Raw genomic sequence first — 114,076 nt, forward strand, 5'->3', positions numbered from 1 at the left:
ACCGTGCAGTCCGCGAGGCTTCCGCCATCCCGAACCGTCGCCGGAGATTCAAGACCGGAATGATGCGCCCTCGGAGGTTGATGACGCCCTCGACGAACGCGGGCGCCTTCGGAACCCGCGTGATCTCGACCATCCGGTTGATCTCTTGAACGCTCAGGATATCGACCGCGAACTCCTCTTCGTCCAGGCAGCAGGTCACGAGCTGACGGCATTCTCGGTCGTTGCGTTCGCCTTCGTCGGTCTGTACGGCCGTCGTCGTGCGGTCTCGTTCTCCTACCATGGCGAGCCTCCTCAGCGCCGCTTTTCGCCGGTCGAGATCTTGAAGCTGCCGACGATCGACTGGAGCTCGTTGGCGAGCAGGCTCAGATCATGGCTCGCTTTGGCCGACTCCGTCGCCCCGCCGGCCGATTCCCTGCTGACCTTGGCGACGTTTTCGAGGTCCGAGGCGATGTGCTGCGTCGCCACCGACTGCTCTTCCGCGGCGACGGCGATCTGCCGGATCATGTCCGATGTCTGCGTGACCATTTCGGCGATCTTGGCCAGCGCTTCACCGGTCTTGTTGACGAGCGTCACGCCGCTGGCGACCTTTTGCGTCCCCTCCTCCATGGAGGCGACCGCCCCCTTGGTGTCGTGCTGGATCTGCCGAATCATGTCGCCGATCTCCTTGGTGGCTTTCGTGGTCCGTTCCGCCAACTTGCGGACCTCGTCGGCGACGACTGCAAAGCCCCGGCCTTGTTCGCCGGCCCTCGCCGCCTCGATGGCCGCATTGAGCGCCAACAGGTTCGTTTGATCCGCGATGTCCTCGATCACCCGAACGATCTCGCCGATCTGATCGGAGGACTTCCCGAGCGCCGCGATGATCGAGGCCGATTGGGTCACGGCGTCGGAAATGTGCTGCATGCCGGTGATCGTCTCCGTCACGACATCGCGGCCGCCTTTGGCCGTCAGGGCCGTCTCTTGGGCCATGCCGGCGGCCTTTCCGGAATTCTGCGCCACTTCGGCCACCGTCGCGTTCATCTCCTCCACGGCCGTCGCGGTCTGCGCGGTGCGCGTCGTCAACCCTTCGGCGCCTTTGGACATCTGCTCGGCGGTCGCCGACAACTCGACGGACGCCGACGCCACCTTGTCGGTGACGTGGGCGACTTTCGCGATCATGCCTTGCAGCTTCTCGATGAACACGTTGAACCACTTCCCGAGCTCGGCGATTTCGTCCTTGCCGTTCACCGGCACCCGCTTGGTCAGATCGCCCTCGCCTTCCGCAATGTCGCGCGAGATGTGAGTCATCGCCACCAATGGTCTGACGACGACGAGCCGCAGCATCAGGTACATCGCTCCAACCGTCGCCAGCACGACGGCCACGAGCGTCAAGCCGGCCCGCTGCATCGACTCATTCGAGGCCGCCTTGATCTGCTCCATCGGGATGGAGACGGACAGGACGCCGAGCACGTCGCCCATCTGCTTGCCCGCATGGCAACCGATGCAGGCCTGCGTGGTCGCCTTATCGGCGGTCGCGCGGCGGAACGTCGTGATCCCGTTGCCTTCCTCGACCTTGGAGTAGGAGTCGGCGCCGCTCATGATCGCCTTCAGCGCCTCCTCCTCGAACCGGTCTTTGGCACTGTTCGAGGGATTCAGCGGCTGCCCGCTGATGAGACGGGCGTTGAAGAGGCCGGTCTTCGACAGCTCTTCGCTGATCTCCCGGGTCGCCGTAGCGGGCAGCGGGATCGCCTGCGGATTGTCGAGGTGGCTTTGGGAGATGACGACCTCCTCGTTCTTCTTCATGTTCTTGATCTTCTGCACGTAGTTCTTGGCGATGTAGCTCCGTGTGACCTGCGTCTGCGCCTCGATGATCTTGCCCCGTCCCTCCAACATGTAGAGCATCTTGCTTTGCTCCTGCTGGTAGACGAAGTACAGGCCGATGCCCGTCACCACGAGCGCCACCATGGCGATCAGGACGATGAACTTCTGCGTGATTTTCATCTGACTCAGTCGGTTGATCATATGCTCCTCCTCCTGTCGAGCCCTTCCCGCTCGTCTGTGCGATGCCCGTTCCCCGATGCTCCGTGCCGTGCCCCGTCAGATCATGTTCATGACCTCGCCCGCGATCTGGGACAGCGGCACGATTTTTTCGGCGCAGCCGTGCTCCACGACGGCCCGCGGCATGCCGTAGACCGTGCACGTGGCCTCGTTCTGCGCGATCGTCCTGCCCTTGGCTCCCTTGATCGCCCGCATCCCCTCCAAACCATCCTGTCCCATCCCGGTCAAGATCACGCCGACCGCGCGCTCCCCGTACAGCTCCGCGATCGACAGCATCATGACGTCGACCGACGGCGCGTGCAGGAGCCCCTCTCCATCCTTGCTCAGCGTCACCTGGATCTTCGTCGCCTGCCGGCGGGCCACTCGGAGCTGGACACCGCCGGGGGCCAGCAGCGCCACGCCGGGGGTGATGTCGTCGTGATCCGCCGCTTCGCGCACCTCAATCGCACACCGCTGATTCATGCGCTCGGCAAAGGGCTTGGTGAAGCACTTCGGCATGTGTTGGACGATCAGGATCCCCGCCGCCAAATCCTCGGGGAACATGGGGAGCAGCTCCGAGAGCGCCTGGGGTCCCCCGGTCGAGCACCCGATGGCGATGATCTTGCTCCCGCGTGTCGCGCTCGTGGAGCGCGCGGTCAACGTGGCGCCCACGCTCGTGGCGGGCGCGCCCATCGGTCCCCGCACCGCATTCACCCGTCCTTTCGCCCCTGCCGCCGCGACGACCTTCGCGATGAGGTCGTGATGGATCGTGCTGATGTTGGTCGCGATCCCCTCCAGGTGCTTGGCGACGAAGTCCACCGCGCCCCAATCGAGCGCCTGCAGCGTTTCTTCGGCTCCCTGCGTGGTCAGCGAGCTGACCATCAGGACGGGGAGCGGCTGGGTCTTCATGATGTGCCGCAGCGCCTCCAAACCGTTCATCACCGGCATCTCCACGTCCATGGTGACGACGTCGGGATGCCATTCGGCGACCTTCTGGATCGCCTCCTCCCCGTTGCGCGCCGTCTCGACCGCGCCGATCCGCGGATCCCCGGCGAGCATGGCGCACAGGGCCTTGCGCATGAAGGCCGAGTCATCGACGACCAAGACGCGAATCGCTGCAGCCATCGGCGGCGGCCCTTTCGATCAGGAGCAGTACTGGACGATCTTCTGCGTGAGCACCATCGGGTCGAACTTCGTCAGGTAATCGGTGGCGCCGCACGCTTTGCCCTTGTCGGCATTGCAGCTGCCGGTCAGGGAGGAATGCAGGACGATCGCGATCTCGTTGAAGCGAGGATCGCTGCGGATGTGCCGCGTCAGCGTAAAGCCGTCCATGTCCGGCATCTCGATGTCGCTGAGCACCAACTGGATCTCGTCCTTGACCTGCTTGCCCGCCTGCGCGGTCTTGTCGGCCAGGGCGCGGAGCTGATCCCATGCCTCCTGCCCGGTGCAGGCCTGCACATACGCGATGCCGAGTTTCTCCAGCGCCTTGCGGATCTGCAGCCGGGCGACGGACGAATCGTCGGCGAACAGCACCCGCTTGTGCCGCACTTCCGGTCGCGCCTCCACGCCGGCGTAGACTTCTTCGTCCGGTTTGGGCGACATCTCCGCCAGGATCTTCTCCACATCGAGGATCAGCACCATCTGACCGTCCTCGAGCATGGCCACGGCCGTCACCGCGCCTTTGGTATTGTTGCGGACCAGCGGCGGGGGCGACTTGATCTGCGTCCAGGACAGCCGCAGGATTCGGTCGACGCCGGCCACGTGAAACGCCTGCAGGCTCATGTTGTATTCGGTCACGATCAGCTTGCCCTCGTGGGTCCGCGGAGCCTCGTCGGACGCCGGCTCCTCACCGAGCTGCAACGCGCGCTTGAGGCCGATGACCGGGACCGTGGTCCCCCGGATGTTGGCCATGCCTTCGATGCGGGGGTCGGCTTCGGGCAGCCGCGTCAGGGCCGGGAACTTCATCACCTCCCGGACCTTGAACACGTTGATCCCGAACACCTCCCCCGTGCCGATGTGGAACAGCAGCAGTTCCATGCGATTGGTGCCAGCCAGGCCCGTCCGGGCATCCACTTCCTTGATCAGGGATGACATCGCCCCTCCTCTCTCCCGCGCGGTCTGCGCCATCTCAGACTCCGGCGGCGGCTTTGGCGCTGCGGATGCTTTGGACCAATTCAGGGATGTCGAGGATCAGCACGACCCTGCCTTCGCCGGTGATCGTCGCACCCGCAATTCCTTTGATCTCCGCCAAGTAGTCTCCCATCGACTTGATGACGACCTCCTCTTGGGACCGAAGCCGGTCGACCACCACCCCGACTTGCCGCTCGCCGATCCCGACGACCACGACGTAGAACTTGTCGCGGTGATCATCCGACGGAATGCCGAACTCGTCGGACAGCCGGAGCAGAGGCAGCACCCGTTCCCGCAGCGTCAGCACTTCCCGGCCGTTGATCGTCTTGATGTCGTCCCTCGTGATCTTCACCGCCTCCACCACCGATCCCAGCGGGATCGCAAACGTGGCGAGCTCCACTTCGACCAAGAGCGCCTGGATGATCGCGATCGTGAGCGGCAGCTTGATGGTGATCGTGCTGCCCTTGCCGACCCGAGAATCGATCTCGACGCTGCCGTTGATCCGGCGGATGTTCGTCCGCACGACGTCCATTCCCACGCCGCGTCCCGACACGTCCGTGACCTGTTCCGCGGTGCTGAAGCCGGGCAGGAAGACCAGATTCATGATGTCGCGGGCGTCCATGCTGCTGAGCTCGCTGTCGCTCACGATCCCCCGGGCCAGCGCCTTCGCCTTGATGCGCTCGAGCTGCAGGCCCTTTCCATCGTCCTCGATGCGAATGACGATGCTGTTGCCTTCCTGGGAGGCGGCGATCCGGATCACTCCCTCCGCGGGCTTGCCGGCCGCCTGCCGGTCGGCGGGCGCCTCGATCCCGTGGTCGATCGCGTTCCGCACGATATGGATCAAGGGATCGCCGACCTCGTCCGCGACCGACTTGTCGAGCTCGGTGTCCTCGCCCTGAAGCTCCAACCGCACCTGCTTGTGCAGCTTCTGGGACAGATCGCGCACCATTCGGGGAAACTTGGCGAGCACCTTCCGGATCGGCAGCATCCGGGTCTTCATGACCGCGAGCTGGAGGTCCGTCGTCACGAGGTTGATCTGGGCCAAGGTCTCCCCGAGCTCCCTGACGAGCGGCTCGTTCTCATAGGCCTGCTCGAGCCCGCCTCCCAGCTTCATGAGCCGATTTCGCCCGAGCACGAGCTCGCCCACCAGGTTCATTACGCTGTCCAGCCGGCTCGTCTCCACCCGGATGGTTTGATCATCGTCGCCGCGCGCCGTCTTGACCTGTTTTTGCAGGGCCGCTTCCAGCGTCCGTTCGGTGATCGCCCCGGACTGGACGAGAATCTCCCCCAAGGGCAGCTTCCGCTCCTGCTGCTCCAAGGCCTCGATCACCTGCTCTTTGGAAACGGCGCCTTCTTGGATGAGGATTTCTCCGAGCTTGGGCGTGACGGCGGCGGGATCGGATTCACCTTGGCGCGGATCGGCGCCGGTCCGCTCGTGGCCTGCGGTCGCCGTCGGCGGGGCGGTCGGCTGCACCGAGGCCGGATCCTTCCCGGCGAGAATGTCGTCCAGCTTGTGCGAGATCACCCGGGTTTCGACGTTCGCGTCCGCGCCGGTTTCCCGGATCTCGCCCATCAGCGCCTTCACGACGTCGACCGCTTCCAGGATCAGCGTGATGACGGGCGGCGTCACCGCCATCTCCCCCTGGCGAAGCTTGTTGAGCACGTTCTCGGCCCGGTGCGTGACGTCGACGAGCCGCGTGAACCCGAGGAAGGCGGCGGATCCTTTCATGCTGTGCATCGCCCGGAAAATCTCATCGAGCAGGTCTCGGTTGTTCGGGTCGGCCTCCAGGTTGATGAACCGCTGATCCAGCAGCTCGATCATCTCCTGGGACTCGGCCAGGAACTCACTGAGAATTTCCTTCAGATCGTCGTCCATGCTGCCTCCATTCCGTCACGGTCGTCGTCCGGCGGCGGGGTTCCCGCTCATTGAAACCCGAACTGTCCGAGGATCTCGTCCACCAAATCCTGCTTGAGCGCGGTCGCCTTCGACGCCTCCAATTCTTTCAGCATCTGATCGGCCTTTCCGGGTTGGCCCGCGGCGCCGGCTTCTTTCTGTCCGAACACCACCACCATCTCCAGAAGCTTGTGCTCGACGTCCTCGAGGATCGCGACGATCTTCTTGATCCGTTGGGCGACGAGGTCCTGAAACGACAAGGCCGTCATGATGTCGACGAGCCGTTTGTCGTCCTCCGTGAGCAACCGCTCGATGGCCGCCGCGTGGGCGAGGACGGAGGCCCCGGCCGGCCCGTCGCCGGCGTGCGCCGCCAGCTCGTGCAGCCGCGACGACGCTGCCCGCCGGTTGTCTTGGATGGCCTCCGCCAGCTCCATCACCCGATGCGTCCCCTCTTCGGTGAGCCGTGCGAGATCGGTCAAATGGCCCGCCGCCTCCGGCAACTGAGCGGCCGTCGACGCCACGGGCACGTCCACGGAGCGTAGTTGGCGCATCGTCGTCTCGATGTACCGCGTCAGCTCGCCGAGCTCGCCATAGAGCGTCCGATTCGTCACGATCGTCCTTTCTCAGCCGGTGGCGTACGGTCAGCGGGCCGGCGTGCGCTCCGGGGTTACTTGAAGATCTTGCTCATCTTCTCCTGCAGCACTTCCGCCGTGAACGGTTTGACGACGTAGTTGCTCACGCCGGCCTGCACGGCCTCGATGATGTTCTCCTTCTGCGCCTCCGCCGTCACCATCAACACGGGGATGGCCTTCAACGCCTCGTCCGCACGAATGGCCCGCAGCAGCTCGATGCCGCTCATGACCGGCATGTTCCAATCGCTCACCACGAAGCCGAATCGGTCCGCCCGCAGCTTCGTGAGCGCCTCGTGTCCGTTTTCCGCCTCTTCGACGTTCGCGTAGCCGAGCTGCTTCAGCAGATTCTTGACGATCCGGCGCATGGTCGACATATCGTCGACGACCATGATTTTCATGTTGGGATCAGCGGGCATCACTCCCTCCTTTTCGGCGTACGGCGGGGGCCGTTACACCTTCCGATAGACGACCGAGCGATTGGCATAGACCGGCGTGAAGGCGTTGGAGACGCCGTGCAGCGACTCCGAAAACCCGATCACGAAATACCCGCCGGGACGAAGCGCATCCGACAGGTTCCCGATGATCTTCTGTTTCGCTTTGTCATCGAAGTAAATGAGACAGTTGCGGCAGAAAATCACGTCCATCCCCCGCACCATCTTCATCCGGGCCGTGTCGTACAGATTCATATGCGTGAACCGGACCTGCTGTTTCACCTTGTCCTCGAGCACGTAGTGCCCGTTCTCTTTGCGGAAGTACCGGTTGAGCAGCCCCGGGGGGACGTTCCGTACCGAGTACGGCGCATAGACGCCGGATTGCGCCGCCTGCAAGGCGGATTCGCTGATGTCGCTCGCCAGAATCTCGATCGACCAGTTCGCGACGGCGGGCTGTTCGAGCAACATGATCGCCAACGTGTACGGTTCGTCGCCCGTGGAACACGCCGCGCTCCACAGCCTGAGGCGGCAGGAACCGGCGTTGGCCTCGAGCACGGACGGAAGGACCACCTCCAAGAACGCCTGAAGCTGCGCCTGGTCCCGATAGAAGAACGTCTCGTTCGTGGTGACGAGGTCGAAGACCGCGTTCAACTCTTGATCCCGCCAGGTATCGAACTTCAACAACCGGAAGTACTCCTCGTACGATCCGCACTTCCGCTCGCGGAGCCGCGCCTGGAGCCGGTTTTCCAGGACATATTTCTTGCTGTCCGGAAAGAACAGCCCGGTCCGCTCGTAGATGTAGTCGCGTAAGCTCACGAATGTCGGCATATCGAGATGCATGGGTGCTGCACCGGGACGCGGGCTCGGCCGATCCCCCTTCTGGTTCTGCACCTACGTCCGACCCGCCCGGCACGAGATCCACCGCTGGACGTCTTGCCTCAGGAATCGCCAGTGCTTCCCGACCTTGGATGCCGGCAGGTCCCCGAGGCGCGCGAGCTTGTACACCGTGGACTTCGGCACCCGCAGGAAGCGGGCCACCTCTCCAACCGTCAAGATCTCCGTCTCCATCATCTGGCCGCTCACGTCATTGGTGGTTGCTGTCAGGACCGTGTCGTTCATGTCGACTGCAATATCGGAGGGTGCGCCGGAAAACTTGAACCGGCCATGCCGAGGCCGGAGTTCGGGAGCGGCAGAAGAGTTGCTTCTCTCCACGTGGGTCCTGAGCGCATCCCAGCGCCGCACGTTTGCAACTCACTGCGCGGCCGCGCGCAGCGGAGGTGAGAGCAGAGCATGGCCTCGATCGTCTCGGTGGCATCGGGCAAGGGTGGAGTGGGCAAAAGTATCGTCGTCGGCAATCTTGGCCTGGTTCTCGCTCGCCGTGGGCTCCGGGTCGTCCTCGTCGACCTGGATGTGGGCGGGGCCGATCTGCACATCCTGCTCGGCATGCTTCACCCACCGGCGACGCTCACCGATTTTCTTGCCAAACGGGTCGAGACGGTGACCGAGTTGGCCCAGCCGGTCCCAAACGCACCGCACCTGCGGTTGATCCCCGGCACGGGGGACACGCTCGCGACGGCCAACATCTCGTACGCCAAGAAGAAGCGACTCATCCGTCACTTGCGGCAGATCGAAGCCGATGTGTTGCTCGTGGATGTCGGGGCCGGGACCAACTATCACGCCCTGGATTTCTTCTTGATGGCGGACCATCACGTCACGGTCGCCACCCCCGACCCCACGTCCGTCCTCGATCTGTATCGATTCGTCAAGCTCGCGTCGATTCGTCGCGTCCTCTCCCGCTTCCTGGCGAAGGATCCGGCGGCCGAGGCGCTCTCGGACAAGGACTTCTCGAGCGTGGAGGAGGTGCTGGCGGCGGCCGGCAGGAGCGATCCCGGGGCACAGGGTCTGGCGAAGGAGACGATCGAGAGCTTCCGGCCGCATCTGATCTTGAACCGGGTGACACCACGGTCGAGGATCAACACGCTCCAGCTCCGGAAGTTGCTGCGCCACTACGTCGGGGGAGAGCTGATGCTGCTGGGAGAAATTCCCGATGACCCAGCGGTCGAACACTCCGTTCGGTCGTACCTGCCTGTGGTGGACGCCGCCCCTCGCTCGCCGGCCGGTCTGGCTTTTGAGCGGATCGGGACGGCGCTGTTCGAGGTCCTGGCCGGTCCTCGGGTGGACCCGTCCGAACGTGAGGATCAGCTTCCGCTCACGCCGACGCCCAAGTGACGCGTACGCAGCCGTTCGGCTTGTACGTGGAGAATGTGACGAATCAGGTGCTCGTGGTCGTCTTGCTGCATCCCGACGAATCGGGCGCCGACCCACCAGCGTCCTTCTGCGTCCGCGGGGTCCACGCGCGTCACCTCGGCCCTGGATTCGATGGCGGTAAATGGCGGCAGGATCAATCGAATCGACAATTCGCTTCCCTGTTCGAGCGGGCGTGAGGCGGGAAAACTGATTCCTCCGCCGCTGAGGTTGACCTGCGTCAGCCTGGGAAGCGTCATGCCCCCCGGGTTTCGGTGGGCAAGCTGCTGCAGGACGACCTCGAGCACCCAGTCGATCTTCTTCAACCACGGAACCAGCAGGCTCACGGCCTCGGTCGGATGCCCGTGGCTCAGCAAATCGACCGTCGGCTTCGTGATGAACGTGGTGATGGCGGCATCGAGCGCCTCATCGGCGGCCGGAGGACCATAGCCGCCCGCCTCGCCGATCACCCGATAATCGAGCAGCAAGCGATCATCCACCCGCAGCCATTCCCGTCGCTCGTCGATGAATGGGGGGATCATCGAGGCCATGGCTCCTCCGCGATCGCTCGACGTTCCGGAGGCTTCATGGCGCGCTCACCGGTAGGGCGTCTTCGGCATAACAGACGACGCGGTTCCGTCCCGCCGCCTTCGCCTCGTAGAGGGCCTTGTCGGCCCAGCTGATGAGCTGCGCCGAGACACAGGGGGCGGCTTCAGACATGGCGGCCAGTCCGATGCTGACCGTCAAGCGCAGCGTGGCGCCTTGGATCACGAACACCTGCCGAGCGATGCGGTCGAGAATGCGTTGCGCCAAGGCACCGGCGGCGGCCCGCGAGGTTCTCGGCAGAATGATCCCGAACTCCTCGCCGCCGTAACGGGCCACGAGATCGACGCTTCGCAAGGAGTCGGTCAAGAGCTGTGCGACCTGGCGGAGCAGCGCGTCGCCGGCCGGATGCCCGAATCGGTCGTTGACGGCCTTGAAGTGATCGACATCGACCAGCAGGAGGCAGAGAGGCGACCGATAGCGGGCGGCCGCCTTCAACTCATGCGCAAGCATCGAATCGAAGGCCCGACGATTGAGCACATTCGTGAGCCCATCCCGTCGCGCCAGCTCGCCGAGCGCGCGATGGGCCGCGGCATTCTTGAGCCCGAGGGCCAACGACCTCGAGACCGCGGTGAGGATCTCCCGCTCGCGGCCGTCGAACTCCCCGCCCGCGCCACGGACCAGTCGCAACCATCCCGCGATCGCGTGGCCGGCCATCAGCGGGATTTCAAGAACGGCGGCGGATGGGCCGTCCACCCCGGCGTCAGGGTCTCGGCGCCATCGACCGGAGACCGTCTGACCGGCCCCGAGCGCCAGCAGCGCGTGTCGCATGTCGTGTACCGAATCCAGCGTCGGTGTGACGGGGGATTTGATCCAGATGCCCGCCGGCTCCTGCCAGCACACGCCCAACACCTCGAACGGCACGATCGCGTCCAACCGGTCGCTCGCGAGCTCGACCATGTGGTCCGCCTCATGCGTGCCCGCAATGTCCTGTGCCAGCTCGTTCAAACGGATCAAATCTTGATTCCAGCGGCGCAAGGCATCCCGCTCGCGCGCCAGCTCGAGATGGGAGGCCCGAAGGCGTTCCGATAACGTCTGAACGCGAAGAAACGAACGGCGGATCTCCAGGCCTTGTTCCAACGCCTGCTCGAGACGACCGGGTGCAACGGGAAAGACCAGATAATCGAAGAGCCCGCTTCTCAGCAACGCGGACACGGCTTCGGCGCCGATATCGGGTCCGACGGCCAACAAGCAACTGTCGCTGTGCCGCCGTCGTAACTCTTGAAGGAGATCGACGAGGCGGGCATCGTCTGCGCTCAGTGTGCTCAGGTGGAATACACAGGCGGCCATACCGTTCGTTCCGGCGGCCGTCAGGACGTCGTCATCGGTTTCGACGATCTGGCAGTCGTATCCCGCCCCGACCACCCGCTGATAGATCTCTCCACCGGCTGCCCCTTTCGGAGCTTTCAGGATGACGCGCGTGGTTCCTTCCTCACCTCTGCCTGTCATAATCTCCCGTCCGCCACACGAGGGCCAAGCAAGGAGCCTGCCAGCCCGCGCGCCTTCAGCCGGCATAGGCTTCAAGCCGGCCCATGGGCTCGTCCTTGGGTACTGAGACGGCGCAGAGACCATTCAAATCGGTTGGCAAACGACCCCATCCGTCCGTCGATTCCAAATACCACCGGGTGCCTTCTCCTGCCGATGCGGCGAATGGTCGCGGGCTGAATGAACAATCCAGCAGCTAGGCAGCTTTTGCCGAGACGGATCAGCAGGATGGATTCTCTAGGATGGAGTCTGGTGGACGAGGGCTAGGAAGCCGCCGGGATGTCGGGCGGAGGATCAACGGGGCTCTGCGCGCGCTTGCGCGCCTCGACCGAAATGGACACCGGATCGTCTGGCGACTTTTGGTGAGGAGGAACCGGAGGGCCTTCGTCACCGAGGCGAAGCACCGCCTGATAAGTCCGCAGGACGTGATGGAGATGGCTGAGCTGAATGGGCATGACGGAGTGCTACAGATGCCTGTCGAGGCGATGCGGCAGGTCGGTCCCCCGTGTCGAGGGAGCGCGTAGCCTGAGGAGATTGCGTCGTGTCGCTGCCACTTCCGTCAGAATCCGTTCCACCGCCACCTGCGCGATCTTCACCTTGTCGAAGATCATTCGATCGAGACGATGGAGGCGGGCCGCGACCGCGGGTGACGGAGGGGCGGGGGACAACAGCTCTTCCCGTCGCTCATAACAGACTTGGACGGCGTCCCACCGTCCCTCTTCGGCCGCTTGCAACGCCTGCTCGGTCATCGAAGCAGCCGCCTGTTCCCAGGGCGCCGGGATGCCGCTCATCCTCCGACGACCGCCGTCACGGCGCCCTGTTCCGCCAAGGTGTGCCACGCTTCCCGCAGGACCGTGAGGCAGCGCGCCGGCCCGTCCAAGCACCGCACGTCGTGCCGGACGTTCGCCTGCGTCAACTCCTGGAGCATGTAGTCGTAGAGGCGCCGCAACGACAGCGCGATCTCCTTCCCGCGTTCCAGATCCAGGACGTCCGATAACTCGCTGATAATGGCGACGGCCCGTCCAAGGAACCGGGCCTTGTCGGCATAGTCGTTGCGCAGCATGCCGTCGCGCGCCAATTCGATCGCGTGAATGGCGCCGTCGTACAGCAGCACGATGAGCTGGACTTCGGAGGCGGTCATGACCTGAGTGCGCCGGTACTGCTGGATTCCGTCCTGCATGGTCGTTCGTGGTTACTCCTGCGCCTTGAGATAATCGAGTTGGCCCTGCAAACGCCTCAGCAGCGCATCCAGGGCGGCGTATTGACGCTTCAGGCGGTCCTCGTATTCGGCGACGGCATCTTCCTTGCGCCGGATGTCGTCGGTCAGATCGTCGATCTCGTCGGTCAGGCTGTCCTGCCGCAAGGTCAGCGCCCCGTACTCGACGTCGTCGAGCCCGTCGACGGCGTCGTAGATGCGCTGGGCGAGGCCGGTGCTGTTGGTTTGCCCGATGAACAGGTTCTTGACTCCCGTGTAATTCTCGTTCAACGCCTTCTCGAGCGCGGCGGCATCCACGGTAATCGTGCCGTCCCGTTCCGTCTTGACCCCCAGGGCACCCAGTGAAGACAGCTCGGAGAGACCCGCCACTTCATCGGACAGCGCCGTCCGGAGCCGGCTCAACACCGTCTTGGCCGTCCCTTCGGCAAAGAACAGACCCCGCTTCTTGGTTTCGGTATCGTAGGTGTTTCGTTCGTTGATGAACTTCACGATCTTGTTGTACGCGTCGACGAGCGCGGTGATGTCCGTCTTCAGCGACGCCGTATCCCGGCTCACCGACACCGTCGCCGTCGATCCGGCGGCTGTCGTGCTCTTCAACGAGAGCGTCACCCCCGCGATCGCATCGGTGATCGTGTTCGTGCTGCGTTGGACCGTGACGGGGTTGGCGGCCGGATCGCCGATCGACACGATGGCGTCCTGCGCGGCTTGGAGCGTATCGACTCCGCCGGTGCCCGAGCTGTTCACGAAATCCAAGGTCGTCGTATCGGCCGTCACCGCAATGGCGTTCGAAGCCCCGGTGCTCGTGCCCGTGAGCACCAGCCGATAGGCGGGGGCATCGTCCGTGCCGGTATTCAAGATCGAGGCGCTGACCCCCGCGCCCAAATCGTTGATGGCGGTCTTCAGATCCTCGAGCGTGGCCGTGTCCCCCAGCGTGACGGTCTGAGCCGCCCCCCCGCCCACGGTGAAGGTAAACATGGCGGATGCCCCGGCGACGATGTCGTCCGTCGTGCTGGCCACGGTCTTGGCGGCTTTGCTCGCCACCTGATGAGACGTCGCCAACTGGGTGATGCGGACGGTGTAGGTGCCCGGGGCGGCCGAGAAGCCGCCGGTCGCGGTCAGGATGTCGTCGTCGCTGACGGAGGCGGAGGTCCGATCGAAATCGGTCGAGCGGCGCAGCTTGCGGGCGGCGCTTTGCAGGGACAGCAGGTCCGTGCCGAGCGTCTTGTAGTCCGTCAGGCGGTCCTGAAGGACCTTTTTCTTGTCCGACAAGCGGTCGATCGGGAGCCGCTGGAGATCGACCAACTGCGAGACGACCGTTTGAAAATCGATGCCGTTGCCCAATCCGCCGAAACTGATCGACTGCATGTCACGTCCTCTTGGTGAGGAGCAGAGCCTGTGAGGCCTCCACACGCTTGGCGATTTCCAGCAGCTCCTCGGCGGGAATCTGCCGGATCAATTCGCCGGTCCGCTCGTTCAACACCTTGACCACCACCCGGTGCACGTCGGGATCGATTTCGATTTTCAGCTCCGACTCCAAGTGCTCGAACGCGTCGCGCACTTTCGCCACCGCGTCCTCCAAGCGGACCCGCTCTTCCGCGGTCGGGGCGGGAACTACCGGAGCCGCCGGGCTCGCGGGCGCTTTCCCTTTCGCCACGCCGGGGTCGTGAAGCCCCGCCGTCGGCTGCGCCGCTCCTCCCGTCACGTCATGAATCATGGCCCACTCCGTCCAAGGAATTGGCGCACGGTCTCCCGTTTCGCAGCCCCGTCACCCGCACGGCCGGACCGATCGACGTCTGCTTCATGGCCTTCACGGTGCACGCGGGTCTACATCTGGAGGCCGCGGCCGCCGCCCGGCGCCGCCCAAGCCCTCCCGCTCGGCGGGAGGGCGGGCGGTGCGCGGCCCCTACTTCAGGAGCGTCAACGCCTGTTGAGGCAACGAGTTCGCCTGAGCCAGAATCGCGATGCCCGATTGGACGAGAATCTGGTTCTTGGTGAACACCGACGTCTCATAGGCGATGTCCGCGTCACGGATGCGTGACTCTGCTGCCGAGAAGTTCTCGCTCGTGATCTGGAGACTCGCGATCGTCGCCTCGAACCGGTTCTGATACGAGCCGTAATCGGCTCGGGCCGTGGCCACCGCGCTGATCGCGCTGTCGATGTTCGACAACGCGCTCTGGGCATTGGCGGCCGTCGAGACGTTGACGGAGCTGAGGCCGATCGAGCCGACGTCCAAGTCCCGCAGGCTCAAGGTCAGGGTGTTGTTCGACCCGCTCTTGTAGCCGACCTGGATCGTGAAGCTGTTGCTCGCTCCGCTCAGCAGCGGCGTCCCGTTGAACTCCGTCACCGCCGCAATCCGGTCGATTTCCGATCGCAAGGCGACGAATTCCTGGTCCAAGTAGGACCGCTCCGTGGAGCCGACCGTGCCGTTGGCGGATTGCGACGCCAGCTCGCGCAGCCGAGACAGCAGGTTGCCGATGGTTTGCGCCGCGCCGTCGGCGATCTGCGTCAAGCTGATGCCGTCGTTCGAGTTCCGCACCGCCTGGTTGATGCTGCGGATGTGCGCCCGCAACGTTTCCGACACGCCCAGCCCCGCGGCGTCGTCTGCGGCCCGCGTGATGCGGAGACCGGACGACAGGCGCTCCACCGACCGCTCCAGCGATCCGGTGCTGACGGTCAAGTTCCGCTGCGCGGACAGCGACGCGACGTTGGTATTGACGATCAAACCCATGACGTCCTCCTTGAGGGAAGTGAGTAACCGAGCGGCCCCCGGCATCCGTGCTGAGGGGTGCGGCTGAACGGGTTCGCAGCTGCGTCGGCCGACGCCCGTTCACCGCTGTTGCCTTATCGGTTCGCCCACGACCTGACTTGAGGATGGCGGAGACGGCTCCACGCACGGCGCCAACACGGAGCAACGGACACCAACGGCCCCGATTACGATGGGAGCCGCGGGAGCACTTCATGCTCGAGCAGATCCGTGACGGTGACGGGATCGGCCGCGGCATGGGCATCCAACAGCTTGGCGAGCCACTCAACGAGCACCGGCACCTGCGTACGGCCCGGGTCGGTCCCGCCGGCGCATTCCACGTAATCGGCCAGCCGGACGAGCCAGTGCTCGAGCCGCCCGGCCTCGGCCCGGCCCCCGCGCAAGGCACGGAGGAGCTGCCTTCCGTCGGCATGCAAGAGAGCGCCGTATCGTCGAGCGGCCTGATCCGCCTCCTCCATCACGTCGGCGATCGCCCGCGTCCCGACCGCCAGCGCGCCCACCTCTCGACCGGTCTTGCTCAGGAAGCCCGGGGTCAAGTCCCGGTCGGTCAGAAAACAGTCGCCGACCCGCAGCGACACGACCAGCCGTCGTGCGGCCTGCACGCGGTCGCTCACCTGAGCCAGGATCTCGAGCACCGACAGCCCGTCGTCCACGTCGAGAGACTCTTCGTCCACCGTGATCTGCATGGCTCCCCCTTTCTCTTACCACGCCGCCATCGGCAGGATCGTTGCCCGCCCGGCTTGCCTGTCCTGCGAGACCGGCCCCACACGCGCCGCAACCGACGCCAGGCGACGCGCCCACGCGCGATAGGCTTGCGCCTGCTGCGAGGCCATGTCGGCCAACTCGCTCGAGTCGCCGTTGTACAGCTCGCGCAGCAGCGAGACCGTCACGGGCCCGAAGGCCGCCGAGTCCCGCGTCATGGCCACCGCCTCCTCCCGGAGCTCAAGGAGCCCGGCCTGGGCGGATTGGATGCGTGCGACCGGCAGCGGGCGTCGCCGGCACAGCGCGGCCAGTGACTCCGCGGCGCGGACGAGAGCGCCGGCGATCGGCGTCACGCGTTCATAGAGGTGGAGTTGCCGGTCGCGATCGGGTGCCGGCGTCGCCGGACCGGCCACGGCGCTCGCCCCGGCGAACGACTCGTACCAGAACCGGCGCCAGAACGCGCCATACCAGTCCGGCTGAGACGGTGTGCCGGCCCGCAGCGTATAGCTTGTCAACCCGTCCTCGTCGACGACCGATTGGTAGACGGCGGCGCCCGTCCAGACCTCCGGACAATCCGCTTGCCCGAGGACATGGAGGCAGAGCGCGGCCACGTCCTCCGGGTCCACCCGATCCTTACAGGCGTGGTGCGGACAGACCCGATCGAACCCGCACGGCGCGCATTCAAGCGTCGGCTGGACCACCCAATGTCCCCAGCCGTACGGACCCGTTTCGTGGAAATCGACATGGCCGACCGACAGGTCGATCACGGCCGTCCCTGCGCCCACCCCGAGATGCATGGGGCCGGTATCGTTGGTCAGCAACAGCCGGACCTGCGCGAGCAAAGCAAGCAGTTGCCCGAGCGTGGTCCGGCCGACGGCGTCACAGAGCGGCGCCCGGCCGCCCGCCGCCCGATACGCCCGGATCGCCTCTCGTACGGCCGCCGCCTCACCGGCCGTGCCGATCACGACGAACGCCGCGTCGGTTCGTCGGGCGAGCGACGCCATCGTGCGGCCGTACAACTCGGGGCGCCACGCTTTGATCGCCTCGCTCGCCCCGACCTGGACGCCGATCCACGTCCGCGCATCCGAGGACGCGCGAAGCAACCGGCACGCCGACTCGACATCCTCGTCGCGGGCCGCGAGCCGTAAGGGGACATAGGGGCCGGGACCGCTGCCGCCCAGCGCATAGAGATCCACGAGGTTGAACCGGTTGAAGCGGCGGTAGCACTGCAGGTCGGCAAAATAGGCCAGCCACGGGTTGCGGACGATGGAGGCGCCGTCTCTCGTCGCGGTGACCCCGCGGGTATCAGGTGCACCGATCAAGGCCGCCAGCAACCCGCTGCGGCGGTTGAACGTGAGATTGATCACACGATCGTACCGGGCGGCCTGAAGCGGCCGCACCCAGGCGGACAGATCGCGGTACAAGGTCACGACATCCTTCGCCATGGTGCGCGCCTGATCGATCAGGCCTTGAAAATCATACGCATGGACCGCCCGAATCCCGGGGAGCAGCGCGGCCGCCTGCACGAACGCACGGTCGACGACCAGCTCGACCTCGACCTCCGGCCATTCCCAGCGCAGCCGGTGCAGCAGCGGGATGGTCTGGATCAGATCCCCCATCCGCGTGATGTTGGCGATCAGCACGCGCCTTTTCACAGCAGGTCCCGGCGTTCTCCGCGGTACTCGTCGAGCAGGAGGATCAAGAGCTCTTCCCGGCTCAGCGTCCTCGTCGCACCGCGCGTTCGGATCCGCGCGGCGACCTGCTTGAGCTCCAATCGTTCGCCGGGGGGATGGCTCTTCAGGAGGGTTGCGAGCTCCGGCTCATCGCCCGCCGCCTTCAGCAAGGTGCCGGCGGACCGCTCGCCGTGCAGGACGGCCCCGACACGGTCGGGCTCGCGCATGCCCACGTGCGCCAAGAGCGCCTTCAGCCGGTGCTCATACGTATGCTCGGCGAGGACCCGCCGCCTGGCCGCCTCCGTCAGCCGTCGCCGCCCCGGCTCGTCATCCAGCCACCGCGCGACCGCCGTTCCGAGATGCTCGGGAGCCTCGAAGGTGGCGACTTCGAGCTCCGTGAAGAGCTCGGGCAACAGAGCCCGCCGATCGACCAACTGAAAGGCGCCGCAGGCGGCGAGCTCGAACGTCCGCGGGTTCACGAAGTCCGCCTCGGGATCGAGTCCGGGCCCGGTATAGGAATGCAGATTCAGATTGATCGTGGAGCTGTTGAAGACTTTAACGCAGGCGTCCGTGTCGATCCGCTGTCCGTTCCCTTGGAGCACCGCCGTGAGCGCGCCGGCTCCCTCCCATTCGTTGCCCCAGACCTTGACCGTCCATGGCCCACCGATCAACGTCGGCAGGATCGCCCGTCGGTTTGGGTAGCCGGCGCCGACGAACGAGACCTGAGCGCCGTAACGGTTCCGCTCGTCGGGGGACAGGACAACCGGACGATGGACGCCGGGATCCGCGGCGACCGGAAGATAGCTGACGTCCCGGGCCCCGGCTCGGCGAAGCGCCGCTTCACACGCGTCCCGCTGGATCACGAACCAATAGTCGTACCCGGCCGCCACCTGCTGCCAATAGGTGAGGTGCCGGAAGTTTTCGACGAACCATATGGCCGTCAGGAAACGCTTGCGACGCAGGTGCTCCAGCAGCGGCAGCGCCAACGGGGCTTGCGCCAAGGCGAGCACGAGGTCCGGCGGGTCTTCGGCGAGCCGGGCCAACGTCACCTGACCGAGCAGATCGGCCAGACGGCTCTCGAGGAGAAGCCGGTGACGCGGGTCGGCCAAGGCCGCCATGGCGTCATAGCTGGAGGCATGCACGCTGTGGTCGATCCAGCTCACCCGATGTCCCAACCGCTCGAGGGCTGAGACCGTGTAGCGGGCAATGGGCAGCGAGCCGCCGTAGAGGGGGCCGACGACGGCGACGTGGAGCTGTCCACCGGCCTGCCGCGCGAGGCGGGCCCGAAGGAGGGCTTCCACGGCCTTGTGTGCCTCCGCATGGTGCTGAGCGGCCGGCGCATACGTCACCACGCGAATCCGGTGACCCGCCTCGCTCAGGCGCTCTGCCATCCGCGACGCCTCGCCGTAGACCCACCGAATCGATCCGATCCATCCCGAGCAGTCCCGCACCTGACAGGCATCATGGAGCTCTCGCAGATCGGGCACGGCGACGGCCAACGGCGCGTCGCGGGGAATAATCTCGCGCAGCGCCTCGACCTGATACAGCAGCCCGACGCCCAGCACGACGATCATCTCTCCCGGCCGGCAGTCCGGCGCGATCGACTCGGCCCACGCCGAGGCTTCGCTCGCCGGGTCATAGAGGCTGTGGATCGGGCGCTGCAGGCGGCTTGCGGTCGGGAGGCCGTTCCGGGCCTGGCTCAAGCAGAGCGCGCCGCCTCCCGCATTCCGGAGGGCGCTCGCGAGATCCGGGTCGACGCGGCTGAGCGCCGCCAGGTTCATGTCGAACAGGTTCATGACGATGAGACCAGGGTGAGGCCGGGGCTCAGCCGGCGCCACACCGCTTCGCGGGTGTCCTCCGTGTCGCGAGCCTGGCCGGCTTCGACAAAGAACGCGCCCCACCGGTCCACCCGGCTCCGCCACAGCGACCAGTCGCCGTTTCCATCCGCGGGCGCCACCCCCGTCGACAGCACCGCCAGGCTCGCGTGGACCGGCCAGGACGTCGGCCGGCCCTGGCACTGCCAGACCCAATGCCCGTGACCGTACGGCCCGGTTTCGTGAACGCGCGCGCGCCCGCTGAAGAACCCCATGGCTCGTGCGCCGACCGCCGCACCGAGATGAAGCGGCCCGGTATCGCTCCCGACCACCCAGTCGCATCGGCTCAAGAGACTCGCCAGTTGCCGGAGGGAGGTTCGGCCCACGGCATTCCACGTGCGCCCGACCGCAAGCGGAGGAAGCGCATCTTGAATGGCGCCAGCCAGCTCGCGCTCACCCGAGGTTCCAACGAAGACCACCCGCGCATCAGCATGGACCGCCAGACAGGCTCTGACCCACTCGGCCCACACCGGTATTGGAAGGCGCCGCTCGGCATCCCCCGCCCCGACCACGACGGCAATCCACGTGCCGCCGTCGCCGACGGCGACCAGATCTTCGGGCAACGCCGCCCGGGGGACGTCGAGGTGCGGCGGCTCGCCCGTCGGCACCACGCCGCAGAGGCCGCAAAAGGCATCGGCCAAATGGACCCGGTTGGGTCCTCGCTCGGCCGCCACCTGCCGCAGATACCCGCCCCACGGTCCCCCATCCCGGTCGAGGGGGCCGCCCGCTCCGACTCCGACCACGCGGTCGGCCAGCAGATGGGCGGCGAGCACCGCTCGAGCGTGCTGGTTCACGTTGTAGGCGGCGGCGTAACGCTCCGGTCGCATCTCGGCCATATACTCGTTCATCCGGCGCCACGTCCGCGCCGGTTCCTGGTCCCACTGCTCGCCCCACGACCGCCACTGTTGCCCCGCCCACGGGAGCACGCGGGCGATGAGCGGGCTCCAGGAGCCGACCGCGGAGAGCGGCGCCGCGCACAACAGGTCGATGGCCGCCGACGGCTCACGCGCCTTGAGCGCCATGATCGCGGGAAACGACTGGAGCACGTCGCCCAGTCGGGCCAACTGAATCAGAAGCGATCGGCCGCGCTCAGCCGCCATGTGGGACCGGGCAGGCCTCGCGGTCGAGCGCGGCGGTCAGTGCCTCGATGCCGTCAAAGTGAGGATCGAGCAGGCGAATGGCCGCCCATTCCTTTCGCGCGTCGTCCTTTCGTCCCAGGCGAAGGGCGACGCCGGCCAGCGCGTATCGTGCGGAGAGATCGCCGGGGTTTCTGACCGTGAATCGCCGGACCGCCTCGAACAGATCGTGCCAGCGTGCCGTGGCCGAGCCGACCCGCAACAGCCAGTGCAGCGCTTCGGCATCGTCCGGATTCTCGCCGAGCGCCCGAACGAAATGGTCCCAGGCTGCTTCATCGTGCCCCTGCCCGATCGCCGCCATCCCGAGCCCTTTCCGCGCCTTGCCCCGATCCGCCCCACTCGCGATCGCCTGCGAGAAGGCGGCTTCCGCGCCGGCGTACGCCTGCTCTTGCATCAGGAGCACGCCGCGCAAAAGCCACGCGTCGCCGTGATCCGGCCCCGTCGCAAGCGCACGCTCGAGCTGCTCCCGTGCTTCTTCCAGCCGGCCGCCTTCGAGGGCCGTCTTGGCCAGGGCGCAGCGTGCATCGGCCGCGTCCTCCAGCTTCACGAGCCGCCGCCAGAAGGCCTCGGCCGAACCCGGGACGCCCGCCCAGCCGCAGAGATGGGCGACCCAGCGCAGCACACTCGGATCGGCGGGCCAGCGTTCGGGCTCAGCGAGACGCGCCTGAACGCCGGGGAGGTCGCGACGCCGGGCCGCGTCCTGCACCGCCGCCACCTGTTCCCACACGGGGCGATCGGCTTCGCTCAGGCGCTCCAGGCGGCTCGTCAGCAGGCCTTCCTGATCGACGCTGCGGTAGACATAGCCGTCGGGCACCGTCACCAGGTCCTCGTCCGGCAGCCACCAGTGATGCCCCCAGCGGCGCAGCAGGCGCAGGGCGTTCTCGCGATCGTGATCCTTGCGACCCGGGGTCTGACTTTCCAGATGATAGAGCACGCTCTGCGGCTGATAGACGATCCGGGCTCCCTGCTCGCGGAGCTTCAGGCAGAGATCGACGTCTTCGAACCCATTGCGATACCCCTCATCGAACCCGCCGACGGATTCGAACAGAGACCGGCGCACGAGCATGCAGGCGGCCGTCACGGCTTGGAACTCCCGGCGGCGATTGACCTCCGGAGCATCCGCGGGGAATTGACGGTACACATGAAACGGGCTGAAGAACAGGCGGGAGAAGACGACCCCGGCATGCTGGATCGTCCCATCGGCGTAGAGCAGCTTGCTCCCGACGGCGCCGACGTCCGGATGACGCTCGACTTCCTCGACCAAGGGCGAGAGCCACCCGTCCAACGGAATCGTGTCATTATTGAGAAAGACAAGATACGTGCCGCGGGCCAGGCTCGCGCCTTGGTTGCAGGCCGCCGCAAAACCACGATTCTCCTCGTTGTGCAGGACCCGGACGTCCCCGCCGAGCGTCTCGAGGAAATCCCGCGTGTCGTCGGTCGAGGCATTGTCGACGACGATCACCTCGTATTCGACACCGGTCGTCGCCGCCGCGAGATGCGTGAGGCACTGACGGGTGAGGTCCACCTTGTTGAACACCGGCACGATGATCGACACCGTCCCGCGCGCGGCGCGTCCCGAGTGGGAGGCGGCTGCCAGGCCTTCCCCGGCTTCGCGGACGCCCAGGGCATAGGCGGTGTCGAGAAGCGCGTGGTAGACGGGGTGGAGAACCGCCTGCGTATAGACCTGGCCGTAGCCCCGGCCGTTCACCTGGATGGCGTTCAGCGCGTCAAGGGCCGGCTTCTCCAACTCGGTGATCGCGGCCAGCAGGGTCGCGAGCGCCGACTCCCGCCGTGGAGGCCGCCGAAGGATCTCGCCGATTCCGAGCACCGAATCGGTCAGCTCGGGATGTTTGCGGGCGAAGATCATCGCCATGTGCCCCGCCTTCCGCTGCCGAGCGGCGAAGCCCTCGGGCGTCATCGGATGATGGTGACAGACGACGGCCAGGGGGTTGTAATGCAACTGCATCCCTTGCCTCGCCAGCCGGTAGCCCAGTTCCACGTCGTCATAAGCCGGATAGGTGAACGCCGGGTCGAAGAGCACCGGCTGTGCCAGCAACAGACGGCGCTTGACCGAGACGTTGCTCGTGTAGAACAGACGAAAGTCGGCCTTCCCCTGTTTCACCTCATGAAACGCGAACTGCTGACCGCCGTCCGGCGCCGTGATGTAGCGCATGAACGGGGTGACCGAGAGCTCCGGCGACCAGTCGATGAACCCGAGCATGGCATCAGCGTCCGATGGATGCCGCTCATGAAACTTCAGGTGCGCCTCGAGGAAGGCCGGCTCGGGAATCATGTCATCCCCGGTCATGAGGACCAGCGGGGCCGTGGCCGCACGGATGCCTTCGTTGCGCGCCGCGTTCGCCCCGCCATGGCGCTGCGTCAGCAGCCGCAGGCGATAGGGCGCCTGGAACCGCTTCACCATCGCCACGGTGTCGTCGCTGGAGCCATCGTCGACCACGATCACCTCGACATGATCGGCCGGGACGGTTTGGGCGGCATAGGCGAGCAGCGTCTTACGCAGGATGGCACGGCGGTTGAAGGTCGGCATGACGACGCTGATCAGCGGCTTCGCACCCGCGCCCTTCTCAGCATTGGGACCGACGGCGGCCGCCGGCTGAACCGATCGCGTCGTGAGAGGCGCCGCAGGCACAGCCCGCCGGACGGCCTCGGTGAGGCCGTCGAGGCGGTAGGCCCACCGGAGCAGCTCGACGTAGTGCCGCTCCGCCAAGGCCTCGAGCGGCCGCGAGTGGCCGCCCACCCGCCGCCGTTGCATGATCGCAAACCCATCCTCGAGGAACCGCTTCCCGGCGATCAGCTCCTCACCCGTCAGATGGGCGGTGTGCATCGGCACCTGGTGTCCCCCGTAATCGCGCCACTGCCGCGAGTCGATCCATCCTTCCCGCAGCCCGTCCCGGTACAGCGGCGTTCCCGGGTACGGCGTGATGATCGTCACGCCGATCGTATCCGGCTGATGGCGCCGGATGAGGTCGTAGGTGGCCACGATCGATTCGCGCGTTTCTTGCGGCAACCCGACGATGAGCAGGAAATGGAGTCGGATGCCCAACTCGGCCGTCTTCTCCCTCACACGGGCGAGCTTCGGTACGGTCAGGCCCTTCTTGCCGTCCCGCAGGTGCATCACCTGCTCATCGCCGGTTTCCACCCCGATCAGGATGCCGACGCAGCCGGCGCGCTTCATGTGGTCGAGGACCGTCTCGCCGAGACAGTCGACCCGCGTCTCGCACACCCATTCCAGCTTCCAGCCGGCCTCCAGGATGAGCTCGCAGAGCCGGACCACCCGCGCTTGGTTCAAGGTGAAGGTCGCGTCGCGGAAGTAGACCTTCGTGAGCCCATACCGCTCGACGACCTCTTTGAGCTCGGCGGCGATCCGTTCGGGCGTCTGCGCACGCCACTTCACCCCCTCCACGAGGGGATAGGGACAGTAGTACCCGCAGGGATAAGGACAGCCGCGACTGGTCTGGAGCGTGGCGACCGGCCCGCCCAGGAGCGGATAGCGATAGCGGTCGTTCGGCAGGAGATCGCGGGCCGGACAGGGGAGCCGATTCAAATCCGAGACCGGCTCGCCGGGCTCGGAACGGAGGACGATCTTCCCGTCCGGTTCCCGCTCGAGCCACGCGGTTCCAGCCCGGGACCGCCCTCGGACGATCTCGGGAATCGTGAGATCCGCCTCTCCGTGAATCACCAGGTGCGCCCCGCTCGATTCGAGGAGCGCACGCAACACCTCGTCGTCGCGGACCCACGTCTTGCCGGCGATCGTCGTGTTCGGGTGCCGCTGCCGCAGCGCGGCCAGGAACCCTGCGTCCTGCTCCAAGGTCGGGAGCGACACGGTCGCGATGATCGCGTCCCACGCGTCCGTCGAAAGACGAGCCAGCACCCCGGCGGCGTCGAGCCCGAGCGGGTCGGCGTCCACGATCTCCACCGAATCGCCGGCCGCCCGCAAGGTGGCGGCCAGCATGGCAAGATCGAGCGGCGGGAGCAGCATCTGATCGCCGCCGTCGAAGCCGAGACCTCCGGCCATGCTGCGGCTGACCGGGCGTATGGTGAGGGAGGGGCTGTTGATCAACGCGATCCGCATACCGCCTCCTGGCGCCGTTCCGGCAGCGCGCCCAGCGCGAGCAGCTTCTCTTCCGCCCCGCCCTCGTAGGCCAGCGCGATGGCCTTCGTGAGCCACTCGTAGTCGACGTCCTTGACCTTGGCCGCCGTGGGCGTCCGGCAGGAGCCGCTGTAGGGATCGACGATCGTGAGCCCGCGCTTGTCGACTTCGTCGGCCATTCCGCTGCCCGGTGTCGGCGTGAAGAAACTCGTACTCAGGTGGTCGGGCCGGATCCTCCAGACCATCCTGACCGTCTCCATCACCTCGGCTCGGGTCTCGGTCGGCGCGCCGAACATCACGTTGGCCCAGATCCTCACGCCGTACTCCTTGCAGAGCGCGGCGGCCTTGAGGTTCTCCTCCACCGTGGTCTCCTTCTCGAACAGGTCGAGGATGCGTTGACTGCCGCTTTCAAACCCGATCATCGCCCACCGCAAGCCGCTCTCCGCCATCTCCTTGATCACGTCCGGATAGCGGCACATGAGATCCACCCGCATTTGGCAGATGAACGGATCGGTGAAGCCGGCCGCCCGGTATTGGGCGCAGAATTCCCGGGTCCAGCGGTGGTTGATGAAGAACAGATCGTCGTGCGCCATCCAACTGGCGAACCGGTAGCGGTCCTTGAGGAACCGAAGCTCGTCGACGACGTTCCGCTGGCTGCGCATCTTGACGCGGTTCCCGAACACCGCCCGCTCCGCCGGCTGGCAGAAATTGCACTTGAACGGGCATCCCCGGCCCGCATTCGTCGTCACGAACGGCGTCGGCAGGCCCGGAGCCATCGGGGTCATCAACTCACCGGCGATGTCGAACAGCTCCCGGTCGACCCAGGGGATCTCGTCCAGCACGGGACCTTGTCCGATGATGATCCGCTCCGCCGGCTCCCCCGCCGCCAGGCGATCCAAGAGCTGCACGAAGCTGATCTCCCCCTCTTGCGTGATGATGTGATCGATCAACCGATTCGCCGCGACCTGCTGCGTCTGGACGGTCGCGTGCACGCCGCCGACGATCACGACCGCCTCCTCCCGCTCCTCCTTGAGGATGCGTACCGCGCGGACGACATCCGGATAATGCAGGCTCCAGGAGGTTAGGCCCCAGACGCGCGTGGATCTTCGCCGGACCTCGTCACGGAAATGCTGCCAGTCGCGCAAGGCCCGCAGATCGATGAGATCGACCGTGTGTCCCTTGGCTTTGGCCGACGCGGACAACGACGCCAGCCCGTGATCGATGAAATTGGCTTCGATCGTCCGTTGCTTCTTGAAGCTGTCGAATCCGGGAAGGGCGATGCCGGGAAAGATCAGCGTCACGTGCATGCGAAGGCTCCCGTGCGGAGGTGGGTGACCAGGGCCGGCAATCTGCCGCTCTCCTCGTACCAGCGGAGGCTTGCCGCCAATCCCCGGAGCAGCGGCCATCGGCCATAGGGGCCGATCGCCCGCTCGAGCTTGGTATTGTCATAGACCCGATGGCTGCGGTCCGGACCGCCCAGCAGCAGATACGCGAAGTCCGGAGCGAGACCGACCGGTCGCGGGGCTTCCTCGTGCGCGGAATGCTCGATCCGCTCCAACTGATGGGAGAGGCCGGTGAGCCGGGCCAGTCGATCGAGATAACCGTGTACCGTCACCGACTCTTGGCCGGTCATATTGTGGAGCCCCGTTAGCCGTACCCCGATCGCCCGCAGAAGGGCCTCGACGAGGTCGGCGACGTAGAGCGGCTGGAGGCGGCGCGGCGCGAGCGCGGGCCACACGGGCGCGAGCGGCGTCGCCCCGAGCAGGGCTGTCAGGCAGGGTTCGATCAACCAGGGACTGCCGGGACCGTAGATGTTTCCGAGCCGGACGATCAGGACCTGCCTGTCGCTCGTCGCCCACTGGTCGACCAGCGTCTCCCCGTCCAGTTTGGTCTTCCCATAGGGGGACACCGGCCGGCACGGCTGCGTCTCGGTCAGCGGGTTCTCCTGGTCGCCCGCCGGCCCCTGCGCTTCGATGCTGCTCGCGTAGATGACGTACGAAACTCGGAGTCGTTCGGCGAGGTCGAGCATGCGGCGTGTGCCCTCGACGTTCGTGGCCTTGAGGCCAGGGCCGTCGACCGAGACATCGGCGGCCAGGTGAATCAGGACGTCCGCCCGAGCGCCGGTGCGATCCAGCGGTTGGTCGCCGGCTCGGGCCGCGTCCCACGGAACGAGCTGCGCCCCGGCCGCCGCCAAGGCGCGGGCTCGCGGTGAATCGAGGTGCCGCGTGCCGATCGTCACGCGAAGCCCATCCGCCAACAGCCGTGTACAGAGATGGCTGCCGATGAAACCGGCCCCCCCGGTTACCAAGACGTGGGCCTTTCGGTCGAGGGTGAGAGGGTCCATCGCCCGCGCTGCCGAGCAAACTTCGCGCCAGTCCCGGAGGCGTCGCGAATTCCGTGTTCCGGCCTGTTTCTTGTGAAACGAAGCCCGGTGGAACGAGGCGGCACGACGGCATCCGGCAAAGACTGCCGGCCGCTGGGCAACATTCGCAGGACCCTGATCAGACGTTGGAATCGGTATCGAGGTAGGCGCTGACGTCGATCCGGTGCTCCTCGGCATTCACCACGCCGAGGATTGTTCGGATGGGCTTTCTCGTCTGCTCGCTCAGATTCACTCGGGTGGGCGGCGTTCGCTCGAGGCTTGGATCGCGCACGATGATCAGCTCCGGTTCGACCGGCCGCTCATGGTGCACGCGGGCGACGATGCCGATCTCGCCGGTGTCCAGCAGCACACACGAGCCCACGGGATAGACCCCCACGCACTGAATGAAGCGCTGGACCAACAGGGAGTCCAAATGCCCCCGCTGCCCCAGGTCATAGAGAAATTGGAGCGCACGATGAGCCGGCATCGCGCGGTGATAGCAACGGTCGCTGGTCATCGCATCGTAGATATCGACGACGCTCGCAATCAGCCCGAACTGGGTCAGCTCGGCCTTGCTGCGCCCGAAGGGATAGCCGGTCCCGTCCACCCGTTCATGATGCTCGAGAGCCGGGCGGATGACCTCATCCTGATACTCCGGCACGCGGGAGAGAATCTCCACTCCGCGGAGCGCGTGTTGCTTCACGATCTCGAACTCCCACGTCTCGTAACGGCCGGGCTTGTTGAGCAGCTCCACCGGGATCTTCGTCTTCCCGATGTCATGGAGCAACGCCCCGGCACCGAGCCGCTCGAGGCCGTCGCGTCCCATCCCGATCTTTCGCCCCAAGGCCAGGGCCAAGACCGACGTATTGACCGAATGGAAGAACGTGTATTCGTCGAAACTCTTGAGCCGCGACAGACTCACGAGCGCGTCGGGGCTTTGCAGGATGTTGTCCACCAAGCCGGTCACCACCCGCGACACCTCGTCGGTATTGATCGCGCGCCCGGTTCGGGCGTCGCTCATCGCCTGCTGCACGACTTCTTTGGCCCGGTCGTACACCTGCCTGGCGGCTTCCAGTTCCTCGGGTTCAGCGGCATGGCGGTCGGCCGCTGCGTCTTCCGCTTCTTGGGCCGCCTGGATGAGGGCCGCCCCGGGCGCCCCGGACGGCGTCCCTTCCGCGCACCGCGGCGGAAGCTCTTCGGCCTCGACGTCGACGAACCGAACGCCCGCCCGTTTGAGCTTCTCGATCTGATCCGGTCGGGTGATCCGCATGTGGTGGCGGAGAAACGGCGTTTTCAGCCACGACTGATCCATGCCGACGACCGACATGCCGACGGTGAGTTGTTCCAACGGGATGGTCTTCCGCATGCGGTTCCTTATCGGCCTCGTGACGGCGGGGCTTGAGGGGCACCGTGCACCGCGGATGAATTAAAGCCGCGCCCCAGCGGCACCGATAACTCCTGAGATGGAGCCGGGAGCCGTGTCCGCCGCCTTTCAAGCGGACCGTCGCCTCGGCTACACCGAAGAGCCGTCCCGGGCTGGGCGCGTACAGGAGCAAGAGGCCATGCCGCCGGATCATTCGAGTGTGCGCACGATCCCGATCGAGGAATTGCGGCCGGGCATGTTCGTGGAACGGTTGGACCGCTCCTGGCTGACCACGCCGTTTTTCCGCCATCGCTTCGTGCTCCGTGACGAGGGCGAGATCGAGATCCTCAAGCGGCACGGCATTCGCCGCGTGGTCGTGGATTTCAGCAAGAGTGAAGAGGTCGAGGCCCAGGCCCCGCCCGCCGTCGCGCGCCCCGGGCCGGACCTTCCCGAGCCGGCCTCTCCGCCTCCTCTGCGGATACATGGCCCGAGCCCGGCCGCCGTCCCGAGCCGAAAGGACATGAAGATCGCACGGCTCGTCCATGCGGAGGCGGTGTCGGCGGTCGAGCGGATGTTCGCCGGAACGACCACGGCCGCGCGGATCGACACTCCCGCCCTGCGCAGCATGGTGGGACGCATCCGCGATCGGCTCACCGAGCACCGTGCCGCGGCGCTCGCCGCAGTCCGCTTGCAACAGTTGCAGCGGTACGATCGCAATCTCTTTGCACATGTCGTCGATGTGAGTGTGTTGTCGATGGCCGTGGGCATCGAGCAGGGTCTGGACCCGGTCCGGCTCGAAGAGCTCGCGCTCGGCGCCCTGCTCCACGACATCGGCGAGATGCGTCTGCCACGCAATCTGTTCAGGAAAGCCGGCGAGCTGCTCGATTATGAGCGGACCGTCATGCAACAGCATCCGACCCTGGGCCTGGCGATGTTGGGTGCGGGGGACGTCCCCGCGGTGGTTCGGCACATCCTCGTCCAGCACCATGAGCGGATCGACGGCTCCGGCTACCCGTGCCAACTCGCCGGGGAGGCCCTTGCGCCTGAAAGCCAACTGGTCGGATTGATGGACGTGTACGATGCGATGGTGACGTCGCGAGGCGGACGTCCCGCCATTCCCCCGCCGCAGGCCATCCGACGACTCTATCAACTGGGGCTTGCGAAACAATTCAGCCCCGTGCTCGTCGAGCAGGTCATTCAGTGTCTGGGCGTCTATCCCATCGGCAGCGTCGTCGAGCTCAATACCGGCGAGCGGGCGGTCGTCGTGGCCGTGAATCCAAGCGTCAGCTTGAAGCCCTCGGTCAAGTTGATCACCGACCCCAAAGGGCGCCTGTATGCCGAGCCCCTGCTGCTCGACCTGTCGGCGCCGGATGAGGCGGGCCGGGCCAAGACCATCCGCCGTGACCTCGATCCCGCCCGCGAGGCCTGTGACGTCGTGCCCTATCTGGAAGGCGTGGCATGACGGGGAGCGCCTCATGACCATGGACGGCCGATTCCTCGGCGATTCTCCGGACAGCTTTGCCAACGCGCTCCTGGAGGCATTGACGGTCGGAGTGTGTACGGTGGATGCGGCGGGACGGATCTTGTCCCTGAACCCCGAAGGCGCCCGGTTGCTGGGTTGGCGCGAACACCTCTGCCGGGGTCGTCGCCTGCACGATTTGATTCACTGCACGATCGCCGCCGAGGACCCGGTCTGCCTCATCACCCGCGTCCTTGACGCCGAGCAGCCTGTCTGGGCACCCCAGACGATCATCCAGTGCCACAACGGCCAGGTGAAGTGCGTGGAATGCAAGTGCGTGCCGCTTCAACTCCCCGGGGAGGTCGGGGCGCTCCTGAGTTTCCGCGACTTGAGCCATCAACTTGAATTGGAACACGACCATTCGCGGCTGGCCTCGATCCCCGAAGAGAGCCCCTATCCCATCGTCGAGTTCGACGCGGAGGGCGACATGCTCTACGCCAACGCAGTGCTCATGCGCCTCTTGGCCGACTTCGGGTACACCGAGGGCGGCCACGCGGCCGTCTTGCCCCCGAATTTGCCGGCCATCCTCGGCGAAGCCCTCAACGGTCTTCCCGTCAAGGATCGTGAGGTCTTCGTTCGAGGGCGCTGGTATTCATGGACCTTCTGCCCGATTCCTGGGCACCGGCAAGTGCGGGGGTATGGGGTCGACGTGACGGCGAGCAAGCGCGCCGAGGAGGCCGTCAAGCAGTTTGCCCAGGCGGTCGAGCGCCACAACGCGCAGCTCAACCTGGCGCTGACGAAAGCCGAGGAGGCGGTTCGGGTCAAGTCGGCCTTCCTCGCCACCGTGAGCCACGAGATCCGGACGCCGATGAACGGCGTCATCGGCATGACCGGCCTGCTGCTGGACACCCCGCTGACCGACGAGCAGCGCGAATACGCGGAGGCGGTGCGACAGTCGGGGGAGACCTTGCTGAGCATCATCAACGATATCCTCGATTTCTCCAAGACGGAGGCGGGCAAGCTCGAGCTCGAGATCATCGAGTTCGATCTGCGCGCGGCAGTCGAAGAGTCCGTAGGGCTGCTCGCCGAGCGCGCGCAGGCGAAGGGGCTGGAGCTGGCCTGTTGGGTGGACCCTTCGATTCCCGCCTTGGTGAAGGGAGACCCGGGTCGCCTTCGTCAGATCCTCACGAATTTGATCGGCAACGCCGTGAAGTTCACGGAAACAGGAGACGTCATCGTGACGATCGCCCTGACCGATGAGACGGCGTCCACCCTACAGGTTCGCTGCGACGTAGTCGATACGGGGATCGGAATTGCGCACGAGGCGCAAGGCCGGCTCTTTCAAGCATTCTCCCAAGCGGACAGCACGACGACCCGGCGCTATGGCGGGACCGGACTGGGCTTGGCCATCTGTAAGCAACTCACGGAGCTGATGGGCGGCCAAATCGGCCTTGATAGCGCGCCGGGGACAGGCAGTCGGTTCTGGTTCACGGTCCCCTTGTCCCGGGCCACCGCCCCCGGACCATCGCCGCGTCCACCGGCCGCCTTGGCCGGCCGCCGCGTCCTCATACTGGACGACAGCACCGCCGTCTGCGGCCTTCTCCAACGGATGACCAGCGCATGGGGCATATCCACCACCTGCACGACGACGCCCGAGGAGGCCGTCGCTCTGATCCAGCACGCCGACGCAGAGGGGCGCCCCTTTGAGGCCGTCATCCTCGATCTCGTGCTTCCCGGCATGCAGGCCGCGGAATTGGCCGAACGCCTCGCGGCGCACCCGGCCGGGTCGAGAATGGGGAAGGTCGGCCTGGTCCCCTTGGGTCATTGGGCCCCGGCTGACCGCGTGCGACGGGCGGGGATCGCCACCTTTCTCACCAAGCCGGTCCGGCAACCTCTCCTGCTCGAAGCACTGGGCACCCTCCTGAGCGACGCCGGCCTCGTCGCATCTCCCGCCCAACAGGCCGGCCCCCTGGTCATCCGCCGTGTCGCCCGGACTCGCGGGAAGGTTCTCGTGGTCGAAGACAACCCGGTGAATCAGCGAGTCGCGCTGCGGATTCTCGAGAAACTGGGGTATGCCGTCGACGTCGTCGCAAACGGCCTCGAAGCGGTCGATGCGATCAAGCGGATTCCGTATGCAGCCGTGCTGATGGACTGCCAGATGCCCGAGATGGATGGGTACCAGGCAACACGACACATCCGGGAATTCGAGGCTCAGCAGGTTGATCGGCAGGGACCCGGAAGGGTGCCCCCGGGGGAGAGCCTACCCCGACAAGATTCCACCTCGGCGGCTTCCGGCGCTCGCCGCCTCCCGGTCATCGCGATGACGGCCAACGCCTTGCAAGGCGACCGTGAACGGTGCTTGGAGGCCGGGATGGACGACTACATTTCCAAGCCGGTGAGAAGCGAGGAGCTGGAGCATACGCTCGCACGCTGGATCCCGCAAGGCGGCCAGGGCGCCGGCGTTTCTCGGTCCCCGACGCTACTTGGGCGCCATGATCGAGAATGAGCCCGCGAGCACTCGCGGAAGGCCGTCGCCCATGATCAACGAAGCGGGCGGCCAGGGGCCCGCACCGGCGGATTTCGACGCCGCGCTCGCGCGTCTGGATGGCGATGAGGCGCTCTTACGCGAGCTCATCGACCTGTTTCTCCATGATTGCCCCCGTTTGACCCGCACGCTTCACGACGCCCTCCGCCGATCCGACGCCCAGGGGGTACGCGCAGCCGCACATACCTTGAAAGGCTCACTGAAGGAGGTTTCGGCTCCAGCCGCCGTTCAGGCGGCGTATGCACTGGAGCTCATGGGGTCGGCGAACGATTGGACCGGGGTCGATGCCGCCGTGGCCGCCCTCGATGACGCGCTCGCACGGCTGATCCCCACGCTCGAACGGTGGCTTCATTCCGCCCCCTAGCCCGCACTATTCATGAGCGCTTCTCCTGCACCCGCCGATACGCCGCTGTGACACAGCTTGGGTGCGTGTTTTACGCACCCAAGCGGGCGGGCTCGCCCCTCATGGCCTCAACGTACTGGTCAAGTACGCCTCGGCCCCTCGGGGCTCCGCGCGTCCGGTTCGCCTGGCGTCTTGGCGGTTTCGTCACGAACCGTCATGAATAATGCGGGCTAGTCGGGCGCCTGATGGGCGCGTCCTCCGCCTTTCTACGTTCAGAAGAGCCGTGACGCTCAGACGGGGGCCGATGCCAGGGACAGCGGACAGCGGGTGGGATAGTCGTCGCGCAGAATGATCTGCCTGGCCGCGCGAGTGCGTGGATTGACGACCACCGGCCCGCGCAGGTTGCCCGTCAGGACGGGAGGATCTTCGGACCGAACGGTGACGAGGACGAACACCAGGACGTCGCTCCCTGCCTGCCCCAGCTCACGCAACTCCTCTTCAGGGATCCTCACATCGTACGGGGTCGCAAAGAGGACGGGATCGGCGATCACGAACGCGAGGTGCGGCTCATCAGCCGACTGCAACCATTTGAAGGGGACGTCACGATCGTGGTCCAGCACCACGTAGCGCTTGGAAAGCGGAAACCCCAGGATGCCGTCCGGAAACGAGAGCACGCTCTGATCGGGACACTCGATCGTGCCGAAACGCGAGGTGGCGATCCTCATCGCGGTTTTCCGAACCGTTCACTCAGCGACTCGAGCAGCGCGGGACTCGGACCGGTGGCGGCCGCATGCCGATTCTCTTCCACGATGCGGGCATAGACTTCGTCTCGATGGACCTTCACGTTCACCGGCGCCTCGATGCCGAGACGGACCTGGCCGCCCTTGATCTCCACGACCACGACCCGGATGTCCGGCCCGATCGTGATCCCTTCCCCCGACTTTCGACTCAGCACCAGCATGGCAGCCCTCCCTGGCTCCCACAGGTCCGTTCAGGTGCTAGCGCAAGAACTTGAGCAACGAGGTCTCGAACAGATCATTGGCGCTGCGGGCGGCGGCCTCGAGCGCAATCTGCTGGCGCGTCAGCTCCGTGTAGGCCTCCGCCACATCGACGTCCTCGACCCCGGAGAGCGCCGCCTTGCGGGCATCGCGCGTCCGCCCCAGTGAGGACTCGGCGCCGTCCAGCCGGTTTTCGAATGCCCCTAACTGCCCCTGCGCGTCGGTCACTTGGGTGATGGCCGCATCGACGGCCTCGATACCCGCCGCGATGCCGGAGCCGTCATTCGTTTCGAGCGCCGTCAACAGGTCCCTGAGCCCGTCGAAGATATCGGCTCCCGGCCCCGTGAACACCCGGCTGCCCGGCAGTGCGACCTGAATCGTCTGCCCCTTGCCCACCGCGATCGATTGCGTCTCGTCGTTCCCAATGTATTGGACAACGTCCCCCGAGACGAGCACGAAGGGATCGACGTCCGTCCGCGTTCCCGCAAAGATCCGCTGGCCATTCACCTCGGTATTCGCCAGACGCAGGATTTCACGCTGCAGCGCCCGGACCTCGACGGCGATGAGGTCTCGATCGCCGGCGCTGGTCGTGTCGCTCCGCGCCCGTACGGCCAGTTCCTTGATCCGCCCAAGATTGTTGCTCACCTCGCCGAGCGTGCCGTCGGCGACGGAGACCCGGGTGGTGCCGAACGAGACGTTCCGCAGCCATTGGTCGGTCGTCGAGAGGTCGGATTTGTATCCGACGATGTTGCCGAACGCGATCGGGTCATCCGACGGGCGGGTCACGCGCTTCCCGGACGACACCTGGTCCTGAGCCGTCAGGCTTCGTCGTCCGATCCGCTGGAAGTTTCCCAACAAGACCGCGTAGAGCTGCTGATCCGCAACCCGCATGTGCTCACTCCCCTTCAGCCTGAGCCTGTGGTGGGGACCCGGCGGCCCGGTCGTCTCGCCCGGGCCCCCGCGACTGCCCGCACAGTCGTCCCCTCATCGCTTGATCGCGAGAATCGTCTGCAGCAACTCGTCGGTCATCGTGATGATCTTCGAGGCGGCCTGGAACGCGCGCTGGTACTTCATCATGTTGATCAGCTCTTCGTCCAACGACACGCCGGACACCTCCGCCCAGTGCGCTTCCAACTGCTCCTGCACGAGCTCCTGGGCTTCGAGATCGTGTGCGGCTTTCTTGGCCGCGGATCCGATCCCCGCCGCCGTGATTTCGTAATAGCCGCTGACCGTGGAGCCGCCCAACGCGGCGATCGGTGCATGCTGCAGGTCGGCGAGCGCGAGCGCGTTCACATTGTTGCCCGGGACCCCGGCCGCGCTGTCCGAGGCGGCGATTTTCCGGCGATCGCTCAGAGCGACGGCGATCGTGCGGGCCGTGAGGCCGCCGGCGGTAAAGAAATCGAGGCCGGTCGAGCCGTCGAGTCCGTACCCGACCTGGTGCTGGGCGTTCACTCGGCTCACGAGGTTCGCGGCGAGGATGTCCAGGTCGCCCTGGAGGCCCGGGATCGTGGTATCGCGGGCGTCGAGCAACCCTCTCAGCCGCCCGCCGTCGATCACCGAAGAAATGCTGATGCCGGCCTGGTCGTACTGCACGTCCAGCAAGCCGTTGTTGGACGCATTTGCGACGCCGGACAGCGTCCTCGCCCGGTTTTTCTCGATCAACACCTGCCCTCTGCCGACAAAGACGGAGATCTGCCCCGTCTCATCTTCGACCGTGGAGACGTCGATGAGCGCACCGAGGTCGTTCACCAGCCGCTGGCGCTCATCCCGCAAGTCGTTGGCATCCTGACCCGACAGCTCCGCCTGCTCGATCTTCTTGTTCAAATCGGCGATCTGTCCCGCCAACCTGTTGACATCGGTGATCGCTTCCGCCACCTGGCGGTCCAATCCTTGCCGCTCATCGACGAGCGTACGATCGGCCTGATGGAAACGGTCGACCAGGGCCTGCGCCTTGGAGAGCAGCGTGGACCGAGCCGTCAGATCGGACGGACTGGTCGCGACATCCTGAAAGGCGGCGAAGAGGTCGTTGAGATCGCTCCCGAGGCTCTGATCCTGCGAGTCACCGAAGAGACGTTCGAGCCTGGCCAATGCGGTGCTCGCCGCATCGTACTTGCCTCGCTCCTCATGGGAAGCAAGCAGTTGCGCGTTCACGAGCTCGTCGGCCTTCCGTTTGATGCGCGTGACCTGCACCCCGCTGCCGATTTGTCCCGGCCGCCCGTTCAGCGGCAGCGCCTCGCTCAGGATCGCCTCTTGTCGCGAGTAGCCTTTGGTATGGACGTTCGACATGTTGTGGGACGTGACCGAGAGTGATTTTTGGTAGGCGGACAGACCCGACCACCCGATGTTGAAGAGATTGCTGATGCCGGACATTATCCCCTCCTCCGCAACAGCCCACCCTCTGGCGCAGGCGCGGACACCGCCCCATGTTCGCCGTACAGGGGAACCGTATCAGGGGACTCGGGCTGAACCGCCCTCAAGACCTGCTGCAGGAAGCTGACGGATCGATCGACGACATGCCGCAGGACCGCGTTGTCGCGCCGGACAGCGGAAAGACCGGCCTCCAGCCGCGCAGCTTGCCGGCCGAGCCGTTCCCCGAGCCCGGGGCCCGTACGGGCGGCGATCATCGAGACCGTCAGGTTCTCCGGGTCCATGCGCCATTGCGCACCCAGCCGACTCACCGACTCCTTCCGTCGCGCCTCGAGCACGCGGAGCCCTTCGAGCACCCGCAGCTTGGCCTGCGTCACGTCGGCGAGGCGCTCCAGCGAGAGGCCGACGATCGCGTCGCGCTCCGCCTCCAATGTACGCTTCAACTCGGCGGTGTGCTGTGCCATCGCGGCGAGCACCTCGTGCAGCGTCTCGACCTCGGCGTGGAATGTTCCGTCCATCTGTTCGTGCCGCCCTTCTACAGCACGGCGTCGGTCAGCACGTGCCGGATCAGGCTGTCGGCCACGGTGCGGCCATGGACGTCATAGGTGCCGCCGTCCACCGCCCGTCGAATCCGTTCCAGGCGTTCGGCTCGTGCGGCATCACCCTCGTCGGTCATGCCTTTGATCCGAAGGATTTCCTTGGCATCGGCCGAGATGCGAACCTGGTCCTCGCGTGGCTGGGCGGGGGAAGCCCCCGGCTGCACCGGCCGCTCGACCTCCTGCACCCCGAGCAGAAGGCGGGCTAGTTCCTGGGCTCCGCCGTGTCCTGAAATCTGCATACTGACTCCTCTCCTGGAAGATCACCGGTGGTCCGGAGATCAGGGCTATCGCCTCGTCTCTCTATCGGTCGCTCGCCTTCGAACCTTTAGGGCTTCCCTCATCGGTTTGCGTGAGCTGCTGCTCCAGTAATTCGGCCAGTCCAAGCCCGCCGGCTTGGGCGGCCGCGCGGCCGACCTCCTGATCATAGAACGCGTAGAACTGTTCCCCGGCCTTGTTCTCGATGAGCCCGGTCGGGATGCTTTCCCGCATCACCTTCATGAGATAAGCGATGAAGAAGGCCTCGAACTCCTGCGCCGCCTTATGAAGCTGGGCCCGGCTTTCCCGGGATGCCCGCTGGAGCGCCCGCGCGGCCTGCTCAGCCGGAGCCGTCTGCGGCACCACCGGAACACCGCCGTGCAACGAAAGGACACCCCAACCGTCACCGCGATCATCCATCATTCATCCATTACTTTAAGTATGTCATATAATTTCAAGGTTTGCTTGCAGTGCTCCGGCCGCCTTGAGCGCCGAGAGGATCGCGACCAAGTCCCGGGGCGTCACCCCCACCGCGTTGAGCGCCCGGACCACCTCTCCGAGCGTGACCGTCTCATCCACCACAACCAACCGGGACTGCTCCTCCTTGATCTCGGTTTGGACATCGGGGGTGACGACCGTCTGCCCGGCGGTCGAGCCGATGATCGGAGCCGGCGGCTGCGAGACGTTCAGCGTCGATTTGACCGCGATGCTCAGATTGCCGTGCGAGATCGCGCACGTGGACAGCCGGACATGCTCGCCGAGCACGACCGTCCCGGTCCGCTCGTTCACCACGACTTTTGCCGGCACGTCGACCGAGACATCGAGGCCTTCGAGCGTCGCCACGTACTGAACGACCCTCCCTTGAAAGGCCGGGGGAATGGCCGAACGAATGTGCCCCGAATTGACGGCGACGGCGGTTCCCACTCCGAACACCCCGTCGATGGCTTCGCTGACCCGCAGGGCCGTCGTGAAGTCCGCCTGTCGTAGCATGATGTTGATCGACTCCCACGCGTCGATGTTGACCGCCACTTCCTTTTCCACGATCGCCCCGCCCGGTACCGTCCCCGCCGCCTGGTGATTCTTCACGACGGTGCTCCCGCCCGCCCCGCCGCTACCGCCGAGAAAGCCGCCGATGGAGATCGGCCCTTGCGCGACCGCGTAGACCTGTTGGTTCGGGGCCTTCAACGGCGTCAGCAGGAGGGTGCCCCCCTGGAGGCTCTTGGCGTTGGCCATCGAGGAGACCACGGCGTCGAGCGTCATGCCCGGCTTGGCGAACGGAGGCAGTTTGGCCGTGACCATGACCGAGGCGATGTTCCGCGTCAGCAACTGGATGGGATCGATGACGAGATTGATCCCCATCTTGTTCAACATCGACATCATGGCCTGGATCGTGAATTGCCCGCCGATCACCTGATCCCCGGTCCGATCGAGCCCCACGACCAAGCCGTACCCGATCAGTTGGTTCTCGCGGACCCCTTCGATCATCGCGACGTCTTTGATCCGTGCCGCCTCCGCCGAAGGCCCGCCGACAAAGACGGCGGCCAGCAGCCAGACGAGCAGACGATAGCGCCGTAAGAACTTCTCGAGCTGACTGACCGGGGCCGCGGCGGCTCGCCGTCCATTCGAACCTCTCCGTCCGCTCTTCCGCAGTCGGCGGTCGCGCTTCAGGGTCGTCTTGCGCTCCATCAGAGAAGCCTCTTGCTCCTTAGCCCGCAGTATTCATGAACGCTTCTACTGCAACCGCCGATACGCCGCTGCGACGAGCTTGGGTGCGGGGTATGCACCCAAGCGGGCGGGCTCGCCCCGCCCAGCCTCACCGTACCGTTTCAAGTACGCCTCGGCCGCTCGGGGCTCCGCGCGCCCGTCTCGCCTGGCGTCTTGGCGGTTTCGTCACGAACCGCCATGAATAATGCGGGCTAGAACGGGTAGATCCAGTCCAGCACGCGAACGAACCAGCCCGGCCGTTGAACGTCGTCCACCACGCCGAGCCCGGAGTATTCGATCTTGGCTTCCGCGATCGCCGAGGAGACGACGGTATTCTTCGTGTCCACATCGACGCGCCGGACGATGCCGCTGAGCGTCATCAACTGCTTCTCGCTGTTGACGACGACTTCCCGCCGGCCCTCGACCCGGAGATCGCCGTTCGGAAGCACCTCGGTGACCATGGCGGACAGGGTGCCGGTCAGGGTATCCGCGCGGTTCGTCGAGCCCTTGCCGCCGAATTTGTTCTTCGAGCTGGCGTCGATGGCCAAGCCCCGCTGCGCTTCCGCGCCCAATCGGACTCCCGGGATCCCGATCGTCCCGACCGCGCCGCCGTCGACGCTGTTGGTCAGCGTCGATTCCCGCTCCGCCTTCGTGTCCGCGCTCTTCGATCCCTTGTGGTTCTCGCTGATCTTGATCGTGATGATGTCGCCGACCCGCATGGCGCGCATGTCTTCGTAGAGATAGGCGCGCCCATTCTCCTCCTGCCAGAGGGACCCGGTGGTTTTCGGCGGGGGGATGGGCGGCACGATCAGCTTCGAGCTCGGCGGCGGTGAGGAACAGGAACAGGCCGTCGCGATGGCCACCACGAGGGCGTACACCGGGAGAAAGCCGGTCCGCTGCGCCTTACCACAGGTCATGCTGCACACCCTCCCGGATGTCCGGCCCGCAGTGACACGCTCAAAACCCGACCCGCACGAGCCCGGGTCCGACGACCGTGGCGCGGATCTCCTTGCCGGAGTCCTGATTCGTCACCGGGATGCTCTGCCCGAGTTGTCCGACGGCCTTCGTGATCCCCGTAGTCTGGACGATGAGTCCTCCACGCCTCGCCTCGATGGTCACGCGCTCCCCCTTGCGGACGGCATAGGGGGTCCCGACGGCCGATGTGCTGATCGCCGCCTGAGGAGCCAACGGACGCACCGCGCGTTTGCCGACCGCTTCGGCGGGATCGGTCAACACCTGACGGGGGAGGACGGTGACCGGGATCCGCCCGGTCGTCACATCGTCCGCCTGAATCACCTCGTCGGTGCGGATGACCCGCGTCGGCATCAGCACCTCGACGAAGGCCAGCAGGTCCGCGGACACGTGCACCGTCTGCACGGGCTTTCCGTCGACCGCAATGGCCACTTCGAACGTGCGGCGGCCGAACGCGTCGATCGGAGCGTTGGGCAGCACGCGAAGAGCGAGCTTGCCGGACGGCACGGACACCGGGCCGACGGGATCCACGACGGTCACCTGAAGCTCGTCGAGCTTGAGCTCCGGCTGCGCCTTGACGTAGTCGCCGATCACCTGTTGGAGCTGCTCGAGCGGGACCACCTGCGTCCCTCTCGCCGCCGGCCTCGACTTGGCCGCAGGCGCCGGAGCGGGGCAGAGCGCCGAAGCCAAACCCAACCACAGGACCCACCCGGCGATGACCATTCGCACCCGGCTGCTGCGCATTGCCTCTCCCCGGACCTAGCGTCTGAGATTGTTCGCGATTCCCATCATGTCGTCGGCCGCCTGAATCGCCTTCGAGTTGATCTCATAACTGCGCTGCGCGATGATCATGTTGACCATCTCTTCGGCCAGGTTCACGTTGGAGCTCTCGAGGAAGCCTTGCTGGATCTGGCCGAACCCCGTCGAGAAGCCCGGGACGCCCTGTGTCGGCGGGCCGGAGGCGAAGCTGTCGAGAAACAAGTTGTTGCCGATCGCGACGAGACCGGCCGGGTTGTCGAATCGCGTGAGCTGGATCTGACCGACCTGCGAGGCCTGCGTCACCCCGGGGAGCAGGACCGAGACGGTCCCGTCCTGCCCGATGTCCACTTTCAATGCGCCGGACGGAATCGTGATGACGGGGTTCAAGACGTCTCCGTCACCGGTCACCAGATTGCCGACGTTGTCCCGCTTGAACGAGCCGTTGCGCGTATACATGATCGTGCCGTCGGGGCGCTGGACCTGGAAGAATCCCGGCCCGTCGATCGCGATGTCCAGCTCATTGCCGGTCTGGCGCAGGTTGCCCTGCACCCATTCCTTCGAGACCGTGACCGGCCGCACGCCCGCCCCGACCTGGACGCCCACCGGAAAGACGCCGATATTGGAGGCGTTCGTGCCCGGCATCCGTTGAATTTGATAGAGCAGGTCGGCGAACTCCGCTCGGCTGCGCTTGAACGCGTTGGTGTTGACGTTCGCGAGATTGTGGGCGATCGTGTCCACGTTCAGTTGCTGCGCCGTCATCCCCGTCGCCGCCGTCCACATCGCACGAATCATCGGTCACCTCCGGTTGACGAATGATGAGTGCAGAGCGATGAGTGATGAATGCCGGACACCGAGCGTCCTTCGCCCCGATTCATCACTCAGCACTCATCGCTCAGCACTTCCGTTCCCTTCCCTTGTCCCGATCATCATTCAGCACTCAGCACTTCTATTCTCTTCCTTCATCCCAATTCATCACTCAGCACTCATCGCTCGGCACTCAGCACTTCAATTCCCTACCCCACCCGTCCCACGTCTTCCACCACGCGCTCGGTCATGCGATCGAAGGTTTGGATCAGCTTCTGGGCGGACTCATACAGCCGCATCCCTTGGATCAGCTTGACCATCTCGGCGAGCGCGTTCACGTTTGACTCCTCGAGGTAACCGGGCTCGACGACCGCGTCCTTGGCCGCCTTCGGGTTCATCCCGATGAAGAGTCCATCGCCGACCTTCGCCGCCTTCGCATCAGGGAAATCGACGATCTTGATCCTTGCCACTTCCTCCCCGTTGACGGTCACGGTCCCGCCCGGGCCGACGTGGACGTCACCCGCTTTCACCGTGATCTCACCCCGAAGCCCCATGACCGGATCGCCGCCCTCCGTCACCAATCGACGCCGGCCGTCCAGGTGAAACAGGCCGTTCCGGGTGTACCGCGTGCCCTGTTTCGTGTGGATTTCGAAAAACCCCGACCCGCGGATCGCCAGGTCGAAGGGGTTGCCGGTTCGGCGCAGCCGGCCGGCGTCGAACACCGTCTTCACCCCATGCGCGTTCACGAACACGCGTTCCTGGGGCCCCGACGCCGAGCGGCCGGCAAGCGACCGCGTGAAGACCGAGCGGAACAGCGATTCATCCTCCTTGAACCCGGCGGTGTTCACGTTGGCCACGTTGTTCGAAAAGACTTGGATCTGGCGTTCCTGCGCCAATGCGCCCGACAGAATGGGATAGATGCCTCGATTCATGCCCGACTCCTTTTCTAGCCGCCCATTCGACAAAAGCAAGGCAAGTGCCATCGTCCAGCGCGTGACCGCCTCCCGTCGTCGACGGCAACCGGTGGAATTCTCGGCTCTCCTCGCATGCTGGGCCGTCGCGCACCGCGGACCACCCGGCAGGTCTTTCAGGGCGGCAGAATTTACCGGCTCTCGTCCAGCGCGTTCAGCCGCGCTTTCAGCGACAGGATCGCCTTCGTGTGGAGCTGGCAGACCCGGGATTCCGTGACGTTCAAGATGCGCCCGATCTCCTTCATCGTGAGCTCCTCGCAGTAATAGAGCGTCAGCACCAACCGCTCTTTTCTCGGCAACTGCTCGATGGCCGCCGTGAGCAGGGCCCGCCGATTCTCCGTCACCACGAGCGCCAGAGGGTCCGGATGGTCGTGGTCGGCCAGCATCGTCACGATCTTCCGCCCGTCCGTTTCCTGAACCCCGAGGTCGTCCAGGCTCACCATCACGGCGCCCTGCGCTCGGCTCATGAGCTCGGCGAGCTCCCCGGCCGACAACTTCAAGGCTTCCGCCAGCTCTTCCTCGCTGGGCGGCCGGCCCAGCCGGTTCAAGAGCGCCGCGTGGGTGCGCTCCAGCAGCGAGACGCGCTCGTGCACCGAGCGCGGAACCCAATCCATCGACCGAATCTCGTCCAGCATCGCGCCCCGAATGCGGAACTCGGCGTACGTCTTGAACTTGGCCTCCCGCGTGGGATCGTACTTCGTCATGGCATCCATCAAGCCCATGATCCCGACCGAGACGAGGTCGTCGACGTCCAGATGCGCCGGGAGCCGAAAGGCGAGGCGATGCGCGATGGCCTTGATCACGGGCGCGAACTCCCGGATGAGCCGCTCGCGCTCGGCCTCCTGCTTCCAATTCTCCTGTAACGTCTTCACGCCGGAAGTCTGATTCATCGGGCGCTCCTTGTCGATCGTTCCATGCTCACGACACCGGTGCGATCAGCCGCTGCCAGAAGAACTGGACGCTTCCCTTCGGGCGGGCCGGCGTCCAGCGTTCGACATGACGAGCCAATCGCCGGAACTCCTCGCTGGCCGGCGCATGCGGATAGACGTCCACGACCGCTCGCTGCCGGCATACCGACAAGGGGACATAGTCGTCCTCGGGGACGAAGCCGACGTAGTCGATGGAGATGTTGAGAAAGCGGTCGGCCACCAAGCCGATCTTGCGGTAGACCTCCAACCCCTCTCGTTGGTTCCGTGCACGGTTCACGAGCAGGCGGAAACGCGTCTCCGCATACCGGAGGGACAGGACCTTCATGACGGCGTACGCGTCGGTCATGGAGGTCGGCTCCGGGGAGGCGACGACGAGGATTTCTTGTGCGGCCGCCGCAAAGAAGAGGACGTTCGAGGAGATGCCTGCGCCGGTGTCGATCAGGAGGAGATCGATCCCGGCGGCCATCCGATCCAATTCATCCTGGAGGCGGATCTGCTGGTCCACGGTCAAGGCAGTCAGGTCGTGGATCCCCGAGCTCGCCGGCAGGATGCCGATGCCGGCCGGCCCGGACAGCAGGATCTCAGGGAGCCGCATCCCGCCGGTCAGCACGTGCTCGAGCGTGAACCGGGGAACGAGCCCCAGGAGCACGTCGAGGTTGCCGAGCCCGAGATCCGCGTCCAGCACGAGCACCCGCTTGCCGTTCTGGGCGAGCGCCACCGCGAGGTTCGCAACCACGTTGGTCTTCCCGACGCCCCCTTTTCCGCTCGTCACGGCGATCACCTGCACCGCGGGCGGCTCCGGTCCGGCAGATCCGTCCATCGTCCGTCGCAACGACATCGCTTGGTCCATCGGTTCTCCTCTCATGACGCCTGCGCCGGCGCCAGCGCCGGCATGTTCAGCTCGACTCCGGTGAGCACCAGATCGGCGAGGGTCTCGGGTTGCGCCGCTTCGAGATCCTCGGGCACCCGCTGCCCGCGGCTGAGGTACGAGACGGGGAGACCGGTCTGCCGTATGAGCTCCACGATCCCGCCGAAGCAGCCGGTCTCATCCATCTTGGTCACGAGCAATCGGCTGATCGGGAGCTGCCGGTAGCGCCCCATGTTCTCGAGGAGGTCGCGCTCCCGGGTCGTGGCCGACACGACGAGATGGACCTCCAGCGGGGCATCGAAACTGATCAGCTCGCGCAGCTCCGCCAGTCCGGACGCGTCCCGCGGACTTCGGCCGGCGGTATCGATGAGGATCAACTCCGCGTCCCGGCGGCGGGCCATGCTCTCCAGCGCCTCTCGGCGGGTCAGCGCCACGTCGAGCCCCACGCCGATCAGGTTCGCGTACGTCCGGAGTTGCTCGACCGCGGCCAGCCGGTAGGTATCGAGTGTGATGAGGGCGACCGAGCGATGCTCCTGCAAGCGATAGTGCGCCGCGAGCTTCGCGATCGTGGTGGTCTTTCCCACGCCGGTCGGCCCGACGAGGATCACGATCTTGCGGCGTTCGTCCGGGGAGAGCACCGGCCCGCTCGTCTTGACCCGCGCCGCGATCGCCTGGACCAAGCAGCGCCGCCACTCGTCGCAGGACTGCTCGCGGGCGCGGCCCCAGCGCTCGGCCGCATCGTGGATCAACCCTTCAGCCGTCGCCGGATCAAGGCCGATCCGAACCAGCGGCGCAATGTCGGCCTCCCCCTTCGGCGCGACGGGCCGGCGCGTCTCCGCCGTGGTCACCCCCAGGCACTCTCGGATCTGCTTGAGCTCCTCGAGCACGTCGGCCCATCCGCGCCCCTCCTCCGCCTGCACCTCAGCTGGCGACGATCGTTTCCCGGGAGCCGGTCCGGTCTTCGTGTGCAACGAGGCACGCAGCACCTGATCGAATGACGGCCGCTCGTCCTGCACACGGGCCGGCTGATCGACTCGCCCCCGAGCCGGCCGGGCCGGCTCGACATCGACCGCAGCGGTCACTTCGACCATTGTCCGACTCAAGAGACCGAACCGGCTGGTCCCCTGGGAGACCTGCTTGGTGGAGATGATCACGGCTTCCGGTCCCAACTCGGCCTTGATGGCCTTGAGCGCGTCCTGCATCGTCAAGGCCTGGAACGTCTTGATCTTCATCGCCACCTCTGGGGAAGGGTGAGGGTGAGGTTGAGGTTAAGGTTCAGGCTGAAATCGGAAGAATCGTGACGTTCTTCGCCCCACTCTTCGCCTCAGTCCCATGCTCTTCCCTTAACCTCAACCTCAACCTGAACCTTCTTCACTGAGCCTGATCGTTTCAGCCGCGGTGATTTTCGCCATCGCGTCGATCTCGTTCATCCCGAGCACGGGAACCGCGGGCAGCACCCGGTCGGTCAGTTTCCGGACGTGGCGGCGGAGAACCGGGGAGCACAGGATCACGGGCTGCTGACCGCGGGCCGCGAGCCGCTCCGCCGCCTGCTTGAGCGCGGCGAGCAGCTTGTGGGCGACGCTCGGATCGATCCCCCAAAACCCGCCCTGACCGGCCGTCGCCTGTTCGACGAGCGTGCGGTCGAGCCGGGGGTCCAGACTGATGACCGGCAAGGTCCCGTCCGGCCCGACGTATTGCTTCGTGATCGTCCGCGCCAACGCTTGCCGGGCCGCTTCGGTCAAGCCATCGGGGTCCTTGCTCACCGTCGCCTGATCGGCGATCGCCTCCAGGATCGTCCGGAGGTCGCGGATCGGCACCCCCTCCCGAAGGAGGTTGGCCAGCACTCGGACGACGACCCCCAAGGGGAGCACGCTCGGAACCAATTCCTCCACGAGCTTGGGGTAGGACTTCGCGACGTCGTCGAGCAGCCCTTGCACCTCTTGGCGGCCGAGCAATTCGGAGGCGTGGCGCTTGATGATTTCGCTCAGATGCGTCGCGATCGCCGAGCTGCCGTCGACGACCGTGTACCCTGCCATCTGGGCCTGTTCCCGCCCGGCTTCCGGCACCCACAGGGCCGGAAGGCCGAACGCCGGCTCTTTGGTCGCAATCCCTTGGACCACGCCCTTCCGGGCGGTTCCCGGGTCGATCGCGAGCACGTGCCCGGGCAGCACCTCGCCCTTGACGAGCTCCACCCCCTTCAGCAGCACGGCATACTCGTTGGGCCGAAGCTGCAAGTTGTCGCGGATGTGAATCGGCGGGACGAGGAACCCCATGTCCGCGGCGACTTGGCGGCGCAGCCCCTTGATGCGCTCGAGCAGGGTGCCGCCCCGTTCGCCGTCGACGAGCCCGATCAGGCCGTACCCGACCTGCACCTCCATCAGATCCAGGGGCACGACCTGCGGGGCCGCCTCGGCGGGCTTGGCCGACGCCGCGGCCTCGGGGGCCGCAGTCGGTTGCTGCTCCTGCTTGTGCAATTCATAGGCGGCCCATCCGACCGCGCCGCCGAGCAGCAGGAACGCCACGTGCGGAAGGCCCGGGACCAAGCCGAGGGCCACGAGAATGCCCGAGGCGGTGGCCAGCACCTTGGAGGAAATCAACATCTGGTCCGCGATGTCCTGCCCCAGATTGGCGTCCGAGGCGGCACGCGTGACGACGATGCCGGCCGCCGTGGAGACGATCAGGGCGGGCACCTGCGCCACCAGCCCCTCCCCGACGGTGAGGAGCGTGTAGTTCTGCGCGGCGGCGGCCAAGGTCATCCCTTGTTGCAACACACCGATCGCCAGGCCCCCGATGATGTTGACGAGGATGATGATGACGGCCGCGATCGCGTCCCCCCGCACGAACTTGCTGGCTCCGTCCATGGCCCCGTAGAAGTCCGCTTCTTCGGCCACTTCCCTCCGCCGGCGCCGGGCCTCGGCTTCGTTGATGAGCCCCGCGTTGAGATCCGCGTCGATGCTCATTTGCTTGCCGGGCATGGCATCCAACGTGAAACGCGCGGCCACTTCGGCGATCCGGCCGGCACCCTTCGTCACGACGACGAAGTTGATGACGACCAGGATCACGAACACGACCAGGCCGACGGTGTAGCTGCCGCCGACGACGAAATGGCCAAAGGCCCGGATCACCTCCCCGGCCGCTCCCGTCCCTTCGTTCCCGTGGAGCAGGATCAGCCGGGTCGCCGCGATGTTCAGCGAGAGCCGCAGCAACGTCACCATCAAGAGCACCGACGGGAACACGGAGAACTCGAGCGGCTTGCGCACCTGCATGCCGACCAGCAGGACGAGGATCGCGAGCGTGATATTGAAGGCCAGCAGCACGTCGAGGGCGAAGCGCGGGAGCGGGAGCAGCATGATCATCAGGACGGCGACGACACCGACCGACATCAGCACATCGGGATGGCGCAGGACCTCCGGCATCGGAAGGGCGATGGGCGCGCGGGCCGGCGGCGGAACCGCAGCCGAGGACGGGCTACGCCGCATGGGGCACCTCGCGGGGCAGAGACATGGTTAGGCCACCCCTTGACCGCGCGCCCGGTAGACGAGCGCGAGAATCTCCGCGACCGCCCGATACAGATCGACGGGGACCTCCCGGCCGACCTCGACCAGTTGATACAGCGTCCGGGCGACCGGTTTGTTCTCGACCACCATGACCCCGTGCTCCGCCGCGATCTCCTTGATACGCTCGGCGATATACCCGGCGCCCTTGGCCACGACGACGGGGGCGCCCATCGTCTTCTGCTCGTACCGGAGCGCGACCGCCACGTGGGTCGGATTCGTGATGACCACGTCGGCGTTCGGGACCGCCGCCATCATTCGGCTCCGTGCCATCTGGCGCTGGAGGCTTCGGACCCGCGATCGGAGGAGCGGATCGCCCTCGGCTTCGCGCTGCTCCTGCTTGACCTCTTCCTTGGTCATGCGCAGGCTGCGCTCCCATTCGAACCGTTGATAGGCATAGTCCACGACGGCGACGAGCCCGACCGTCGTCGCGATCAGCATCGCGACGTGAAAGGTGAGGGCGCCGGCCATCTGGAGCGTCGCCGGCAATTCGTACTGCACGAACTCGGGCAACCGGCTGAAGTCGCGGCGCACGGCGACGTACGCGGCCGCGCCGATCACGAGCACTTTGACGAAGGCCTTGACGAGCTCCGCCACCGACCGGAACGAGAACAGCCGCGTGAGACCGGCGCGAGGGCTGACGCGGGACGCGTCGAAACGAAGGCCGTCGCCCTGCCAGAGCCAGCCCGTCTGCACGAGATAGGCCATGCAGCCGACCGCCGAGACGCCGACGGCGAAGGGGAGCGCGAGTCCCAGGGCATCCCACGCGACCGCGCCCAGCAAGGTCTGGATGGTGTCCACGCGGAGGACGGCGTGGGCGGCCTGATCGGTCGCCCGCCCCAGCCATGCCTGGGTCATGTGCGTCATCTTGGCCATCGCCGGGCCGGTGAACAGCGAGAGCAGCGCCAATCCCCCGAACAGAACGGCCGCCGTGGGGATGTCCCGGCTCAACGCGATTTGGCCCTTCCGCCGGGCTTCGGCTTTCCGCCGGGTGGTCGCGCGCTCGGTTCGATTGCCGCCCTGCTCAGCCATGCCCCAATCCCCTCAGCAGGTCGCGCACGGTCTCCGGGAGACGCTCGAACTCGTGCTGGAACAGCCCGACGCCGTAGGGCAGCGCGGCGCTCATGATCACCAAGCCCAATCCGATCGTCACCGGGAAGCTGGAGACGAAGACGTTCATCTGTGGCACGGCCCGCCCGATGACGGCCATCGCGAGATTCACGACCAGCACGGTCAGCAGCACGGGCGCGGCGAGCTTGAGCGCGACCGCGAACAGGCCGGAGGAGACCCGCAGCACGTGCTCGCCGAGCGCCGGGGACAACGCGGCGGTCAGCGGCGGCACCAGGTCGAAGCTCTCCGCGATCGCGCGGACGACGACGAGATGGGCGTTGAGGGACAGGAAGACCAGCGAGGCGAGGAGGGTGTGGAACTGACCGACCAGCGGGACGTGCTGCGTCGTGGTCGGGTCGAACAGTTGGACGACGCCCAGCCCCATTTGGGTGCCGATCAACTCTCCCGCAAGCTCGATGCCGGCAAAGACGACGCGGACGGCCACGCCGATGACCAGGCCGATCAGGAACTCGCCGGCCACGTCGCCGGTCAGCACGAGCGGATCGTCGGGGAGCGCCGTGGCCCGGACGAGGGGCGCCAGCACGAACCCCAACAGGACCACGAGCGCCGTCTTGATCTGCAGCGGGATCACCCGGCTCCCGACGATCGGCCAGGCGGCCAGAAGACCCGCGACACGGCCCACGACGATGAGGAAGAGCTGGAACTGGGGGAGCGCCACCTGCAGGGTCTGGCCGAACACCATCTCAGTGTGCATAGTCGGGAATACTCAGCAGCAGAGACGTCATGAAGCCGACGAGGCTGTCCAGCATCCAGGGGAAGAACAGCAGCGCGGCGACGAACACCGCGAGGATCTTCGGCACGAAGCTCAACGTCGCCTCGTGAATCTGCGTCATCGCCTGAAACAGGCTGACCAGGAGGCCGACGACCAAACTCAGGGCCAGCATGGGCGCCGAGACCAGCAGGATGGTCTCGATGGCCCGCCGCCCGATCTCGATCACCGCGTCAGGAGACATACAAGACCAGTGATGAGTGATGAGTAATGAGTGAAGATTCCCTATTCATCACTCTGCGCTCATCATTCATCATTGCCTCATTGAAAGCTTCTCACCATCGAGCCGACGACCAGGTACCACCCGTCCGCGAGCACGAAGAGGATCAGCTTGAACGGCAGGCTGATGACCACGGGGGGCAACAGCATCATCCCCATCGACATCAGCACGCTTGCGACCACCATGTCGACGATCAGAAACGGGATATAGATGAGAAATCCGATCTGAAACGCGATGCGCAATTCGCTGAGGATGAACGCCGGGATGACCACGTGGGTGGGCAAGTCCTCCGGCGAGCGCGGCTTCGCCAGCTTGGCCAGATCGACGAACAGCTCGAGGTCCTTCTCCCGGACCTGCTTCAACATGAAGGTTCGGATCGGTCCGATCCCCTTCTCCCAGGCCTGCTCGTACGTGAGCTGATCGTTCAGCATGGGCTGCACGGCTTGCGCGTAGACGGTTTGCCCCACCGGCGCCATGACGAACAGGGTGAGGAACAAGGCCAAGCTGATCAGGACCTGGTTGGGCGGCACCTGCTGGGCGCCCAACGCCTGGCGGAGAAAGGCGAGCACGATGACGATGCGCGTGAAGGACGTGACCATGATGAAGAGCGCGGGAGCGAGCGAGAGGACCGTCAGCAGCGCCAGGATCTGAATGACGACGGCGGTCTGCCCTCGGGTGGCGCTGCCGAGATCGATGGTGATCGAGGGCCCGTCGGCCGCGGCGGAGGGAGGCTCGGCCACGAGGACGGTCAGGACGGCGACGAAGGCCACGAGGACGACGGCGGCTCTCATCGCGGATCACCCGCCGCCGCCCCCGAGGCCGACGCTCCTCCGGAGCCCTGTACGGCCGCGACGGCACGGGTCGGCTCGCCCAGGCGGCCCAGCGGGACGATCGCATCGCCGGTCGTCCCGATGATCAGGAGCTCGCCCGCGACGGACACGAGCGAGATGCTCTTCCGCGGGCCGAGGTATCCGGTGCCCAGGACACGGACGAGCGGCTGACCCGCCTGGACGAAGCCGCCGCGCGTGAGCAGCCGCCGCGCGACGACGAGCAGACCCATCATGAGGGCCAGGACGATCGCGAGAGAGGAGGCCATGCGCAGCACGCTGTCCCAGACGTCCATGATCGGCTCGTGAGCTCCTTGGGCCCGTTGCGTGGGGTGAGACGCCCTTAGGTCAACTGTTGAATGCGTTCGACGGCGCTGACGACGTCCGTCAGCCGGATCCCGAACTTTTCGTTGACGACGACGACCTCCCCGCGGGCGACCAGCCGATTGTTGACCAGCACCTCCAGCGGCTCGCCGGCGAGCTTTTCCAGCTCGATCACCGACCCCTGGCCCAACTGCAGCAGGTCGCGGATCAGCATTTTCGTCGCGCCGAGTTGCACGGACACCTGCATGGGGATGTCGAGGATGAAGTCGAGGTTCTTGGTGGGGACGTGCCCGTCCTTGCCCTCCAGGGGAGGGAAGCTCGCCGGCTTCGGGCCCGTCGCCACTCCGCCGGCTTCCGCGGCCTGTGCCTGTGAGCTGTCGCCGTTCGCCATCGTCGCCTCCTCTACCCGTTGCCGGTGCCGTTCAACACCTTGGCGATGCGGAACGCCCGATTCCCCTTGACCACGCCGGCATTGCCGAGGAATTTCGGCAAGCCTTCCACCGCGGAGACGATGAGGTCGCCGGGACTCTGATCGAGGACCAAGACGTCCCCCGGGCTGAAATGCAGGACGTCCTTGACCCGCACGGTGGCCGTCCCGAGTTGCACTTTGATTTCGACCGCGCAGTCCTGCAGGCTCTCGTGAAAGCGCCCGGCCCACCCGGTATCCTGCTCGAGATGGTCCGAGAAGAACCCCGCATACAGTTTTTCTTTGATCGGTTCGATCATGGCATAGGGGTAGACGATGAACAGATCGTGCGCGGAGTCGCCGAAGTCGACCCGGAACAGCACGGCCATCACGATCTCGGGCATGGAGACGATCATCGCGAATTGGGGATTGCTCTCCGACCGGAGATACTGCACCTTGGCCGGAATGACCGCCTGCCACGACTTCTGGAGGTCGACCATCGCGCGGTCGACCATCAGCCGGATGATTCGCTGCTGCACCGCGGTGAAGTCGCGGCCTTCCGGCTTCACGTGGGTCTGGCACGTCCCGCCGAAGAACTGATCGACGAGGAGGTAGACGAGCACCGCGTTCATGGTCATGAGCGCATGCCCGCGCAAGGGATCGATCCGAAAGACGCTGAGCGAGGACGGAATCGGCACCTTCTTCAGGAAATCTCCGAACTTCATGATCTGGGTCGACACGATGCTCACCTCCACCGATTTGCGCAGCGCCGTGGACCAGGAGATGGACTGCAGGCGGCCGAAGCGGTCGTTGATCATCTCGAACGTCGGCATGCGGCCCCGGATGATCCGCTCTTGGGATCCGAGGTCATAGCTCTTGATCCCACCGGGGTCCTCTTCCTTGGGCGTGGTGTCCACGTCCCCGGACACGACGCCCCGCAGGAGCGCATCGACTTCTTCTTGCGACAGGACTTTTTCAGCCATGGCGTGAGCCTAAGTACAACAGTGCTGAGTGCTGAGTGCCGAGTGACGAAGGCTGAAGACGGAGGATATTATCTGGACCACTGACTCCGTAAGCCTCATGGTTCTTTCTCGACGCAGAACTCAGCACCCAGCACTCAGCACTTCTTTACTGCACCACGAATTCAGTGAAGTAGGCGGACCGTACGCCGCCCTTGGGCAGAAGGGCGTTGACGCGCTCGGTGATCTCTTCGCGCAACTGAAACTTGCCCTGTGGGCTTCGCAGCGCGCTCGCCTCTTTGCTCGTCAGGAGGATCAACACCGCATCGCGGACATGCGGCACCCGCCCGGCCAGCTCGCCCGACACCTCCGGGCGGTCGAGCTCGAGCTTGACGGTGATCTTGAGATAGCGAGACTCGGGGGCGTCGGCCAGGTTGACGATAAAGGGATCGAGATCATAGATGGCGCCCGGGGGGCCGGCCGCTCCCACGACCTTCGTCGTCGCCTCTGCGTGCTTCTCCGGCGCGGCCGCCTTGGCCTCCTTGGGAGACGACTCGACGTGCTCTTTGCCCGTCAGCTTGACGAACACCAGCGCGGCGCCCAACCCCAGCAACAAGGTCACGACCGCAATGATGATGACCAACTTGATCGGCAGCCCTGCCGGCGGCGCGACGACCACCTTCTCTTCGGTTGCTTCAGCCATACGGCACCTTTCGTTGTGATTGCCTCGCTCGGTCGAAGCAATGCGTATGCCACCAGGACTACGCGCATACGCCTGACCATGCTCCAAGAAAGCGGTGACTTAGCCGCTGCGTGGTGAGACAACCCCGAGCAATCCTGATCGGCTGACGGCGGTCGCCTTGACGGCGTCAGAATCCTGACGGCGACACAGGAGATCACCATGGGCACCGGGTCGAGTCACACGCGAGGTACAGGAGATACAGAAGGATAAGAAAAGATCGAAGAAGAGAAGATAGGCCGGAGACGACACCGACCAGGGTAAAGGGCATGGAGCCTTATTAGACCCCTTACCCCCTACCCCTTACCCCATATCCCTACTCCGCTATCGCTTCAGGTTCACCAGTTCCTGGAGCATTTCGTCACTGGTCGTGATCGCCCGGGAATTCGCCTGGAAGGCGCGCTGGGTGATGATCATGTCGACGAACTCTTTCCCGAGATCGACGTTCGATTGCTCCAAGGCGCCCGACACGATCCGGCCCAGACCGTTGCTGGTTGCGGTCCCGATGATCGGCCGCCCCGAATCGTTGGACTCGGCGAAGAGGTTGTCGCCGACCCGCACGAGACCTTGGGGATTCACGAACCGGTTCATCACGACCTGTGCCAGCGTCCTCGTCTGACCGTTGCTGAATTGCGCCACGATCTCGCCTTGGGCGTTCACGGTCATGCGTTCGAGCGATCCCGCCGCATAGCCGTCTTGGCTTTGGTCGAGCAGGGCCGACGTCGCTCCGTACTGCGTCATGCTGCCGAAGTCGACCGTCACCGTTTGCGGAGTGGCCGCGCCTCCGGGGATCGTGAGCGAGAGCGCCTGGCTGCCGCCCGTCGACAGGGCGCCGCCGGAGGTGAAGACCAGGTTGGTGCCCGCGGCGGCCGCGCCCCCGTCTACCTGGTAATAGAGGTTCCACGTGTTGGCGGTCGAGGTCTTGACGAAATACAACTGCAGCGAGTGATCGCTCCCCAAGGAATCATAAAAGGTCAACCCGGTGGAGAAATTGTAGGAGGTCGGGTCGCTCACGCTGAAGGCCGCCGTCGGGACGGTCGCCCCCGCATCGAGGTTGGCGGTGATATCCGCCGTCGAGGTGGCTTGGGGGGCGCTGTTCGTGCTCGTCAGCGTGATGTTCCCGATGGTCCCCGTGATCACGCCCGAGGCATTGGCTTGGTACCCCTGCAGCAGGTTGCCCGCCGCATCGATCACCTGCCCGTTGCTGTCCAGCTGGAACTGACCGTTCCTCGTGTAGTAGAGCGCCCCGCTCGGGTCGGCGATCCGGAAGAACCCGTCGCCGTCAACCGCCAGGTCGAGCGTGCTGCCCGTGGTGGAGATCGATCCCTGCGTGAAATTCCCCTGGATCTGGTTGAGGTAGACCCCGAGGCCGACCTGCTGAGACCCGAAGGCGTTCGCCAAGCTGGCCGAGATCAATTCGGCGAAGGAGGCCCGGCTGGATTTGAACCCCACGGTCCCCACGTTTGCGACGTTGTTTCCGATGACCGCCAAGGCGTTGCCGTAGGCGTTCAATCCACTGACCGCGGTGAACATCGACGTCAAGATCCCCATCGTTCCCTCCGTCTCGCGATAGATGCGGTGGCTACGCGGTCCGGCTGGTCTGTGCCGTGCCGGCCGCCTGGTTCTGGTCGACCAACTCTTGGGCCAGATCGACCAGCTTCGTGAGCTGCTCGAGTTGGCTGAACATGGCCGCCTGCGTAATGAACGTTTCGTTGTCGGTCGGATTGAGCGGGTCCTGGTATTGAAGCTGCGTGACGAGCAGGTTCAAGAACTCATCTTTCCCCAGACGTCCGGAATCCGTGGACGCGGTGGTCTGAGTGGTCGATCCGGTTGCACCGAGCATGTCTGAAATCGTGGCCATCGTCCGCTCCTTTCCTCGTCAGGCAAAGACGCTCACGCTTCGATCGTCCCATCGCGCACGACCCTCGCTCCCAGCCACGGGACCGATCTCCGCCGCGGCCCGACGGTGGTCCGGCGCCTTGTCACGCCATGTCGCGCCTTGCCGGCCCTGATCGGTGCGCTCTCGTCCATGCGCCTGGACATCGACCTGGAACCGGCCGATGTCCAATCCCTGGCTGTTGAGGGTCGTTTCCAATCGGCCTTGGTGGCGCGCCAAGAAGTCCTGCACGTCGGCTCGCTCCGTCGTCACCTTCGCATAGACCGTGTGCTCGGCCACCGTCACCTGCATCCGCACCGTGCCGAGGTCCGCCGGCTCGATTTCCAGGTGAATGGTAGCCGGCTGAGCGCGCCCGGACGCGACCTCCACGGGGTCACCGGCGGGTGCGGGGCCGGCGGTTTCCGCTGCCCGCGAGGCACCCTGGCGGACGAACTGAAACGGCGCAGCCGGAGGCACCTCGCTGATCGCCTCGGCCGGCATTCTTCCGGCGTCATGGAACGCACCCGCCTGTCCGCGTCCTCCTTCCCGCTCTGTCCCGGGCTTGCTCGATCCATCACCGCTGGGAACCACGTCAGGCGGTCGACCCGCCTGGTTCTCGTCAACGAAGAGGCGCGTCAGAGCCTCCACCGGCGCCGCGGCCTCCACCTCGGCTTCTCCAAGCGGTGGGACCATGGCCTTCGGCTCCGGCGCAGGCGGCCGTGGCGCCGTCCGGTCGACATCGGTCATACGCGGCGGGACCATGTGTTCGCCCATGACTGGCTCCACGCCCCTTGTCGGATCGCTCACAGCCGGCGTCGGCGTCATCATCGCGCCCACGTCCCACTTGGTATCCCTGTGACGTTCTGCAGCCCGTGGAGCCGGCGCATGGACGTCGGTTCCCTCCAACGGGGCCGGCAGCGGACCGACCACCGGCCACGGGGAGCCGGGCGGAAGGGGTTGGACGAGGGCCGCCGGCAGAGCAGCCGATTGGACCAGCGATGCGAGCACCCTATCAGGCGACTCATGAGAGGACTCGTCCGCGACTGATTCTTGGGCCGGCGCGGGCATGACCGCTTCGTCATCAACAGGCTCGAGGTCGACATGGCGACCCGTTTCCGACGAAGCCATCCCGTTGTCGGTACTGAGCGACTCGACCGGCGCGGGCTCGGTCACGAACACCAAGAGTTGAACCAGCTCGGCAAAGCCGACCTGCGCCGGCGTGCCGACATTGGCTGGCTTCACCAGCAGCCGGTCCTGCTCGGGCGACTCGGCAATGATGAGGGCGGTGTCCATGTCGCTCCGGACGACTCAAGGATCGTGCCATGGCACCCTGCGGGCAGGATTCAAGGAATCAAGGGCTTCGAACTTCAACGGAGGCGCTCAGATGGCAAGAGTTGCCGGACGGGCGGCAAAAGAGGACGGTCACGAATGCCACAGGAGAGACGGCCCAGAACAGATGAGGCTAGCGGGCCGCGCGGCCCTCCTTCGACGCAGGCGGGGCCAGGTACAGGGCGGTCAACTTGGCGGCCTTCTCGGGTTGGACCTGGGCAAGGATCGCCCCGGCGGTCTTGCCCTTCACGGCGCGCAGGACTTGCAACGCCAAGTCGGTCGGCATGCGCCCGATGCGGTCGGCCGCCTCTTCCGCCGGCATCGTTTCATAGATTTTCGCCACCGCCTGAGCATTGGCGAGTGCCGTACTCTGGCGGGCCTGCGCCAGCTTCTTCTGAGCCGCCTCCTGGGCCGCCTGGGCGGCCTTGGTCGCCTGCTCGTAGCGATCGACGAGCGCCGCGATCTCCTGCCTCAAGACCGCCAGTCGAGCCTCCGCGGTTCGGACCGCTTCCTCCCGGCGTTCGAGCGCCCGCTGGCGCTGCGCCAGCATGTCCAAAATTTCTTGCGGCGTCTCGAGGGCCGGCCCTTGGAGCCGGGGCCGTTCTTCAGCAGGCCCGGGGCCATCCGTATCCAGCGGCCGAGTCGGCCCGTCGGGGGCCGCGGGACTGCCCGCCCACGAGCCGAGCCCCGCCATCACGACGTACCCGACGACGGAGAGCGCGGCGATGCTCCACGCCAACCACGGAACGGCACGATGCCGCGCAATCCATCCGGCGCCCGGTGCCCGCACCCCATGTCTCACGTGCTCACACGTCACGGCATCCATCGCCGGCACTGTCGTCGGGTGGGAGCCCCGGCCGTATCCGCCGCAGGAACCGGATCCCGGCTGCCTCGTCCAGCGCGTGCTGCTCCGCTCGATTGGCGAGCAGGCGGCGCGTCCGCCCCTGCCGCTCCTCGAGCAATTCGATCTTTCGGCGCTCTCGTGCCGCTTCGATCAGGTCCGTCCGCTTGGCCTCCCATTCGGCCAGCACCCCGTTGATTCGGGCCTCGGCCCGTTGCGCCGCCCCTAACGCGGCTGCCACCGCCTCGTAGCTCGTGTGCATGTCCACCGGAGAGAGTCCGGCGGCCATCGATTCCTCATGACGCCGAGCGGCCGTGTCCGCCTGATCCTCGAGACGCCGTCTCTGCTCGGCCGCCTCCTTCACGGCGGCTTCCAACCGCGCCACCTCGGTTCGCAGCACGTCCTCGAGCTGTCGCCGATAGCTGCGCAATGCCGCCAGATTCACCTTCTCGGTCATGCCCCGATCTCGGCCAGCTTGAGCAGGCGATCCACCGAATCCGCCAGCCCCGTGGACTCCGATGCCTCCTGCCGCACGTAGGCGCTGATCGCCTCGTGCGCCCTTACCGCCCGATCCACCGTGGCGCTCGCTCCCGGCTTGTACGCCCCTAAATTGATCAGGTCTTCGGTCCGCCGATAGGTCGCCAGGAGCTCCACCACCGCCCGGGCGGCGGCATGGTGCGCCGGCGTGACGACGTCGCGCATCACCCGGCTCGTGCTCTGCAGGATGTCGATCGCCGGAAAGTGATTGCGGGCGACGAGCTCGCGGGACAGGACGATATGCCCGTCCAGGATCGCCCGGGCCGAGTCGGCGACCGGGTCCGACAGATCGTCGCCTTCGACCAGAATCGTGTACATGCCGGTCACCGAGCCCGCACCGTCACACGTCCCGACCCGCTCGAGGAGCTTCGGCAAGAGCGCGAAGACGGACGGCGTGTAGCCTTTCGTCGTGGGCGGCTCGCCGATCGCGAGCCCCACCTCGCGTTGGCCGTGCGCAAACCGGGTCAGCGAATCCATCAGCAACAGGACGTGCTTGCCTCGGTCCCGAAAGTATTCCGCAATCGCCGTCGCGAGAAAGGCTCCGCGGATCCGCACGAGCGGCGGCTGATCGGAGGTGGCGGCGATGACGACCGACCGCGCGAGGCCCTGAGGCGTGAGGTCCCGCTCCAGGAACTCTTTCACCTCACGACCGCGCTCGCCGATCAACGCGATCACGTTCACATCGGCCGTCGCATTTCGGGTGATCATGCCGAGCAGGACGCTCTTGCCCACCCCGGAGCCGGCGAACATCCCGATCTTCTGCCCGATCCCGCACGTCAGCAGACCGTTGATCGCCCGCACCCCGACGTCGAAGGGTTGGCTGATCCGCCTCCGCCGGAGCGGATTGATCGGATCCGCATACAAGGGATAGACGGCGTCGCCCCGTATGGGGGCGCGTCCGTCCAGCGGCGCGCCCAGCCCATCCAGCACGCGCCCGAGGAGCTCGTCTCCGACGGGCACCGAGGCTTGGCGACCGCTCATGATCAGCCGGCTCCTCGAGCCGATGCCGCGCATTTCGCCCAGCGGCATCAGCAGAAGCCGATCGTCTCGAAAGCCGACGACCTCCGCCGGCACCCGGCTCTCCCCGTCTTCCCGCACGATCTCGCCCATGTCGCCGATGGCGGTCACCGGACCGTACCCTTCGATCACGGTTCCAAGCGCCTGGGTGATCCGGCCGGCGACGGCGACCGGGTCGATCCGCTCGAGCAGATCATCCGGCCTCATGCAGCCGTCCTTTCATCGCCTCACCGAGCCGCTGCACCTGGGAATCGAGCGTGGCGTCGACGAAGCGGGTCGGGGTCTCGAGCCGGCAGCCGCCGCGCGCGATGCTCGCCTCGCCCTCGATCCTCACGCTCACCGTCCGCTCGAACACCTCGAGCAGATGCGGCCGCATCTGCTCGAGCAGCGCGACGTCGTCCGGATGCACGCGCACGACGACCGCCGCGGCATCGGCCACCCGGCTCAAGGCCTCACGGACTTGCGCGACGATCAGCTCCGGCTTCCGTTCAACGGCCTCCCGCAAGATCTTGCCCGCGAACGCCATGGCGAGCTCAACCACCTGATCGGCGGCGCGCTCCACGACGTCTGTCCGGGCGCGTTCGAATTCCCGGATCACGGCCGCCAGGACCGCCTGCTGCCGCTCGAGCCGGGACTGGCGCTCGGCCGCACGCCGTTCTCCTTCGGCCAGTCCCCGTTCGTACGCGGCCGCCTCGTTCCGGGAGGACTCGATGAGGCCGTGCGGCGGGGATGACGGCGCGGCCTCGAGCTCTTCGAGCTGAAAGCCCTGCAGCCGAACGCCGCCGCTCTTGAGCACCGCCTGCTTCAGCACACCGTTTTCGCGGCGCAGTCGTTCGAGCTCTTGGGTCCGTTTCACGAGCAGGACGGCCTGCTCCGGCTCGAACGGCTTGACCAGGATGTCGGCGGCCCCGCTCTTCATGGCTTTCACCGCGAGATCGACCGTGCCGAATCCCGTCATGATCAAGCCGACGAGGCGGGGATCGTCCTTCACCGCGCCTTCGAGCAGCGCAATCCCGTCGACGTCGGGCAGCCGAAAATCGGTCAGGAGGACCTGCACCGGCCGTTGCTCGAGGACGCGCCGGGCGGAGCGGCCGTCCCCCACCGCCGTGACCTCGAACCCTTCGGCCCGCAGGGCGCCGGCCAGGAGCGCGGTGATGCTCGGGTCGTCCTCGGCGATGAGCACGTGGGTGGGAGGACTCCCGAGGTCCGCCGACCAGGCGGCGGCCGCGGGCCGCACGGCGCCGCTCATACCATCACCTCGCCCTCTCCGCTGATCACGATCCTGCCCTCCTCCTCCAACCGGCGGCACGTCTTCAGGATATTTTGCTGGGCCTTCTCGGCATCGCTGAGCTTGATCGGGCCGCGCGCCTCCATGTCCTCCCGCAGCATCTCGGCCGCCCGACTCGACATGTTCTTGAAGACCTTCTGGACCACGTCGGGATTGGCCGCCTTGAGCGCGAGCGGCAGCTCTTCCTTGCTGACTTCCTTGAGCAGCTCCTGCATGCCGCGGTCATCGAGCTTGATCAGATCGTCGAAGACGAACATCAGGGACCGGATCGTGTCGGCCAGCGCCGGATCGCGCTCGGTCAGCTTCGACATGATCGAGCCCTCGGTCGTCTTGTCCATCCGGGTCATGATCTCCGCCATGACCTTGGCCCCCCCGATGCTCAGCGCCCGCGGCCCGCTGTTCCCCCGCAAGGCCTCCTGCAGCGCGTCGCTCAGGTGCTGCAGCATTTCCGGCTGCACCTCCTCCATGGTGGCCAACCGCAGGGCCACATCGGCGCGCAACGCGTCCGGCAAGGCGCTCAGCACGTGGCTGCTTTGCTCAGGGTCCAAATGGGCGAGGACCACGGCGATCGTTTGGGGATGCTCGACCTTGACGAGCTGAGAGACGGCGCGCGGGTCGAGCCATTTCAACGTTTCGATGCCCGGGTAGGTCATCGACGTGAACGAGTCCATGATCTGGGCCGCCTTGTCCGGCCCGAGCGCCTTGCTGAGGATCGTCTTGATGTATTCCTTGCCCTCGAAGCTGATCGTGCCCTGGTCCGCCACCGCCTGGAATTCCTGCATCACCTCGGCTTCCTGCTCGCGGGTGATGTTGGAGATTTCCGTCATGTACACGCCGACCTTGCGGATGTCCTTCGGCTCCAAGTGCCGCATCACGGCCGCTGCGGCGTCTTCGCCGATGGCCCGCAACAGGATCGCCGCCTTCTCTTCACCGCTCAGCTTACTGTTCGCCATTGCCCTAACCGCCGGATTTCAACCACTGCTTGACGACCAAGGCGGTGGACTCGGGATCGCTCTTGGCCAGTTGGATGACTTTGGTTTGCGGGAGCGAGGCCACCTCCGCTCCGTACGCGGCGCCCGATGTGCCGGCCTCGGGGGGAGGCGCAGGCCTCGGCGCCGGCGTCGTCAGCGTCGCGATGAGCGGCCGGACGACGAACAGGAGGAACAGCACGAACAGCGCGCCCCCCACGCCGTACCGCACATAGGGGCTCCAGCTCATGGCGGCGGGCTCGTCCGACGGGGTCCCGGCGCCCGCCTCCGCTTCGAGACCGAACTGCACGTTGACCACCTCGACCTCGTCCTGACGCTCCGCCGAATACCCCATCGCCTTCTTGACGATCTCCTCGATCCGCTTCATCTCGGCGTCACTGCGCGGGATGTACTTTCGCGGCGTCTCGGCGGCCGCCGCGGCCGTCTCGCCCTCTTTGGCCGGCTCGTAGGTCCCGTCCACGAGGACGGCCACCGAGAGCTTTTTGATCGTGCCGATCGGTTCGATGATCTTCGAGACCGTGCGGCTGATCTCATAGTTGACGATTTCGTTCTTGTTCACACTGCTCGTCGTGCTGGTCGGTCCGGTCTCCGGCGCTTCCCCGGGCGGGACGTTCGACGCCACGCCGGGGACCCCGCCGCTCACGCCGTTCGTCCCGCTCGACTTCTCTTGCGTCCGCTGCTCGCTCCGCGCCACCTGTCCGTTGGGATCGTACCGCTCCTCCGTCAATTCCACCTGGCGGAAGTCGAGCAGACTCGACACCCGCACGACCGCCTTGTTGATGCCGACGATGCGCTCGAGCATCGTCTGGATCCGGGTTTCGATGTCTTTCTCGAGCGTCCGCTGGTGCTCCATCTGCGACCCGGTGAGACGCCCCGGGCCTTCTCCGCCGCCGTCGGACAGGAGCCGGCCGTGCCCGTCGACGACCGTGACGTTCCCGGGTTGAAGCCCTTCCACGCTGCTCGCGACCAAGTGGATGACGCCCTGCACCTGGCTCTTGCTGAGGCTGCTGTTGCCCCGCAGCGACACCACGACCGACGCGCGTGCCCGATCCTGTTCGGTGCTGAACAGCCGACGTTCGGGCACGGCGAGATGCACCCGGGCGCGGGCGACTTCTGGCATTTGCGCGATCGTCCGGGCGAGCTCTCCTTGGAGCGCCCGGCGATAGTTGAGCTTCTGCACGAATTCCGACATCCCGAGGGTCGAGCGGTCGAAAATCTCGAACCCCACTCCGCCTCCGTGGGGGAGCCCCTGTCCGGCCAGCAGCAACCGGAGATCGTGCACCTGGGCGTCGGGCACGAGGATGGAGGCACCGCCGGGCCCGAGCTGATACGGCACTTTGGCCTCCTTCAACTTCTCGACGATGGCGCCGGCATCCTCGGGCGCCAGATTCGCGAACAGGACCTGCAGCTCGGGCTGTTGCGTCCAGAGCGCGATCGAGACCAGCCCGGCCGTGGCCGCGGCAAGCGCGAGGAGGATCCCAAGACGCGTCATGATGGGCAGGGTTTGAAATTTGGTCAGCATCGTTGCATTCGTTACTTCCGTTAGGTCCGTTAGGTCGGTTGGTCAGTTAAGACACGCTAATCCTATTCTGTTGGTTATACTCCTCCACGGACTGAACTGACTAAACGGACGAAACGGACTGAACGTCCTCACCTACACCTGCATCCGCTGGATGTCCTCGTAGGCGGAGACGAGCTTGTTCCGGACCTGCATCATGAGCTGAAAGGAGACATCGGCTTTTTGCAAGGCCACCATCATCTGATGCACGTTCTGATGCTCGCCGCTCACGAACCCATCCACGGTCCGGCTGGCTTCGAGTTGGACGTCGTTCACCTGGGCGATCGCCTCCTTCAGCGACCCCCAGAAGCCTCCGGCCCCCTGATCACCCGGCACCGTTCCGCCGCTCGCCGCCGTGCCGGCCGCCTCACGCGCTTCCCGGCCGGCCGCCGCTCCGATCCTCAGGTCGTCCATGCTCGCCTCCTATCGACCGATGTCCAGGGCTCGATTCCACATGGCCCGCGCCGCGTTGATCGCCTGGACGTTCGCCTCGAACGCGCGCGACGCCGAAATCATGTTCGTCATCTCTTCCATCACGTTGACGTTCGGCATCTGCACATACCCCTTGGCGTCCGCATCTGGATGCTTGGGGTCGTAGACTGTCTGCCCGGGCTTTCCGTCGACCACGACGCGGGCCACCTTGACACCCTCCAGCCCCGGCGCGCTGAGATGCCGGCTCGAGACCCGCAGCGCCCGTTGGAACAGGGACGGCACCGGCGACGGTTCGAAGACGACCTCGCGCCGCTTATACGGGCCCCCTTCGGGCGAATGGGTCGACTGCGCATTCGCCAAATTGCTCGAGATGACGTTCAAACGCCGCCGGTGCGCATCGAGCGCCGACGTAGAAATCGCAAGCGATTCACTGATATCCATAGGGCCTCCTCTTCTTGAAGAAGGTTCAGGTTGAGGTTCAGGTTGAGGTTAAGGTCGAGAGGCAGGAGAGGAGTGTTCCCTCGCCCTGACCTTGCCTCTGGTTCGTTTACTCAACCTAAACCTCAGCCTTAACCTCTCCTCTCATCGCGCATCGCGGATCACGCTCAGGAGCTGGCGGAAGCGGAGCGCGATGACGCTTGCCTGGGTGTTGTACTGCATGGCATTGTCCATCAGCTTCGCCATCTCGACGTCCAGATTGACCGAGTTCGCATCGAGGGGGAGCTCGGCGCTCGGGACCTCCGCGATGCGGCCGCCGGCTTCCCGCACCCCGTCGACCCGGCCGACCACATGGCGCGGGTTCGTCACCCTGACCTGCACCCCTCCATTCCCCTTCGTCGCCGAGGACAAGGCGTCCCGAAACTCCAGCTCTCGGGCGCGATACCCCGGGGTTTCTTCGTTCGCGATGTTCGACGCGATGACTCGGTGCCGCGCGCCACGGAGATCCATCGCCCGTTCCAGCAGGCCCATCGTCTTGTCGAAGATCGTCATCGTCCGCGCTCCTCCGGTGATTCCGAGGCCGCGCTAGGCAAAAATTGCCCGGCGCCGGCACGCTCCGGCACGGCCGAGGCTCACCGCTCCACCCTGGCGGGATCGACGGGCTCGCCCAGCCCATTCGCTAACTGCCGGTACTCACGCAGCTTGTTGCGTAGGGTCCGAATACTGATGCCCAGTGCCTTGGCCGCATGGGTGCGATTGCCCTTCACCCGGTCCAGCGTTTTCATGATCAATTCCCGTTCCATCTCCCACAGGGACCCCGTTGCGGTGAGATCGGCTCCGGCCGGCGCCGTCGTCCTCGGGGTCCGCACGAGGTCGTCGCCGGGGAAGTGCTGCGGCTCGATGATCGCGCCGTTGGCGAGCAGCACGGCCCGCTCCACGGCGTTCTCCAGCTCGCGCACGTTTCCCTTCCACGGCCGCTGTTCGAGCAGGGCCAAGGCGGCCTCGGACAGCCTCGTCGCGTGAAGGCCGTTTCTGGCCGCCGACGTCCGCACGAAATGCTTCGCCAACACGGCGATGTCGGCCGGACGCTCGCGGAGCGGCGGCACGACGATCGGGAAGACGTTCAAACGATAATAGAGATCCTCCCGAAAGCGCCCTTGTTCCACCTCATAGCGCAACGATCGGTTCGTCGTCGCGACCACGCGAATGTTGACGTGGACCGGCTCCCGCCCGCCGATCCGGTCCACCTCCCGTTCCTGGAGCACGCGCAGCAGCTTGGCTTGAAGCCCCAAATTCATCTCGCTGATCTCATCCAGCAACAGCGTCCCCTGATGGGCCATTTCGAACTTTCCGATCTTTCGGACGAGCGCCCCGGTAAAAGCCCCGCGCTCATGACCAAAGAGCTCGCTTTCGAGCAAACCGTCCGGAAGCGCCGCGCAGTTCACCGCGATGAATGGCCGATGGGCACGGGGACTGCGGGAATGGATGAATCGCGCGAGGAGCTCCTTTCCCGTGCCGCTCTCCCCCTGAATCAACACGGTCGCCTGGCTGGCGGCCACACCCTCGGCGAGCGCGAGCACACGGTCCATCGTCGGGTCCTCGCTCAGGATCGGGCGCGTGACGGCGGGGTCTCCATCGAACGCCGCCGGCACCGGCGAGGCGGCCTCGAGATTGTTGAGCACGTGTTCGAGTTGTTCCGCGGCGAACGGTTTCAGCAGATAGTCGCTCGCCCCGTGTTTCATCGCCTCCACCGCGGTTTCGACCGTCCCATAGGCCGTCATCACGACCACGAGGGTGTGCGGCGAGCGCTTCTTGATCTCCTTCAGGACATCAAGCCCCCCGAGGCGGGGCATCTTCAGATCGGTCAACACCAACCACGGCTTGACGAGCGCCAGTTGATCCAAGGCTTCCTGCCCGTTGCCGGCCTCCACCACCCCGTATCCGCTTCGCCGCAACGACTCGGTCAGCGCCACCCGCATGGACGACTCGTCATCGACGACGAGCACCGCACGGGTATCCGAGGCCGCACCGTCAAGCGAACGACTGGACAACGCCGCATTCATGAGCCCTCCTCTCTCAATCCGCCTTCGCCCGCTCCGTCCAGGGAGGCGACCCGCCCGCCCTCGGGCGCGCCGGCAACAGCATCGTCACCGTCGTCCCGTGTCCGAGCGCGCTGTCGATCTCGACACGGCCGTGGTGTGCGTCGACGATCGCGTGAACGATCGCGAGCCCCAGGCCGGTCCCCTCCTCGCGCGTCGTGAAAAAGGGATCGAAGATCCGCGTTCGATGGGCCGGATCGATGCCAACCCCCGTGTCGGCCACCGCGATCCGGATCAACCCCTCCTCCACGCTCTCTCCCGTGACCTCGATCGAGAGGACCCCGCCCTCCGGCATGGCCTGCGCGGCATTCGTGCACACGTTGAGAAGGGCCTGTTTGAAGGGGCCGACATCGCACCAGATGGCGGTCACCGCCGGATCGATGCGCACGCGCGTGGAGATCGGGGCCCGGGCGATCTCATGGGACGCCAGCATGAGCACCTCCTCGAGGATCCGGGCCACCGGATGCCAGCCGGCCCGCGAGCAGTCCGGCCTCGCGTAGGCCAACAGATTGGCCAGCAAGCGGTCCATGGCGCGCACGGCCACCGAGATGTGCTCGGCATAGCGGCGGTGCGTCGGATCATGGGCCAGGTCCTTGCGGAGCATCGAGGCGAAGAGCTCAACGCTCCCGAGCGGATTCCGAATCTCATGCGCGATCCGGCCGACCATTTCACCCATGGCGGCCAGCCGGTCGCGCCGCTGCACACGCTCCTCCAACGTGCGGAGACGCGAGACATCCTGCAGCAGCAGGATGTCCCCCGCCGGACTTCCGGAGGCGTCGAGCAACACGGCCCGCGACACCGCCAATGAAACGCCGGCAGGAGCGCGCACCGGGTAGCGGTCGATGTCGAGTCGCATCCGAGCCAGGACCTGTTCCAGCCGTTCCCCCACCAATTCGCCTCGCGCGACGCTCAGGAGGCGTTCGGCCGCTTTGTTGCATCGGGTGATGATCCCGGCGGCGGCGACGATCACCCCCGTCGACAGCGACTCGAGGATCGCCGTGAGATGCGCCTTGATTTCCTCGTTCTCTTTCAGGTTCGCACGGAGGGCCTCGTTCGTCGCGGCCAATTCGAGATCGAGCTGCTCGACCCGCGCCGTCAGCGCACGGTAGGACTCCTGCAGCGTCTCGGCGGCCTCATCAAAGCTCCGGAACGCATCGTGCAGCAAGCCCATCGGCGACTCTTCAGCCGGTCGTCGCGGCATCATGGTTCTCCCCCCGCCCTCGTCGCCGGCGTCTCGTCGAGGAGGATTGCCCCCACGCGCCGGACGAGTTCATCCTGCGTCGTGTCACGCAACTGCGTGAGCATGCGGCGGCGCTCGCGCGCGCGCCGCTCCCGCTCGTGGAGCATGGCGGCTCGAAGCAGCGCCCAGTCGACGTCCTCCGGCGCACCGCCTCCATCGACGACCCGGCGATACTGCTCGAGCGCCCGATCGAACCGGCCGGCTTGGCCGAGGAGGTCGGCATACTCCAGCCGTTGTCCCGCCGTCCGCAGGCCTCCAGCCTTCTCGGCCTCGACCACCGCCTTCAACGCCGCCGCGACGTCCCCCTTCCGGCGTTGGGCGCGCGCAAGACGAAGCAAGAGCCCGGGCCGATCGGGATGGGCCTGGGACCGAGCCGCCCGCTCCCACTGTCCCACGATTCGGATCACGCCCGGCGCGTCGCCTTGCCGTTCGAGGATGACCGCCAAATGCTTCAGCGCCTCAGCCTTCCCTCGGCCCGCGGGATATTGCAACAGATAGCGCTCGAAGACCCGCCTCGCCGCCGGCAGGTCGTCCTGCTCGACATAGGTGTGCCCGAGACCGAGGAGGGCCCGCTCGCGAAGGACATCGGGCACCGACTGGGCCAGCAGGGCCTGATACAGCTTGACCGCCTGCGGAGAGAACCCCGCGCGGCGGTGCGCATCGGCCACCCACAGCAGCAGATCGGTCCCGGCATAGAGCGCCTCGGCCGACGGCCCGTGGCGATGAAACAAGGCGACGGCCGCCAGGTCGTCATGGGCCTGTAGCGCGGCGTGGATCCATGGGCTCAAGAGCGCAACCAGGCGCCCGCGGGCGGCGGCTGGCCAGGGATCGCCGGGAACGGCCCCGCCGCGGGTACTGAGCTCGCGGTAGACCTGTACCGCATCGAGCGGGCGACCGGCCGCCTCCAGCGACTCACCGAGGTGAAACAGCGCTTCGCTCCCCACCTCCAACGTGTCGTACGTCTTCGCCACCGCCCGGAAAATGGCTTCCTGTTCACCGGCATCGTAGACGGGCGCGGCCGTTGTTTCGAACAGACCCTGTACGGCCAGTCGAAGGGTTGACGAGGGATCGCGGGCGACCAGGTCGCGCCCCAATTCGGCCAGGCGCATCCGCGCCACGGTCTCGCCGGGCGTCCCCCGATACCGCGTGAACACTTCGCCGTAGAACACCCGGGCCGGGCCGCTGAGCCCCACCGCACGCCACCCGTCGGCGATTTTGATCAAGCTCATCGCGGCCTGCGGATGCGTGGGGTAGAGGTTGCTGAAGAGGCCGTAGAGAGCGCGCGCGGCCGCGCCATCGCCGCTCTGGGCTTTCGCCTCCGCCATGGCGAGCAACGAGTGAGGGCGGTACCGCACCAGGGCCGGCCACCGGGCCATGGCATCGTCGTACACCGCCAGCGCGTCCGGGAGCCGCCGTTGTGCATAGAAGGCGTCGCCCCGGCTGAAGGCCGCGTGGGCAAGGAGCTCCGAGTCGTCCGTTGCGGTCTTGATGCGGTCGAGGATCTGCTCGGCTTCTTTCCATGCCTCCTGCTTCATCAAGACAACACCGATGCCCAGGAGTGCACGGCCGGCATCCGATGGGCTCTCGGCCAGCGCCTGCTCATAGGCCGCCTTGGCCTCCATCAACCAGCCGATCTCGGCAAACAAATCCCCGATTCGCCAGCGGGCGCGGCCGGCGTCCGGCGTGTTCCGCTCGTCCCTCACGATCGCTCGATAGCGATCGATCGCCTCGCGCCGGTGCTGGTCGCTGCCGCCGAGCGCGATGATCTCGGCAAGAAAAGCACGGGCAGGAGCAGCCAGCGGATCGGCGGGATGGTGTGCGACCACCGCCTGGAAACGCGTCTGCGCGACCGCCAGGTTGTGCTCTCGATAGGCAAGGAGCCCCTCTGTGAACGGCTCGGCGCCCGGGCCTTGTATCGGCCGTTCATAGCGGGGGCCGGCATCGGGCAATGGAGTGGACGCCCCTGCGGCGATGGCCGACCACGGCAACACCGGTAACGGGATCGGCATGGAGGTTGGAGGGGCGGCTACCTGAGCGTCCCCACCTATGGCGTCGATAGAGACGATGAGAAGCGTAAGGGTTGCCGCTGCGAGGAGGTTGGGCATGCACTCGCCGGCCAGCAAGTCCCATGCCTTCGTGGCGGTCGCGCGGAGCCTTCAGATTTCCAAGATCTTCTGTAGCGGAACCATGGTCGGCGGGCACGAAAGCTCAGCGGAGCGTCAAGAGAACGACGAGCCGCCCGGCCACAGTCAAAACGTTGACGAGAGAAGACCTCCGAGGGAAGCGCGCCGCCGGAGTCATTCAGGACGTCGCCGTGAAGAACGAGAAAGGCCGAGCCGGTCGGGAAGAGCGGTCGCCGCAAAGGGCGTGCTGCGCACACGGGCTAGGAAGGATACAGCTCGCCTTGCAGCTTGGCGTCCAGCCCCTTGCGTTTGAGTTTTTCCACCAGGGTGGTCCGGTTGAGGTGGAGCAATTGGGCCGCCTTGCTCGTGACCCCTTTGGCGTGCCGCATGGCTTCGAGAATCAAGCGGCTTTCGTGCCGCTCCAGCTCCTTGACGAGATCGATACCGCTGCCGTTGAAGAGAATAGCACCCTCGGCCTTAGTCGACGGCGGCGGAAGCGTGCGAAGGATCTTTTCAGGAAGATCCCGGCACGTGATCGCCCCGGCCTTCTTCAACACGACCAGCCGTTCCACCAAATTCTCGAGCTCCCGGATGTTGCCCGGCCATCCGTAGTGGACCAGATACTCCATGGCTTCCGCGTCCACGCCGGAGACGACCGCCTGTTTCGCCCGATTGAAATGAGCGAGGAAGTGGTCGATCAACAGCGGGATGTCGCTGCGACGCTCGCGCAGCGGCGGCATCGTGATCGGGATCACGTTGAGTCGGTAGAAGAGATCCTTGCGAAATCGCTTCTCCTGAACCGCCTGTTCCAGATCCTGGTTCGTCGCGGCCAAAATCCTGACGTCGACCCCGATGGTTTTGGTCCCTCCGACCCGTTCGAAGCAGCGCTCCTGGAGGACGCGAAGGAGCTTCACCTGCAGCGCCAGGCTCATTTCACCGACTTCGTCGAGGAAGATTGTTCCCCCATGAGCCAGCTCGAACCGCCCCATGCGGGCATGCAGGGCTCCGGTAAACGCACCCTTCTCATGCCCGAACAGCTCGGATTCGAGGAGGTTTTCCGGAATCGCCGCACAGTTCACCGGAACGAGTGGCTGGTCCCGCCGCGAGCTGTTGTAATGAATCGTCCTGGCGATCAGCTCCTTCCCCGTTCCGCTCTCGCCGAGGATCAAGACGGTGCTGTCGCTGTCCGCCACTTTGTCAATGAACTCGAGCACACCCTGCATCGCCTCGCTCGTACCGACGAGATGTTCCGTCCGATACTGATCTCGGACCGCCTTTCGGAGGAGGAGATTCTCCTGCCGCAGCCGTTGAAATTCGAGCGCCTTCTTGACGACGATCGTGACGGCGTCCGCGTCGAACGGCTTGGTGATAAAATCAAACGCCCCGGCCTTCATCGCCTTCACCGCAGCATCGATGGTCCCGAACCCCGTCATCACGATGCCGACGATCTTTGCGTCGAGCTGGCTGATGCGCTCGAGCAGGAGCAGCCCGTCCATGCAGGGGAGGCGAAGGTCAGTGATCACCAGGTGAACGACGGTGTCCTTCACGGTTTGGATGGCCGTGGGCGCATCCGGCGCCGTCGTCACCTGGTACCCCTCCTCGACCAGTAGTTCCTTGAGCACCTCCCGCACGTGGAGATCATCATCGACGACGATGATATGGGCCTGACTGATCAGCATGGCCGTGTACGCTCCTTGGTTAGCATGTCCGAATGATGCCGGCTGGCGGCGACGAACCCGTGGAGCCTCGTGCATAAGGATAGCCGTCCCCCGATGATTGCAGTAGAGACGGTCGCGATCTCTTGTGCGACTTTCTGCCCTATCGTGATAGGGGCGAATGGCCCTAGCCCGCTGAGGCTTCCAGGGAGGTCGGCGACGCGGATGACGGGAGGAGGACGTACGGAGAGGGGCTGGAGCAGCCGCTCGACTAGGAGATGGACAAGGCGGTCGTAGGCGACTCGGCCAGGTGTTGCAGAGCGGAACCCTCACGGCGACGGCAAGCGACCCGCCACCACCTCGACCCGCTCCAAATAGCGCGAAAGGGCATCGACTTGCCCCAGGATCGCCGATGAATCGGTACGCTTGGCCGCTTCTTCGATTTCACCGCCGATGAGGGTGATTTCATCGAATCCGTAGCCTCCGCCGCACCCCTTCATGCTGTGGCCCAACCGTCGTGCCGTTTCGAAATCCCGCCGGTGCACGGCTTCGCGGAGCGACCGAATGTCATTGCGACGGTTCTGGAGGAACGTCGGAATTAAATCCAGGAGCTCATGATCGACCTGGACGCGGATGCGTCCGTCGGCCTCATCCCTGCTCATCGCGTGACCTCACGTCGGGTATACCGGTCCAGCGCCGCCAGGAGCGTCGCCCTCTTGATGGGTTTCGTCAAGTGGGCCGAGCAGCCTGCGGCCCGACTCTTCTCTTCGTCTTCACGGCGTGCCTGGGCGGTCAACGCGATGATGGGAATCGCCGGACCGCCGCGACGCCCCTCCCACTCGCGGATCGTCTTGGTCGCCGCATAGCCGTCCATCACCGGCATGTGCACATCCATCAGGATCAGGTCAAAATCGCCCGTCGTACACTTCTCCACCGCGATCGCTCCGTTTTCCGCGATCTCCACCTCATGGGGGGTTGATTTCAGATACGCCAGGATCAGGGCGCGGTTGTCGGGCGAGTCCTCGACCAAGAGAATCTGCAAGCCGCCTTCGGCCGCACGGTCCGGAAGGAGCACGGGATCATGCGGGTCGGTTGCCGGGCTGGAGACGACGACCTTGGCGGCGGCGGCGAGCTCGGACAGATCGATCGGCTTCATCAGCCAGCCGCCGAGCCCCAGGCGGCGGCATCGGGCGATATCGCCGCTCCGTCCGTTCTCCGCGAGCAACATCAGGATCCGTTCGGGACGACCGGTCATCCGCGACAGTTCCTCGGCCACCTGAAATCCACCGCCGCCGGCCAATCGAGCGCTGACGAGCACGAGGTCGAAGCCGGCCTCCTTCCACCCGCCGCCTCCGATGGTCCGCAACGCCTCATCACGGCCGGCCGCTTCGCGCACCACGGCGCCGCACTCGTTCAGCGCCTCGTGCAGCCTGCTCCGGGTGCCGGCGTCATCCTCGACGATGAGGAGACGGAGGCCGGCGAGCGGGCCGGGTACCGCCGCGCTCCCAGGAACGAGCGGCGGTCCCGGGGCAAGACCCACCGTGAAATAGAAGCGGCTCCCGATGCCGGGTTCACTTTCGACCCAAATCCGGCCGGCCATCAACTCCACCAGCCGCTTCGCGATCGATAGGCCCAGCCCGGTCCCGCCATACTGCCGGGTGGTCGAGGAGTCGGCCTGGATGAAGCTCTCGAAGATGACACCTTGCTTGTCCGCCGGAATGCCGATCCCCGTGTCCTCGACCATGAAGGAAAGCCGGCAGGCCCCTCCATTCTGGTTCGGGAGCGGCTCGGCTCGTGTGGCTCCTTCTGCCGTCCGCTCCTGTCGATCCTCCACATCGATCGCGACGGTGACCCGACCGCGCGCCGTGAACTTCACGGCGTTCCCGATGAGGTTCACCAAGATCTGCCGCAGTCGATGCGGATCGCCGACGACGTGGACGGGGACCGAGGGCGATCTTCGGAAGCTCAGTTCCAGGCCCTTCTCTTGAGCGCGCGTCGCGAACAGATCCAGGCAGCCGCGTACCAGATCGCCGAGATCGAACGAAATCGATTCGAGCGTCACCTCGCCCGCTTCGATCTTGGAGACGTCGAGGATTTCGTTGATGAGCACCAGCAAGGCGCTCCCCGCGCGCCGAATCACTTGAAGATGATCCCTCTGTTCAGGCGCCAGCGTGGTCTCTGCCAGGAGGTCGGCCATGCCGAGGATGGAATTCATCGGCGTCCGGATTTCATGGCTCATGTTGGCCAGAAACTCGCTTTTCGCGCGATTCGCCGCCTCCGCGGCCTCTTTCGCGCCGTGCAATTCTTCCAACGCCCGGCTCGCGCGAAGCATGTAACGCACGCGGTGCCCCAGGATGATCGCATTGATGGGCTTCGTAATGAAATCGGTCGCCCCCGCTTCATACGCCCGGCTGATGGAGTCGAAATCATCCAGCGCGGTGACCATGACGACCGGCGTCCGTTCGCCGCCGGGAAGCCGACGCAACTCGGCGCACGCCTGGAAGCCGTCCATGACCGGCATCATCACGTCCATCAAGACGATGTCGGCGCGGTGCTCGCGGAACGCCGCCAGGGCCTGCTCCCCGTCCTCGGCCTCGTGGACGACGAGACCGGCCTGCTCGAGCGCCTCGCGCCCCAACAGCCGCATGACGGGGTCGTCGTCCACGAGCAACGCCCGCAAGATCTTCTCGGCCGTCCCGTTCATGCCCCGATTCGCGCCAGTTCGTCGCTGAGCAGTTGGCGAAAGCGCACATACTCCGCCTCGATCTCCATCAGAAGCGTGTGCGCCTCCTCGAGCGAGCCTGCTCGCCCCATCTGCTCCCCTTCTTTACACAAGCCGGCCAAGCGGAGCGCCCCGAGCGTCGCGCTGCTGGATTTCAACGTGTGGGCGCTGCGGTGGACTCCGGGGGCGTCGCCCGACCCGACGGCGGCGCGCATGGTCTCCAACAACTCCTGGCTCGACGCCAGGTACTTCGTGATGACCTTGGCCAGCAGATCGGGCTGTCCGGGACGTTGGAGCGCACGGATACTTTCCCAGGCGTTCCGATCGAGTGTGGGCGGACGGGACGGGTCGTCCCCTCCTTCGTTTCGCGTCTCCATCGGTTCAGCCGCCGCGGCCGGTGCATCCGCGGCGATCTCGGCGCCGGGCACGGGGGACGGCGTCGACGTCCGCCCGATCGCCACCCACCTGGACAGGATCGCACGCAGCTCACCCTGAGTGAACGGTTTACTGAGATAGTCATCCATGCCGGCAGCCAGGCATCGCTCTCGATCTCCGGCCACGGCATGGGCCGTGAGCGCGACGATGGGCAGCCGGGCGCCCATCGTCGCGGCAGCCTCTCGCTGGCGGATGCGGCGCGTCGCTTCGAACCCGTCCATTTCGGGCATCTGGCAGTCCATCAGCACGAGGTCGTAGGTCTGCCGCTCCAACGCGGCCACGACTTCCCGGCCGGTCGTCGCCACGTCGACCCGGCAGCCCAGGGTCTCGAGCATGCCCACCGCCACTTCCTGGTTCACCGGGCTGTCTTCGGCCAGCAAGACATGACCGGGGTGCAGCCGCAGATCGGATTTCGTCGCCTGACCGTCGTGTATCGCCGCCTGCTCTTCACGCGACCCGGCCATGACCGTCGCGATGCAATCATACAGGCGAGACTGGCGAAACGGCTTCGTCAGAACGGCGTCAGCCCCAGCCCGTCGCAAGGCATCGGGGTCTTCATCCGGGCACACCGCCGCGAATACCAGTATGCGCAGCCCCGTCAGCAGTCGGTCCGCCCGTATCGCACGCACGAGGGCGACGACCCCCATATCGGGGAGCTGCGCGTCCAGGAGGACCAGGTCGTACCCCGTCCCGCGCGACGCCTTGTGGCGGAGAAAGGCCAACGCGTCGCCCCCCGACTCCGCGGTCCCCGGGTGCATGCGCCAGGCCTTCAACTGATGCTCGACAATGCTCCGCATCGTCGGGTTCGGATCGACGACCAGCACCCGCAGGCCTTCCAGCTCATACCGCTTGGGGCTGGCGACCCAGGCCGCATCATCGGGACACTTCAAGCAGGCGGTGACGGTGAACGTCGATCCTTGTCCCAGCCGGCTTTCCACCTCGACCGTGCCCTCCATCATCTCCACGAGTTGCTTGACGATCGCCAGCCCCAGCCCGGTTCCTCCGTACTTCCGCGTGGTGGACCCGTCGGCCTGTGCAAACGGCTCGAACAGCCTCGGTCGCGCCGTCGGGGCGATGCCGATCCCGGTGTCGCTCACGGCGACACGCAGCCGAAAGGCCTGCGCCCCCCCGCGCTCATCCGACACCGTGCTTACCGTGGAGTCCGGCGCCACCGCTTCCCCGCCGACGCGCACGATCACTTCGCCCTCTTCAGTGAACTTGATGGCGTTGCTCACCAAATTGATCAGGATCTGACGTAAACGGCCGGCGTCTCCGTGCAACACGAGCGGCACTGTCTGCGCGATCTCACATGCGAGCGTCAGCCCTTTCCCTTGCGCACGCTCGGCGACCAGATCGATCACTTCCTCGATGGTTTCCCGCACGTCGAAGTCGTCCTGGTCGAGCACGAGCTTGCCGGCCTCCGCCTTGGAGAAGTCCAAGATCTCATTCACGATTCGCAGCAGGTTCTGACCGGACTGGCGGACCGTTTCGGCGAACCGCCGCTGTTTGGCCGTCAACGTGGTCGCCAGCAACAGGTCGACCATCCCCAAGACTCCGTTCATGGGCGTCCGAATTTCGTGGCTCATGTTCGCGAGGAATTGCGACTTGGCCCGGCTTGCGGTTTCAGCGGCTTGCTTCGCCCGTTTCAGCTCTTCTTCCGCCCGTTTTCGATCGGTGATGTCCTGAATGAACGCGGCGTACAGCGGCGCCTCATCGACGATCGTCCCACTCATCGCGACTTCGACGGGGAAGAGTGCGCCGTCGGGGCGCCTTCCCAGCCCCTCGGTGCGTCGCTCCACGCGAGCGTCACGAGGAATCGCCGGGAGCACGTCGGCGTCGTCACCGTCGATGACCAGTACCAGGCCGATCGGTTGCCCGATCGCGTCCGCCCTGCGCCGGCCGAACATGACCTCCGCACGGGGATTCCAGCCCGTGATCCTGCCCTGTCCATCACTGGTGACGACTGCATCGAGCGCACTGTCCAGGATGAGCCGCGTGCGGGCTTCACGCTCTCTCACATCCGACTGTGCCGCTTCGTTGGCCCGCCAATAGACCAAGAGCGCCGCGCATTCGGCGAGGATGAACACTGCGTGCACGAGCGCCCATCGCCAGGGATGGGCCGCGGCGTCCGCATGGTTGTATACGAATTCCGGGGCCAGCATTCCGACCACGCCGTGGTCCAGCACCAGGAGCAGCAACGCAAGCAGAAACGCCGTCCAATCCTGATACAGCGCGATCACCGCCATCACCACGAAGAAATGGAAGTGCATCTCGATGTAGCCCCCGGACAGATGGACGAGCAGGGCGGCCGACGCCACGAGACCCGCCGTCGTCAGACAGGACCGGAGCCTGCGCGGCAGTGCTGCCAGCCCCGCCAGCACGGCCATGAAGGCCACGCCGGTGGCGGCGGCCACACTGAGTCGAATGGAGTTGTTCAGGAGCCAGCCGAAGACAGGGATGCCGATGACGTGGAGCCACAGGGCGATCACGATCCCGCGGTGTCGGCGGCGCCAGACGTGGTCCGGCAGCGCCCCGCCATCACCTGCGAGGAGCGGCACAACGCCGTGCCACGATGTTGATGAAGCTCGGATGCCTCGGTCCTGGTGCTCCACACTAGACATAGGGATCAGCTTTCAAGAACCCGTTCGAAACTCCAGCGCGACCGGCCCGGCTGCACGGCATCGGCCGTCGACCACTCGGGCAAACATACGGGCTGTTTCGAGGCATGGCTCGAGCGTTGAATGCGCGAAAGGCATCCCTGAACCGGCACACCTGGTTCATTTCGATGGATGTCCGCGGCGGAGCACGATCACAGTCAATGTCGGCCGTCGGTTCGAGAAACTTGAAGCGCCAGCGGAGGGCTGCGTCCCTCATCCACGCGACATCCGGCTGGGCGGACAAGAACAGAACCCCATCAACAGACAACGACCATCAACGGCGAAAGACGCGAACACGAGGACGCCGGCTTATCGGCCTGAGCTCTGAGGGCATGGTCGACGGGGAGAACCGGCAATGAGCCGCCGTCTGGACAGGGGACCTACGTGCGGATCGGCTGGAATACCTCGTGGATTTTCTGCTCCAGGGCTTGCACGGTAAACGGCTTCGCCAGAACGGTCATGCCCTCCTGCAAGGCCGCCTGGCTAAGCAGATCCTCCTCTCTCTCGCCGGACATCAAGATGGTCCGCATCGCCGGATAGCGGGAAGAAAGTCGACGAGCCAGTTCGCGGCCGCGCACGTGAGGCACGGCCACGCCGGTCAACAGCAGCGCCACTTGACCGGCATGGCGGTCGCAGAGAGCAAGGGCCGCTTGGCCGTCCGTCGCTTCCAAGACTTCGAACCCGGCCAGGCGCAGGGCTTCTCGCACGACGCCTCTCACCGCCGGATCGTCGTCGACGACGAGACCGATCGGGATCGGGTGCGTGCTCACCATGGGTCGGATGGTGGCTCCCACGGCGGTCGCCGTCACCGCCTGAGCCATGGCCTCGGAGGATCGTCCTCCATCGCGGCCGAATGCAAGGAGCTCATGGGTCAGGGCGGCGCACCGCGTGCACGCGTGCTTGATCTCTTCGGCATGGCGACGGAGGGGGCTGTCATCCGACAACTGCCGGCTCAGCAGATCGCTACGGCCGGCAATCCCCGTCAGAAGGTTGTTGAGGTCATGGGCCACTCGGCCCGCCAGCCGCCCGACAGTCGCCAGGTTCAACGCCTGCTGGAGCTCCGCCTCGAGCCGCCGAGCGGCTGTGATATCCCGGGCGATCATGAGCACGGACAGCGGCTTGCCCTGCACGTCGCCGAACGGCACCGCCTTCGCGTCCACCCAGCGCGATTGCCGACGGCCTGTTTCGAGTCGGAATTGGAGGGCTCCCGCTCGCCCCGCGAGGACTCCCTCGGCCATCCGAGAAAACCTCTCACGGTCCTCCTCTGCGATCAGGGGTAGAATCGAATGCCCGATCACGTCGGCTTCAGCCGCCGCGTCGAGCATGACGAAACCGGCCGGATTGATTTCTTGGATCAGCCCTTCACGATCCACGACCATCACGCAGGCCGGATCATGCGTCAGGATCGCCCGCAACCAATGGTCGCTGCGATGGAGCGCCTCCTCCGCCCGCTTGCGCTCGGTGATGTCGCGGGCCACCACCACGACGCTCGTGACGGATCCTGCCGCATCGCGGGCCACACTGCCCTGAGATTCGATCACCCGCACCCGGGCATCGGGCAAGACCAGGCGGTACTCCGCCCGCTTCCCGATCCCCGTGCGGATCGTCTCGGTAAAGAGCGCCCGCATGCGGTCTCGATCGTGCGGATGCACTTCACGGAACGCGTCCGTGCCGAGGAGCGACTCGGAGGTTCCCAATATGGCCCGATAGGCGTGATTGCAGAAGATGCGACGCCCGGCTGGATCGAGCACCTCGACCAGATCGGTCGTCGTGTCCAGGATCAACCGGAGCAGCTCATCGCGGGCAGGCAGCATCTCGTCTCGTCCGTGATCATTGGAAGCGGCTCCGAGCGAGGGTTTCCCCGCCGTCATCAAGGCCGAACATCGGTACGGACGGAGGGGGGCGCCGCGCTCAGCGAGGCCTCATCCATGCCCGTCCGGCGTGCGGCAGACCCGGCTGCCTCCCGAGCGTGGAGTCCGCGCGCAGCGCCCTGGGCCTGGCGTGGACGACCTGCCGGACCAATGCCGTCAGCATCAGTAGCTCGTGCTTCCCGACGCAACCCGCCGCCCCCGCCGCCGTCATACGGGCCCGGTCCTCGGCTTCGAGGGCATCCGAGACGATGATGACGGGAACGCCGGGGCACACTCCATGAGCCAGCCGCAACACGTCAAGGGCCGTGAGCGACGGCAGCCGGTCGTCGGACACGATGAGGTCGAAGCCGCCTCGTTTGAGCGCCACGTCGAGGCGCGGCTTGGTGTCGACGCGTACCACGTCGCATTCGATTCCCTCGACGGATAAAAGGGCCTGAATGAGCCGCACATCGCCGGCGCTGTCATCGATATGCAAGACCCGCAATGGACTGCTCATGCCTCTCTCTCCCATCTACGACAAGTTTGCCAGAAGACGAGAGAAAGGGAAGAGCCGGTCGGCACGGCAATCAACCGATTTCGACTCTATGCTCAACGGCCGAACGGCCCTAGCGCCCGCTGCCGCTCGACGAAGAGCGCGGCCGCTTGCGAACGCCGGTTCACCTGCATCTTTTGAAAGATGTTGCTCAAGTAGTTCTTCACGGTCTTCTCGCTCAACCCCATGTCCAAGCCGATCTCTTTGTTCGTTTTTCCCTCGACGACCAGGGCCATCACGCGTTGCTCTTGAGGGGACAACGCGTCGGCCGTCCCGGCCTCCCCGTGAATGGAGAGAGACCGGACCCGCTCGAGCAAGGCCTGCGTCATGGCCGGATCGAGAACCGAATCGCCTTTGGCGATCGTTTCGACGGCACGGATGACCCCCTCCTCGTCGGCTTGCTTCAAGAGAAATCCGGACGCTCCAGCGAGGACCGTCGACAGCAGCGCATCGTCATCGGCGAACGACGTCAGGAACAGCACCCGAACATCGGGGCACGCCGCGCGGATCTCCCGGCATGCTTCGATCCCCGTACCGTCGGGCAACCGGACATCCATGAGGACGACGTGCGGCTTGAGGCGCAACGCCTCGCTCACCGCCTCATGCATGGTCCCGACGTCGCCGACGATCGTCACGCGCGGGTGGCGATTGAACATGGCCATCAGTCCCAAACGCACGACCTTGTGATCGTCCACGATCAGTAACCGAATGCCGTCGGCCTTCCTCTCACCCATCCGTCAACCCCTTCTGCACGTCCACGATGATGCGAGTGCCTCGTCCCGGTGCGGAGGACAATTTGAGCTCGGACCCCAGCCGGTACGCCCGGACGGACAGATTCCAGAGCCCATGCCCTTCTTGCCGGGTGGAACCGCTGTCGAACCCGATCCCGTTGTCGGAAATTTCGAGCCGCACGGCTCCACGCACGAGACGGAGCGACAACCTGGCATGCCGCGCTTGCGAATGGCGCACCGCGTTGCTCAACGCCTCGCGGGCGATGTAATAGACATGGGAGGCTTCCTCCGGCGTCAGCAGATCGGCTGCGTGCCGATCGACGGTGGCCCTGATCCGGACGGTCGCAGCCGTCCCCAACACGCGGGCCATCCGCTCCAGCTCGTGCTTCAACTGTCGGCCGTCGCGCAGATCCCGGGACTTGCCGACGATGTGATTGCGCACTTCCTCGATAATGCTGTTGAGGTCCGTGATCACGCTTCCGACCTGGTCGATGGCCTCCGGCGAGCCGTCTCGGATCAACCGCCACGCCTCTTCGAGGCTCAGCGCGGCGGCATAGATCGACTGGATCAAGCCGTCGTGAAGATCCTGCGCCAACTGCTCCCGCTCGCGGATCAGTTGGCGGAGGGCCTGATCACTGAATCGCAACGCCTTCAGCGTCCGTTGACGGTCCAGCTCCACCCCCGCGCGCGCGGCAAAAATTCGGACGATCGTCTCGATTTCGTTCGAGAGCGCCATCGGGTGATCGTCCATCACCGCCAAGAGCCCCAAGAGCTCGCCCGTCTGATCCACCAGGGGAACGCCGTAGAAGCTGTCAACGCCCAACGCGTTCAGCAGGCGATTGCCGGGGAAGCGTTCTTTCGCGCCGTGGTCGATGAACCGGGACTCGAGCCCGAGGATTCTCTCGCCTGAAAGGTCGTCCAGGTCGCAGATCGCCGTCTCGTCCAGGCGACCCTCGGCCCACAGCGCGACCGTCCTCACACGCTCCGGGTTCGCGTATTGCACCTCCCCGATGAACGCACACTTGACCCCGAGCAACGAAGCCAGGTGCTTGACGAGGCAAGCGAAGCAGTCCTCGTCGGCACAGGCGGTACCGGCAGCCACCGACGCGAGTGCCTCTTCGACCCGTTTCCGATTGGATATGTCCTCGACGACCGCCAAGAAATAGAGCGGCCGGCCGGCCGCATCGCGGACGACCGACGCCGTCACGTGGCACCACACCGGCCGGCCGTTCGGCCGGACATACCGCTTCTCGATCGAGTAGGTATCCCGTTTTCCCGACAGGGCGTCGCGGAAGTAGCTCATGCTGCGCTCGAGGTCCTCCGGATGCGTCAGGGCCTGAAAGGTCTGGCCCTGCAACTCGGATTCCGGCCGTCCGTAAATCTCACAGAGCTTCTGATTGGCGTGCAGAAAGCGCCCCGTCAGGTCGTATTCGGCCATACCGACTGCGACCTGCTCGAACATGGTCTTATAGCGCTGTTCGCTTTCCTGGTGGGCCTCTTCCGCCCGTCTCTGCTCCGTCACGTCTTCGGCCAGAACGAGCAGGTAGGCCGGCGGCCCATCCGCATCATGGAGCGCCGAGACGCTCGTCTTGACCCATACCAGCCGTCCGTCCTTCCGGACGCACCGCACTTGGACAAGAGCCTGCGCGCGCACCCCCGAGCGGAGATCCTCCACCAAGGCGGCAGCGGTCGAGCGATCCTCGGGATGCAGGATCCAATGAGACTCACGCCCGAACAATTCCGCTCGACTGTATCCGGTGATCTCGCAGTACCGCGGATTGACCGCGACGAAACGGCCGTCGAACGTCGTGATCGCCATTCCAATCGCGGCCTGCTCGAAGGCCGCCCGGAACCGTTGCTCACTGGCACGCAGCCTGTGCTGTTCACAGCCGACTTCCAGCTTGGACGGCTCCAACGGCTCCATCTGGGTCATCGGAGCCCCCGAGCGATCCGTGTGGAGGGCCAGGTCGGCAAGGCATGCCGACCGAAACAGCGCTGACAAGGAATGTACGGGGGGACGAACCGTGGGAGCAGGAGGAATCGGAACGCGAGCCAATGAAAGAAACGGACGGAGACGATCCGGTCGTGAGCAGTCGCTCTATCCAATGACGGACTCGAACCAAGATGGGAAGCCGGTCATCGGGGGCGCATTGTACGCGATCTCCCGTGGCTTGCGAAGGGGGATTTTGATTCCATCGTAGGGCCGAACAGCCCTAGCCCGGATTTATCATCCAGGCTTATTCCGCCGGCTACGAGAGGCATGAGGGGTGGCTGGCGGTTGGCCTGCAGGGCCGTTCCTGACACACCGTCAGGGCATCGGGACCACCGTCTTCATGCCTTCCAGCGGGCCGATGAGGTTCATGGCCGGCAAGTCCATCCGGAGTTGGAACTGCACGCGGAGCTTGAATACCGAGACGCCCGCGGCGGAGAGGCTCCGCGGGTCCGCTGGATCGCCGCCTGCCGCCGCCGAGGGGCTCGGGGTCGACCCATTCAATCCGGTACGGAGCGCCTCTTCGGCGCTCCGGTCGAACAGCGAGTCTCCTGAGCTCCGGACGACCCGGAGTGGACCAGCCAGAAGACCGTTTTCGGTTACGAGCGTGGTGAGGACCGCGCTCCGCTCGTTGGTGGGAAGGTGTCCTGGGCCCCATGAACGTTCAGCGATCGGAGGGCACCAGGCATGCGCGACCGCTTCGCGCCATAGGTCGGATCTCTTCCCGTCATGAATCGCGTGATCGGCGGGGGTCGATCCCGCCGACGTTTCCCGTCTGCCCGTCTCGTCAGGGTCGACGACATCGACGCGAACGAGGATCCGCTCCCGAGGAACGGATTCGACCATCAGCCCTATGCTGGCAATCTGGCGGCGTTGCTCCTCAGTCAAGTTGGGAAACACCGCCTCGGATCGTAGGGGCCCGAGGAACAGACGCAACCCGGTGTCGGTGACCGTCACCCATTGCGACCACCGCCATCGGCAGGCATCCGAATACACGGCGATCGCGGCGCCGACAGGTGACAGGACGCGCACATAGAACCGACGGAGCCGCATCAATTCCGTGGAGAGATCGGAAAAGGGGGCTCGGGCATGCGGGAAGTCGATGATCAGCGTGTCTTCGGATGGCCTCGATGTCGCAGCGCCGAGAGCCTGAAACGATGTGACCAACGCCTCCACGGCCGACGGCGAAACGCGGAAGCTGACCGGCACACGGAGCGTAGGCGAATCGCCATCGCCTCCATCCAGCCCGACCGGCCCGACGGTCAGTTCGATACCCCCTGCCAACCGTTCACTCAGCCGTCGCGCGAGCGTTCGACCCGAACGGGCGTCGAACGGCGCAGAACCCGTCAGCGCCGATTGGTCGAGACGTTGAAGCGCACGTGCATAGTTCGACCGAGCCGAGGGCGCCCGCTGGTCGATCGCCAATGCCCGCTCGAACTCCTCCATGGCTTTGAATAGGTCGCCTTGGCGTGCCAACCGCTCTCCGGTCTCATTGGCACGCGCAGATTGCCAATCGGTCGATTCGGCACGACGAGCGACCGTGCGAGCCGATCGGGGGAACAGCGCCTGCACTCGGTCGACGAAGCGCGCCGCCACGTCCGAGGCCCGGTCGCCCGGCCCCTCCGCCGTCGCCGTCGCCAACACCGCACCCCGCTCGACGCTCACAAGCTGCGCGTCGGCACGGATTCGGTTCCCTAGGTCGGTGACGCTGCCCAGGATAAGGATGGTCGCGCCCACCAACCGACCGACCCTCACCGCTTCACCGTCGGGCACGCCGCCGGAAAGCTGAAGAACCTGTTCGTTCAGCACCTCCCGGAGCCGCTCGCGCTGGACCACCATGAGCGAAGGGTTGCGGGCAAGCGCCGTGATCACCATATCGGGAAGCCCCGTCCGGAGCCATGCCAAGTCCTCGCGGGGGCTCCGGACATGAAACGCAGCCACCGAGACGACCAGTGGCGCGGGGAAGGTAATCTCAGACGGGGTAGCTTCATCGATCTCGTGGACGGCGGACGGAGTCGGCACCGGTGGAGCGGTGCAGCCGGTCGGAAGGAGTACGAGGAGCCCCCCGCACAGAAGGCGGAGGGCAGAGGACAGTGGGGGCACGAGGGACCGATCAGCGCCCGGCGGAGGCGCCTCGGCAGGCCGCTTCCCAACTCGCCAAATCCGGTGGAAGGCCGCAGCCGTCGAGATATCGACTATCCAACGCAGGAGGCACACCGATTCCGCCCTCCGCCTGCTCCACTTCCTGGACGGTATTCGCGACATGGACGGCGGTCAGGGCACTAAAGCTGTGCCCGGCCGATCGCTCCGGGTCGTGGTGAAAGGCGACCGCTTCCACGATCGTATCACTCAAGCCCCAAATCCCCAACAGATAGCCGCCGACGTCGGCATGGGTCGCTCCGAGCACCCGACGCTCCGCTTCCCATTCGGTCAGAGTTTCGTGCTGCGCCAGCGCGATCGTCTCCGTGTACTTCTCGGGAACGTTCGTCGCGAGCACGAGCAGCCCGACGTCGTGCAAGAGGCCCGCGGTGAAGGCATCGTCCACGACATGACTCTCCGCCCCTCGTTCCTTTGCAAGGGCTCGGGCGTAGCGCGCCGTGGTCATCCCATGGTTCCACAGCACATCGAGGGAGAAGAACGTCTGCGAAGCCGATTCGAATTGCGAGAACACTTTCATCGAGAGCACGAGCGATTTGATCGTTTCCAACCCCAACAAGGCGACCGCCTGTGTGGCACTCGAAATCTGGCGCCGCAATCCGTAGAACGGCGAGTTCACGACCTGCAGGATCTTGGATAACATCCCGAGGTCCTTCGAGATGATGTGGCCGATCTTGTCGATCGAGGCCGCCTCCGAGTTCAGTTCTTCGAGCACCTCTCGGTACAGGGTGGGAAGGCTGGGCAGTGTCTGCATCCCGGAGACCAGGGTCAGGAGTGACTGGTTCGCCAACAGATCGCGTACCGCACAGGCCCGCGTGATGGCGGTCTGAAACACTTCCGGCCGGCTCGACTTCGCCAAGCACTGGTGTGCCGAGCCGACGGATTTCAACAGGGCCTCTTGGTCCGATTGATCCGACAGCAGCATGCGGACGATGTGGGGATGGCGGTTCCGGACTTCTCCCAATAACTGGGCGCCATCCATTCCCGGCATGCGCATGTCGCTCATCACGACGTCGCAGGGTTGCTGGGCCAAGGCCGTCAACGCCTCTTGCCCGCTGGCCACAAAGACAACGCTCCACTCCTGCTGAAACACGAGCAGCGTGCGCTCGAGACGCTCACGAGCGGCGGCATCGTCGTCGACGACAAGTATCTTTCTCATGTCCCTCCAGAGGTGATCTTTTGTGCACGCGGTTGGACGGTACCCCGTCCAGCCTCACACATTATCGGCAGGACATCGACCTGACTTTACTCACCGGAGGGCTTCAAACGGGACGTCGTTGCCGAATGCGACGAGATGGCGCAACGGTGGCCTGCCTATCGGGCGCTCGGCAACAAGAGTCCGTCCAGCTTATGTTCGAGAGGTAACGGTGGTTGACTTGGATGAGCCATGCCACGGGGCACACGGCTGCAAAGGCAAGTACAGAGTTGTTTCAGGATGAGTCAGGACGGGTCTCAACGGACGAGCATGCCTGGCGTCGGTCTTTTAAGAGAAGAGGCTGGCGGTTGTTCTTGGTACAAGAAGAGGCACCTCTTGCACACCTGTCCGACCGCGTGGACAAGCTTCTACCACCGTCAGGAGCTCAGAATGTTGCGGAGGTGAGGAATGCGAGAGAGCATACAGAAGGAAACGGCCGGCCCCTCTTAGGCCATAGAGCGGAGGATGGTGGCGGTGGAGGGTATCGAACCCCCGACCCGCGGCTTATGAGTCCGCTGCTCTACCAACTGAGCTACACCGCCACCCGTGTTCCGATTTCGAGGCGATCGGAAACGGGGCAGACTATACCATGCTCCTAGCGGGTCGTACAAACGGCGCTTGAGTCTTCAATCCCCTGGTCGTCGCGACCCGATTGAACGAAATTCCTCTACCCCTACCATCCTTACCCTTGCCTGTCAGACAAAGACCTCCACGTCGTTGGCTCATTCTCCAATGGTCTCCTGGCGCGGATTCTGGGAAATTCAGCCGTCCACCGCGCATCACACCTGGAACCAAGGAGTCGGTATGAAGGAGATGGGGTTCGTTGTCTGGGTCGATGATGATCGGTATGTCCACAGGTCATTCAAGAGCGCCATCAAAAGAGCTAACATCGCTGAACAGCAGGGAAAAGATACGCTGATCCACCCCGATTCCCTCACCCTTTCCTCATCGAGAACGATGCCCTCGAAGGAGCGACGGAACCAGCGACACTGCTGAGAACTTGGGGTGCTGCGGGGACGGCGACGGGGCAGCGTGTCAGGCTCCGTCGCGCAAAGACACGGGAAAGAAGAGTAGGCGCGCCTACACCACGTGCGCCGCTGCCCTTCTCTCGGTTCCTCTATTACCCGCAACACCCCGGTGCCATCTGCTGGCGTTGCAAAAATGCAGGAACGCAGTTTGGACACAGATAAACCGTCGACGCCGTGTGCTGATCGACCAACCGGACCCGGCGGGGCGCGAGCTTTCCACAGTCGGAACACGGGCCGTCGTTCAAGGCTGCATACTTAGGCTGTACCGAGAGCATGCGTGGACCTCCTTCGATTTTCCCGCACACGGCGGCGAGAGGTGACGGACCGGGTCAAGCTCAAGCGCTGCCAGATAGAAGGGCCAGGGGAAGCGGCGGGAGCCAGGCGTTTGGCTGCGGCAAGCTGGTGCTCGAGTTGCGTCATGTGCGTCGTGAGGCGTTCGAGCGTCCGCTCGAGGTGGAGCAACCGTGCTGTCAGGACCTGATGTGCCTGCATAATCCCTCCTTTTGTGTCAGGAACAATGCCTGATGACACCGATGACGAGACCTTCGATGCGAAAGTCATCGTCGGGACCGACCATGATCGGTTCCATCGCGGCATTCGCCGGATGCAATTCGATGCGGCCATCCCTCTGCTGATACTGCTTGATCGTCACCTCCTGGTTCACCGATGCGACGACCGTCTGACCGTTTCTTGCCGTCTGCTGTTTCTGCACCACCACGAGATCACCCGGCAGAATTCCTTCGTCCCGCATGGATTCGCCTTTGACGCGTAGCACGAACGTCTCCGCCGGCCGCCTGAGCATCGACCGGGGGATCTCGACCACCTCGGACTGCAATACCGGCTCGATCGGCTTCCCTGCCGCCACAACACCCAACATCGGGACACCCGCAGCGTTGACGAGCTGAGCGAGGACGACCTCGACAATCGGTGGAATCCGGCGCGTTCCGCCTTCGTACCGCGTGATCGTCATCCGCGTCGTCCCAAGCTTCTTGGCCAACTCCTCTTGGGTGAGCCCCAGTTCCTGACGGAGCTTTTTCAAGTCGGTCGGCTTCATGTATCCATTGGTTACATCAAATACATCGCCATGTCAAGCGTGTTCTTCCCTCTTGTTTATTTGTTGACAAAGTTTCTTAATTTTTGCTACACAAGCTATATTAATTCTATCGGAGTAGTCATGATTAGCCTTTTTCGTCTCCGAGTGTTCTTCCTCTCTCCCCTTCTGCTCCTTACGGCTACTGGTTTCTCATGGGTGCCGTCTGAACAAGAGATCCAGGCTTACCGGAAAAGCTGGAACCCCTTTTCACACGGACCGATCTTGCTTCAAGCCGTTGACATTCAACCGCGGGGCCAACTCTCCATCCGTCCGTTTCTCTTCTCTCAAATCGGGGAGCACAGCTATGGCAATAGATTGACCTTTGCAACCGACCGGCGAAATGGGCCGGTCCACCTCTATGCGTTGGCGCCCTCTCTCAATGCGGCGTACGGCCTCACCAACCATGTGGAGGTAGGTGTTGCCTCCTCACTCAATGCCTTTTGGGCACGAGATTCGGAATCGTTCAACAAAGGCCGTGGCGGCCCCATGACGGCCGACACCGGGCTTGGAGACACTTCTCTGATCGTTAAGTACCGTCCGACCATCCAAGACCCTACCGGCTGGCGTCCGTCGATCACCCTTTTTAGTCAACTGGTCCTCCCCACCAGCCGCTGGATTACCGGGACAGAAAAACCACCCGGCGGGTTTGCCCCGTTTGGACGTTTGCCAAATACACGCTTCGGGGAACTCGGTCTGACGGAAGGGGTGATGTACCGCAAAAACCTCCAACCCTTTCGAGTCAGTGCGGCCGTCTTCTACACCTATGCCGCCCCGGGCCATCAGGGCGTGACGACAACGTATACGGGTGACGTCATCAACACGCGGCTGATCGTCGAGCACCTTCTGAACGATAAGAAGGGCTTCGGCTACAACCTCGAATTCCTCACCCTCCATGGATTGACGTGGCGAGCCGACGGCCACGAAATCAATACCGGGCAAAAAAGTGGATTTTCGGTGTTTGGAGTTGAGCCGGTGATCCAATACAAGTTCTCGGAATCTCTTGTCGCCGCTGCGGGCATTCTCTTCGTCGTCGCGGGGCAAAACGCGATCGACGCGATCCATCCGAACTTTTCGATTTTCTGGTATTGGAGCAAGACCGGCAAAGTCCTCATGCGCTGAGCGCATCGACCGGCAGGGAACGGCCCTTGCGGGTGGCATCAGAAGATCATGAAGAAATGGACCGCCCAGGAAGGACACCGGACCGAATGCCGATCGCCCGACCAACGACACAACCGGAAGTTTCCCCCGACGAAAGGATGTATCCGCATGAGACCGTCCGGACCCCTTACCGCCTTCGTGGGTATTCTGGCCCTCCTCGTCCTAGCTTCCAGAGCACTCGCCTTCGAAGAGGGGGAGCTCGTGAGAAAAGAAGGGAAGTGGCAATACAAATCCGCGGAGGACCCGGGGCTCAAGTACCTGCTCCTCAAGGGCATCATCAGCCAGGAGGAATATGAGAGAGGCCTGAAAGTCATCGAGACCAAGGACCGTCTGTCCAAGCCGGGATACACCATTGATGTCAACAACGGATTGAACGTACGAGTGGGATCGAAATTTTTCCTCAAGCTGCGCCTGTTGACGCAGGTGCGCTACTCCCATCACGACTACAACCAGGGGTGGGGCACCATCGGCGATTCAAGGACTTCACCAGAGCTTCTGGGCGGCCAGGTCGAGTTCCGTGCGGTCAGAAAACAAAGCGACACGAGCGACTTTTCGGTCCGCCGGACACGTCTGCAATTTCTCGGCTACGCCTTTGATCCGGACTTTCGCTACAACGTCTCGGTGGCGATGGATCAACACGAAGGCGACCAGGAAGGCGGCAACGGCCGCGCGGCGCTTCTCGATGCCTACATCTCGTCGTGGCATATCCCGTGGGCCACCGTTCAGGTCGGACAGCAAGTCGTCTGGTTCAACCGCGCGCTGATCAGCCCGATTGCGACATCCACGTTCGCAGACAATATGATCGTGCAAAACGCCTTCGCCGCCAACCTGCTCAATCGCCGCGACATCGGCATCAACATCTTGAGCGATGAGGATACATACCCGTTCAACTACGCCATCGGCATCTACAACGGCACGGGACTGAATTTGACGCGTGAGGGCACATCGGTCAGCCAGGCACTGCCCAACAACAGCAGCATCCCGCCGAGCTTGCGCCGGACCTATAACTATGACACCCGGTTCCTGACGGGCGAATTGATGTATACCATCCGTCTGCTCTACAAGATCTCGGGGAATCCCGGGTACGGCCAAGGGGACATTCTGAACTCCCGAGTGCCCCAGATAGCGATCGGTGCCGGCTATGCCTATGATCCGGCGCAGAACTATCTCAGCTCGATCCGCTCGGACATCGTCGATCGAGCCTACCGCCAAAACCTCGTGAGGAACTACAACGGGCGGCTGCTCGGCGGTGGGATCTATGACTTCCAAACGTACGAAGTCGATGTCATCGCGAAATACCGCGGGTGGTCGTTGCAGGCCGAAGGCTACTACCGCCACCAGCGGGTTCGCAGCCACGACAGCCAAACGATCGCCTTCGATCCAAGCACGCAACCCGTTGGGCCTCAGGTCGAGCTCGGGCAGGCGTACGGCTGGTACGTGCAAGTCGGCAAGTACGTCATTCCCCGGAAGCTGGAGATCGCAAGCCGCTACGGGGTCTTCGATCCGTCCACGCGGCAAACACACGATCTCATCAAAGAGTTCGGCGTCGCTCTCAATTACAGTTTCGACGGCACGTACAACAACCGTCTCGTCATCGACTATAGCAACATCACCATGGGAAGCGGCGGCGGTGCGCCGGATCGTGCGCCTTGGGAAAGCCTGAGCGGGTTCGGTCGCGATCTGGTCGAAAACCGTATCAACGTCCAGTATCAGTTCTACTTCTAAGTCCCACGACGGTGAGAAGACGGAGGCATAGGATGAGAAAGACGACGGGCCTCATCGCACTGCTCTGGCCGGTCTTCCTGACCATGACAGGACCTGTTCAAGAGGTCTCGGCCGACGCCGGTCAGATGCTGACCATTGGAGCGGCCAACAGCCTGAAAGAAGCGCTGCGAGCCGTACTCCCGCTCTTTGAGAAGGAACATCCCACCGCGGAGATCAGGGTCGTCTGGGGACCGTCGCAAACCCTGCGGGACCAGATCACCGAAGGTGCGCCAATTGATGTCTTTCTCCCCTCCTCGCTCGAGGAAATTGATCAGTTGGAAAAGAAAGGGCTGACACTCCCCGGGACGACAGCCGTGTATGCGAAAACGGCATTGGTCCTCATTGCGCAGTCTGCATTTCCGACACCGGTGACCGCGATTGAGGACCTCTCAAGTCCCGACGTGCGGCGGATCGCGATAGGGAACCCGAACACGTCGTCCGTCGGCAAGTTCGCCGCCGAAGCGCTGAAGCGCACGGGGCTCGACCGGCGAGTGAAGAGTCGCTGCGTGTACGCGGAGCATTCGGGGGCCGTCCTCGATTTGGTGGGAGCTGGGGAAGCTGACGTGGGCCTCGTCTACCGGACGGATGCGATTCGTAGCAAGAAAGTACGGATCGTGGCCGAGATCCCATCGGATGCCCATCTCCCGATCGTCTATGGAGTCGCCGCGGTCTGGACGTCCCGGAATCCCTCTTTGGCCATGGCCCTCCAAAAATTTCTGATGTCTCCAGCTATTCAGGATGTGCTCAAACTCTACGGGTTCGAGCCATACGCCACGAATCAGCACGCGGCCCCACCCCTAGCGAGGCAAACACGATGATGCGGCTCACCTACGAACGGCCCTGCATTCATGATGCGTTACGGCTCCTCATGACAATCGTTCTCACGATCATGCTTGGCGGGCTTGCATGCACCCCACAGCCGCCGAGAGTGGGGAAACCGGTTTCCGAGGAGGGGCTCAACGTCGTGCGCGTGGAGGCCGATATAGAGTCCAAGCCCATCAATACTCACCCGGTTTCATTGACGCCAGCCCAAGTCGCGACAATCCTACGCGGTGTGCGTGCATGGGAGCGACGCAATATCTTCCATCGTTTGGTTGCGGGAGAGGCGACTCGGACGAGGGCCTTTCGCGACGAGGAAACCGCCTTTCTGGCTCCGGCCCTGTCCCGCGCCTTGTCTGAGGCCGGTCCTGCTGACCGGGTCTACTTTCATCTGAGCCGCGTCACGGAAAGCGGCGAAGAAGAGACGACGACGGGATGGCTGTTCGTCCGCGATCCGCTTCTGTATCTCGTACTGAGCGAGGTCCACGATCGCCATGGACCCGGTCCCGACATCAGCCGATACGATCGGCGCTTTCCGGACATCCCGGAAGAGTCAGGAGCTTTTAATGTCACGTTCGAGCCTGAGCATTATCTGGAATCCGTGACCTCCCGCGGAGGATGGTTCAGCGCCCAACAACGGGAAGAGCTCGCGATCCGTTACCGCGAGGCGCTGCCCGTATTGCCTCGCCATCAGACCGAGGAGAAGTCGTGAAGACGAGCACGCCGAAACGGGAGGGCCGCAGCGTCGCACGCGTGTCCCTGTCGATCGCTGATGCCTATAGCGAGTCGTCAACCGCATCACGCTCCCTTCCGCTCGTGATATTCGATTCCCAGCATCGAGGTCATCTACGGCGTTCGATCACCGCGACTGCGTCAGCCCCTGAAGTGACTCGAGGGGCAGCGTTTCGATGACGTGCACGGCTCGGTCTCGATCCGCCTGTATGGCGATGGTGAATGTCCGTGGCCGGCTCGAGTTGGCGGGGTTGATGAGAGTTCCAATATTTCGCCGCCAGCCGAGGGGGGCGAAAGCGGCCGAGCAAGAGGATGGTCGTGCCCTCCGTGAAAGCTCCCGGGATATCCGTTCGAAGAGCGCTACGGCAGGCAATGGGCGCGCCCGGGATTTCAATCCGCTCTGCCCCTGGACCGGCTCGAAATTGCGGTTCATTGTAACCTTCACATTGATCTCCGCGTCCGTGCGCAGCTCTCGCGTCACCTCGTCCAAGGCTTCCTCATAACGCTTCTTGCGCGGTCCGTCGATCAGCCACGGGGTGGCCATCGCGCGTCGCTGCTCCCGAAGCGCCATCATGCTCTCTGCCAATCGTTTCAACTCCGCCCCATGTTGGGGCCGTGTGTCCTTGTCCAGACGCGTCGCTTCATCGCGGACCGCGGCACACCCATCTGTTTGGCCAGCTCACCGATTTGTCGATCGATATCGGCGACCCGGGCTTGTTCCTCGGGCATCAAGCGCTTGGCCTCGGAGAGTTTGCGGGAAACGCATTGCGCAGCGCCGTCAACACGCGAACCGTCGTTTCCTTCTCTTCTTCAGTGACGTCGCGCGCACCATTGACACAATCGGCCGATGCCGGCGGCGGGAACATGATCCAGATCGCTATGATCACTGGAATGACACGGCCGGCACGGGAAGCGACTCTGTCTGGAAAGAACGGCAGCCTCCACAAGCAGTTCATTGTCCGCACTCCTGCTTATGCCTTGGGATCGGGTCGTTATCCCGGAGACAGGCCGTGCCGCTCAGCCGCCCTCGGCAGTGATGCTCCCGAACGTCGGACAGGAGATCTTGGCCTCGATGGTCGCCCCCTGTGCATCGCTCCCGCGGATCTCGAATCGGCCGCCCGGCTTGTTCGCTCGAAACGTCACCTGACCGGTTCCAACCAGTCGGCCGCCCTTGACCGTGGCAATCGAATAAGACCTCGCCCCGGTGCGCAACGACAGTGACATCTGATTTTCACCCACCTTCTTGAGCTGCCACACGCTAAGGCTGAGGTACTGCAGGTCACCACCCTCGGGATCGCTGTATTCCACCCGCCACAGCGAGGCCGGCGTGCTGTAAATAGAGGCGTTCGGTTCATGGGTGCATTCCCCGGCCCCTTTCGCTCGCAATGGCTTCCCGTTCACTGCGACCTCGATCTCGACGGGCCCTGCCGGGCCGGACCGTGCGATCACGGGACTCGTGCTGGCGAGGAGCGTGCCATGGAACAAGGCGTTGTTCACGTCATGGTCCGGCATGCAGGCGATGCTGCAGGCCGCCGTCACGGTTCGAAGGATCAAGAACGCGTGCACCACGTGGACCTCCTTGGGCCCCGACATTCAGCCTACAGACGGGCCCAACCACATTACTTAGCACGCTGGCTCAGGAGCCGCTGTCGGTGAAGGATGAAGGACGGTGCGGCGAGGGCGTCCAGGATCCTCTGAGTCTCCCCTTTTTTCTCGGTGGAGCACATGCTAGCATCGCGCTGCGTTCGCAAGGGAGGCAGCCATGGTCAAAAAGTCCTATGAAGAGGTCCCCCCGACCACCTATCAAGGCGTCCCGGAGGGCGTCGAGATCCGCGAAATGATCACGGTGCGGGACGGCGCCCCGACCTTCGCCATGCGGGTGTTCGACGTTCAGCCGGGCGCGAGCACGCCATACCATACCCATGCGTGGGAGCATGAGGTCTACATCATCTCGGGCACGGGACGGGTAAAGACGGAAGGGAGAGAGACGCCGTTCAAGGCCGGAGATTCGGTGTACATCGCCCCCAACGAGCTGCATGGCTTTGCCGCCGACCCCACGACTTCCGTTCAAATGATCTGTTGCATTCCATCGAAAGACCAGTGCCGCATGTGACGCCAGGACCGCGAGATCCGAACCCCTTTCTTGAATGGACGGCCACCGAGCTATTTCTCACCGCGAGGCCACAGCTCAAATGGGCGCGGTTTCATCCTGACACGCACCACGATGAGCAAGCACACGCACGCCGCCCATGAGCAGTTCGTGGCCGCCCTTCAGCACGAACCAGTGCCCTGCGGCACGCCCGGCTGCGCCGGGCCGGTGGAGACGCTGGATCTGTCACAGAGTTACGATCGCGTGAAGAGCTTCCAATGCCGTTGCCAGTCCTGTGGATGGACGGCACGGCTGGAGGGACGCGGTCCGCAAGAGCCGCCCTGGGATGATGCCTCGTTGCTGGCCATGGCCGAAGCGCACCTGTTGCACTTACAGGCGATCTGCCCGTTCGATGAGACGCCGATCGTGTTCACGTCGTTACCAAATCCACGCCGCCGCGCCCGCTACCGCCTCTCCTGCTTCTACTGTGGCCGCCAAGCCGATATGGATTGGCCGCCGCCCGAGGCGAAACGATGAGCATCACGCGGAGCAACCTCGGCGACAGTTTCGATCGTGAGCGAGGGGCTCACACACCCGGACCCTTCTGTGGCGACCGGCGCGGATAGCGGGGCGTGCCAGTGAAGTGAAGGTGGCTACGTCGACCCAGCCAGCGCCCGGGCGATGAGCGCCTGGGCTTCTTCCTGAATCCGGCGCAGATGATCCCTGCCGCGAAAGCTTTCTGCGTAGAGCTTGTAGACGTCTTCGGTCCCGGACGGGCGGGCGGCGAACCAGCCTTGATCGGTGACGACCTTCAATCCGCCGATGGCGGCCCCGTTGCCGGGAGCGGTGGTCAGCATCGCCACGATCTTGTCCCCGGCCAATTCGGTCGCCTTGACCTGCTCGGACGACAGCCGTGCGAGAACGGCCTTCTGGTCCGGTGTGGCGGGCGCATCGATCCGTTCGTACACCGGCTCCCCTAACTCTTTCGTCAGCTCGCGATAAAGCTGAGCCGGATCGCGGCCGCACCTCGCCGTCATCTCTCCCGCCAGCAAGTTCATGATGAGGCCGTCCTTGTCAGTGGACCAGACCGTCCCATCCCGACGAAGAAACGAGGCTCCTGCACTTTCCTCGCCGCCGAACCCGAGCGAACCATCGAGCAAGCCGTCCACGAACCACTTGAACCCCACGGGCACTTCGACGAGCGTACGTCCGAGCTTTCCGGCCACCCGATCGATGAGGCTGCTGCTGACCAACGTCTTTCCGATCCCGGCGGCCCGCTTCCATCCCGGGCGGTTCTCAAAAAGATAGGCAATGGCGGCCGCCAGATAGTGGTTGGGGTTCATGAGGCCGGCGGAAGGGGTCACGATCCCGTGCCGATCGTTGTCCGCATCGTTGCCGAACGCCACGTCGAACCGGTCCTTGAGCGCGATGAGGTTCGCCATCGCATACGGCGAGGAGCAATCCATGCGGATCTTGCCGTCCCAGTCGAGCGGCATGAAGCGGAAGGTCGGATCGACGCTCGGATTGACGAGGTCGATGCTGAGCCCATACCGCTCCGCAATCGGTTGCCAATACGCGACGCCGGAGCCGCCGAGCGGGTCGACCCCGAGCTTCAGCTTGGCTGATTTGATCGCGTCCAGGTCGAGCACCGCCTGCAGGTCCTCCACGTAGGCCCCGACGTAGTCGTGCCGGTGGGTCGTCGCCGCGCGAAGCGCGCGTTCATAGGGAACGCGTGCGACCCCGTGCAATTCGGCGCCAAGCAAGGCATTCGCTCGCTCTTCGATCCACCTGGTCGCCTGCGTGTCGGCGGGCCCGCCCTGCGGCGGGTTGTACTTGATCCCTCCGTCCTCGGGAGGATTGTGCGAGGGCGTGATGACGATGCCATCGGCCAATCCGGACGCCCGGCCTCGATTATGGGTGAGGATCGCGTGGGAGATCACCGGAGTCGGCGTGTACCCGCGATCCCGATCGATCCTCACCTCGACCTGGTTGGCCGCGAGCACTTCCAGGGAACTGCCGAACGCCGGCTCCGAGAGCGCATGCGTGTCCATGCCCAGATAGAGCGGGCCGGTCGTGCCCTGTATCTTCCGGTAGTCACAGATCGCCTGGGCGATGGCCAACACGTGCGCTTCATTGAAGCTGCGCCTCAACGCCGATCCACGGTGACCCGAGGTGCCAAACGCGACACGTTGCTCACGGACCGCGGGATCCGGCCGCTCGCTGAAGTAAGCCGTGATCAGCCTCGGGATATTGACCCACATCGAAGCGGGCGCCGGCTTTCCGGCCAAAGGATGGACGCCCATGACTGCACTCCTCGATCGACTCGGCGTTGATCCGCGTATGGGAACGCGCACTGCTCTTCACGGCTCGCCTTCTGTACGCGAGGCCGTCAGGCAAGGTCCTGGCGCTGGACGATGCCGAGAATGTGGACCGTGTGCTCCGTGCGATCGATCGTGTAGAAGATGCGCCACTCGCCGACCGCATACTTGGCCATCCCCGACAGATCGGGCGCGAGGGGCTCGTGCCGAAGATTCCCGGCGTTCGATGCGAGCCATTTGGCCTTGTCGAACAGGCGCTGTGCGAGGCTCTTCTCGAGCGGCGCCAGATCAGCGATGACGTCCGGCGCAAAGGCCAGCCGATACCAGGGCATGGCGGTCTACCACCGCAGTCCAAGCTTGTCGGCAACCTCTTCGCCCGTGACGCGGGTCTCCGAGGCCAGCGAGCGCTTCAACCGGGCCCTGAGCGTCTCGCTCAACGGCAGCCCGAGATCAGGGTCCCCCAAGAGGTCTCGGAGCCGGTCATCCACGAGGCCCTTCACCAGCTCTTTCAGCTCATCCAAAGACAGATCGGAGATCTTCATGACATCCTCACCGAATGGTTGCGGATGGCTCGGCGCCTGTATGGTAGCAGAATGAACGGGAGCCTGAAACCATCACGCGGCTGACATCGTTCTCCAAGCTTTTGCGAGGGGCAAGCCGCCCCCCAACGAGGGTTGTTGGACGATCCTACCCGGGCGGCCGCGACGGGCGCGGAATCAGGTGCACGGCGCCGGCCTTGATGGCCGCCACCACATTGACGCCGCGGGCCAGATGCAAATCGTCGAGTGCCGAGCGCGTGACGACGGCGGAAAGTGGAAATCCCGAATCCAGATCCACACGAACCAGGGCACCCATGGACGTGATGTCTTGGACGGTCGCGGGCACATGATTTCTGGCGCTCGTGGTCCCGCCGCCGACGGGTTCGAGGACCACGTCCTCCGCTCGTATGCAGACGAACACGTCGGCGCCCTGCGTTTCCTGGCTCACGGCGAGCAGCTTCACCCCGTTGGCTTCCACCGTGACGAGTCCTTCGGCACACTGCGCCACGCGCCCTGGCACGACGGTCTCCATCCCGACGATCTTGGCCACCTCCACGTCCTTCGGAAGGTTGAAGATCTGCCGGGGGGAGCCATGCTGCAGCACTCGTCCCTCCTTCAGCACGACCATCTGGTCCCCCAGCGCCAGGGCCTCCTCCCAGTCATGGGTGACGACCACCGACGGGATGGCGAGCCGGCGCAAGAGGTCGCGCAGCTCCCCCCGCAATCTGATCCGGGTGGGCAGGTCCAGGGCGGACAGCGGCTCATCGAGCAATAAGAGCGCCGGCTGCCGTGCGATCGCTCGCGCCAATGCCACCCGTTGCTGTTGCCCCCCGGAGAGCTGCGTCGGCTTCATCGTTTCCATGCCCTCGAGGCCGAGCAGGGCGATGACCTCGCTGATCCGGCGCTGCTGCTCTACGCCCGAGAGTCCCTGCAGACCGTAGGCAATGTTGCCCGAGACGGTATGGGTTGGAAAGAGCGCATAGTCCTGGAACATATAGCCGACCTGTCGCCGTTGCGGCGGGACACAGATCCGGAAGGCTCCGTCGAACCAGACGTCATCGCCGCAGCGGATCGTCCCGCGGTCCGGCCGCTCCAAGCCCGCCAGGCAGCGGAGCACGGTCGTTTTTCCCGACCCCGAGGGACCAAAGAGGATCAAGACCAAGGGAGGGGTGAGCGGGATGTCGAATCGGACGCGCACGGAAAACCGATTCGCAAACGCCTTGGTAATGTCGACGGTCACGTCGGATGCCATCGAGGAACCCGTCACGGCGTCGCCGGCGCCCTGTAGTCGGACGGCGGCTCTTCCCATCGGCGCAGACCCCATACCCGGCGGTTCATCGCATAGACGACGAGCAGCACCGCGTACGAGATGATCAGCAGGAACAAGGCGGTCTTCGAGGCCGCGGCGTAGTTGAGGGATTGCACCTCGTCGTAGATGTCAATCGACACCGTTCGCGTCTCCCCTTCGATATTGCCGCCCACCATCAAGACCACGCCGAACTCTCCCAGCGTGTGGGCGAAACTGAGCACGAACCCGGTCACCAGGCCCGCAACCGACAACGGGACGATGAGCTTGAAGAACGTCCGGAGGCGAGACACGCCGAGCGTCCAGGAGGCTTCCACCAGGCGCCGATCCACCTGATCGAAGGCCGTGGCAAACGGTTGGACGGCAAACGGTAGGCTGTACAGGACCGAGGCGAACAGTAACCCTTCAAACGTGAAAGGAAGCGGGTGACCGACCACCGAGGTATAGAGCCGACCCAGAGGACTGCGGGGGCCGATGGCCACGAGGATATAGAATCCCAGGACTGTGGGGGGCAGCACCAGCGGGAGCGCGACCACCGATTCGACGAGGAATTTCCACCGCCACTGAGAGAAGCTCAACCAGTACGCCAGCGGGAGACCGATGATCAGGAGAATCAGCGCCGTCAGGGTTGCAAGCTGAAAGGTGACACTGATCGCCGTCCAGTTCATCGGTCGCCTCACACTGTGCCGCCTCGACGGGTGGGCATGGTACGGAGGCGAGTGCGGAAAAGCAACACACCTACTTGCCGATCATGACCTCCGTCGCCTTGACAGCGACCATCACGGAATCATTGACCTTGAGCCCCATATTCTTTACGGATCCTTCGGTGATCGCGGCAATGAATTCCAAATTGCCGACCTTGACGGCCACCTCCGCCATGGCCTGTCCCTCGGTGATCCGGGTCACCGTCCCTTGAAATTGGTTTCTCGCGCTGAGCTTCATGGCGACCTCCTCTCGTGAGGTGGAACATCCTGCTGACTGTCTACCGGCTTCTCGGGACTCTCGCGCTGGCAGCTCCCTTCTTTGAATTGGTCAAGCCCGATCATAAATCCTTCCGGGCCACCGACCTCCAGTCGGATAGCCCGGCAATGAGTCCGCGGCACATCCGGCTTCAGCCGAAGGCGCACGATTTGCCTCTGGTCAGACTCTTCGAGACCCGATTCCTGCAACGCCTGTTCGAGCTCTCGTTGGATCGAGCCGACATCGTCAACGGCGAAATTGATTTGAACCCAGCCGGACGGCCGGGGCGTCCGCACGTCTTGCCGAACAACAATGAGCAGACCGCGATACCAATAGCCTCGAATATGGTCGACTTGCGGGTGGTTGATCCGTATTATCTCCTGGGCGTGGAGCACCTGCGAGAAGAAGCGTTCATACTTCGCCACATCGGCCGTCTCGACCCGAACTCCTTCAAGATCGTCCCCATGCGCTTCCAGAGTAAGGCGGAATCCCGCACGACAATCCGGCACGTCGAGCAGAAGAATCGCCTGCTTGTGCACCGGCACTGAAGACGAAAGCAATCAGCACCACGGCCAAGCATAGAGCGGCTGGAATACCTCGTCGTAAGGTGCCATGTTCCATGCTCATATGACAGCTCCTCATGGATTCTTGCATCGAAACTGAAACGCCCACCGCCGAGTGACTTGATCCTCCCTGCCTTCGATGCTCGAGATGGCCCCTCCTCGGGCTTCCCCCTCCTTAACGATCGTATAGCCGTCCGGGCACTTCAGCTTCATGATCTCGAACGCCTGTGCGCGATACTTCGAAAACGCCGGTCCCCCTCGATCCTCTTGATAGAGGAACATCACGATGCCGCCCGCTTCATTGTCCTGAACCAGCCGTGCTCCTTGCGCACATCCTGTCAGTGGAATCATGAAGCACGCCGAGAGCGTCATGAGCATTCGTGCCATGATCTTCATTGGGGAAGCACAAACCCATATCGCCGCATGACCTCCTGCCCCTCAAGCCCCTTCAAAAATTGTAAAAAGGCTCTGGCTGCCTCTTGATTCGTCGAACGCGTCAGGATCACGGCGCCTTGCTCGATCGACGGATGGGCATCAGCCGGCACTTCCCAATACTTGCCCTTTGCCTTCATGGTCGGCGCCATCGCCAGTGACAAGGCGATAATCCCCACATCACACGCTCCGGATTCCACAAACTGCGCGGCTTGCGAGATGTTCTCCCCCAAGACCAGCTTGTCTTTCACCGCCTCGTACAGCTTGAAGTGATTGAGAGTGGAAAGCGCTGCCCGTCCGTAGGGGGCGTGTTTGGGATTCGCGATCGAGACCTTGCGCACCGAGGAGTCCGTCAAAGCCTCCAACCCTTTTTCGACCGGAACGGGTGACCGGCTCGGCACCCACAGGACGATCCGGCCCACTGCGTACTTATAGAGAGATCCGGGTATGGCGTGACCGCCTTCAATAAGCTTCTGCGGATAGCGAATGTCGGCCGAAAAGTACAGATCGAACGGGGCGCCGTTTTCGATCTGGGAATAAAAGTTGCCCGATGAACCGAGGGACAATTTGACATGCGTTCCGGTCGCTTTTTCGAAATCGGCTACGAGCTGCTTGAAGGCAAAATTCAAATCCGATGCCGCGGCAATGGTCAGCTCTTCGCTAAATCCTTCAACCGGCGTCAGCAATACCACCATAAGAAACACACTCGGGAGACCGGCACCGATGATACGTCCAAATCTAAAGAGTGCGTGGATCATCCTAAAACCTCCAGCCTTGCCAACTTCATCAGAAAAAAATCTGATACTGGATTCGAACCGCATTCTCGATCAGCGTCCCGGCGTTTGCATCCAAAGGAACGGTCCCGGAAGGGAAAGAGGAAGCTTGACTCAAGTTCCCCTGTGCCGGGAGCGGCGCACTCCGACCGATTGCGAAGCCGCCCATTCCCATTGCCACGTTGGAGAAGGTGATCATAATCTGGTGATCGTAGGTTCCACTGAGAAACCAGTTCAGGGACACGTCCACCTGCTTGACAAGGTCGCTGGCTGCGTGGGTATCAGGGTCCCAATACGAGTACCGTGCCGCGAGTTCAAGCGTTCGCGGAATCAGGTAGTAGCCGCTCTGGACATACCAGCCGTTGGCATTCCCGAGTTGTCCCGGTGCAAACGTCGAACATGGGGCAGTGGCGGACACTCGCTGTAGACACGGCAGCCCCTTTTCGTGGCGTGTCACGGTCTTGAAATAGTATTCGGCTTGCAGTGAGAAGCCTCGATACTTGGCCACATAATCCACTGCCCAGGTTGAATAGTCCACGATGCCCCAGCCGAGTTGCCGGCCATTGCCAAAGGCGGCAATCTGACGCCTGAAGTTGAGGTTGGCGAGGTCGATCCCTACAAAGGCATTATCCGTGCTCGTGTTGACGGCAGGGTTCCAGGAATATCCTCCGCCGATGGCCATTTGAGGCGTTTCAGAATAGAACATGTCGCCTTCGCCATACCCGGGCCGCCCCATGATGTTCCACACTAAACGGCCCGTGAACATAAGTCGATCCACATCAAGCCGCACATTCGAGTTCAGACTGCGCTGATTCACCGGACAGCCGGCGGGTGAGGGAAAAGGATTTCCGCTTGTCTGCCCACCCGGGCATCCAACCGTCGGCTCTTCACTGCCGAATGTGCCGAGGCGATTGAAGCTCGGACCTGCGCCGTTGAAGACGCCGAAGTAGTAGTTGATGGGATAGACTTCTTCGTCATTCATGACGGTGATACCGATGTCGCGACGATCAAGCCCACTCGCGGTGAACGCATCTTGAACCAACGCTCGTTCCGCGAATTGCATCGAGGCGGTCGAATTGATCTGCGAGCGATTGAAGTACACTTTGTACTGCCCGAACTGAACATGCGCCAAGTTAAAGTGCGTGCTGGTCATATTGAAATCAAAGAGTTGGAGGAAGCCCGGTGATTGAGAGTTTTCAGCCGTTTCACCGCGCAACTGAATGTAGTAGCGAAAATCAGGGTTGAACAGATGCCCCATCATGTAAAAACGCGCGCGCCGTAGGTTAAATGATGAGGCTTCATTTTCTGATCGATTCGATCGGTAGTCGCCGAACACACCGAGCAGTTCCGGAAAGTTCTTGGAGTCACCGCTGCTGCGCCATGCATCATTCCTCCATCGCTGCGTATAGCGTACTTGGAAACGTGCCCGAACCTTCATAAAGAAGGCGTTATCGTTCATGGAAAAGTTAAAGCCGCGGTCATACCAAGCCTTGAAGCTGGGCTGTAGCAAGTAATTCCTCGTCTCTGATTCCCTGATGACCCGATCGTAGTCCTCCTGCGTGATCAGACCGCTTTTGAGCGAACGATCCAGCATGAGCTTGACGGCCGGGTCCATACTTTCAACAAATACATACTTTCCATCCTTTTCGATCAATCTCCCCGCTTCGACCGCGAGAAGCTCACACGGGATCAATAATTCCCAAACAGCGCAGAGGGCTGACACAAGACCAACCGACAAGACCACCCTGCGGCAAGCAACGGACGAGATCCGTATAACTCCGGGAATGAATGCCATGCGATCGTAGCCTCCACGAACGAGCGATAAGCATCTATGAAGGGTATTAAGGTGTCCCGGCCGGAATGTTTGGGGCCGTTGTGCCCGGCCCACTCGCCGCCGACTTGAGGAACTCGCGGTAGTCCAGGGCGCGCTCACCTCTCTGGTCCGTTATCCAGAACCGACCTGGTTCGAAGTACAGAAGGTATTCTCTCGGCAGAGGAGGTGGAGTGGGATAGTTGTAGTCGTAGAGATCCGACTTTCTGGTCGGGATCTGGGTGTGAAAATACTCCATTGTGAGATACAGATATGGATCGCGCACCGCCACCCATCCTCCCACCACGTCGTTCCGCATATTGGGATTGAACCCGGGCGCGATGACTTCAAAGTGCGCTCTCTCGTCGGGCCCCGCCTTCGACAGTGCGTCCGCAAGATAAGGCGCGAGCGCCTCTATTTCATCAGCCCGAAACAGCGGCTTCGGCGGGGCCTCCTCGGCAAACCAGCGCAACGGTAAGCGCTGTTGCTCACGGATTGAAAAGCCGCGCAGAATACTCGCGACTTCGGCCGGGCTGACGTGCAGAGGGTGGCTATATCCGGACGGCATTACTTCCCGCTCGAGTGTCATCCTCACGCGACGGTCCTCATGCAGTACTTGCGTGGTGTATGGCAACCGCATACAGCCGGCCAGGGTCACAACGAGCCAGGCGCTCATGAGCACGATGGGGGTCAGGCACCGATTATTCATGGCTGCTCAACGACCTTCAGCCGGAGATATAAATCCCAATCTCTTCAGCGCTGCTTGTGCATCACTCGTCTGAATGAATGACAGGAAGTCTTCACAAAGCCTGCGGTTAGGGCAGTAGCGCTCCATCGCCATCGAGTGGATGACCGGCCGGTATCCTTTTTGAGGCATGACCGCAGCGATGCGCACCCGTTGTTGTTCCTTCACCGCTTCCGATCCAAACACAATGGCGACATCCGCCTGCCCGCTGAGGAGATGATCAAGGACGCCGCGAGTATCTGTGGCGACATCGAGCCGCTCCTTGATCGCCTCCTGGACACCGAGTGCCTCGAAGAACTGTCGGGTTGCCAGACCGAGTTGTGTACGGTATGGGTCTGCGACGGCAATCCGCTTTGCCTTGTCATCGATCACCGCATCGAATGAAGCAGGTGCGTCGACTAATGACTCCGGCACAACGAGGACGAGGGGAACGGACAGGTAGGCGCGGCGCGTTCCAGGCAGGACGTAATATTTCTGCTCCATACGATCGAGTAATTCATCCCCGCCGGGGGCAATGAGATGGATCGGTCCCGATCCAATGAAGGACTTCCCTGTGTTCTCCATCCCGGCAATCATTCGGCGCAGGTCCAAGCCGGAATCGAAGTACAGCTTCACATCAACGCCGGGATGTTTGTTCTCATAGGCGCGGCCCAAGACTTCCAGCGGCTCTTTGAGGCTCGGCGAGGCAGCGATGATGAGCGGCTCGCCAGCCACTACCCGTGCAGGTACGATCAGGGCCAGCATCAGCGAAAGGGCTTGAAACAAGCAGGCCATGACGAGACGGGCCGACATGTTCATAGTTCCCGAACCTTCCCAGTTTCCCGCGTATCATACCCGCCGAGCGCTTGGATCTCAGTGCGGAAGGGGAGGCTGACGATCGTCTCCAACAGCGACGCGATGCCCGTGTGGGTAGAGACATAGGCTTTTGGAACGACGAGATCGTACCGCTCTTCTTGGAGCGGCAGGAACTCGAGCCCTCGGAGCAAGGCCGCCGACCGAAGACCAATGCCGGCATCAGCCCGGCCTTCGGCGATGGCACGGGCAACGGCGAGATGCGAGGAGACGGTATGACCGTAGCCGCGCACTCGCGCAGCCGGAAGATGGGCCGCTTTCAATTTCGCATCCAACAACCATCGCGCCCCGGCGCCCGGCTCGCGATTGACGATCATGACGTTCTCGCGCGCCAGGTCGTCGATTCCGCGGATGCCTTTGGGGTTGCCCTTGGCCACCAGCAACCCTTGCTCCCAGGATGCGAACGTCACGACGAGCACGTCCAGCCCTCGAAGGTGCCGTCGCAGATACGGGAGGTTCGGTTCACCTGACCGTGGATCGAGAAGATGCAAACCGGCGATATGCACCTCACGCCGTTTGAGCGCATCGAGGGCGGCCTCGCTGCCCATCGTCCAGCCCTGAACCTCGGCATGTGCGCGGCGGCGGCGCAGATATTCCCCCGCCAGCACGATGGCCGGATCGCACCCGGCCACCGCCACGGTTTCGTGCGCAGCCGGCCGCTCATGGGAAAGCCGCACCCGGACCCGCATCGCCCGGCCCTTCGATGGAGCGGGAGCGCTGGTCAGGACGCCATCGGCAGGCACCGTGAAGTTGAGCACATCGCCAAGGTCGGCGACCGGGCGCACGATCATCCGGTCCCCGATCGTCGCGAGCTTGACCCGCATCCCGGGCCGGGCCGGCGCCATTCCCACAAACTCGCCGTCGATCTCATCACCGCCCGCTGAAAGGCTGAAGAGATCCTCCACCCGGCATCCCAGGGCGAGCGCCAGCCGCAGTGCGACGGCCGTCGTGGGCAGGTAGTCGTTCGCCTCGATGGCATACACCGCTTGGCGCGTAATCCCCGCTCGTTTGGCGAGCTCCGACGGCGAGAGGCCCTTGGCCGTTCGTTGCGCCTTCAGGCGATTGTCGATCGGCGGGTTCATCGCGATGGCCTCCGCTGTCGGCATGCCGCTTGGATATCAGAATACTTTACGATATGTCAAGTATTCTGATACCCCCCACGTCACCAATTGACTTCGGCTTACGATTCCGGACACCATGCGCGGCATGATCGAGGGACCGCGCGCCCAGCCTCTTCCGTCTTCGCTCAGCGCCTCTCGCCCCGTCCTGCATGGAAGAAGCCCCGTCTGGCGTCGCGTGATGGAGCGGGTGGCCTACCTTGCGCGCAGCCCCGCGCCCGTGCTGATCCAAGGTGAACCGGGATCGGGCAAGAGCGCGCTGGCCCTCCACCTTCATCATCTCAGCGACGACAAGGACACGTTCATCGAGATCGACTGCCGTTCACCACGGCTCCGGCTGCCTCAAGGGGTCGGCCCGAGTCTCGACGCATGGCTGGCTCCCGGTGGAGAGGCGCGAACCGTCTGCCTCGAGGCGATGGATGGGCTCTCAGGCCGCCAGCAACTCGCCCTCCTTGGATTCCTGGAGCGGGCCGGCGACCGTCCGGCGGGCCCCGCCCGCCTCATTGCCACCGCGAGGACATCCCTTCGGATGCACGTCTTGGACGGCCGGTTCCATGACGACCTGCTGTCTCGTTTCATCGAGGTCACCGTTCCGCCATTGCGCGAGCGCCCCGACGATATCCACGAGCTCGCCCGCTGGTGGTTGATCGATCTGGCGGAGGGCGGTCCCGTACCGCGCGTATCGAAAGACGCGATGGCGCTCCTCCTCGACTATCCTTGGCCCGGCAACGTTAGAGAGCTCCATGAGGTGCTGCTGCGGGCCGTCCGAGCGTCCTCGTCGGAAGACGCGATGATCCGGGGGCGGCACGTCGCGAAGGCCTTGCGGGGGGCTTGATGCCCCGCAGCCAGGCAACCCATGCACGGTGATCGCACGATCCGCCCCTTCCCGCGTCTCTCCACCTCCGGCGACTGCGCGTTCAGGATTGCGTTCGGCGAGGGTCTCGACCCGGCCGTGAACGAGCAGGCGGTGGCCTACGCGCGGCAGCTCCGCCGGCTGCGGTGGCACGGTGTCGGGGACGTGGTCCCCGCATTCAACTGCGTCACCGTCTATTACGACCCATTGGCCGTCTCCGCATCGTCCTTGTCGAAACGGCTGCTCCACGTCGCCCAGGCGATCGACGTCCGCTCCTGTCCTGGCTCCCGCCTCGTAACGATCCCGGTCGCGTACGGAGAGGAGTTCGGGCCGGATCTCGAGGCCGTTGCACGGCATGCTGGATGCTCGCCGGATCAGGTCGTCGCGCTGCACGCCTCGGCCCACTACCGGGTGTACATGCTTGGATTCAGCCCGGGGTTTCCCTATCTCGCCTCGGTCCCCGAGGCGATTGCGATCCCGCGCCTCTCGACCCCGCGGACCTGTGTGCCGGCCGGCTCCGTGGGCATTGCCGGAATCCAGACGGGCATCTATCCGCAGGCGAGCCCGGGCGGGTGGCGGCTCATCGGCCGGACGCCGATGAGACTGTTCGACGTGAGCCGATCGTCGCCCTGCCTCCTCCGACCCGGCGATCGAGTGCGGTTTCGTCCGATCAGCCGACGTGACTACGAACGCTTCTCATCACCCTGACGGGCCCAAGTGCCGCCTGGACCTCAATTGCGACGTCGGTGAGTACACCGATCCGGCCCGGCTTTCCTCGGAAGCCCGCCTCATCCCGCTGGTCACCTCGGTGAACATCGCCTGTGCTCAGCATGCCGGAAGCCCCGCCGTCATGCGCGCCCTCGTCCGTACGGCCAAGTCGCACGGGGTGGCGATCGGTGCCCATCCGGGGTTCCGGGACCCCGAAGGGCAGGGGCGGCGGTCGGTGTCCTTGTCGCCCAACGAGGTCGAAACGCTCGTGGCCTACCAGGTCGCCGCTCTGATCGGCATCGCCCGGCTGGAAGGTGCCACGGTGTCCCATGTGAAGCCCCACGGCGCCCTCTATCACCATGCGACGCGTGATCGGGCCGCGGCCGAGGCCATTGCCCGCGCCGTCGTCGCCCTCGACCCTACCCTCATTCTCGTCGCCTTCCCCGACTCCCATCTTCTGGGTGCCGCTCGAGCCCGCGGGCTCAGAGCCGTCCAGGAGGCGTTTGCCGATCGGGCTTATCTGGGGGATGGGTCGCTGGTGCCCCGTGACCGCCCGGGTGCCGTGTTGACCGATGAGCGCGCGGTCCTGGAACAGGTCCGTCTCTTCGTACGCGACCACCGCATCCGAGCCGTCGACGGGACCGAGCTGACGATGGCGGCCGAAACCTTGTGCGTCCACGGCGACACGCCGGGAGCCGAGCGATTGCTCCGGGCGATTCGGCAAGAGCTGGAGGCGAGCGGCATCCATCTCGTACCACTGGCGCATGGCTAAACGAGTCCCTGCCAGCTTGGTCGTCGTCCGGCCCGGCCTGTACACGACCATTCAAGATCTCGGCCGGGCCGGCTTTCAGCACCTCGGCATCCCGGTGGCCGGCGCGATGGATCGTTTTGCATGCCGCGCGGCGAATCGCTTGGTGGGAAACGCCGACACCGCGGCGCTGTTGGAAGCGACGGTCAGTGGTCCCGAGTTGGTCTTCGAGGAGGAAGCGGTCGTCGCCGTCACGGGCGGTGATCTTACACCGCGCCTCAATGCGGCGCCGCTGCCGTTGTGGACTGCGGTATCCGTCCCGCGCGGAAGCGTGGTCTCCTTCGGGTCACGGCGCACGGGGGCGCGGGCGTATGTCGTAGTCGCGGGTGGACTCGCCGTTCCTCAAGTGCTCGGCAGCCGTTCCACGCACGCGGGGAGCGGGCTCGGAGGGTTGCATGGTCGTCCGCTCGCCGCAGGGGACCGCCTGCAGGCGGGACGGCCCGCCTGCCCGCTTGTCGACCTGGTCGGCCGTTCGTGGCCGGAACGCGCGCGCCCGGGCTATCGCGCGTCTCCCGATCTGCGCATCCTCCCCGGCCCCCATGCCCATCTCTTCGACCATGCGGCCTGGTCCGCCTTCACCGCGGCACGCTACCGTCTCTCACCGAGCTCGGATCGGATGGGGTTTCGTCTCACGGGGCCAGAGGTGGCACCGCTCAAGACGGGTGAGATGTTGTCGGAGGCCGTTCCGTTCGGGGCCGTGCAGATTCCGCCGGACGGCCGGCCCATTCTCTTGATGGCGGATCGCCAGACGACGGGAGGCTACCCGGTCATTGCCGTGGTCATCACCGCGGATCTTCCGCTGGCCGCGCAGTTGATGCCCGGTGACAGCCTTGGCTTCAACGTGGTCGACTTGAAGACGGCACACGACCTGCTGGCAGAGCAGGAGACGTGGTTGGACCGGATCCGCGTCCCGCATCGGGGGACGCAGGGTCCTCGAGCGGCTAGAAGTGCGCGTTCATCGGCAGGGCGACGGTGAAATACTTGTCGCGCTCGGAATACAGCACCCGTTTGGAAACGAGGTCGTTCAGCACCCGCCGGAGGGCTTCCGGGTTCTCCGCATCCACCAGCTCCCGCTGCGCGGCGTGCGCACGGATTTGCTCGAAGGATTTCGGGGCTTCATTGCAGAAATCGATCACGAAGGCGGCTGCCCCCGTATAGCGCTCTCGCGTGGCGGCGCCCTCGTCACGCCCGTCGTACACCGTGATGTAATTGAGGGCCTTGGCATAATAGAGGTAGGGCTTGTCCGCTCCGGCTTGCCGGCGCTGCCAGCCGTGCACGGCATCGAGCAGGTCGCGGTACAGGTGCGGGTCCACCTTGTGATCGATCTCGTATTCGAAATCGTAGGCGATGCGGTTGAGATCGATCTTGGCCGGGTCGTAGACATAGTCGTACGCGGCGCCCGGCCCGGTGATCCTGACGCCGTACTGGTGGGGACGCGTGAAATAAGGGCTGAAGCGTTCCAGCCAGAATTTGCCTACGCTCTCCGGGGCCTGCAGATGAAACAATGACGGGATGACGTCGATCTGATGCCGATAGTCCTCGTCGGTCTCGCCTGGAAAGCCGAGGAGGATGTTCCAATTGAGGTCGATGTTGTAATACCGACTCCACTTCAGCACGACCACGTTCTGCATCGGGCTGACGCCCTTGTCCATCTCCCGCAGTTGGTCGGCACTGAGGCTTTCGAGGCCGGGCTGCATGGACGTGACGCCACCGTGCGCCAAGGTCCGGATCTGCTGTTTGGTCAAATTGCTCTTCGTCTCGATGAAAATGTCGAGATCGTAATGGTGCGCCGCGAGCTCACCGAAGAGGCCGTCGATGTATTTCATGTCGATGATGTTGTCGACGAATCGCACGCGGGTGGTGTCATAGCGGGAGGACAGATACTCCAGCTCACGCCGTACCTGCTCGGGGGCCTTCGATCGAAACTTCATGCTCTGCGCGTTCAACCCGCAGAACGTACAGTGATGCTTTTCCCCCCACCAACAGCCCCTGGCGGCCTCGTACAGAAGAATGCGGTTCATGCCCTTGAATGAGCCGGGAGCCACCTCCTCCAACTGGGTGAAGTAGTCGTCGTAATCCGGCGGGCTGGTTTGGGCAAACTCCGCGAACAACGTCGTGTTCGGTGTAAAACGGACTTGGCCGTCCTTCCGCCACGCGACGCCGGGCGGCGGCTCTCCCTCCCGACCCTCGAGCACTTGCCGGACCAAGGCCGGCAACACCGTTTCCCCTTCGCCGACCACGACGTAATCGATCCATGGGAAGGCGCGGAAATACTCGAGGCCCATCTCGCCGTCGTAGTGTGCGCCGCCGAAGACGATGCGGACCTCCGGATAAAGATCCTTAATCAGCTTGGCGAGCGTGATGCTGGCGACGTTCTGCTGGAACATCGACGTGAACCCGATGAGGCGGTACCGGCTCCAGTCGATCGCCGTCAGCGCCCAGGTGAGAAATTGCGGCGCGATCCGTCCTTCGATCTCTTCCAGATAAGACGTGGGGCATCCGATTTTCCGGCACGTCTCTTCGATCAGCGGCTTGAAATCCCGTAGGTACGCCTGGTGCTTGGGGTTGTCATGGAAGAGAAGACGGGAGAAGAGCCATTCCCCGAGCAGCAACTGACTCTCACAGAGGACATCGTAGAGCGGAAATCCCACGCGCTGAGCGAAGAACAGGTTCAGGTAATGACTCTGAACCGTCGTGCCGTGGGCCTTCAAGAGTGCGGACAGCGTACCCAGTTGAATGGACGGGTACTTCGAATGACCGAAAGGCATGTTGACGAGGGCGATGGGGCAATCGGACATGGGCGGGCCTTCTGTGGTTCGCTCACCTCGTGCGGCCTCCGCGAATCCTACCACAAGGCTTCGGGCCCGCGCATCAATGGGAGCGAAGGTATCGGCAGTCGAACGGGGCACGGTCAAGCGAGCAGCGGCGGAGCGGAAGGTCAGACGGAAGAGGCAAACCGCCGGCGGGTGCGGGTGATGGCCGGACTTGGATGGGCCGCGCGATTTCTCAGGATCGTGGCATCGAGGACTTCTCCGCAGATCAGACAGCGCCACCCGACAAAGCAGAGGGCTCCGGTGTCATCGGAAAGGTCCTCGAACACTTCACGGACCATCTCGCCCTGACAGCGAAGACATTCCATAGACGTTCATCAAAAAGAGCGTGGAGAGACGCCCGGATCGGACGTCTCTCCACCTGGCTCGACTGGCGGCCAGCACCAGTCTCTGGTCCGATGGATCACCGGCTCGGGGACGTTGGGAGGGGCCTGGCCCCTCCCAACCTTCCGCCATTACAGCCAGTTCACGCGTTCGGCGGGCCGAATGTAGATCGGCTCTTCCACCTGGATGCGCGCCACCTCCTTGCCCGACTTGTTGAATCCCAGCACGGTGTCGTTGTACATCTCGAACCGCTTCCCGTGGATCTGGGTCTCGAACACCTTCGGGCCCGGAATGACGTCGTACCGGAAGACGATCTGCTGGCTCGCGCGCCACAGCTGCAGCACCGCCAACAGCTCCCGGCTCGGCACCAGGTACTTCTCGATCGCGTTGTCCACCCCCGGCCCGAACATCTGCCGGGCGTAGCCCCGCGGGCTCCACCGCGGCGGGATGTAGTAGCCGTTGGGCTCCGTCCCCCACTGCGGGTACAGGGGCAGCGCCACCTGCTCCACCCGGATCGTGAAGTAGAGCGGGTGCCACCGGTCCTCCGCCCACAGGCCGTCCTCGCCGATGCGCACCAGGCTCTGCATGCGGATCTTCCCCACGCACGCCGCCATACAGCGCGTCTCCATCGGCTCGCCGCCCGTCAGCGGGTCCTTCCCCTCGATCCGCGGATAGCAGGCGATGCACTTCTCGCTCACCCGCGTCGTGCCCCGGTACATCGGCTTCTTGTACGGGCACTGCTCCACGCACTTCTTGTACCCCCGGCACCGGTTCTGGTCGATCAGCACGATCCCGTCCTCCGGCCGCTTGTAGATGGCCTTGCGCGGGCAGGCCGCCAGACACCCCGGGTACGTGCAGTGGTTGCAGATCCGCTGCAGGTAGAAGAAGAACGTCTCGTGCTCCGGCAGGCTGCTGCCCTGCAGCCGCCACGGCTCATCCCGGCTGAACCCGGTCTTGTCGATGCCCTCGACGATCGCGCGCATCGATGTCGCCGTGTCCTCGTAGATGTTCACGAACCGCCACTCTTGGTCCGTCGGGATGTAGCCGATCGCCGCCTGGCCGATCTTGGCCCCCGCGTCGAAGATCGTCATCCCTTCGAACACCCCGTACGGCGCATGGTGCTTGCGCCCGACGCGCACGTTCCACACCTGCCCCCCCGGGTTCACCTGCTCGATCAACTGCGTGATCTTCACGTCGTAGAACTGCGGGTACCCGCCGTACGGCTTGGTCTCCACGTTGTTCCACCACATGTACTCCTGCCCTTTGCTGAACAGCCACGTCGACTTGTCCGCCATCGAGCAGGTCTGGCACGCCAGACACCGATTGATGTTGAACACGAAGGCAAACTGCCACTTCGGATGCCGCTCCTCGTAGGGATAGAGCATCTTCCGCCCCAGTTGCCAGTTATAGACTTCCGGCATGTGATTCCTCCTCGTTAAACGTTAACCGTTATTCGTTAATCGCGTCGGACCGTTCTTGCGTCACGTTTAACGTTGAACGTTTAACGTCAGACTTTAATCTTAATGTGCTCCCCCTTGAGCCACTTGATCATGAACTCGTTCTCCTGGCCCGGGGTGAACCCGGTCCGGACCGGCTCCCAGGGGCCGCGCGCCCCGATGCCGCCGTCCTCCGCCTTCGTGATGCGGATCAGACACTCCTTCGGCACCGTGTTGACCCCGTGGTGGTCGATCTGGAAGCCCCACTTGAACTTCCACGCCACCGCGTGCTTGCCCGGCAAGCTGTCGGTCATGTGCATCGGCATCAGCCAGGAGCGCGTGAACGACTGCTGCGCGCCGTACCGGAAGTTCGACTGATACCCGGTATCGACCGCGATCGCGCGCCCGTCCGGCCGCGTCTCGTGCCCCTTCACCGACTTCGCCGTGGAGACGTACGGCGCGTGCTTCGCCATCGTCACGTGGTACGGATACGCCGGGTTGTACTTCGCCCGGATCATCAACCGCGCCACCTTGTAGTACGGATCCGAGGGCTTCCAGCCGCGGTACGGCCGGTCCACCGGGTTGCCGTCCACGAACACGTAGTCGCCGTCATTGATGCCCCGGTCCTTCGCCGCCTGCGGGTTGATGTGCAACTGGTGCTCGCCCACCCCCGGCGTCCGCTTGTCCATCCGGTACGGATCGCCGAAGTTGCTCTCGTAGATCTGCACCCAGTCGTTCACCGACCACTGGCTGTGCACCCGGTGCCGGGTCTTCGGGGTCACGCAGTAGAACTGATACCCCTTCTCCCACAACGGGTTGCTCTGCCGCTTGATCTCCTGCCACGGCAGCTTCAGGTTCCGCACGTGCTTGTCGTCGTGGTGCTGCGCCGTGATCGGAATCCCGTAGTCGTCCGGCCGGATGTACGGGTTCGTCGAGAAGATCGCGTTCGGCAGGTACGGCGTGGCTTCCGGCCCTTCGCGATGGACCACGAAGTTCTCGCCGTACTCGATGGCCTCCGGCTCGATCCGATAGGTCTCCAGCCGACCCGACCGCGTCCACTGCGGCTTGCTCTCGTTGACCTCTTCCCAGAGCGGCTCGCGCGGATAGGTCCGGGTCATGACCATCCAGCCCTTCTCCGACTTCAGCATCGTGTCCGCGTTGTAGCCGTAGTACGTGCTGCTGGCGTCCAGCATCCGCTGCACGTAGACGTCGACGCGGTTCATGTACACGAAGTGGAACACTTGCTTCATGCGGTTGTCGCCCGTCATCTCGGTCAGCTTGGCCGCGACGCCGGCGAACGTGTCCGCATCGTTCCGCGTGTCGTACAGCGGCCGGATGCCGCCCTTCCAGATCTGCACCCATGGGTTCGACACCGTCATGGTCATCTCCGGATAGGTGAACTCCATCCAGCTGTTGCACGCAAACGCCACGTCCGCATGGTTCACGTCGGACGTCATCTCAATATCCTGCGTGATGATGCACTCGATATTGGGATCGACGTTCTTCACCATGTCGTAGTGGTGCTTGGAGTTGTTGAGCACGTTCACGTTGGTCACCCAGCGGAACTTGCTCGGGGTCGGCATGTGCGTCTTGCCCGTGAACACCTTGCGCCCGTACTTGGGCGTGTTCACGATCAACGCCGTGTCGCCGTGGTTCCAGAAGCCCACGTCCTCGCCGTAGTAGTACGACTTGGTCTTGATCTCCTTGCCATGGGCGTTGGGGTCCAGGGTCTGGTTGAACGGGTCCTCGCCGGTGTGCACCGCCAGGCCCGCGCCCGACCACGGCGTCGCCGTCCAGCCGCCCGCCTTGTAGTTCCCCGACCAGGTGTGGCAGCCCGACCCGAACTTCCCGATGTTGCCGGTCAGCGTGAGCACCAACGCCGCGGCGCGCCCCATTTCCGTCATGTGGAAATAGTGGCAGACGCCTTCGCCGTTGTTCATCTGCGCCGGCTTGATCGTCCCGACGTCCCGCGCCCAGCGGACGATCAGGTCTTTCGGGGCCCGGGTGATCTGATGCACCGTGTCCAGGTCGTAATCCTGCAAGTGCACCAGGTACATCTGGTAGATCGGCATCGCGTCGACTTCGCGGCCGTTCAGCAGCTTGACCCGGTACGTGCCGGTCAACGCCGCATCGATGCCGCTCTGCTGGAAGTGCCAGCCCACCTGCTCGC

105 protein-coding genes, 1 tRNA gene and 1 pseudogene (2 of these 107 running past the window's edge) are annotated in these 114,076 nt (G+C 64.6%); 15 read left to right on the plus strand and 92 right to left on the minus strand.

The features are described from left to right. The 9 genes from ACWHYV_RS13525 to ACWHYV_RS13565 all read right to left on the minus strand — a co-directional run. Window positions 1-280, minus strand: partial view of a chemotaxis protein CheW gene (locus ACWHYV_RS13525; protein WP_447977018.1) — the 5' portion only. 239 nt of this gene lie to the left of the window's left edge; the window shows 280 of its 519 coding nt (coding positions 1-280); its start codon is at window positions 278-280; its stop codon lies off the left edge, out of view. Between the two features lie 11 nt (window positions 281-291). Next, a complete protein-coding gene (locus ACWHYV_RS13530; protein WP_447977019.1) occupies window positions 292-1,998 on the minus strand; it encodes a methyl-accepting chemotaxis protein in 1,707 nt (568 codons plus the stop codon). A 75-nt stretch (window positions 1,999-2,073) separates the two neighbouring features. After that, a complete protein-coding gene (locus ACWHYV_RS13535) occupies window positions 2,074-3,138 on the minus strand; it encodes a protein-glutamate methylesterase/protein-glutamine glutaminase (protein ID WP_447977020.1) in 1,065 nt (354 codons plus the stop codon). A gap of 18 nt (window positions 3,139-3,156) precedes the next feature. Continuing rightward, entirely contained in the window at window positions 3,157-4,107 is a 951-nt protein-coding gene (locus ACWHYV_RS13540) for a chemotaxis protein (RefSeq protein WP_447977021.1), read from the minus strand. A 34-nt stretch (window positions 4,108-4,141) separates the two neighbouring features. Continuing rightward, the gene (locus ACWHYV_RS13545) at window positions 4,142-6,019 is read right to left on the minus strand and encodes a chemotaxis protein CheA (protein ID WP_447977022.1); all 1,878 of its coding nucleotides are present in this window, start codon (window positions 6,017-6,019) and stop codon (window positions 4,142-4,144) included. A gap of 47 nt (window positions 6,020-6,066) precedes the next feature. Beyond that, the gene (locus tag ACWHYV_RS13550; RefSeq protein ID WP_447977023.1) at window positions 6,067-6,648 is read right to left on the minus strand and encodes a protein phosphatase CheZ; all 582 of its coding nucleotides are present in this window, start codon (window positions 6,646-6,648) and stop codon (window positions 6,067-6,069) included. A 56-nt stretch (window positions 6,649-6,704) separates the two neighbouring features. Beyond that, window positions 6,705-7,067 (minus strand): chemotaxis response regulator CheY, encoded by a 363-nt coding sequence (gene cheY / locus ACWHYV_RS13555; protein WP_447980727.1) that lies wholly within the window; start codon window positions 7,065-7,067, stop codon window positions 6,705-6,707. 51 nt (window positions 7,068-7,118) lie between these two features. Continuing rightward, window positions 7,119-7,928: a CheR family methyltransferase gene (locus tag ACWHYV_RS13560; protein WP_447977024.1), complete on the minus strand. Its 810-nt coding sequence runs from the start codon at window positions 7,926-7,928 to the stop codon at window positions 7,119-7,121. A gap of 63 nt (window positions 7,929-7,991) precedes the next feature. After that, a complete protein-coding gene (locus ACWHYV_RS13565) occupies window positions 7,992-8,219 on the minus strand; it encodes a helix-turn-helix domain-containing protein (protein ID WP_447977025.1) in 228 nt (75 codons plus the stop codon). A 171-nt stretch (window positions 8,220-8,390) separates the two neighbouring features. Between ACWHYV_RS13565 and ACWHYV_RS13570 the strand changes: the two genes are divergently transcribed. Then, complete coding sequence (locus ACWHYV_RS13570; protein ID WP_447977026.1) at window positions 8,391-9,329, plus strand: P-loop NTPase; 939 nt, start codon at window positions 8,391-8,393, stop codon at window positions 9,327-9,329. Here ACWHYV_RS13570 and ACWHYV_RS13575 read toward each other — a convergent pair. The 15 genes from ACWHYV_RS13575 to ACWHYV_RS13645 form a co-directional block, all read right to left on the minus strand. Then, entirely contained in the window at window positions 9,299-9,895 is a 597-nt protein-coding gene (locus ACWHYV_RS13575) for a PilZ domain-containing protein (protein WP_447977027.1), read from the minus strand. The genes ACWHYV_RS13570 and ACWHYV_RS13575 overlap by 31 nt on opposite strands. Before the next feature lie 34 nt (window positions 9,896-9,929). After that, on the minus strand, window positions 9,930-11,396 hold the full coding sequence (locus ACWHYV_RS13580; RefSeq protein ID WP_447977028.1) for a GGDEF domain-containing response regulator: 1,467 nt from the start codon (window positions 11,394-11,396) through the stop codon (window positions 9,930-9,932). Window positions 11,397-11,896: 500 nt separating this feature from the next. After that, on the minus strand, window positions 11,897-12,223 hold the full coding sequence (locus tag ACWHYV_RS13585) for a hypothetical protein (protein WP_447977029.1): 327 nt from the start codon (window positions 12,221-12,223) through the stop codon (window positions 11,897-11,899). Beyond that, window positions 12,220-12,612 (minus strand): flagellar export chaperone FliS, encoded by a 393-nt coding sequence (gene fliS, locus ACWHYV_RS13590; RefSeq protein WP_447977030.1) that lies wholly within the window; start codon window positions 12,610-12,612, stop codon window positions 12,220-12,222. Before fliS ends, ACWHYV_RS13585 begins: the two co-directional genes overlap by 4 nt. Before the next feature lie 12 nt (window positions 12,613-12,624). Beyond that, window positions 12,625-14,013, minus strand: coding sequence for a flagellar filament capping protein FliD (fliD, locus tag ACWHYV_RS13595; protein WP_447977031.1), 1,389 nt, complete (start codon window positions 14,011-14,013; stop codon window positions 12,625-12,627). Between the two features lies 1 nt (window position 14,014). Then, entirely contained in the window at window positions 14,015-14,362 is a 348-nt protein-coding gene (locus ACWHYV_RS13600; RefSeq protein WP_447977032.1) for a flagellar protein FlaG, read from the minus strand. A gap of 189 nt (window positions 14,363-14,551) precedes the next feature. Further along, on the minus strand, window positions 14,552-15,376 hold the full coding sequence (locus ACWHYV_RS13605) for a flagellin N-terminal helical domain-containing protein (RefSeq protein ID WP_447977033.1): 825 nt from the start codon (window positions 15,374-15,376) through the stop codon (window positions 14,552-14,554). A gap of 203 nt (window positions 15,377-15,579) precedes the next feature. Then, window positions 15,580-16,098, minus strand: coding sequence for a hypothetical protein (locus ACWHYV_RS13610; protein ID WP_447977034.1), 519 nt, complete (start codon window positions 16,096-16,098; stop codon window positions 15,580-15,582). Between the two features lie 15 nt (window positions 16,099-16,113). Beyond that, entirely contained in the window at window positions 16,114-17,769 is a 1,656-nt protein-coding gene (locus ACWHYV_RS13615) for a glycosyltransferase family 9 protein (protein ID WP_447977035.1), read from the minus strand. Next, complete coding sequence (locus ACWHYV_RS13620; RefSeq protein ID WP_447977036.1) at window positions 17,766-19,583, minus strand: CgeB family protein; 1,818 nt, start codon at window positions 19,581-19,583, stop codon at window positions 17,766-17,768. Before ACWHYV_RS13620 ends, ACWHYV_RS13615 begins: the two co-directional genes overlap by 4 nt. Then, a complete protein-coding gene (locus tag ACWHYV_RS13625; RefSeq protein WP_447977037.1) occupies window positions 19,580-20,761 on the minus strand; it encodes a glycosyltransferase family 9 protein in 1,182 nt (393 codons plus the stop codon). Before ACWHYV_RS13625 ends, ACWHYV_RS13620 begins: the two co-directional genes overlap by 4 nt. Continuing rightward, entirely contained in the window at window positions 20,751-24,890 is a 4,140-nt protein-coding gene (locus ACWHYV_RS13630) for a glycosyltransferase (RefSeq protein WP_447977038.1), read from the minus strand. Before ACWHYV_RS13630 ends, ACWHYV_RS13625 begins: the two co-directional genes overlap by 11 nt. After that, a complete protein-coding gene (locus tag ACWHYV_RS13635; RefSeq protein WP_447977039.1) occupies window positions 24,875-26,215 on the minus strand; it encodes a B12-binding domain-containing radical SAM protein in 1,341 nt (446 codons plus the stop codon). The genes ACWHYV_RS13630 and ACWHYV_RS13635 overlap by 16 nt, the downstream gene beginning before the upstream one ends. Further along, window positions 26,206-27,252 (minus strand): NAD-dependent epimerase/dehydratase family protein, encoded by a 1,047-nt coding sequence (locus ACWHYV_RS13640; RefSeq protein ID WP_447977040.1) that lies wholly within the window; start codon window positions 27,250-27,252, stop codon window positions 26,206-26,208. The genes ACWHYV_RS13635 and ACWHYV_RS13640 overlap by 10 nt, the downstream gene beginning before the upstream one ends. Before the next feature lie 157 nt (window positions 27,253-27,409). Beyond that, entirely contained in the window at window positions 27,410-28,636 is a 1,227-nt protein-coding gene (locus tag ACWHYV_RS13645) for an HD-GYP domain-containing protein (protein WP_447977041.1), read from the minus strand. Between the two features lie 112 nt (window positions 28,637-28,748). On the opposite strand from ACWHYV_RS13645, the gene ACWHYV_RS13650 reads away from it, so the two are divergent. Genes ACWHYV_RS13650 through ACWHYV_RS13660 form a run of 3 tightly spaced genes read left to right on the plus strand, consistent with a single transcriptional unit; the run spans window position 28,749 to window position 33,001 of the window. Then, entirely contained in the window at window positions 28,749-30,095 is a 1,347-nt protein-coding gene (locus ACWHYV_RS13650; protein WP_447977042.1) for an HD-GYP domain-containing protein, read from the plus strand. A gap of 13 nt (window positions 30,096-30,108) precedes the next feature. After that, window positions 30,109-32,598: a response regulator gene (locus tag ACWHYV_RS13655; protein WP_447977043.1), complete on the plus strand. Its 2,490-nt coding sequence runs from the start codon at window positions 30,109-30,111 to the stop codon at window positions 32,596-32,598. A 31-nt stretch (window positions 32,599-32,629) separates the two neighbouring features. Then, window positions 32,630-33,001 carry an Hpt domain-containing protein gene (locus ACWHYV_RS13660; protein ID WP_447977044.1) on the plus strand — a complete coding sequence of 124 codons (372 nt, stop codon included), beginning with the start codon at window positions 32,630-32,632 and terminating at the stop codon, window positions 32,999-33,001. 269 nt (window positions 33,002-33,270) lie between these two features. Here ACWHYV_RS13660 and fliW read toward each other — a convergent pair whose 3' ends face one another. From fliW to lexA, 51 genes and pseudogenes are all read right to left on the minus strand, one after another. Continuing rightward, a complete protein-coding gene (gene fliW, locus ACWHYV_RS13665) occupies window positions 33,271-33,705 on the minus strand; it encodes a flagellar assembly protein FliW (RefSeq protein WP_447977045.1) in 435 nt (144 codons plus the stop codon). Next, entirely contained in the window at window positions 33,702-33,941 is a 240-nt protein-coding gene (gene csrA, locus ACWHYV_RS13670) for a carbon storage regulator CsrA (RefSeq protein WP_447977046.1), read from the minus strand. The genes fliW and csrA overlap by 4 nt, the downstream gene beginning before the upstream one ends. Before the next feature lie 37 nt (window positions 33,942-33,978). Then, window positions 33,979-34,869 carry a flagellar hook-associated protein FlgL gene (flgL, locus tag ACWHYV_RS13675; RefSeq protein ID WP_447977047.1) on the minus strand — a complete coding sequence of 297 codons (891 nt, stop codon included), beginning with the start codon at window positions 34,867-34,869 and terminating at the stop codon, window positions 33,979-33,981. Window positions 34,870-34,962: 93 nt separating this feature from the next. Next, window positions 34,963-36,348 carry a flagellar hook-associated protein FlgK gene (gene flgK, locus ACWHYV_RS13680; protein WP_447977048.1) on the minus strand — a complete coding sequence of 462 codons (1,386 nt, stop codon included), beginning with the start codon at window positions 36,346-36,348 and terminating at the stop codon, window positions 34,963-34,965. Continuing rightward, a complete protein-coding gene (locus tag ACWHYV_RS13685) occupies window positions 36,348-36,863 on the minus strand; it encodes a flagellar protein FlgN (protein ID WP_447977049.1) in 516 nt (171 codons plus the stop codon). The genes flgK and ACWHYV_RS13685 overlap by 1 nt, the downstream gene beginning before the upstream one ends. A 17-nt stretch (window positions 36,864-36,880) precedes the next feature. Continuing rightward, on the minus strand, window positions 36,881-37,183 hold the full coding sequence (locus tag ACWHYV_RS13690; protein WP_447977050.1) for a flagellar biosynthesis anti-sigma factor FlgM: 303 nt from the start codon (window positions 37,181-37,183) through the stop codon (window positions 36,881-36,883). A 61-nt stretch (window positions 37,184-37,244) separates the two neighbouring features. Then, entirely contained in the window at window positions 37,245-37,622 is a 378-nt protein-coding gene (locus ACWHYV_RS13695) for a rod-binding protein (protein WP_447977051.1), read from the minus strand. A 21-nt stretch (window positions 37,623-37,643) separates the two neighbouring features. Next, window positions 37,644-38,885, minus strand: a complete 1,242-nt coding sequence (locus tag ACWHYV_RS13700) for a flagellar basal body P-ring protein FlgI (RefSeq protein ID WP_447977052.1) — start codon at window positions 38,883-38,885, stop codon at window positions 37,644-37,646. Window positions 38,886-39,115: 230 nt separating this feature from the next. Then, on the minus strand, window positions 39,116-39,820 hold the full coding sequence (locus tag ACWHYV_RS13705) for a flagellar basal body L-ring protein FlgH (RefSeq protein WP_447977053.1): 705 nt from the start codon (window positions 39,818-39,820) through the stop codon (window positions 39,116-39,118). A 40-nt stretch (window positions 39,821-39,860) separates the two neighbouring features. Beyond that, window positions 39,861-40,619 carry a flagellar basal body P-ring formation chaperone FlgA gene (flgA, locus tag ACWHYV_RS13710; protein ID WP_447977054.1) on the minus strand — a complete coding sequence of 253 codons (759 nt, stop codon included), beginning with the start codon at window positions 40,617-40,619 and terminating at the stop codon, window positions 39,861-39,863. Window positions 40,620-40,634: 15 nt separating this feature from the next. Then, a complete protein-coding gene (gene flgG / locus ACWHYV_RS13715) occupies window positions 40,635-41,426 on the minus strand; it encodes a flagellar basal-body rod protein FlgG (protein ID WP_447977055.1) in 792 nt (263 codons plus the stop codon). Window positions 41,427-41,647: 221 nt separating this feature from the next. Next, entirely contained in the window at window positions 41,648-42,370 is a 723-nt protein-coding gene (flgF, locus tag ACWHYV_RS13720) for a flagellar basal-body rod protein FlgF (RefSeq protein WP_447977056.1), read from the minus strand. A gap of 170 nt (window positions 42,371-42,540) precedes the next feature. Continuing rightward, complete coding sequence (locus ACWHYV_RS13725; RefSeq protein WP_447977057.1) at window positions 42,541-43,299, minus strand: FliA/WhiG family RNA polymerase sigma factor; 759 nt, start codon at window positions 43,297-43,299, stop codon at window positions 42,541-42,543. 28 nt (window positions 43,300-43,327) lie between these two features. Continuing rightward, a complete protein-coding gene (locus tag ACWHYV_RS13730; RefSeq protein ID WP_447977058.1) occupies window positions 43,328-44,188 on the minus strand; it encodes a MinD/ParA family protein in 861 nt (286 codons plus the stop codon). Between the two features lie 11 nt (window positions 44,189-44,199). Next, a complete protein-coding gene (flhF, locus tag ACWHYV_RS13735) occupies window positions 44,200-45,438 on the minus strand; it encodes a flagellar biosynthesis protein FlhF (RefSeq protein ID WP_447977059.1) in 1,239 nt (412 codons plus the stop codon). Between the two features lie 123 nt (window positions 45,439-45,561). After that, window positions 45,562-47,622 carry a flagellar biosynthesis protein FlhA gene (flhA, locus tag ACWHYV_RS13740; RefSeq protein ID WP_447980728.1) on the minus strand — a complete coding sequence of 687 codons (2,061 nt, stop codon included), beginning with the start codon at window positions 47,620-47,622 and terminating at the stop codon, window positions 45,562-45,564. A 90-nt stretch (window positions 47,623-47,712) separates the two neighbouring features. Further along, window positions 47,713-48,792, minus strand: coding sequence for a flagellar biosynthesis protein FlhB (gene flhB, locus ACWHYV_RS13745; protein ID WP_447977060.1), 1,080 nt, complete (start codon window positions 48,790-48,792; stop codon window positions 47,713-47,715). Further along, on the minus strand, window positions 48,785-49,585 hold the full coding sequence (fliR, locus tag ACWHYV_RS13750; protein WP_447977061.1) for a flagellar biosynthetic protein FliR: 801 nt from the start codon (window positions 49,583-49,585) through the stop codon (window positions 48,785-48,787). The genes flhB and fliR overlap by 8 nt, the downstream gene beginning before the upstream one ends. After that, window positions 49,575-49,844 carry a flagellar biosynthesis protein FliQ gene (gene fliQ / locus ACWHYV_RS13755; protein ID WP_447977062.1) on the minus strand — a complete coding sequence of 90 codons (270 nt, stop codon included), beginning with the start codon at window positions 49,842-49,844 and terminating at the stop codon, window positions 49,575-49,577. Before fliQ ends, fliR begins: the two co-directional genes overlap by 11 nt. Before the next feature lie 77 nt (window positions 49,845-49,921). Beyond that, window positions 49,922-50,671: a flagellar type III secretion system pore protein FliP gene (gene fliP / locus ACWHYV_RS13760; RefSeq protein ID WP_447977063.1), complete on the minus strand. Its 750-nt coding sequence runs from the start codon at window positions 50,669-50,671 to the stop codon at window positions 49,922-49,924. Next, window positions 50,668-51,003 (minus strand): FliO/MopB family protein, encoded by a 336-nt coding sequence (locus ACWHYV_RS13765; RefSeq protein ID WP_447977064.1) that lies wholly within the window; start codon window positions 51,001-51,003, stop codon window positions 50,668-50,670. The genes fliP and ACWHYV_RS13765 overlap by 4 nt, the downstream gene beginning before the upstream one ends. A 47-nt stretch (window positions 51,004-51,050) precedes the next feature. After that, window positions 51,051-51,308: pseudogene (gene fliN, locus ACWHYV_RS13770) on the minus strand (flagellar motor switch protein FliN); the annotation flags it as partial. Window positions 51,309-51,433: 125 nt separating this feature from the next. Beyond that, window positions 51,434-52,420: a flagellar motor switch protein FliM gene (gene fliM / locus ACWHYV_RS13775; protein ID WP_447977065.1), complete on the minus strand. Its 987-nt coding sequence runs from the start codon at window positions 52,418-52,420 to the stop codon at window positions 51,434-51,436. A 145-nt stretch (window positions 52,421-52,565) separates the two neighbouring features. Further along, on the minus strand, window positions 52,566-53,099 hold the full coding sequence (locus tag ACWHYV_RS13780) for a flagellar basal body-associated FliL family protein (protein ID WP_447977066.1): 534 nt from the start codon (window positions 53,097-53,099) through the stop codon (window positions 52,566-52,568). Between the two features lie 360 nt (window positions 53,100-53,459). Next, entirely contained in the window at window positions 53,460-54,686 is a 1,227-nt protein-coding gene (flgE, locus tag ACWHYV_RS13785) for a flagellar hook protein FlgE (RefSeq protein WP_447977067.1), read from the minus strand. Window positions 54,687-54,717: 31 nt separating this feature from the next. Beyond that, window positions 54,718-54,996: a flagellar hook assembly protein FlgD gene (locus tag ACWHYV_RS13790; RefSeq protein ID WP_447977068.1), complete on the minus strand. Its 279-nt coding sequence runs from the start codon at window positions 54,994-54,996 to the stop codon at window positions 54,718-54,720. 18 nt (window positions 54,997-55,014) lie between these two features. Continuing rightward, entirely contained in the window at window positions 55,015-56,304 is a 1,290-nt protein-coding gene (locus ACWHYV_RS13795) for a flagellar hook-length control protein FliK (protein ID WP_447977069.1), read from the minus strand. 169 nt (window positions 56,305-56,473) lie between these two features. Continuing rightward, window positions 56,474-57,157, minus strand: a complete 684-nt coding sequence (locus ACWHYV_RS13800) for a MotE family protein (RefSeq protein ID WP_447977070.1) — start codon at window positions 57,155-57,157, stop codon at window positions 56,474-56,476. Continuing rightward, the gene (gene fliJ, locus ACWHYV_RS13805) at window positions 57,147-57,638 is read right to left on the minus strand and encodes a flagellar export protein FliJ (protein ID WP_447977071.1); all 492 of its coding nucleotides are present in this window, start codon (window positions 57,636-57,638) and stop codon (window positions 57,147-57,149) included. Before fliJ ends, ACWHYV_RS13800 begins: the two co-directional genes overlap by 11 nt. Then, window positions 57,635-58,942 carry a FliI/YscN family ATPase gene (locus tag ACWHYV_RS13810; RefSeq protein ID WP_447977072.1) on the minus strand — a complete coding sequence of 436 codons (1,308 nt, stop codon included), beginning with the start codon at window positions 58,940-58,942 and terminating at the stop codon, window positions 57,635-57,637. Before ACWHYV_RS13810 ends, fliJ begins: the two co-directional genes overlap by 4 nt. After that, window positions 58,929-59,984 carry a FliH/SctL family protein gene (locus tag ACWHYV_RS13815; RefSeq protein WP_447977073.1) on the minus strand — a complete coding sequence of 352 codons (1,056 nt, stop codon included), beginning with the start codon at window positions 59,982-59,984 and terminating at the stop codon, window positions 58,929-58,931. Before ACWHYV_RS13815 ends, ACWHYV_RS13810 begins: the two co-directional genes overlap by 14 nt. Continuing rightward, window positions 59,981-60,976 (minus strand): flagellar motor switch protein FliG, encoded by a 996-nt coding sequence (fliG, locus tag ACWHYV_RS13820; RefSeq protein WP_447977074.1) that lies wholly within the window; start codon window positions 60,974-60,976, stop codon window positions 59,981-59,983. Before fliG ends, ACWHYV_RS13815 begins: the two co-directional genes overlap by 4 nt. Before the next feature lie 4 nt (window positions 60,977-60,980). After that, window positions 60,981-62,534, minus strand: a complete 1,554-nt coding sequence (gene fliF, locus ACWHYV_RS13825) for a flagellar basal-body MS-ring/collar protein FliF (RefSeq protein WP_447977075.1) — start codon at window positions 62,532-62,534, stop codon at window positions 60,981-60,983. 132 nt (window positions 62,535-62,666) lie between these two features. Then, window positions 62,667-62,984, minus strand: a complete 318-nt coding sequence (gene fliE / locus ACWHYV_RS13830; RefSeq protein WP_447977076.1) for a flagellar hook-basal body complex protein FliE — start codon at window positions 62,982-62,984, stop codon at window positions 62,667-62,669. Window positions 62,985-62,993: 9 nt separating this feature from the next. Next, window positions 62,994-63,443, minus strand: a complete 450-nt coding sequence (flgC, locus tag ACWHYV_RS13835) for a flagellar basal body rod protein FlgC (RefSeq protein WP_447977077.1) — start codon at window positions 63,441-63,443, stop codon at window positions 62,994-62,996. A 141-nt stretch (window positions 63,444-63,584) separates the two neighbouring features. Continuing rightward, window positions 63,585-63,992 carry a flagellar basal body rod protein FlgB gene (flgB, locus tag ACWHYV_RS13840; protein WP_447977078.1) on the minus strand — a complete coding sequence of 136 codons (408 nt, stop codon included), beginning with the start codon at window positions 63,990-63,992 and terminating at the stop codon, window positions 63,585-63,587. Between the two features lie 80 nt (window positions 63,993-64,072). Next, a complete protein-coding gene (locus ACWHYV_RS13845) occupies window positions 64,073-65,503 on the minus strand; it encodes a sigma-54-dependent transcriptional regulator (RefSeq protein WP_447977079.1) in 1,431 nt (476 codons plus the stop codon). Window positions 65,504-65,516: 13 nt separating this feature from the next. After that, entirely contained in the window at window positions 65,517-66,743 is a 1,227-nt protein-coding gene (locus ACWHYV_RS13850; RefSeq protein ID WP_447977080.1) for a two-component system sensor histidine kinase NtrB, read from the minus strand. After that, window positions 66,740-68,788, minus strand: a complete 2,049-nt coding sequence (locus ACWHYV_RS13855) for a tetratricopeptide repeat protein (RefSeq protein ID WP_447977081.1) — start codon at window positions 68,786-68,788, stop codon at window positions 66,740-66,742. Before ACWHYV_RS13855 ends, ACWHYV_RS13850 begins: the two co-directional genes overlap by 4 nt. A 374-nt stretch (window positions 68,789-69,162) precedes the next feature. Next, window positions 69,163-70,581: a sigma-54-dependent transcriptional regulator gene (locus tag ACWHYV_RS13860; protein WP_447977082.1), complete on the minus strand. Its 1,419-nt coding sequence runs from the start codon at window positions 70,579-70,581 to the stop codon at window positions 69,163-69,165. Between the two features lie 305 nt (window positions 70,582-70,886). After that, on the minus strand, window positions 70,887-71,219 hold the full coding sequence (locus ACWHYV_RS13865; protein ID WP_447977083.1) for an Hpt domain-containing protein: 333 nt from the start codon (window positions 71,217-71,219) through the stop codon (window positions 70,887-70,889). After that, on the minus strand, window positions 71,216-73,261 hold the full coding sequence (locus ACWHYV_RS13870; RefSeq protein WP_447977084.1) for a response regulator: 2,046 nt from the start codon (window positions 73,259-73,261) through the stop codon (window positions 71,216-71,218). The genes ACWHYV_RS13865 and ACWHYV_RS13870 overlap by 4 nt, the downstream gene beginning before the upstream one ends. After that, on the minus strand, window positions 73,258-76,272 hold the full coding sequence (locus ACWHYV_RS13875) for a response regulator (protein ID WP_447977085.1): 3,015 nt from the start codon (window positions 76,270-76,272) through the stop codon (window positions 73,258-73,260). Before ACWHYV_RS13875 ends, ACWHYV_RS13870 begins: the two co-directional genes overlap by 4 nt. A 479-nt stretch (window positions 76,273-76,751) precedes the next feature. Further along, complete coding sequence (locus tag ACWHYV_RS13880) at window positions 76,752-78,185, minus strand: PAS domain S-box protein (protein ID WP_447977086.1); 1,434 nt, start codon at window positions 78,183-78,185, stop codon at window positions 76,752-76,754. Between the two features lie 97 nt (window positions 78,186-78,282). Next, the gene (locus ACWHYV_RS13885) at window positions 78,283-78,738 is read right to left on the minus strand and encodes a response regulator (protein WP_447977087.1); all 456 of its coding nucleotides are present in this window, start codon (window positions 78,736-78,738) and stop codon (window positions 78,283-78,285) included. Between the two features lie 92 nt (window positions 78,739-78,830). Continuing rightward, on the minus strand, window positions 78,831-79,508 hold the full coding sequence (locus ACWHYV_RS13890; RefSeq protein WP_447977088.1) for a response regulator transcription factor: 678 nt from the start codon (window positions 79,506-79,508) through the stop codon (window positions 78,831-78,833). Beyond that, complete coding sequence (locus tag ACWHYV_RS13895; protein WP_447977089.1) at window positions 79,501-81,438, minus strand: PAS domain S-box protein; 1,938 nt, start codon at window positions 81,436-81,438, stop codon at window positions 79,501-79,503. Before ACWHYV_RS13895 ends, ACWHYV_RS13890 begins: the two co-directional genes overlap by 8 nt. Before the next feature lie 375 nt (window positions 81,439-81,813). Then, window positions 81,814-83,436, minus strand: a complete 1,623-nt coding sequence (locus tag ACWHYV_RS13900; protein ID WP_447977090.1) for a CsgG/HfaB family protein — start codon at window positions 83,434-83,436, stop codon at window positions 81,814-81,816. A gap of 172 nt (window positions 83,437-83,608) precedes the next feature. Next, entirely contained in the window at window positions 83,609-84,811 is a 1,203-nt protein-coding gene (locus tag ACWHYV_RS13905; RefSeq protein ID WP_447977091.1) for an HDOD domain-containing protein, read from the minus strand. A 502-nt stretch (window positions 84,812-85,313) separates the two neighbouring features. Continuing rightward, a tRNA-Met gene (locus tag ACWHYV_RS13910) sits at window positions 85,314-85,389 on the minus strand. 994 nt (window positions 85,390-86,383) lie between these two features. After that, the gene (lexA, locus tag ACWHYV_RS13915; RefSeq protein WP_447977092.1) at window positions 86,384-86,929 is read right to left on the minus strand and encodes a transcriptional repressor LexA; all 546 of its coding nucleotides are present in this window, start codon (window positions 86,927-86,929) and stop codon (window positions 86,384-86,386) included. A gap of 120 nt (window positions 86,930-87,049) precedes the next feature. Here lexA and ACWHYV_RS13920 point away from each other — a divergent pair, with 120 nt between their 5' ends. The 4 genes from ACWHYV_RS13920 to ACWHYV_RS13935 all read left to right on the plus strand — a co-directional run bounded on the left by ACWHYV_RS13920 (window position 87,050) and on the right by ACWHYV_RS13935 (window position 91,421). After that, the gene (locus tag ACWHYV_RS13920; protein ID WP_447977093.1) at window positions 87,050-88,087 is read left to right on the plus strand and encodes a hypothetical protein; all 1,038 of its coding nucleotides are present in this window, start codon (window positions 87,050-87,052) and stop codon (window positions 88,085-88,087) included. Window positions 88,088-88,234: 147 nt separating this feature from the next. Beyond that, the gene (locus tag ACWHYV_RS13925) at window positions 88,235-89,851 is read left to right on the plus strand and encodes a porin (RefSeq protein ID WP_447977094.1); all 1,617 of its coding nucleotides are present in this window, start codon (window positions 88,235-88,237) and stop codon (window positions 89,849-89,851) included. A 32-nt stretch (window positions 89,852-89,883) separates the two neighbouring features. Further along, on the plus strand, window positions 89,884-90,708 hold the full coding sequence (gene modA, locus ACWHYV_RS13930; RefSeq protein WP_447977095.1) for a molybdate ABC transporter substrate-binding protein: 825 nt from the start codon (window positions 89,884-89,886) through the stop codon (window positions 90,706-90,708). 50 nt (window positions 90,709-90,758) lie between these two features. After that, window positions 90,759-91,421, plus strand: a complete 663-nt coding sequence (locus tag ACWHYV_RS13935; protein ID WP_447977096.1) for a hypothetical protein — start codon at window positions 90,759-90,761, stop codon at window positions 91,419-91,421. Window positions 91,422-92,458: 1,037 nt separating this feature from the next. Here ACWHYV_RS13935 and ACWHYV_RS13940 read toward each other — a convergent pair. Beyond that, a complete protein-coding gene (locus tag ACWHYV_RS13940) occupies window positions 92,459-93,010 on the minus strand; it encodes a hypothetical protein (RefSeq protein WP_447977097.1) in 552 nt (183 codons plus the stop codon). 193 nt (window positions 93,011-93,203) lie between these two features. On the opposite strand from ACWHYV_RS13940, the gene ACWHYV_RS13945 reads away from it, so the two are divergent. Next, window positions 93,204-93,554: a cupin domain-containing protein gene (locus ACWHYV_RS13945; protein ID WP_447977098.1), complete on the plus strand. Its 351-nt coding sequence runs from the start codon at window positions 93,204-93,206 to the stop codon at window positions 93,552-93,554. 111 nt (window positions 93,555-93,665) lie between these two features. After that, window positions 93,666-94,067 (plus strand): hypothetical protein, encoded by a 402-nt coding sequence (locus tag ACWHYV_RS13950; RefSeq protein WP_447977099.1) that lies wholly within the window; start codon window positions 93,666-93,668, stop codon window positions 94,065-94,067. A gap of 116 nt (window positions 94,068-94,183) precedes the next feature. Here ACWHYV_RS13950 and pgm read toward each other — a convergent pair whose 3' ends face one another. From pgm to ACWHYV_RS13980, 6 genes are all read right to left on the minus strand, one after another. Continuing rightward, on the minus strand, window positions 94,184-95,833 hold the full coding sequence (pgm, locus tag ACWHYV_RS13955; RefSeq protein WP_447977100.1) for a phosphoglucomutase (alpha-D-glucose-1,6-bisphosphate-dependent): 1,650 nt from the start codon (window positions 95,831-95,833) through the stop codon (window positions 94,184-94,186). An 86-nt stretch (window positions 95,834-95,919) separates the two neighbouring features. Further along, the gene (locus tag ACWHYV_RS13960) at window positions 95,920-96,180 is read right to left on the minus strand and encodes a type II toxin-antitoxin system RelE family toxin (RefSeq protein ID WP_447977101.1); all 261 of its coding nucleotides are present in this window, start codon (window positions 96,178-96,180) and stop codon (window positions 95,920-95,922) included. 6 nt (window positions 96,181-96,186) lie between these two features. Then, window positions 96,187-96,390 (minus strand): hypothetical protein, encoded by a 204-nt coding sequence (locus tag ACWHYV_RS13965; RefSeq protein ID WP_447977102.1) that lies wholly within the window; start codon window positions 96,388-96,390, stop codon window positions 96,187-96,189. A 145-nt stretch (window positions 96,391-96,535) separates the two neighbouring features. Next, complete coding sequence (locus ACWHYV_RS13970; protein ID WP_447977103.1) at window positions 96,536-97,696, minus strand: ABC transporter ATP-binding protein; 1,161 nt, start codon at window positions 97,694-97,696, stop codon at window positions 96,536-96,538. Further along, the gene (gene modB, locus ACWHYV_RS13975) at window positions 97,651-98,361 is read right to left on the minus strand and encodes a molybdate ABC transporter permease subunit (RefSeq protein WP_447977104.1); all 711 of its coding nucleotides are present in this window, start codon (window positions 98,359-98,361) and stop codon (window positions 97,651-97,653) included. The genes ACWHYV_RS13970 and modB overlap by 46 nt, the downstream gene beginning before the upstream one ends. A 70-nt stretch (window positions 98,362-98,431) precedes the next feature. Next, window positions 98,432-98,635, minus strand: coding sequence for a TOBE domain-containing protein (locus ACWHYV_RS13980; RefSeq protein WP_447977105.1), 204 nt, complete (start codon window positions 98,633-98,635; stop codon window positions 98,432-98,434). A gap of 146 nt (window positions 98,636-98,781) precedes the next feature. Between ACWHYV_RS13980 and ACWHYV_RS13985 the strand changes: the two genes are divergently transcribed. Beyond that, window positions 98,782-99,201: a hypothetical protein gene (locus ACWHYV_RS13985; RefSeq protein ID WP_447977106.1), complete on the plus strand. Its 420-nt coding sequence runs from the start codon at window positions 98,782-98,784 to the stop codon at window positions 99,199-99,201. A 90-nt stretch (window positions 99,202-99,291) separates the two neighbouring features. On the opposite strand, the gene ACWHYV_RS13990 is transcribed toward ACWHYV_RS13985, so the two are convergent. The 6 genes from ACWHYV_RS13990 to ACWHYV_RS14015 are packed head-to-tail and all read right to left on the minus strand — an operon-like array spanning window position 99,292 to window position 104,934. Continuing rightward, the gene (locus tag ACWHYV_RS13990) at window positions 99,292-99,603 is read right to left on the minus strand and encodes a hypothetical protein (protein ID WP_447977107.1); all 312 of its coding nucleotides are present in this window, start codon (window positions 99,601-99,603) and stop codon (window positions 99,292-99,294) included. A 5-nt stretch (window positions 99,604-99,608) separates the two neighbouring features. Then, window positions 99,609-100,406 carry a molybdate ABC transporter substrate-binding protein gene (gene modA / locus ACWHYV_RS13995; protein ID WP_447977108.1) on the minus strand — a complete coding sequence of 266 codons (798 nt, stop codon included), beginning with the start codon at window positions 100,404-100,406 and terminating at the stop codon, window positions 99,609-99,611. Between the two features lie 28 nt (window positions 100,407-100,434). Beyond that, on the minus strand, window positions 100,435-102,216 hold the full coding sequence (locus tag ACWHYV_RS14000) for a porin (protein ID WP_447977109.1): 1,782 nt from the start codon (window positions 102,214-102,216) through the stop codon (window positions 100,435-100,437). A 46-nt stretch (window positions 102,217-102,262) separates the two neighbouring features. Then, window positions 102,263-102,940: a hypothetical protein gene (locus ACWHYV_RS14005; RefSeq protein WP_447977110.1), complete on the minus strand. Its 678-nt coding sequence runs from the start codon at window positions 102,938-102,940 to the stop codon at window positions 102,263-102,265. A gap of 6 nt (window positions 102,941-102,946) precedes the next feature. Beyond that, the gene (gene modA, locus ACWHYV_RS14010) at window positions 102,947-103,774 is read right to left on the minus strand and encodes a molybdate ABC transporter substrate-binding protein (protein ID WP_447977111.1); all 828 of its coding nucleotides are present in this window, start codon (window positions 103,772-103,774) and stop codon (window positions 102,947-102,949) included. Next, window positions 103,771-104,934 carry a substrate-binding domain-containing protein gene (locus ACWHYV_RS14015; protein WP_447977112.1) on the minus strand — a complete coding sequence of 388 codons (1,164 nt, stop codon included), beginning with the start codon at window positions 104,932-104,934 and terminating at the stop codon, window positions 103,771-103,773. Before ACWHYV_RS14015 ends, modA (ACWHYV_RS14010) begins: the two co-directional genes overlap by 4 nt. A 91-nt stretch (window positions 104,935-105,025) precedes the next feature. Here ACWHYV_RS14015 and ACWHYV_RS14020 point away from each other — a divergent pair, with 91 nt between their 5' ends. Genes ACWHYV_RS14020 through ACWHYV_RS14035 form a run of 4 tightly spaced genes read left to right on the plus strand, consistent with a single transcriptional unit; the run spans window position 105,026 to window position 108,291 of the window. Further along, window positions 105,026-105,781 carry a sigma 54-interacting transcriptional regulator gene (locus tag ACWHYV_RS14020; RefSeq protein WP_447977113.1) on the plus strand — a complete coding sequence of 252 codons (756 nt, stop codon included), beginning with the start codon at window positions 105,026-105,028 and terminating at the stop codon, window positions 105,779-105,781. Window positions 105,782-105,802: 21 nt separating this feature from the next. Further along, the gene (pxpB, locus tag ACWHYV_RS14025; RefSeq protein WP_447977114.1) at window positions 105,803-106,507 is read left to right on the plus strand and encodes a 5-oxoprolinase subunit PxpB; all 705 of its coding nucleotides are present in this window, start codon (window positions 105,803-105,805) and stop codon (window positions 106,505-106,507) included. Further along, on the plus strand, window positions 106,479-107,279 hold the full coding sequence (locus tag ACWHYV_RS14030; protein ID WP_447977115.1) for a LamB/YcsF family protein: 801 nt from the start codon (window positions 106,479-106,481) through the stop codon (window positions 107,277-107,279). The genes pxpB and ACWHYV_RS14030 overlap by 29 nt, the downstream gene beginning before the upstream one ends. Continuing rightward, window positions 107,272-108,291, plus strand: a complete 1,020-nt coding sequence (locus ACWHYV_RS14035; RefSeq protein WP_447977116.1) for a 5-oxoprolinase subunit C family protein — start codon at window positions 107,272-107,274, stop codon at window positions 108,289-108,291. The genes ACWHYV_RS14030 and ACWHYV_RS14035 overlap by 8 nt, the downstream gene beginning before the upstream one ends. Here the strand turns inward: ACWHYV_RS14035 and ACWHYV_RS14040 are convergent. The 4 genes from ACWHYV_RS14040 to ACWHYV_RS14055 form a co-directional block, all read right to left on the minus strand. Continuing rightward, complete coding sequence (locus ACWHYV_RS14040; RefSeq protein ID WP_447977117.1) at window positions 108,257-110,113, minus strand: RiPP maturation radical SAM C-methyltransferase; 1,857 nt, start codon at window positions 110,111-110,113, stop codon at window positions 108,257-108,259. The two genes, ACWHYV_RS14035 and ACWHYV_RS14040, sit on opposite strands and share 35 nt — an antisense overlap. Window positions 110,114-110,253: 140 nt before the next feature. Next, window positions 110,254-110,454, minus strand: coding sequence for a hypothetical protein (locus tag ACWHYV_RS14045; RefSeq protein WP_447977118.1), 201 nt, complete (start codon window positions 110,452-110,454; stop codon window positions 110,254-110,256). Window positions 110,455-110,601: 147 nt separating this feature from the next. Then, window positions 110,602-111,891, minus strand: a complete 1,290-nt coding sequence (locus ACWHYV_RS14050; RefSeq protein ID WP_447977119.1) for a 4Fe-4S dicluster domain-containing protein — start codon at window positions 111,889-111,891, stop codon at window positions 110,602-110,604. An 86-nt stretch (window positions 111,892-111,977) separates the two neighbouring features. After that, a protein-coding gene (locus ACWHYV_RS14055; protein WP_447977120.1) for a molybdopterin-dependent oxidoreductase crosses the window boundary here: on the minus strand, window positions 111,978-114,076 show its 3' portion. It continues 1,339 nt past the right edge of the window; only the last 2,099 of its 3,438 coding nucleotides appear in the window; its start codon lies off the right edge, out of view — the gene reads right to left on this strand; it ends in the stop codon at window positions 111,978-111,980.

The organism is Candidatus Nitrospira bockiana, assembly GCF_965152565.1.

What these genes read in the sequence shown, in the direction of transcription:
- ACWHYV_RS13535 (WP_447977020.1), bottom strand. Translation starts at nt 3,138, where the DNA reads ATGGCTGCAGCGATTCGCGTCTTGGTCGTCGATGACTCGGCCTTCATG.
- modA (WP_447977108.1), bottom strand. Translation starts at nt 100,406, where the DNA reads ATGATCCACGCACTCTTTAGATTTGGACGTATCATCGGTGCCGGTCTC.
- ACWHYV_RS13945 (WP_447977098.1), top strand. Translation starts at nt 93,204, where the DNA reads ATGGTCAAAAAGTCCTATGAAGAGGTCCCCCCGACCACCTATCAAGGC.
- ACWHYV_RS13565 (WP_447977025.1), bottom strand. Translation starts at nt 8,219, where the DNA reads ATGAACGACACGGTCCTGACAGCAACCACCAATGACGTGAGCGGCCAG.
- fliM (WP_447977065.1), bottom strand. Translation starts at nt 52,420, where the DNA reads ATGGCTGAAAAAGTCCTGTCGCAAGAAGAAGTCGATGCGCTCCTGCGG.
- modA (WP_447977095.1), top strand. Translation starts at nt 89,884, where the DNA reads ATGAGAAAGACGACGGGCCTCATCGCACTGCTCTGGCCGGTCTTCCTG.
- ACWHYV_RS13730 (WP_447977058.1), bottom strand. Translation starts at nt 44,188, where the DNA reads ATGGACCAAGCGATGTCGTTGCGACGGACGATGGACGGATCTGCCGGA.
- pxpB (WP_447977114.1), top strand. Translation starts at nt 105,803, where the DNA reads ATGCACGGTGATCGCACGATCCGCCCCTTCCCGCGTCTCTCCACCTCC.
- ACWHYV_RS13630 (WP_447977038.1), bottom strand. Translation starts at nt 24,890, where the DNA reads ATGCGGATCGCGTTGATCAACAGCCCCTCCCTCACCATACGCCCGGTC.
- ACWHYV_RS13905 (WP_447977091.1), bottom strand. Translation starts at nt 84,811, where the DNA reads ATGAGAAAGATACTTGTCGTCGACGACGATGCCGCCGCTCGTGAGCGT.
- ACWHYV_RS13985 (WP_447977106.1), top strand. Translation starts at nt 98,782, where the DNA reads ATGAGTCCGCGGCACATCCGGCTTCAGCCGAAGGCGCACGATTTGCCT.
- ACWHYV_RS13890 (WP_447977088.1), bottom strand. Translation starts at nt 79,508, where the DNA reads ATGGGTGAGAGGAAGGCCGACGGCATTCGGTTACTGATCGTGGACGAT.
- ACWHYV_RS13850 (WP_447977080.1), bottom strand. Translation starts at nt 66,743, where the DNA reads ATGATGCCGCGACGACCGGCTGAAGAGTCGCCGATGGGCTTGCTGCAC.
- ACWHYV_RS13620 (WP_447977036.1), bottom strand. Translation starts at nt 19,583, where the DNA reads ATGAACCTGTTCGACATGAACCTGGCGGCGCTCAGCCGCGTCGACCCG.
- fliE (WP_447977076.1), bottom strand. Translation starts at nt 62,984, where the DNA reads ATGGACGACCTGAGGATCGGAGCGGCGGCCGGCCGGGAAGCGCGTGAG.
- cheY (WP_447980727.1), bottom strand. Translation starts at nt 7,067, where the DNA reads ATGAAAATCATGGTCGTCGACGATATGTCGACCATGCGCCGGATCGTC.
- flgK (WP_447977048.1), bottom strand. Translation starts at nt 36,348, where the DNA reads ATGTCCGGCATCAGCAATCTCTTCAACATCGGGTGGTCGGGTCTGTCC.
- ACWHYV_RS13530 (WP_447977019.1), bottom strand. Translation starts at nt 1,998, where the DNA reads ATGATCAACCGACTGAGTCAGATGAAAATCACGCAGAAGTTCATCGTC.
- ACWHYV_RS13655 (WP_447977043.1), top strand. Translation starts at nt 30,109, where the DNA reads ATGACCATGGACGGCCGATTCCTCGGCGATTCTCCGGACAGCTTTGCC.
- ACWHYV_RS13925 (WP_447977094.1), top strand. Translation starts at nt 88,235, where the DNA reads ATGAGACCGTCCGGACCCCTTACCGCCTTCGTGGGTATTCTGGCCCTC.
- modA (WP_447977111.1), bottom strand. Translation starts at nt 103,774, where the DNA reads ATGAACATGTCGGCCCGTCTCGTCATGGCCTGCTTGTTTCAAGCCCTT.
- flgC (WP_447977077.1), bottom strand. Translation starts at nt 63,443, where the DNA reads ATGGATATCAGTGAATCGCTTGCGATTTCTACGTCGGCGCTCGATGCG.
- ACWHYV_RS13795 (WP_447977069.1), bottom strand. Translation starts at nt 56,304, where the DNA reads ATGGACACCGCCCTCATCATTGCCGAGTCGCCCGAGCAGGACCGGCTG.
- flgE (WP_447977067.1), bottom strand. Translation starts at nt 54,686, where the DNA reads ATGGGGATCTTGACGTCGATGTTCACCGCGGTCAGTGGATTGAACGCC.
- ACWHYV_RS13935 (WP_447977096.1), top strand. Translation starts at nt 90,759, where the DNA reads ATGACAATCGTTCTCACGATCATGCTTGGCGGGCTTGCATGCACCCCA.
- ACWHYV_RS13610 (WP_447977034.1), bottom strand. Translation starts at nt 16,098, where the DNA reads ATGCAGATCACGGTGGACGAAGAGTCTCTCGACGTGGACGACGGGCTG.
- ACWHYV_RS13780 (WP_447977066.1), bottom strand. Translation starts at nt 53,099, where the DNA reads ATGGCTGAAGCAACCGAAGAGAAGGTGGTCGTCGCGCCGCCGGCAGGG.
- ACWHYV_RS13545 (WP_447977022.1), bottom strand. Translation starts at nt 6,019, where the DNA reads ATGGACGACGATCTGAAGGAAATTCTCAGTGAGTTCCTGGCCGAGTCC.
- ACWHYV_RS14035 (WP_447977116.1), top strand. Translation starts at nt 107,272, where the DNA reads ATGGCTAAACGAGTCCCTGCCAGCTTGGTCGTCGTCCGGCCCGGCCTG.
- flgA (WP_447977054.1), bottom strand. Translation starts at nt 40,619, where the DNA reads ATGCGCAGCAGCCGGGTGCGAATGGTCATCGCCGGGTGGGTCCTGTGG.
- ACWHYV_RS13855 (WP_447977081.1), bottom strand. Translation starts at nt 68,788, where the DNA reads ATGCCGATCCCGTTACCGGTGTTGCCGTGGTCGGCCATCGCCGCAGGG.
- ACWHYV_RS13605 (WP_447977033.1), bottom strand. Translation starts at nt 15,376, where the DNA reads ATGGGTTTGATCGTCAATACCAACGTCGCGTCGCTGTCCGCGCAGCGG.
- ACWHYV_RS13660 (WP_447977044.1), top strand. Translation starts at nt 32,630, where the DNA reads ATGATCAACGAAGCGGGCGGCCAGGGGCCCGCACCGGCGGATTTCGAC.
- fliD (WP_447977031.1), bottom strand. Translation starts at nt 14,013, where the DNA reads ATGCAGTCGATCAGTTTCGGCGGATTGGGCAACGGCATCGATTTTCAA.
- fliP (WP_447977063.1), bottom strand. Translation starts at nt 50,671, where the DNA reads ATGAGAGCCGCCGTCGTCCTCGTGGCCTTCGTCGCCGTCCTGACCGTC.
- ACWHYV_RS13790 (WP_447977068.1), bottom strand. Translation starts at nt 54,996, where the DNA reads ATGGCCACGATTTCAGACATGCTCGGTGCAACCGGATCGACCACTCAG.
- ACWHYV_RS13865 (WP_447977083.1), bottom strand. Translation starts at nt 71,219, where the DNA reads ATGAGCAGGGATGAGGCCGACGGACGCATCCGCGTCCAGGTCGATCAT.
- ACWHYV_RS13705 (WP_447977053.1), bottom strand. Translation starts at nt 39,820, where the DNA reads ATGACCTGTGGTAAGGCGCAGCGGACCGGCTTTCTCCCGGTGTACGCC.
- ACWHYV_RS13870 (WP_447977084.1), bottom strand. Translation starts at nt 73,261, where the DNA reads ATGAACGGGACGGCCGAGAAGATCTTGCGGGCGTTGCTCGTGGACGAC.
- ACWHYV_RS13965 (WP_447977102.1), bottom strand. Translation starts at nt 96,390, where the DNA reads ATGAAGATCTCCGATCTGTCTTTGGATGAGCTGAAAGAGCTGGTGAAG.
- ACWHYV_RS13885 (WP_447977087.1), bottom strand. Translation starts at nt 78,738, where the DNA reads ATGAGCAGTCCATTGCGGGTCTTGCATATCGATGACAGCGCCGGCGAT.
- csrA (WP_447977046.1), bottom strand. Translation starts at nt 33,941, where the DNA reads ATGCTGGTGCTGAGTCGAAAGTCGGGGGAAGGGATCACGATCGGGCCG.
- ACWHYV_RS13880 (WP_447977086.1), bottom strand. Translation starts at nt 78,185, where the DNA reads ATGCTGCCTGCCCGCGATGAGCTGCTCCGGTTGATCCTGGACACGACG.
- ACWHYV_RS13700 (WP_447977052.1), bottom strand. Translation starts at nt 38,885, where the DNA reads ATGGAGCGCAAGACGACCCTGAAGCGCGACCGCCGACTGCGGAAGAGC.
- ACWHYV_RS13600 (WP_447977032.1), bottom strand. Translation starts at nt 14,362, where the DNA reads ATGATTCATGACGTGACGGGAGGAGCGGCGCAGCCGACGGCGGGGCTT.
- pgm (WP_447977100.1), bottom strand. Translation starts at nt 95,833, where the DNA reads ATGGGCGTCCATCCTTTGGCCGGAAAGCCGGCGCCCGCTTCGATGTGG.
- lexA (WP_447977092.1), bottom strand. Translation starts at nt 86,929, where the DNA reads ATGAAGCCGACCGACTTGAAAAAGCTCCGTCAGGAACTGGGGCTCACC.
- ACWHYV_RS13585 (WP_447977029.1), bottom strand. Translation starts at nt 12,223, where the DNA reads ATGAGCGGCATCCCGGCGCCCTGGGAACAGGCGGCTGCTTCGATGACC.
- ACWHYV_RS13895 (WP_447977089.1), bottom strand. Translation starts at nt 81,438, where the DNA reads ATGACCCAGATGGAGCCGTTGGAGCCGTCCAAGCTGGAAGTCGGCTGT.
- ACWHYV_RS13950 (WP_447977099.1), top strand. Translation starts at nt 93,666, where the DNA reads ATGAGCAAGCACACGCACGCCGCCCATGAGCAGTTCGTGGCCGCCCTT.
- fliR (WP_447977061.1), bottom strand. Translation starts at nt 49,585, where the DNA reads ATGCACACTGAGATGGTGTTCGGCCAGACCCTGCAGGTGGCGCTCCCC.
- ACWHYV_RS13580 (WP_447977028.1), bottom strand. Translation starts at nt 11,396, where the DNA reads ATGACAGGCAGAGGTGAGGAAGGAACCACGCGCGTCATCCTGAAAGCT.
- ACWHYV_RS13640 (WP_447977040.1), bottom strand. Translation starts at nt 27,252, where the DNA reads ATGGACCCTCTCACCCTCGACCGAAAGGCCCACGTCTTGGTAACCGGG.
- ACWHYV_RS13690 (WP_447977050.1), bottom strand. Translation starts at nt 37,183, where the DNA reads ATGCAGATTTCAGGACACGGCGGAGCCCAGGAACTAGCCCGCCTTCTG.
- ACWHYV_RS13765 (WP_447977064.1), bottom strand. Translation starts at nt 51,003, where the DNA reads ATGGACGTCTGGGACAGCGTGCTGCGCATGGCCTCCTCTCTCGCGATC.
- fliG (WP_447977074.1), bottom strand. Translation starts at nt 60,976, where the DNA reads ATGGCGAACAGTAAGCTGAGCGGTGAAGAGAAGGCGGCGATCCTGTTG.
- ACWHYV_RS13845 (WP_447977079.1), bottom strand. Translation starts at nt 65,503, where the DNA reads ATGAATGCGGCGTTGTCCAGTCGTTCGCTTGACGGTGCGGCCTCGGAT.
- ACWHYV_RS13625 (WP_447977037.1), bottom strand. Translation starts at nt 20,761, where the DNA reads ATGGCGGCTGAGCGCGGCCGATCGCTTCTGATTCAGTTGGCCCGACTG.
- ACWHYV_RS13860 (WP_447977082.1), bottom strand. Translation starts at nt 70,581, where the DNA reads ATGCTGATCAGTCAGGCCCATATCATCGTCGTCGATGATGATCTCCAC.
- flgG (WP_447977055.1), bottom strand. Translation starts at nt 41,426, where the DNA reads ATGATTCGTGCGATGTGGACGGCGGCGACGGGGATGACGGCGCAGCAA.
- fliF (WP_447977075.1), bottom strand. Translation starts at nt 62,534, where the DNA reads ATGCTGACCAAATTTCAAACCCTGCCCATCATGACGCGTCTTGGGATC.
- ACWHYV_RS13685 (WP_447977049.1), bottom strand. Translation starts at nt 36,863, where the DNA reads ATGGACGGAACATTCCACGCCGAGGTCGAGACGCTGCACGAGGTGCTC.
- flgB (WP_447977078.1), bottom strand. Translation starts at nt 63,992, where the DNA reads ATGACGATCTTCGACAAGACGATGGGCCTGCTGGAACGGGCGATGGAT.
- flgF (WP_447977056.1), bottom strand. Translation starts at nt 42,370, where the DNA reads ATGAATCGAGGCATCTATCCCATTCTGTCGGGCGCATTGGCGCAGGAA.
- ACWHYV_RS13645 (WP_447977041.1), bottom strand. Translation starts at nt 28,636, where the DNA reads ATGCGGAAGACCATCCCGTTGGAACAACTCACCGTCGGCATGTCGGTC.
- ACWHYV_RS13815 (WP_447977073.1), bottom strand. Translation starts at nt 59,984, where the DNA reads ATGAGCGGCGCCGTGCGGCCCGCGGCCGCCGCCTGGTCGGCGGACCTC.
- modB (WP_447977104.1), bottom strand. Translation starts at nt 98,361, where the DNA reads ATGAACTGGACGGCGATCAGTGTCACCTTTCAGCTTGCAACCCTGACG.
- ACWHYV_RS14020 (WP_447977113.1), top strand. Translation starts at nt 105,026, where the DNA reads ATGCGCGGCATGATCGAGGGACCGCGCGCCCAGCCTCTTCCGTCTTCG.
- ACWHYV_RS13810 (WP_447977072.1), bottom strand. Translation starts at nt 58,942, where the DNA reads ATGAGGCCGGATGATCTGCTCGAGCGGATCGACCCGGTCGCCGTCGCC.
- fliW (WP_447977045.1), bottom strand. Translation starts at nt 33,705, where the DNA reads ATGAGGATCGCCACCTCGCGTTTCGGCACGATCGAGTGTCCCGATCAG.
- ACWHYV_RS14050 (WP_447977119.1), bottom strand. Translation starts at nt 111,891, where the DNA reads ATGCCGGAAGTCTATAACTGGCAACTGGGGCGGAAGATGCTCTATCCC.
- ACWHYV_RS14045 (WP_447977118.1), bottom strand. Translation starts at nt 110,454, where the DNA reads ATGGAATGTCTTCGCTGTCAGGGCGAGATGGTCCGTGAAGTGTTCGAG.
- ACWHYV_RS13575 (WP_447977027.1), bottom strand. Translation starts at nt 9,895, where the DNA reads ATGGCCTCGATGATCCCCCCATTCATCGACGAGCGACGGGAATGGCTG.
- ACWHYV_RS13920 (WP_447977093.1), top strand. Translation starts at nt 87,050, where the DNA reads ATGATTAGCCTTTTTCGTCTCCGAGTGTTCTTCCTCTCTCCCCTTCTG.
- ACWHYV_RS13980 (WP_447977105.1), bottom strand. Translation starts at nt 98,635, where the DNA reads ATGAAGCTCAGCGCGAGAAACCAATTTCAAGGGACGGTGACCCGGATC.
- ACWHYV_RS13560 (WP_447977024.1), bottom strand. Translation starts at nt 7,928, where the DNA reads ATGCCGACATTCGTGAGCTTACGCGACTACATCTACGAGCGGACCGGG.
- ACWHYV_RS14005 (WP_447977110.1), bottom strand. Translation starts at nt 102,940, where the DNA reads ATGAATAATCGGTGCCTGACCCCCATCGTGCTCATGAGCGCCTGGCTC.
- ACWHYV_RS14000 (WP_447977109.1), bottom strand. Translation starts at nt 102,216, where the DNA reads ATGGCATTCATTCCCGGAGTTATACGGATCTCGTCCGTTGCTTGCCGC.
- ACWHYV_RS13725 (WP_447977057.1), bottom strand. Translation starts at nt 43,299, where the DNA reads ATGAATCAGACTTCCGGCGTGAAGACGTTACAGGAGAATTGGAAGCAG.
- ACWHYV_RS13695 (WP_447977051.1), bottom strand. Translation starts at nt 37,622, where the DNA reads ATGATGGATGATCGCGGTGACGGTTGGGGTGTCCTTTCGTTGCACGGC.
- ACWHYV_RS14015 (WP_447977112.1), bottom strand. Translation starts at nt 104,934, where the DNA reads ATGCCGACAGCGGAGGCCATCGCGATGAACCCGCCGATCGACAATCGC.
- fliQ (WP_447977062.1), bottom strand. Translation starts at nt 49,844, where the DNA reads ATGTCTCCTGACGCGGTGATCGAGATCGGGCGGCGGGCCATCGAGACC.
- flgL (WP_447977047.1), bottom strand. Translation starts at nt 34,869, where the DNA reads ATGCGGGTTGCGGATCAGCAGCTCTACGCGGTCTTGTTGGGAAACTTC.
- flhF (WP_447977059.1), bottom strand. Translation starts at nt 45,438, where the DNA reads ATGAAGATCAAGACGTTCCAGGCCTTGACGATGCAGGACGCGCTCAAG.
- ACWHYV_RS13635 (WP_447977039.1), bottom strand. Translation starts at nt 26,215, where the DNA reads ATGCACGTGACGCTGATCTTTCCCGGCATCGCCCTTCCCGGATTCGAC.
- fliJ (WP_447977071.1), bottom strand. Translation starts at nt 57,638, where the DNA reads ATGACCGAGAAGGTGAATCTGGCGGCATTGCGCAGCTATCGGCGACAG.
- ACWHYV_RS14040 (WP_447977117.1), bottom strand. Translation starts at nt 110,113, where the DNA reads ATGTCCGATTGCCCCATCGCCCTCGTCAACATGCCTTTCGGTCATTCG.
- flhB (WP_447977060.1), bottom strand. Translation starts at nt 48,792, where the DNA reads ATGGCTGAGCAGGGCGGCAATCGAACCGAGCGCGCGACCACCCGGCGG.
- fliS (WP_447977030.1), bottom strand. Translation starts at nt 12,612, where the DNA reads ATGCAGGACGGAATCCAGCAGTACCGGCGCACTCAGGTCATGACCGCC.
- ACWHYV_RS13960 (WP_447977101.1), bottom strand. Translation starts at nt 96,180, where the DNA reads ATGCCCTGGTATCGGCTGGCCTTTGCGCCGGACGTCATCGCTGATCTG.
- ACWHYV_RS13970 (WP_447977103.1), bottom strand. Translation starts at nt 97,696, where the DNA reads ATGGGAAGAGCCGCCGTCCGACTACAGGGCGCCGGCGACGCCGTGACG.
- ACWHYV_RS13990 (WP_447977107.1), bottom strand. Translation starts at nt 99,603, where the DNA reads ATGGCACGAATGCTCATGACGCTCTCGGCGTGCTTCATGATTCCACTG.
- flhA (WP_447980728.1), bottom strand. Translation starts at nt 47,622, where the DNA reads ATGCCGGAGGTCCTGCGCCATCCCGATGTGCTGATGTCGGTCGGTGTC.
- ACWHYV_RS13570 (WP_447977026.1), top strand. Translation starts at nt 8,391, where the DNA reads ATGGCCTCGATCGTCTCGGTGGCATCGGGCAAGGGTGGAGTGGGCAAA.
- ACWHYV_RS13540 (WP_447977021.1), bottom strand. Translation starts at nt 4,107, where the DNA reads ATGTCATCCCTGATCAAGGAAGTGGATGCCCGGACGGGCCTGGCTGGC.